The organism is Enhygromyxa salina, from assembly GCF_002994635.1.
GTDB classification, from domain to species: domain Bacteria; phylum Myxococcota_A; class Polyangia; order Nannocystales; family Nannocystaceae; genus Plesiocystis; species Plesiocystis salina_B.
Genome location: NZ_PVNL01000013.1, coordinates 57,672 through 173,014 on the forward strand (window position 1 = coordinate 57,672; position 115,343 = coordinate 173,014).

The window sequence follows — 115,343 nt, forward strand, 5'->3', positions numbered from 1 at the left end:
GCGTGGCCCTGTGCGCGGGCACCCTGCTCGATCCCGGCAACGGCATCGAGGGCTGCTGGTACACGGCCGGGGCGGTCAACATGAGCTGCACGCAGGTCTGCGCCGACCACGGTGGGTTTGACGCCGCCGCCACCCAGCACACTGGCAACGCGGCCGGGATGCTGTTTTGGCCGAACAAGGCCAACCGCGGCAACTGGGTCAACATCGAGTGTTCGTCGACGGACAACAACACGAACTGGGGCGCCGACGGACAGGCACCGGACCCGAACTGGATGCACGCGGCCTGCCACGCGAACTGTGCTTGTAACAACTGAGCGCGAGCGATCTAGTCCGGCCTGGCGGCTGGAAATTCGGCAAAGAAGCGATCGTGGGCCTCGCCGGATCCACACAAGAAGATCCCATCCCCCACCGAGAAGGTCAGCCCCGCCCCGAGCTCGGTCACGGTCTTGCTGTAGCGCTCGAGCGCGACCACGGTGCAGCCGGTCCGCTCGGGGATCCGGGCGTTGCCCAGCGTCAAGCCAACAAACGGGGTGGACGTGGCCTCGAACACGCGGATCCGGGGCTCGACGGCGATGAACTGCTCGCCGAACAGCTTGTGCCCGAGCAGCTGCGCGGTGACCTGTGAGATCGACAGCGCGAAGTCAGCCCCGGCCCGGTGCACGCGCGGGATGTTGTCGGCGCGATCGACCGCGGCGATGATCGGCAGGTCGGGCGCGAGGTCACGGATGATCGTGACCGCGAACAGCGTGGTGCTGTCGTCCGAGAACGCGAGGATCACCGCCCGCGCACGCCGCAGACCGCTGTCCTCGAGCACCTGTCGATCCAGGGCGTCGCCGCACTGATCCAGGCGCTCGTGCGGCTCGCGGGCCAGGACCATCACGCTCTCCCCCACGCTCTCGAGCATCTCGACCAGCTTCTGCCCGACCTCGGCGAACCCGATCACCAGCAGCGGACCGCTGCGATCGAGCGGCGTGGCCAGCTCGCCGAGCTTGGCCAGGGCGTCATCGGTGCCCAGCGCGACCACGATCGCGCCAGGCTCGAGCGTGGTGTGGGGGCTGGGCTGGCCGTGAAAGTCGCCGCCGTACCACTGGCCGACGATCGTCGCGCCGGTCATGCGCCGCAGGTCGATCTCGGCCAGGCTCTTGCCGGCGACCTTGGAGGTGGGCTGGATCCGAAGCTCGGCGATCTCGACGTCGTCGCCGAGCAGCTGCACGCCCGTGACCCGCGGAGCGATCCGCTCGCTCGCCTTCGCGGCCAGGCCCGCGGCCAGCGAGTGCATCGGGCTGTAGACCGCGTCGGCGCCCGACAAGATGATCGGCCGGCGATGCTTGGGCGTGTCGACCAGCGCGAAGATCTGGCCCGTGAACCCGCGCTGGCGCGCGATCGCAATGACCGCCGCGTTGTCGTGATCTTCGCCATTGGCGATGATCGCCCGGCAGCGCTCGACCCCCGCGAGATCCAGCTGCCCCTCCTCGAGGCTGGCGTAGACGACCCGGTGGCCCTTCTCCCGCAGCCACCGGGCGCGCGACTCGTTCTCCTCGAGGATCACCGCGGGGATGCTCTGACTGCCCATGTCGACCACCAACGACGAGACCGCGGGCCCCCAGCGATACACCAGCACGAAGTCGTCGAGCACGGGCAGCGCCGAGGGCAGGCGCGCCTCGAACCGGCTCTCGAACCACGGGATCAACACCAGCGGGACGATCGACAGCGTGACCATGAGCCCGAAGAACTGCACGGCGGCCACGAACACGACCATGAACGGGCTCTCCCAGTGCGAGTCATTGCCGTAGCCGGTCGTCGTCAGGGTCTCGCTGGCCCACTCGAGGCTGCTCCAAAAGTCGCGCTCTTGGCCCTCGAGGTGGCGCATGCCCAGCATGTAGCCGCTCGCCGCCAGGATCAGCGTGATGACCAAGAAGCCGAACAGCAAGAACAAGCGGTTGAAGGGACGGCGCATCCAGAGCTGACTCGCGCCAATTATCGCATGCGCGAGCCGGCTACCGAGCGGCACATTTGGCCAGTGAGGTTGCATCCCGGCAACCAGGCCGCGTTCGCAGTTGTGGGAAGGGTGACGCGTGTCTCAGGCCGTCAACGCGAGGACCCCGTCACTCGCTCGAACCTGCGCGCACGACAACTGGTCGAGCCACGGCCACCGGGATGCAGAACGTTGGTTATCACGCGCCGCGCCCAAGCTCCAGACGATTGGGCCCCGCTTCGACCACGAATCCAGCGCCGACCCAACACGCGGCGCTGAAAGTGAAGGGAAGACCACACGTTGCTCGCCCGATGTCGATGCCATCGATCGCGCTGCTGAGCTTGTCACTGCTTGCCGCACCAATTTTGGCCGCCGGGCCACCCGAGCGTGACGCCTGCGAAGGGGCCGAGCGCTGCGACAGCGAAGCAGGCGAGCCGATCGAGATCATCGTGCGAACCCAGAAGCGGCCCGACTGGTTGTTTCCGGGTCTCGACCACCCCCGCGTGCAGGCCTACTTTCGCAGCGGCAGCAGCGTGGGCGGGTCGCTGTTCGACGAGCCCGAGGCCGAGCAGCGCCGCCCGCTGGTGCGGGCAGGCACGATCTCCGTCCGCGGCGCCGACAGCCGCGCCGACCGAAAAGCCGCGCGGCGATTCGCTCGCGAGCTGGTCGCCGACGTCCGCCCCGCGCTCGAGGCTTGCTACGCCGACGTGCTCGCGCGCAGCCCGACCGACGCCGCCCGGCTGACCTTCCACGTCGAGCTATCTCGCGGTGAACGCGGGGCCGTGCAGGTCAGCGCGGGCACCCTGGGCGACGTCTACGGCAACGCCTGCGTCCACGGCGTGCTCGAGTTCGCCGACGTCGACGCCCCCAAGCTCGAAGCGGGCGTCGACATCCCGGTGTGGTTTTGGATGCAGACGATGTGAACCAACCCAGCAGACAGCTGACGGCGCTCAGGGCAGCTCGCGGCGGGGCGCGTCGAGCCGCTCGACCTTCAGCTCGATGTCCAGCTTGGTCGTGAGCTGCTGCTCGCGCCCGGCGATCGTCGCCTCGACCGTGAACGCGGTCGCGCTCTTGGTGTGGGCCGCGATCGGCATCATGTTGGCGAGCTCGTAGACGATCCGGCCCGCGCCGCGCGAGTCGAAGCTCAGCAGCGAGACCTCGGCCCCCGCCTGGCTTGCGGGCGGCGTGAACTTGTCAGTGAGCGGCCGCCGACTGACCTGGAGGTCGAGGGTGAGCAGGTCGCCCTCGCGCGCGACGAGCTCGAACTGCGAGGTCTGCTCGAGCTCGATCCCGTTGTTGGCGAGCGCGTGCGTGTCTCGCCAGATCGCCCCGGTCCCCACGCCTGGCTCGGGGAACTGGACCATGATCTGCTCGAAGGTCTGGCGCATCGCCTCGAAGGTCTGGGTCAGCTGCGGGCTCGCGTCGGCCGGGCTGGCCAGCGCCCCCTCGATCACCGCGCCGCGGTGGTCGTAGACCAGGGTCTGCTCGAACCCAGCAATCTGCTCGATCGAGGCCTGCATCATCGCGCCCATCTGGGTGTTCGCGCCTGCGTCAGCGACCAAGAAGCGCTCACACACGAGCCCGATCTCGACCCGGTCTTCGCTGACCGAGATCGTGCGCGCGCGGTTGATCTGTTGGAGTGGCGGCAAATTCTGGACGATCGGCGCCACCCCGGGGCCGGTGATCTCCATGCGCATCACCATCGTCAGCGCGAACGCCTCGATCTGTCCGGGCGTGGGGCCAAACCGCAGCACCTCGGCTGGGCCGTGACCGACAGTGAGTAGCTCATAGCCGCTGGCGGCCGCCTCGAGCGGGGCGCTCGGCAGCTGCGGCTCATACCCGTCGAGGTGGTCGGGCGGTTCGTCAGCCTGCACTTCGCGCGTTGGGGCTGGGTCGGGTGGCTCGGCGGCATCCCGCGTACAGCCAAAACCGGCCGAACCAGCACACATCGCCAGAAGCATCAGCAACCCAGATCGCGTCCGCGGCACGCTGGAGCATACATTGAATTTCATTTTCATCATTGCAGATCATGAGTTCTTGCAAGCCGAGCCGCGAGAGTGATAACGGGGGCACATGAACAGCCTTCTCAATCGCTCTGGCATCCGCACGGCGGCGCTCGGTTTTACTCTGGCACTGGGTTCGAGCGCGCTCGCTTGTGATGGCGGCGACGACATGGGCGACGCCGACACCACCGACGACACGACCGGCGACGGCGACGGCGACACCACCGGCGACGGCGACGGCGACGCCGCGCTGTCCCACGCTGCCGACATCCAGCCGATCTGGGACGCCAACTGTGCGCAGGGCTGCCACATGCCCGGTGGCGTGTACGCGGCGCTCGACCTCAGCGGCGACGCGACCGACAACCTGATCGGCGCCACCACGTCGCAAGCGGCCGGGAAGACCTTCGTCGCGGCCGGCGACTCGGCCAACAGCTACATCGTCGCGAAGCTGCGCGGGACCCAGATGGAGTTTGGTGGCATGGGCGGCTCGATGCCGGCCGGTGCCAACGCGACGCCGCTGCCCGAGGAGACCATCGCGCTGATCGAGCAGTGGATCGACGAAGGCGCGCTGCCGTAGCCCCTGGACCTCGAACGAGGGGCTTCACGCCCCTCCCCTCTCCACATGGCTGAGCTCGACAAGAAGATCACGCCGGCCGGCTACGCTGTGCTGCGGGCGGAGCTCGAGCACCTGTGGAAGGTCGAGCGCCCGCAGGTGACCCAGGAGGTCACCGCCGCGGCCGCGCAGGGTGATCGGTCCGAGAACGCCGAGTACCAGTACGGCAAGCGACGCCTGCGAGAGATCGATCGTCGGGTCCGCTGGCTCAACAAGCGGCTCGCGGCGCTCGAGATCGTTCGCGCCTCACCAACGGACGGCAAGATCTACTTCGGCGCCCACGTGACCGTCGAGGACGAGGACGGCGAGCACAACACCTGGCAGCTGGTCGGCAGCGACGAGTGGGACGTGAAGCTGGGCAAGATCAGCGTGGTGTCGCCGATCGGCCTCGCGCTGCTTGGCAAGCGCGTGGACGACGAGGTGACCGTCCGGCGGCCCAAGGGTGACCTCGAGCTGACAATCGTCGCGATCCGCTACGACGAGTATCGAGACACCGAGTGATTCGAGTATAGAAGCCCCCGATGCGGCGCTGTGAAATCTCCCTCGAGCTCGACTGCACCCCCGCCCGATTCTGGCAGCTGTACTTCGACGACGACTTCACCCGCGAGACCTTCGAGCGCGGGCTGGGCTGGGCGGCCCCCCAGATCACCGAGTTTCGCACCGACGAGCGCGAGCTGATCCGCAACCTCTCCGCCCAACCCAAGCTAGAGATCTCCGGCAAGGCCGCCAAGCTGATCGGCGAGCAGCTCGGCTACCAGGAGTGGGGCCGATTCGATCGCACCACCGAGCGCTTCGAGTTTCGCAACCGCACCAACATCTTCGGCGAGCGCATGAAGCTACGAGGCACCATGTGGGCCGAGCCGATCGGCCAAGCCCGAATGCGCTGGCGAACCGAGATGACCGTCGACTGCTCGATCTTCGGCGTCGGCGGCCTACTCGAGCGAACGGCCGAACAGAACATCGAGAAGACCTACCCAACCTGCGCCCGCCACTGGAACCGCTGGTTCGCAACAAACCCCGAGTAGCCCCCAACCCAACGCCCCGCTCCAAACGCGCTAGAGCCCCCGCCCCAACCCAACGCCCCGCTCCAAACGCATTAGAGCCCCCTTTTAGGGGGGCCACACATACCACCGCGCACAAACGGCCCAGCCCATCGAGGGAGCGCCAGCGACCGACCGGACGCGAAGCGGCCGTGCATGGCAAAGTGCCAAACTCCCCGTGGGGGTCTAAAAAAAGTGCGAAGCCGCCTGTGGGGGTCTAAAACCCCCCACCCCTAGCCCGTCGTGCCGCCGCCGCTGCCGCCGTCCATGTCGACGATGCAGTCCGAGGCGTCGTAGGTGCAGGTCACCGGGTCGCAAGCAAGGATGCCCGACGCGTAGCCGAGCAGCTCGCAGGTCTGGCCCTTGAGGTCGTCGGTGTCGCACTGCTCGCCGGGGTTGACCACGCCGTCGCCACACACCGACGCACCGCCGGTTGGGTCGGGATCACCGTCGCCGTCGCCGTCGCCCCCGGGGTCGCCGTCGCCGTCACCGTCGCCGGTGCTGGTGCTGGTCTCTTGGCCGCCGGTCTCGGGCAGGTCGGCCGGGGCTCCCGTGTCCGTTGCGGTCCCGGAGCCGTCGCCCTGCGACGAGGCGGTGTCGAACTCACCGGGGATGTCGTCGCCACAACCAACGACGAGTGCGAGCGCAGGGATTAACGTGAGGAGCAAGCGGCGGCCCATTTCCGACAAATCGCACGTTGATGGAGGGAAGGCAAATCAATTGCCCGTCCTCCCGCACTGGCCCCAGATCGGGGATTAGACTCGGTTCCGAGCGCCTCGGGGCCAGGGACCGAGCGGCGCGGAGTGGCCGCAAGCGGCTCGCCGCCGGCTATGATCGCGCTCGTGGCAGATCTCACCAGTCCAATTGGCCGCGCTGCGCGGGTGCATTGGGGGCTCGACGAGCGGTTGACCTTCCTCAACCACGGGTCGTTTGGCGCAATACCGCTCGCGCTGCTCGAGCGATCCGCGGCGCTGCGGCGGGAGATCGAGCGCAATCCGATCGAGGGTGTGTGGCGGGGCGCGATGCCGGAGATCCGTCGGATCGCGGATCACTGCGCGACCTTTGTCGGCGCGCCGCCGCAGTCGACCGGCTTTGTCACCAACGCGACGGCGGGCATCAACGCGGTGCTGGCCTCGATGCCCATGTCACCAGGCGACGAGCTGCTCCACCTCGACCACGGATACAACGCGATCTGGAAGACGCTGGAGCTGACCGCCCGGCGCCGCGGCGTCTCGGTTCGCCAGGTTGCGCTGCCGGTCCCGGTCAGCGGGCCCGAGCAGGTCGTGGAGATCACGCTGGCCGCGGTGACCCCCGCGACGAAGATCATCGTGCTCGATCAGATCACGTCGCCGTCGGCGCTGCGGCTGCCGGTCGCGGAGATCGTGCGGGCCGCGGCCGCGCGCGGCGTCGAGGTGGTGATCGATGGGGCCCACGCGCCGGGCATGCTCGAGCGCCCGGCCGCCGAGGCGCCCGAGGCCGCGGCCTGGACCGGCAACCTGCACAAGTGGACCTGCGCCCTGCGGGGCTGCGCGCTGCTGTGTGTTCGGCCGGATCTGGCCTCGCAGATCCACGCGCCGATCATCTCGCATCACCTGGATCAGGGGCTCACGCTCGAGCTCGACTGGCAAGGCACGATCGATCCGACGCCGTGGCTGCTGGCCGGCGAGGCGATCGCGTTCATGGATCGGTTTGGGGGTTGGGACGTCGTGCGACGCCACAACCATGCGCTCGCGGTCAGCATGCACGCGATGCTGTGCGAGCGCCTGGGCGTCACGCCGCTGTCGCCCCTCGATGGCTCGATGCTCGGGAGCATGGCCACGCTGCGCCTGCCCGATCCGCTGCAGCCTGAACTCGATCCCCGCCCCGCCGAGGCGCTGCAGGCCGCGCTGCTCGAGCGGTTTGCGATCGAGATCCCGGTGATGGAGCTGGCCGGGGTCCGCTACACGCGGATCAGCTGCCACATCTACAACGAGGTCGAGGACTACGAGCGGCTGGCCGCGGCGCTCGAGCAGCTCAGCCGAGCGCGAGCGTGACGACCCGGCGCTCGGCGGCCAGGGCCTCGTCCGCGCCGCCGAGCTTGGCGATCTGCCCGACCGCAGGCGAGGCGTTGACCTCGAGCACGGTGGCGTGCTCGACCGGCTGCGCGAGCGGATCCCCGCCGGGCACCAGCGGGAGGCGCAGATCCACCCCCGCGTGGCGAAGCCCCATGTGGCTGGCGATCTGGGTGGTCAGCTTCAGCCAGTGCTCGGGCAGCTCGCGGACCAGCTCGCCCACGCAGCAGCGATGCAGGTTGAAGATCGTGGTTTGAAACTCGATCCGGCGGCCGTCCTCGAGCACCGAGTCCGAGCTGAGCCCGGCGTCGCGCAGGGTCTCGATCCACGGCGCGCTGGCCCGCAGCTTGGCGGCGAAGGTGGGCTCGAGCGCGCGCGTGTCGGTGCGCTCGTGCAGCTCGATCATGTTCGAGCGCCCGTCGCCAACGAGCTCGAGCGGGCGCCGGACGTAGGCCAGCAACAGCTCACCGTCGAGCACGTCAATCCGCAGATCGAAGCCCGAGACCGGCAGCTGGACCAGCGCGATCCGATCGATCGTCCAGGCCTCGGCGACCGCCGCCGCGAGGCTGGCCTCATCGACGACGAGGCGGACGCCACGACCACGCGAGCCACGGTTGGGCTTGACGACCAACGGATAGCCCGCGCGCTCGGCCAGCGCCAGCGCCTGCGTCAGCCCGCGCTGGCCCGGGAAGGGATCGCCGCCCAGCGCGTCCAGGATCACGCCGGGCGCCAGGCAGCGCGCGCTCTCGGGCACCCGCAGGCCAAAGTGGTGCAGCACCATCGCGGTGTGGGACTTGTCGAGGGCCAGGGCCGCCGCCGCGTGATCGTTGATCCGAGTGTGGGCGCCGTGCAGCACCCGCGACTCCTCGCCGCGCTCGAGCAGCCACAGCCAGCCGGTCTCCGGGTCCAGGCAGCGCGCGCGCCAGCCCAGCTCACGAGCGATCTGTAGACGCAGCGCGATGGTCGGAGAGCCCGGATTAACTTCGGTCACGCGCCGACGGTAGATATAGACTGCCGCCCCGTGCAAGCCCGCGCTGTACTGCCGCTGTCCCAGCGTCGCCTCGACCTCGTGCTGGTCGCCTGGTTCTCGGTGTTCGCGTTCACCTCGCTGGTGATGGAGATGTACATCGTGTTCGACGTGGACCTGCGCGCCGCGACCGATCCCTTCGGCCGCGCGTGGCGGTTCTATGCCCAGTGGGATCCGCTGTTCCTGGACACCCCGCTGTGGCTGCGGATCATGTGCGGGATCGACGGGTTCGTGTTCGGGCCGTTCTATCTGGTGTTGATCTGGGCGTTCGTCCGCGGGCACGCGTGGATCCGGATCCCCGCGCTGCTCTACGTGTCGGCGATCGTCTACTCGACGCTGGTCTATTTTGGCTACGAGTTCGCGGCCGAGCGTGAGCGGGCCAACCTCGCGATGGTGGTGTTGATCAACGTGCCCTACACGATCGTGCCGCTGCTGCTTGGCTGGCGAGTCCGGGCCCGCGATCCCTTCGGCGGGCGAGCGGTGCTGGGTTAGGATGCTCCATGCTCGTCCCCGCGTGGCTGGCCCCCCTGTTGTTCGCCACGGCGCTCGAGCAGGCGCACCCGGTCCTGATCGTCCACGCCGATCCCTGCCTCGAGCTCGACGAGCAGCTGCTGGATCAGACCCTCGAGCATCAGCTCGGGGCCGGGCCCGACTACCGGGGCGACGAGGCCGCGCAGGCCGGTGACACCCAGCTGCTGCTCGACTGCAGCGCCGATGGTCGCGCCGAGATCACGGTGATCGATCCGCTCTCGCAGATCACCACCACGCGGATCGTCGACCTCCCGGAGCCCGCGCGACGGGCCGAGCGGCTGGGCTGGGCCGCGGCCGCGCTGCTGCGCTCGGCGTGGATCAACCTCGCCAGCGAGCGTGACCGCGACGGCGCCTCACGCAAGGCCGCGCGCGTGGCCCAGCGACCGCCGTCCCCCTGGCAGCTCGGCGACGGGTTCGTCATGCGCACATTCTTCGACGAGCGCAGCCCGGGGCTGATGCTCGGCGAGCAGGCCGAGGTCGTGCATCGGCCGCGGCGCCACTTCGCGTGGAAGGCCGACGGCGAGCTGTCGTACTGGCGGGTCCCCGTCGAGTCCAACGGCAGCTCGGGCCGCGTCAACACCTTCACCGTCAGCGTCGCGCCCTCGTTGCTGGCGTGGGGTGAATTTCCCGGCCGCGGCCCCCGGGGCGCGGGCACGGTGGCGATCTACGGCGGCGCCGGCCTGCGCGTGGGCGGGGTCCGCATGCGCAGCGCGACCTTCGGTGACTCCGCCGGTTTTCATGCCTTCGCGGGCCCGCTGTCCACGGCGGCGCTGAGCGTGAGCCTGGGTCAGTACGTGCGGCTGGCCGTCAACGCCGAGCTCGGCTGGATCCTCCACGGCCCCGTGCAGCCGCAGGGCGTGCCGCTGAGCTTCGTCGGCCCGTGGGCCAACGGCGTGGTGGTGATCGTGAGCTCGTTTTGATCGGCGACGACGAGCGAGCCTACCTCGGGCCCTACCAGCGGGCCGTCGACAGCCATGGTCCCGGGTTTCCGGCCTTGTTGTTTGGCTCGCGCGAGCACCAGCGGCGGCGCTTCGAGGTGCTGTGCGCGACCATGCCGCTCGCCGGCCGGCGGATCGCGGATCTCGGCTGCGGACACGGCGACCTGCTCGCGTGGCTATGTGATCACGACGTCGCGTACGCGGACTATCTGGGGATCGAGGCCATCCCGGAGTTCGTCGGGATCGCGCGTGGGCGGCTGGCCGCCCACCCCCAGGCAGCGGCCGAGTTCGTGCTCGCCGACTTCGTGGCCGAGCCCGAGCGGGTCGCCGCGCTGATCCGTGCCCGCGACATCGACATGATCGTGCTCAGCGGCTCGCTCAACACCCTCGACGAAGCCGCGGCGCTGGCCGTACTCGAGCGCGCGTGGGCGGCCCTCGACGGCCGACCCGCGGCCGCGCTGGGGTTCAACTTCTTGGCGGGCGGCGGCGACTGGGACCGGCCCGCGACCAGGCTGCCCCGCCGTGACACCGAGCGGTGGGTCTCGTGGGCGCTCGCGCGGACCAGCCGGGTGATCTTTTGCCAGCACTACCTCGGAGCCCACGACGCCACGATCGTGCTGTTCCGCCCCGACTGAGCCGCCCGGTGGTCGGTTGGGATGACTCTCGGGTACACTCGCGGCGATGCTGATCAGCTGTCCCGAGTGCGAGCGGAAGGTCTCGGATCGGGCCAAGGCGTGCCCCGACTGCGGGTTTCCGGTCGCCGAGCACGTCGCCGAGCAGGCCGAGGCGGCCGCGCGGGCCGCCCGGCTCGCGTCGCGCGAGCGCGTCGGCGAGATCGACTGTCCAACCTGCGACGCCCGCGGGTTCACCTACTTCGAGGCCGCCGACGACGAGGGTCAAACCCGGCAGATGTTCGGCTGGTGCGAGGCGTGCAAGCACAGCGGCCGCGTGCACCAGTGCAAGGATCTCGGTGGCTACTACGCGGTCAGCCACGCGGCGCTCGATCCGTTCTTGCGCGGCGAGCTCGATGCGCCGGCCGAGGGCGTGGCGTTCGTGGGTACGCAGCTGGTCGCGGAGCACCGCTATGAGCAGCCGGGCGAGACCTGGACCGAGCCCGACGGCGGCGACCCCGACGACCTTGGCTCGCGCGGGTAGGCACGCCACGCGATCACGCGTAGCGCCACGAACCTGACGTCTATCTGGGTCTATCCAGAAAATGGCTCGGTCGCGGGTACCCAGCCGCGAAGACTTGCTAAACCACAGCGTGGTCGCCCCGCGCAGGATCGTCTCGATCGCCAGCTTGGCGCTCACCCTCGGCTGCAAAGCCGTGACCACGGACGGCGCCGCGCAGGTCCCCTCGGAGTTCGCCGACGCCACGCTGAAGGTGACGATCGAGCCCGCGCCCGAGCACCTGCGTGGTCGCGTGGCGCTGCCAGCGGGCGCGCGGCTGTACGCGCGGCCGACCTACACCAGCCCGAGCTGGACCCTGCGCCTGCCCGACCCGCCGCTGAGCGGCCTGGGCTCGGCCGGACCGGCGCGGGCGCGCGCGTTTCGGGTCGTGGGCATCGTCCGAACCGGCGACGCCTCGCTCGGCGGATCACTCGAGGCGCCGGCCGAGTTCATTGCGATCACCAACGACCTCGACGGCGAGACCGATCCGCCCGCGCGCGGCTGCGGCCCTCGGTTTGGCGATCTCTCGCACCTGCGCACGCTCCTTTATGTGCCCGCGGTGCACCTCGCCGAGGTCACCACCCGCGGCCTCGAGCTCGCGCCCTTCTCCCCTGCTGGTGACGTCGAGCGGGCCCACGTCGGCGCGGGTGCCCGCGTGGGGCCGGCCTCGGCGACCCACGGCTTGCCGGCCGCGCCCCCCGAGACCCGCTGGCGGTGGATCGACGCCGACGGCATCCGCGTGCTCGCGCCGATCCCCGACGACGCGGTCGGCGTCGCGTGGGATCCCACCGACACCCCCAAGCTCGGCAGCGCTGGAGAGCCGCTGCTGCGCGACGCCGAGGGCTCGACCCTGTGGATCGACGACGACGGCGGCGCACAGCTCGAGCTCACGTTCCGCAACGACTGCGGCGAGCATCGGCGGACCGTCACCGAGCCGGCCGAGCTCGCCAACTTGCGCGCGCTCGCCCTCGATGTCTTCTACGATCAATCACCGCCGCCCGAGCCCGCGCCGATCGTCCCGCTCGACGCCGACTACTTGATCGTCGCCAACACCCCGCTGCGCTGGGCCGACGGCGAGCTCGCAGGCGAGGTGCTCGAAGACTGGGCGGTGACGGTGGGCGTGGGCCAGAGCTGGGACAACCGCCGCTGCTTTGCGCTGTTGCTCAGCAGTGAGCTGGTGCCGCTCGACGATCCCGCGCTCGCCTGCGTCAAGCCCGAGGCCCTCGAGCCGCTCGCAACCGGCGGGGGGTTTGGCGTCAGCGACGAGCTCGAGCTCGGCGGCACGGTTCAGCTCGGTCCGCCCGAGGTCCTCGCGGGCGAGTGGGAGGACCGGCTGCTGCGACCGGTGCTCAACAGCCACCACGCCAGCGTCAGCGAGTGCCTGCGACCGCTGCTGCGCCGCGCCGACGAGCTGGGCTCGGCCCGGTGGGTGCTCGCGATGAACGTCGCCGAGAGCGGGCGCGTGGATCAGGTCGACGTGACCGCGCTCGGTGAGACCGACACCGCGATCGAGGACTGCCTGCGAGTCGAGGCGTACACCTGGGCGATGCCGCAGGGCGGGGGGCAGCTGCTGCTCCCGGTCACGCTGGGCGTCTGGCGTCCGTCGGATCCAGCTGAGCCCGCTGGGCCGTCTGAGCCGTCTGAGCCATCTAGGCCAGCTGGGCCAGCTGGGCCAGCTTCAACGTCCAGGTCCAAGCCGGCCGAGCCCGATCCCAACCGCGGCAAGGTGATCATCATCCGCGACGACGATGAGCCGGACGAGTAGGTCGGCTCCAGCCCCCAACCCTCGACAAATCTCGATTCGCTCGGCACGCTGACGGCGATGGGTCCCCTCGCTCGACTCGGTCTCGGATCTATTCGTGCTCGCGGTCGGGCTGTCGCTGCTGGTGTTGACGAAGTCGAGCTCGAGCTGGCCAGCCGGTGCCCGCCTCGGTCGTGGAGGCGGACGGGCACCGAGGCCAAGGTCGGCGAGCACGCGCGCGATGTCATCGGGCTTGTTGGCGATCTTCACCAAGCGCATCGCACCGCGGCATCGCGGGCAGGTCATGACGCGAGGACCGGCTGCTCTTGCCCGAGCAGATCCGCCGCCCCGTCGTCACCGACGAACTCTCGAGCGAGCGACCGTGACGCTCGAGCACGACGCCGAGCCGCTCGTGGGTCCACCTCGCAACGTCGCTGAGCTCCTCGTGCGTGGGGGTGCGCGAGGCGTGTGAGCGCCACGGCTGCTACTTCGCGTTCGTGGGGCGCGAATATCCAAACCGGCCGAAACTCGCCGCTGCGTGCAAGGACTGGCGGCCATTTCGAACTCGGGCAAGCCGACAGACCAAGCCCGATCGCAAGCGACGACGCAAGAAGTCCAACCGTCGCAAGACGAGGGCGTGCGAGCGAGGCTACAAGCAGCTCGACCTCGTCAAGCAAGAAGTCGCCGAGACCGAGGGGTCAAACGGCACACGGCTCGTAGTCCGCCGCCAGACCCTCGACATCGAAAAAGGAAAGTTTGGCCAACGCGAGCTGTGGCACCGATATCGCTTCCGCTACGTGATCACCAACCTCCCCGCGGACTGGTCGCCCGAGGACATCATCGACGAGACCTATAAGCGCTGCGAACAGGAGAACGTCATCGCTGGACTCGGCACGGGCATCGCGGCCTGGCGCATGCCCGTGGCAGAAAAGCGCGGCAACGAAGCGTGGCTCGAGATCGCTCGGCTGGCGTGGAACCTCGGTAAGTGGGTTGCTCAGATGGCGCTCGACGAGGAAGTGCCCCGCTGGGAGTGGAAGCGCTTTCGTCGGGCCTTCGTCGATATCCCGGTCCAAGTCATCCACGCTGGTCGTCACCTTCGCATCCGAATACTCGGGACGCACCGCTTCGCGCCGCAACTGATGATCGCGCTCGGCCGGCTGCAGACCTGAGCGCCACGACAACGTGTGTCGGGACCGCCGAGTTCATGGCCTCGGGACGCATCGCTATGTGCTCGCGCCCGAATTCAGGCCCAAGTCGACATCGCGGGCGGTTCCGACTCGTCTTCGACGGGTTTTTCTGGTCTCCGGAAGGGCTCGCGGACCGCCCGCCTGCTTTAGATCGCTTGGTCTGCCTCCGATGAGGGGCAATCGCGCTTCTTTTTGGGCTAGCTTTGACCATGCAGCGCTCCTGCAGATGTTGGCGTCTCGCGAGATCGCCCACGAGCAGCTCTTGGTCACCAAGCTGCTCGGGTCCGTGTATCACACCCCGCGCCGCTATTGGTCCGAGCCGAAGCCCGCGAGGTCGAGCTCTGGGAAGGCCGACCGAAGGCCCCAGGCCATCGCCGCCCGGGCAGCGGTCCAGCGGCGGTGGGCTCGTTGTCAGACTCGCAACCGCGACGGTCCGCTGTTGCTCGGGTTCAGCCGTGATCGTCATCGATGCCCCTGCTCACGCGCGCGCGACAGGACGTCGCCACCATTGCCATCGGCCGATTACCCCCGAGCGAAGCGCCGACTGCGAGGTCGAAAGCCCAGACTATCGCGTCCGTCGTCCGTCGTCGGTCGTCGTCCCCTCTACGCCGGTCTGGTCCCGACGGTGCATCAAAGCGGTGGCCCGGCCAAGATCGGGCACATCACTAAAGAGGGCTCGAGCGAGCTGCGTGCGATCATGATCCAGGCCGCTCATATCGCCTCACGCCCGACAACGAGGAATGCCAACGAACTTCGTGCTTACCTCGAGCGGATCCGCGGCAGCCGTAGCCGCAAGAAGATCGCATTGACTGCCCTGGCGCGCCACATGCTGAGCATCGCGTTTCACATTTGGCGCGACGGAACCGAGTACGACCCCCAAACGAATGAGGTGCAACATCACCAACTGAGGTTCAATCAAGACCGCCGCCGATCAGCGAAGTCAGTTTGGGTCACGCCGTGGATGTCCTGGGCTCTCGTCTTGCGGGGGTTGGCCGACCCACTTTCTCGCATGGCACCTTGTGACCGGGCCGCGAGTCCGAGCACGTACGGAAGGATGGTGACTCCTGATGTTGCGGCACCGCGGCACCTCGAACAGAGGCGTCTGGCTTTGCCTTGGTTTGAATCCTCTCGGCTGGCGAGGTGATCGCGGACGGGTCAGGTCTTTGAGCAGTCCGCCGTCTTCTTGCGCTTCGTGCCCGGTGTAGCCGAGGTTCACGGCGCCGAGCTGCGCAAACTCGTCGGGCAAGCTCCAGTCTTCGGCGTCGCGCCGCTTGCCCCACACGTCGAAGGACATGCGCTGCTCGACCACGCCCAGCTCGTCGCTGACGGTGTCGACCCAAGGTGATCGACTCGAACACGATCAGCCCGGCTGATTTGGGGATCAACCTGACGGATCATAGGTGGGATCGAGCACATTGCCGGGTGCGCGCACCGTTCACTTGCCCAGCCTGCTCGAATATGAAGGTACGGGACCTCGGGCAGGGGGTTCGATCTCATCACGAACAAATGCTGATCGCACTTCCGTTGGTTTCGTCAGATCAGAATTGAAAACGAGAATCGAGCGACCGCGTCTCGGCCAGCCAATCCTCGCCTTCGTACTTTTGTGGTCACACACCGTTCGATGCGTGACCGGGCAAGTCACCCTAAGCTATTGATATTACTATATTGTGGCATAGCGGCGACGCGTCGATCGGTGTGTGACTATTATAAACATGAATACATCAACCTGTGGAACCCCTCACCAATCATTCGCACTTCCAAGGCGTGCTCGACAATAGCGGCCCGACCGACCTCTACAACCTGTTCGACGACCCCACCTGCGAGGTCCCGGCCCTGCGACGGATCCGGCCCGCGAATCGTCGTCGAGTGGTCCGGCGCTGGAATCATCGATTGTGGCAGAGGCGCACTCGCCGACTGCCTCGGTTCGGTCCACGCGCACCTCGAGCACGGGACGACCCACGTGGCGTTTTCGCTGGTGCGCGGAACTCCACGCGAGGGGCCGTCGTGAGCCGCCTCGATTGATCACCTTCGGGGGTGGTCATGGGCGACCATACCGAAGGTGACGTGCGCGGCGGCGGCTGGAACAACGATGCTGACAACGCGCCTCGCGGGAGTACTCCCCCGTAAAGGTTGGCCGACCCACTTTTTCGCATGGCACCTTGTGACCGGGCCGCGAGTCCGAGCACGTATGGAAGGATGGTGACTCCTGATTTTGCGGCACCGCGGCACCTCGAACAGAGGCGTCTGGCTGTGCTTTGGTTCGAGCCCTTTCCTGTCTGCAAGAGCAGCTTGGAGATCGCCTTTGACGTTCAGATCTCGTTGACAGGCACCATGGAAGGACATCCGATGAGGGGTCGCGGAATGCGTGAACCTCGCGGCACCCCGCGCTCGGCGTGCTGCTCGGCTGACGAGGTGATCGCGGACGGGTCAGGTCTCCTACCGAGCCCGTTCGGCGCGATTCGCCCCCGAAGTGGTCGACCCCGTGAGCCCGAGGTGCAGACCGGCCAACAGGCCGGCTCGGATAAAGGAACACGACGATGGCCAAGCCTGAGACCCAGACGGTACACGAGCTGCTCGGTCTGCTCGGTCTGCATGCGCTCGCCGGCCAGCTCGACGACGTACTGGCGCGGTCGCTCTGGGCGCAGGCGCGAGCGGGACCGGCTTGCACGCAGATCGCTGGCGTCCCACAGCTCGGCAGCGGGGGCGCGTCTCCGAACTCGACGTTTGGATCACTCGCGCGAGGGGGGCTTCCTCCACCGGCCGACCGTGTGCGCCAGCCGGCGCGGTCCTAAACTCCGGGCATGCGCGCCCGACTCGCCCTCCTCGCTACCTCATTGGTCTTCGTCGCCAACGCTGGCTGTGGCTACCCTGTGTTCTTCTCCCTCGACGACGAGCTCGCGGCCGACCCCGTCGTCCTCGGCCCCGACCTCCTCGCGCGCAGCTACGAGATCAGCGTGTGTGTGACCGGCGGCGAGTTCGATGACCCGAGCCTCAGCCTCACCCTCCATTTTGACCTGGACAGCAACATCGCCGGCGAGCTCGGCGTTCACGCGGGCGGGCTGACTCGCGACCTCGCCGAGTACCCCGAGCTCGACTTGGACCCCGACAACTGCGAGCCCATGGAGGTGACCTTCCTGGTCACCGATCCCGATATCGCGAGCGAGCAGGCGATCCCGTGGCGGGCCACGGCCTCGGTGTGGAGCTACGACAAGAAGTTCAAGCAAAGCGGCGAGATCGAGCTCGAGATCGTCGACCTCGACGGGTGAGCGCTTGGCTGGAAGTGCTCGATCGCGGCCGACAGACCGTCTGCACCCCCGGAAACGGCTTGCGGACCGAGCCAGCGAGCTTGTGCGTGTTCGCGCTTTGGACCAACGCTGCGAACAGATCCGCTCGCCGAGCGACCATATGTTCGAGGCCGGAGTCACCTCGACGGAGCACTTCATGCCGAGCGTCGAACAAGCACAATCTTCCACCGAACCTGCGATGGAGAAGCTGGTCAAGCTCGACGAAGGTCACGAGCTTCAGCTCCTCGCGCGGGGCGACCGTGCCCTGCTACGCGTTGTCGATCCTTCGAACAGTATCGGTCTCGAGCTCGAGATCTTGGTGACACCCACGGGGCCTACCGTGCGTCTGCGCGCCAACGCGGTCGAACTCGAGAGCGCGACTGAGCTGGCCATGCGCTGCGACAACCTCAGGATCAACGCCCGGAGCGACATCCTGCTGAGCGCTGGCGGACGCGCGAGGGTCGACGCGCACAGCGTCGATGTCCAGGCCCGAGTTGGTGCAGCACTCATCCAGGCCAACGACGATGTACAGATTCTGGGTGAACAGGTGCTCCTGAACTGTGAGCGACAGCCCACCATGCCATCGTGGGCAAGAGACCCCAACCAACCCGAGCCGGTGCCGGTCTCGGCCTGCAGCGGCGACCTTGCCCTTCTCGCGTCGCTCAATCTGCATTGCGAGAGCTTGTGAGCCGCACGGGGACCTTGGCGCTTCGCCGACCGCGAGCGCTGGCGCGTCTGGTCGCTTCGCTCCTCGGTGCTGCCTCTGCGCGGGAGCATGTGTGCCCCCTGGGACTCGGATCTCAACAAACTGCTTCTATGTCCATGGGACACACGGCGTGCGCCATTGCCTAGTCAGATCAATCCACCATGCGACGATCATGTTGTTCGAGAATCTTACCCAAGCCCCTGCATCGCTCCATGTGGCCGACTTCGGCACCGATCACCGCCACGCCGTCGTTGTCTGGAAGCGCAGCTACGACCTCCAGTCCGGGCTACGCGGGGAGTGGGCGCTGTGCGACGAGCCACTGCCGATCATCGCAGATCCCCTCCATACCCCATACGGCGTGTTTCATGGTGACGTCTTCTTGTCCAAGCTGGGTGTAGATCTGTGCGTACTTGGCCGAATCCGGCGCTCCGATCCCACGACGAGCACGATTGTGACAATCCGTTGTGGCTCATTCACGCACGCGCTCCGCGTCACCGGCGATCGACTGTGGCGGCGAGGGCTTGGGGGCCTAGTTCCTTCGGCTCCCAAGCCCTTCCTCGAGATGGAGCTCTCCTACTCCCGCGCCTACGGGGGCGTGACCCGGGCCGAAGGCATGGACGTCAGCTTCCCGGACAACCCGATCGGGCGCGGCTATTTTCTCGAGCAGGAGGCCGCGCTCGAAGGGTCCTTGCCGAACATTGAAGCGCAGAGAGCTCCACCCATCAGCGCCTGGGACGAGCGTCCGTCCCCAGCAGGGTGGGGACCCTACCCGATGTATTGGGGTCTGAGCGCTCGCGCCGGCCTGAGCATCGACCCGCAGCTCCAGGCAGTCTCTGAGATCTCTCCCTCACTGTTCAACAACGCTCACCCCGAACTCGTCATGGCTGCGATTGCTGGCGGCGAACAGCTCGAGCTAAAGGGCGTCCGCGATGACCGCATCGCCTTTGACCTACCCGTGACGCGGGGCAAGGTGCGCGTGTCGATTGGCAGCGACCGCTTCGACGTCCCCACCAGGGTAGATGGAGTCTATCTGTGGCTCGAGGAAGAGCGCCTGGTGATCACCCAGCGCGCGAATTTCAACTACACCGTACATCCCGAGCAAGTTCGAATCGCGGCCTTGCTCGAGATATGAACCAAGGAGTATCAAATGTCTGGCGCAGCGATGAAATGCCTCAATACTTCACAGCTGGTCTTCGGTGTCGACTGGCACTTGAGCTTCCCTCCGCTCAAGCCAGTACTCGCTCCCCATGCGGTAATTTGGGTCGTGGGATGGAGTCAGAAGACAAATTTTCTCTGGGCTGTCACCACGAGCAAGGCTTCATCACCGGAGAGCGGCGTCTCGACGCCGGTCGTCGTCGACGGTGGCTACGCCATCGCCATCGACCACGACGCGGGGCCACATCCGGTGCACTTATTTCCAAACCTACTATACCCGATCATCACGATCGGCTCGAGTAGCAAGGCAAAATTTGCCTCTGGGACGGTAATTACCCCTCAGGGTCCTATGGCCATCGCTGTGGCCTACTGGCTGAACTTCAACCTCAACTGTCAAGATTTCCCTCTTCCCCCACTGCCAACCGGGGTTACCGTCGCTGCATTCTGCAAGGTCCGAGCGGGATTCACGCTCGGGGATTTGTTTCGTGGGCTAGGGGCCATGGCAATCGACATGGCAATCCAGTGGCTCATTGGCGCCATCACCGCAGTGACCTTTGGCGCTGTCCGGGGCGCCAGGGGGTGGTTCATGTCGGCGATACATGGAAGTGCCAAGTGGAGTGTGTTCAAAGTGGGATTCGGTCGAAGTTTGTCGAGCTCGTTCCGACCCGGCTTCCTCGCTGGTCTCTCTCCGAGAGGGCTGAGTCGAGCCGTAGGCAACCTGTTTCAGGGGAGCGCTCGCGCGCTGAAGAGCGGAACACTCAGCGCCATCCATGGCCAGGGTTTTCGCGGTGCGTTCAAGACTGGTTGGGGTCGCGCAATGACCAACGGAGCAGCAAAAACCTCCGCGTTATCCGTCTCTTCCAGCGTCACCGTCTTTGGGAACACGGTCAAAGGAATGTTCTCTGCCACGGCAGGTCGAAATACGATTATTTCGCCCCTTGGCTTCGAGTATCTAAAGGGACTGGTCTCCACCTCGAACAACATTTGGGGCATCGGCAGCCCCATGGGGCTCTCGAGTGATACTTCCCTGTACTCCCGAGTCAACCCGACGGATTGGGTCATGAACCTCGGACGCAGCATGACCGATATACCTGGATCTGGCGCAGACTAATGACAAAACCACAGTTATCCCGAGTATTTGTCGTACTGGACATGAGCGCACGCTGGCGGATCGCGGTAGTCGCCAAGCGCAGCTACTGCGTCACCGAGTCGGGCCTAGACGACGCGGCGATGCAACAACCTCTGGTCGACGCGCCAACCTTCGCTGCGGACGGCCTGCAGCTCGAGCATGACACCGACCTACTGTGGAAGAAGCCCATGGTCGACGTTGTGGTCCTCGGTCACGTGTACCCCCACGAGAACCGGCACCGATGCACGATGAGCATTCGCGTCGGAGCACTCGCGCGCACCCTGGCGGTCTCGGGCGATCGCCGGCTCGAGCGCGATCGCCACGGCAACCCGCGCTTTTCGCCGCCCCAGCCGTTCGAACGAATCTCGCTAGGCTGGGAATCCGCGTACGGCGGATACGACGCCTCTGCGCTCGAGGCCTACGGTGACCCAAGTGAGGCGCTACGACGCGAGACCGGCGTTGATGAGCGTCCGCAGTTCGGATTCTACGCCTATCCGCGCAATCCAGTCGGACGTGGGTACCTCGTCGAGATCAGCGACGCCGCGATCGCACGCTGCCAACTGCCCAACCTCGAACAACCCGGCCACATACTGACGCCCGAGCGCCTGATCGCCGGAAATTCCCTCGCCTGGCCCGGCGGCCCACTACCCGCCTCCACCGCCTGGCTCCCCTATTCGTACTTCCCACGAATGAGCTTGCTGGGGCTCTCTCCACTACCGTTCGACGAAGACACCTTCCCGATCAGGGAACTCGCGGAGGTGAAGCTAGGGTTGCTCTCGGAGCAGGCTCTCGCTCTCGACGCCCCGGCGCATACACGTTATGACCTCCGGGCCGCCCAGAGCTCAGCGCCGGGTATGCGCGTCGAGCGAATCGAACCGGGCGATGCCGTTGAAATTCGCAACGCTCATCCGACCCAGGCCATCTGGAGATTCTCGCTCACGGTTCGACCTCCGCAGATGTGGTTCGCGCTGCACAACGAGGCACCACAACAACTCATACCGAGAATTCGGACCGTCATCATCGAACCCGACCACGAGAGCGTGCGTCTGGTCTGGGTCGGAGAATTGGCTCTCGAGCGCTCGCTCAGCACCGAGCAGCTCGATACGATTCAACACGCCGTGGCTTGGGGGTGAGTCCTCCCGTCTTGGTTCGACGCAAGTCGGACTGTTGGTTGGGTCAGGTGGGAGAGTCGAGGTTCATGCTCAGACCGGACTCGCGGGCTCGCTTGCGCCGAGCTCGGGCAGACTCGAGGTGCTGTGCTCGGAGCGCCCTGCCCCGGCTCTGCACCCTCCCGTTCACGAACTTGGGATCACAAAGCTCCGTGGCGATGCGAATCAGTTCTCGCCCTGAGCAGGCCGCGTCAGCAGTTGAGATTCACGACCGACCCCTTCACGGACACTGGTCCCGAGGACTTGATCTCGACCGTGTCTTTGCTGATGGTAATCGTGCTGTCGCCGACCGTGAGCGTGATCCCCTCAGCCTCGACCCTCACCATGTTGCAGCTCATGTCGAGCTTCCCGCTCCCCTGAGTCAGCACCACCTGTTCCATAGCCCCAGCGCTGAGCACCGCGCCGGACTCCAAGCCCAGGTTGCCGACGGCGTGAATATCGAAGGTATTGTTGGTCGTGTGCGTGACCACGCCACCTTCGATGGTCATCTGGGCGTCCTCACCCTGCAATAGTGCCACACGGTTGCAAGCCGTGAGTTCGAACTTGTCATCGACACAGATCGATCCCTGTCCAGAGCCACTCTCACCCGCGGTGACTCTCAAGCTGTTCTTCCCGACCACAGTTTGCTCGAAGCTCGCCAGTCCCGTCAGACTATAGAGGCCCTGAGAAGTCACGGTCGACTTGCCTGAGACCGTCAAGGTCTCGTCGCAAGCGACCGTGGTCGTGCGCTTGGCCAACAAGATGTTGGTCTCGTCGCCGCGCACCGTCTTGCATCGATCCGCGCCCACGCTCAGGGTCTGGGCGGCGCCAACAGTCTCGGTTTGGGCCGCTCCAATCGTCTGGGTCTGGTTGGCACCCACAGTGTTGCTTTGATTCGCCATCACGCTTGTCGAGTGGCAGTAGCCGACAACCTCATTGAGGTTTTTCTGAGCGTGAAGGTAGATCTCCTCACAGCCCGCCCCATCCTCGAAGCGAAGCTCGTTGTAGCCGCCCCCACCTGGGGAGCTGCTGGTGCGAATCGTGCTCTGGGTCTTGTTCTCCGGCACGCCCACACTGATGGCGTTGTCGCCGTTGTAGATACAGCCAACGATCAGCGGCTGATCCGGCCGCCCCTCGAGAAACTCAACGACGACCTCCATTCCGATCCGGGGGACGAAGAACGTTCCGAAGCCCGGCCCAGCCCAGTTGTGTGCGACACGGATCCACATCGAGGTGTCATCGTCGAGGTTCAATTTGCGGTCCCAATCGAAGCGAACCTTTACGCGGCCGTACTCGTCGGTGTGAATCTCCTCCCCTGGCGGGCCGGTAACGATCGCAGTCTGAGGCCCGTGAACCCGCGGCTGGGGGGTGCGTATCTGAGGCAGGACTGGCTGTTCGGGGACATAGACTAGGCATTCGAAGTGGTTTTGGTAGCGCGGGGCAATGCCCGGACTCTCCAACACGACCTCGGGACAATCTCCTGTGTGTATCGCTCGGCGAATCAACAGCTCGCCCGCGAGCTCGGCGTGCTCGATGTCGAAGACTGAGAAGCGGCGGCCGGGAATGATGCCAGTGACGTTGCTGACGCCGCCGATCATCTTGTCCAGCTGGGTCCTCCACCCGAGCTTACGCAGAGTCCGGGGTCCGGGGTCGGGTTCGACAAACCGACCGTGGTGGTATATCTCGCGGCGCCGACCGAAGTCGTCCTGGTCGGCTTTGCCATTGGCAGGGGCGGCGCTCTCGATTGGGGTCGTCGGCGTCATCCAATCGAACACGCGCTGGTAGACCGCCGTCGGTGTCAACTCGCGCAGCGACTTGATCTCTTGCACAGTCTCGACGCTAGCCAGCTCTGGGTTGTCGCTGTCGACGAACAGAACGGAGTTTTCGTCGATGGTCACCACTTCGACGACTGCGGCGTTGCTGTCCTCGAGGATCAAGACCTCGCCGCTCCCCCGCTCATGATCAAAGCGGTAGCTGATACCCTCCTCTTCGAGGAGACGGCTGACAAAGTCGAGGTCGCTCTCGTGATACTGCACGATGGTCTGGCGAGGCATGTAGGTGCGCGTCAAACCGTCGAGTTCCACCGCTCGGTCGTAGTCGACTAGAGCCGCAGCGAGAACCTCTTCGACAACCTCAGGCACGGTCGCGGCCTGCCACGAGCGGGTGTCGACGCGCTGATCGAGCAGTCGCAGAGCAGGAACAATCTCGAGCCGCAAGTGCAGACGATTGGCATCCATGCCCAAGCTCTCGACGGCACGCACGACACCGTGGATGGTCCGCGAGACGGTCTGACGGTCTATGGTGAGCTCAGAGCTGCAGCCAAGCAGAATTTCGGCGCCAGCTCCGAGGTCGTCCGTGACAATGGTCAGGTTGAGGACATATGGCTCGGATAGGGCTTCGTAAAAGTGGAGACTGCGAACTTGCCAAGTGACCATGGGGCCATCAACGATCGTGAACGTGTACTCGACGGGTGGGACGGGCATGCTCATCTAGCTCCGGGTGTGCGTCGCAAAATGGCGACCATCGTGCAGGTTGTCGTTCGCCGCTTTGCGTCGTTCGCTGTGACCGGCCAGGAATGAACAGTCCTCGAGCCGGGAGCCCACATCCCTCGCGTCCAGCCTCAGGCCACGGCCGATCGGCTTGCATGGCGGGGTTGGTGAGACCCTCGTGCTCGATCCCATGACTGACCGACAGCCCCCACGCCCGGCCGGCGCCGAGGCCGGGGTGGCCTGACTTTGGTGATGCTGGGTTTCGTGCTGATGGCGCTCCGCGTGCTCAGCAAGCTCGCACCCACCCCAGGCTGCGAGCGGGCGGACATGATCTGCCTCGACGGCGATGCGTGGGCCGAAGCACGGGACCACTTTCGTCGGTATGAAATCCCCATCTATGCGACGCCAGGGAATCACGACATAGACTTTCGTCTTCTACGATCAATCACCGCCGCCCGAGCCCGCGCCGATCGTCCCGGTCGACGTCGACTACTTGATCGTCGCCAACACCCCGCTGCGCTGGGCCGACGGCGAGCTTGCGGGCGAGGTGCTCGAAGACTGGGCGGTGACGGTGGGCGTGGGCCAGAGCTGGGACAACCGCCGCTGCTTTGCGCTGTTGCTCAGCAGTGAGCTGGTGCCGCTCGACGATCCCGCGCTCGCCTGCGTCAAGCCCGAGGCCCTCGAGCCGCTCGCAACCGGCGGGGGGTTTGGCGTCAGCGACGAGCTCGAGCTCGGCGGCACGGTCCAGCTCGGTCCGCCCGAGGTCCTCGCGGGCGAGTGGGAGGACCGGCTGCTGCGACCGGTGCTCAACAGCCACCACGCCAGCGTCAGCGAGTGCCTGCGACCGCTGCTGCGCCGCGCCGACGAGCTGGGCTCGGCCCGGTGGGTGCTCGCGATGAACGTCGCCGAGAGCGGGCGCGTGGATCAGGTCGACGTGACCGCGCTCGGTGAGACCGACACCGCGATCGAGGACTGCCTGCGAGTCGAGGCGTACACCTGGGCGATGCCGCAGGGCGGGGGGCAGCTGCTGGTCCCGGTCACGCTGGGCGTCTGGCGTCCGTCGGACTCAGCTGAGCCGGCTGAGCGAACTGAGCCGTCTGGGCCGTCTGAGCCATCTGGGCCAGCTGGGCCAGCTTCAACGTCCAGGTCCAAGCCGGCCGAGCCCGATCCCAACCGCGGCAAGGTGATCATCATCCGCGACGACGATGAGCCGGACGAGTAGGTCGGCTCCAGCCCCAACCCTCGACAAATCTCGATTCGCTCGGCACGCTGACGGCGATGGGTCCCCTCGCTCGGCTCGGTCTCGCGTCTCGACGCGGCTTCGGCCGGGTGACGCCGGATCCATTCGTGCTCGCGGTCGGGCTGTCGCTGCTGGTGTTGGTCGCGGCGATCGTCGCCGGAGACTGGCCGGGCGCCCCGGGCACCGATCGCCTCGCGCTGCGGATCTCGGCCGGGCTCGAAGCGTGGGGCGGCACCGGCCTGTGGAAGCTGCTCGGCTTCGCGATGCAGATGGTCATGATGCTGGTGCTCGGCTCGGCGCTGGCCGAGGCCCCCGTCGTGCGCCGCGGGATCGCCAAGCTGGCCCGGCTCGCGAGCAGCCCGCGCGTGCTCGTCGCGGTCACGGCGTTGGTCTCGATCGCGCTGGGCCTGCTCAGCTGGTCGCTGAGCCTGATCGGCGGGGCGATCCTCGCCCGTGAAGGCGGCCGCCAGGCCAAGCTGCGCGGCTGGCAGCTGCACTACCCGATCGTGTGCGCGGCCGCCTACTCGGGCCTCATGGTCTGGCACGGCGGACTCAGCGGGACCGCGCCGCTCAAGGCCACGACAAAAAAAGACATGGTCGAGGTGCTCGGTAAAGATCTCGCCGCCGAGGTCGGGACGATCTCCCTCGAGCACACGCTGTTCAGCCCGCTCAACCTGTTCGTGAGCGTGGGCCTGTTGGTGCTCGGCCCGCTGTTGTTCGCGGCCCTGACCCCCCGGGATGGTGAGGACCCCGCGCCCGCGCCCCAGAGTGACGAGCTCGCGGGCGCGGCCCTCGACGCCGAGCCAACGTGGGCGCCGCCCGCCGACACCCTCGAGCGGATCGAGCGATCCCCCGTGGTCGTGTGGGCCCTCGCGTTTCCGCTGCTCGCGGCCCTGGTCGCCGGGATCGCGCGCAAGGGCGTGGCCAGCATCGATCTCGACACGGTCAACCTCGCGCTGTGGGTGCTGGCGCTGCTGCTGCACGGTCGGCCGCACCTGTTCCTGGCCGCCTGCGCCAAGGGGCTGCGCTGCTGCACGGGGATCGTCCTGCAGTTCCCGCTCTACGCGGGGATCATGGCGGTCATGGCCGCCTCTGGACTGTCAGCGCAGCTCACCAAGCTGGTCAGCGCGGCCGGTCCCAGCTTGCTGGCGCCCGTGACCTTCCTGAGCGCGGGGCTGCTCAATCTGTTGGTGCCTTCAGGCGGCGGGCAGTGGGCGGTGCAAGGCCCGATCATCATGCAAGCCGCGCTCGAGACCGGGGTCGACGCGGGCCACGTGCTCATGGCCATGGCCTACGGCGATCAATGGACCAACATGTTGCAGCCGTTTTGGGCGCTGCCCCTGCTCGCGGTCACCGGCGTGCGTGCCCGCGACATCGTTGGCTACACCGCGCTGTGGATGGTCGCGGGTGGGATCTTGATGGTGTCGGGCCTGGCCCTGTTCACGGCCGTACTGTGATGAACACATCGACGCTGGCGGGACAACCCCGCCAGCGCCGATGAGCGTGGACTTCAGCGAACTACAGCGCGCGCACGCGCTCGATGTAGAACTCCCTGGCCTTGACCGTGAGCGCGCGACTGACCGCCTTCCAGTCGAGCCCGCTGGCCTCGAGGTCGCTCGAGCACTCGCGCTTCACGTCTTGCCCGACCCACTGCAAGAAGTACTTCATGTTCTTCATCTCGATCGTGTGCCCCTGCTCATTGAGCGAGTCCAGACCTTGCTCGAGGCGATTGTCGGTCACCGCGAATTCGATGAATGCCTCGATCCCGGCCAGCACCTCGGGGTCGATCTGCACAGCCGCGCCCTTGCTGCCCTTGGTGCCCTTGTGCTTCTCACCCTTGGTCTTGAAGTAGAGGTTCGTGTTGCCCCAATGTGGCCCAATTGGCGTCCACACCAGCCCCTCACCGATACCCTCGATCCCAAATCGGGCACCCCATGGGCACTTTGCTTCGACGGCCGCGGTCAATTCCTCGGCTTGACTCGCGGCCTCGGTCAGGGTCCGGCGCAGCTCGAAGTCGACGGTCAGCTCGTGAGTGGGAGCGTCGAACACCGAGTAAATCCCCACGGCCGCGTGCGCATCACCAAACGGGCCGATCGCGTCGAGGTACCCAGCGTCGTGCTCGCTCTCCTCCTTCAGGAGCCGGGCCGCGAACACCACCCACTGACGAGTGGGCAGCCCGTTGATCGCCGTGCCCTTTTGGATGCCCGGGCCCACGAATTCACCGTATAGGGTGACCGGCGTGGCCGCATCCAGACCCGCGGCCGCTCGGACCGAGGCCTCGATTGTGCGGACCGCGGTGATTCGCTCGGGATCGGCCATCCAGGCCGCGAACCCAGCGTTGTCTTGCTCGACGGTGATGACCCGCGACCGCGACTGGACGACCAGGGCGTCTGGCGAGCACACCACGCCCGCGTTGGTGCCGTGGAGCTTGACCGTGCCCCGATAGGTGACGGGCGTACGGATCTTGTGCTGCTCCGGGCACTCCCGGGTTTGGTTGGTAATCTCGATGTAGCGGGCCACCTGATGAAGCGCTTCGATGTGCGTGAATTTTTGCATGACATGGTTCCTTTCTGGGTCGTTTCATTGAGCAGAGAAAAACGAGAAGAGCGCCGCGGAAGCTGGGTTCCGGGCGCTCAGGGGGACTGGGAATCCACTTGGGACTCAGCCGCTCGAGGCTCCGGAACCGACGCTTGCCCACAACAGCGAGCGCACACATGGTGGTGCGCTCGAGCGTGTTGGGGGGAGCGAACGTCCGTACATACGAAGCCTCGACGGGCAGGTGTACTCGCGCAGTCGCCGGGTGTCAAGCCGGTGTCGTCAGGTTGATCTCCGGGTGTGTGTGCACGTGACATTATTGGCTACACCATGCGGGGTCAGCAGGCACCACACTATCCGCATAGACTGTGCTCATTTTCGATCATGCGGACCCGGAGGGTGTGGCGAATCGCCCCGCTCCCCGAGATCGCGCGAATTCATGGCCGAAACCGCTCTTGCAGACAGCACTGATGGTATCACCAGAGGCCAACGTCGGTGTGTCTAGTACCAAATAGCTGTTTCTATCAACTTAGATTATGGTATCGGTAAGCCCGACCGGGCGCACTTTGGCGAACTCTGCAATGCACATCCGAACACTCCCAGCCATGTCAACCACACTGCCTTTTTCTCGTATTCGCGCTCGTGGGGCAGGTCTGACGGCCGCGCTGGTCGTCGCAATTACAGTCGCGACACCGGTCCACGCCGGCTACGGGTTCGACACCGACGAGAGCGACTACCAAGATCTCGTGTTGGCCACCCCGATCGCGCTCGCGGGCCGCGTCATCGACACCGAGGGCATGCCGATCATGGGCGCGCAGCTGCGCCTGATCGGCTGGGGTGACAGCCTGACCAACGACGGCGAGGCTGCGATGGCGTGGCAAGCGGGTGACTTCGAGCTCACCGGGCTCGCCCGCCGCAACGTCCTGCTCGAGGTCAGCATGGACGGCTACTACACGGAGGTCTTGCCGGTCTACCTGCAGGTCGAGCTTGGCGAGGACACCGTGGATCTCGGCGACATCGAGCTCGTCGCCGAGCAGTTCGGCCGCGCGCGCCTGACCTTCGGCGGCGACGCCATGTTCGATCGGCGCATGTTCGACGACGGGGTCCTCCACCTCGACAACCTGGGTGAAGACACCCAGGCGCTGTTTCGCTACATGCAGCCCCTGTTGCAGGCCGACGACCACACCTCGATCAACCTCGAGACCCCGGTCACCGACGACTTCTCCACACCGCACCCCAACAAGTCCTACGTCTTCGCCGCGTACCCCGAGAGCGCGGCCGAGCTCCCCGGGGTCGGGATCGACTCGGTCTCGCTGGGCAACAACCATATCTACGACTACCTCGATCTCGGCGTCGCCGACACGCTGTTTCACCTCGACGCGATCGGCCTGCCCCACTTCGGGGCGGGCATGAACCCCAACGACGCCGCGGCCAGCTTCCTGCGCCCCGACATCAACGGGGTCGAGATCTCGCTACAGAGCTTCAGCAACTATATCGGGTACTCGTACGGGGAGGACTATGAGGTCGTGACCCGCGGCGCGCCGCTCAAGGCCGGCGCCCTGCCCTCGTTCTCCTCCAACCTCGACGCGTTCGTCGACGACGAGGTCGCGGCGGGCCGGTTTGCGATCCCCGTGATCCACGGCGGCAGCGAGTACGCGTGGGAGCAGACCTCGGGCAGCCACTACGACTTCGAGCGGGTCGTCGAGCACGGCGCTGGGCTGGTGATCGCGCACCACCCCCACGTCGCGCACGGGGTCTCGATTATCGACGCAGGTGACGGCCCCCGGTACGTGTTTGGCTCGCTGGGCAACTTCGTGTTCGACCAAGACGTGTACGAGACCATGCGCTCGTACCTGGCGATCGTCGACATCATCGAGGGGCCGAGCGGCCCCGAGGTCGAGCGGGTCCAGCTCGCGCCCTATCGGCTCGACGGCTACGTCCCGCGCCCGCTCGTCGGCGCTGCCCTGGCCGACATGGGTCGCCACCTCGCGCATCTCTCAACGGCCGAGGCCCCGGTCAGCGGGTTCGACCGCGCGGTGATCTTCGCCGAGGGCGGGCGCCTGGTCGTCGCCACCGACGAGAGCGAGGTCCAGACCACGGATCTCGTCGACGCCCGCGGGCTCACCGTCGCCGGCGGCTCGACCGGCCCCGTCGCGCTCGATCCCTACACCCAGACCGACGCGCTCGCGGCCCTGTCGAGCAGCGCGCCCGCCACCTGTGAGCTCGGCCGCGACCTGCTCGGGATCGGCGACTTCGAAGATCCTGACGTCGACGACGCCTACCTCGAGGGTGATCTGTGGGTCCAGTCCAGCGCCCGCTACGTGCAGGGCAGCGAGACCCGCAGCGGCGACGGTGCGGCGGTGCTGCTGCGCAAGTCCAGCTACAACGACCGCACCAGCTTGTGGATGGGTAACAGGCTCGAGGTCGCGGGCAACCGCCCCGTCACGATCACCGGCTGGCACATGGGTGAGAACGCCGGCAAGTTCGAGGTCTCGGTCCGCTGGCTCAGCTCCGCTGGCAACACCGTCTCGCAGTCCACCAAGTTCACCAACCTCGCCTCCAACTACGGCTGGTCGCAATTCACGATCGACGTGACCCCGCCCAACAACGCGGACTCGCTGATGGTCTACTTTCGCCACTATCCGCCGAACAGCGGCGGCGACGGCCAGGTGTTCCTCGACGACGTCAGCTTCATCGAGTGGGATCCCAACACCGTCGCGGTCAACGCCCAGGCCGCCAGCCTGGCGACCCCGAACGCGTGGGACTTCGTGCGCTGTAGCGCCAGCAACGGCCCGCTCAGCCTCAACCTGACCCACCGGGTCTACGAGCGCTAGCGCCCAACTGACCGCGACTGACGGCAGGTGGATTTTTTTCGCCTCGCCGTCATCGCGTGGGTCGTCGGTGGCAACGGGTCCGCATGACCCGGAACGCTCGCCTCCCACGCACCTTCAACGCCCTCATCGCGCTCGGCTCGATCATCACGCTGTTGTGCGGGCCGCTGCTGGCCTGCGCGCCCGAGGCCGAGACGATCGAGGAGAGCGCTGGTTACGAAACCGACGACGCTGACGACGACGAGCTCCGCGCGATGCAGCTGGCCGAGACGATCAGCGCGGATCCACTGTTTGCCAGCCTGCTCGACGCCACCGTGGAGATGACCGCTCAGCGGGCTGTCGCGCACACGACGTCGAGCGACGAAGATCTGCAGGCCTTCGTGGTCACGGTCGGCCACGTCAACTACTCGGAGCTCATCGAGCTCGACCCGTTTCTGGAGGCGACCGGTGTCCAGCGCCAGGTCATCGATCAACAGCTGGCGCTGACCCAGCAGTTGATCGCCAAGTACAAGCTCGGCCAGATGGAGCCTGCACAGCTCGAGAGCGTGTTCACGGCGGCGGCCTCGACCGACGCGAGCCGCTCGCACCTCGAGGGCGCGATCGAGAACGAGCTGCGAGACATCACCGAGCCGCTCGACACACAGATCGACGACTGCGAGGCCGAGTGCATCCTCATCTATGGCGTGTCCGCGGCCTCGGCCCTGACCACCTACATCGGGATCCTGGCCGCTGCCGCCGCGTCGGGCATCTTTGCCCCGGTGATCATCGCGGCGGGGACGGCTTCGTACTTCGTGTCGCTGGCGCTGGCCGAGTCCGCCAAGAATGACTGCATGGCGGTCTGCAACGGCGAGCAACCCTCGGGCGAAGAGTGTGACAAAGACACCGACTGCAACGGCAACGAATTTTGCTGGAAGGGGGTGATCGGCTTCGGTAAAAACGAGTGCCGACCCGAGAAGCCCCAAGGTGACACCTGTGCCCGCCACGGTCAGTGCACGTCGAATTGCTGCAAGCTGCACTTACCGACCAACCTGATCAGCAAGACCTGTCGCCCCGCGAACGCCTGCTAGATCGCTACGGTACGACCACGCGAAACGCCTGCCAGCCGGGGACGCCCTGACTGCGCAGGCGCAGCTGGGCGTCGCGGAGGGCGGCGGCGCCATCGAGCTGCCCGTGCGCGCCAGCGGCGTCGGCCGCTCGCTCGTAGAGGGACACGCCGATGTCTCGCGCGAGCGCGTCGTCGACCTTGCCGTCGGCGGCCAGCACCCAGCTCGCGCCCGCCAGGACAAAGGCGCGTCCAAGGTTCATGCCGCCCGTCAGGGTCTGCTCATTGACGGTCGCGGTGTCACACCCAGACAGGACCACGGCCGCGGGCACGCGTGGCAGCGCGAGGATGTCGATCACGCTGAGCCGGTCACTGTCGTGCAGGACCAGCGCGGCCTCCCAGCCGCTCGGCCCGCCGTGGGTGCCATGGCCGGCATAGTGGAGCAGCGCGACGTCGGACATCGCCTCGGCCATGGCCTGGCCCGTGGCCGCCGCGCCCTGCAGGTGCTCGACGGTCCAGCCGCCGCCGAGCAGGCGGCGCTCGACCTCGCTCGCCTCTGTCTGGGCTTGCGGCAGATCGTTGGAGGGGTTGGCCACGACGAGCGCGCGGGCGAGATCGGCCGCCCCGCGACTCGGGTCGGGCCGGGTCGGCAGATCGAGGGCGTAGACGATCGGCGCCGCGTCGAGCAGCACGCCACCGTCGAACGCGAGCGCGTGAAAGGCCACCCCCCAGCCCGCGCCGGTCGGGATCACGCGAATCTGCTCGGCCGCGTGCAGCCGCGCGGCGTTCGGATCCAGGACGTGCCGGGCCCACGCGTGATCGTGTTCGTGATCGTGTTCGTGATCGTGGTCGCGATGCCCGAGGACCGGCGGATCGACGACCGGCGTCACGCTGACCCCCTGGGCGTCCGCGACGAACACCCACGAGCCGCCGCCACCCGCAGGAAACTGCATGAGCGTGAGCTCGCCGTCGCGGATCGGCGGCAGCGCAGCACAGCTCGGTGGTTCACGAGTGTCCGAGACCATGCCCAGCGCTCGATCGAGCAGCGCCATCGCCTCCGCCATTCGATCCGCGCGGCGTCGCTCACGACGCTCGCGCTCGGGCGCCGAGAACTCCCAGTCCTGGCGGCGCTCGGCCGCGAGGGTGTCACGCGCCGTCATGAAGCCGAACAACAGGGCCTCGCGATCGGTCCGCTGCTGGGGACTGAGGCTGGCGATCCTGGCCGCGCGATCGATCGTCCGCAGCGTCCGCCCGCGCGCCAGCCGGGCCCGACAGAACGCCTCGTCGATCCGCCCGGCGCGGATCAGCAGATCGACGAGGCCCTCGGCGCTGGCCCGCCGCCCCGACAAGAACAGCTCCCGACCGGGGTCGACCCCGACGCCGCCGAGGGTGTCCTCGAGCAGCAGCTCGGCGGCCTCGAGCGCCTCGATCGCGGCGTCGTGCAGGCCGTAGGCCTCGAGCAGACGGGCGTGCCGGACGATCGCAATCCACCGCATACCAGGCTCGCCCTCGCCGAGATCCGGGCGGCGCACGAGCGCCGGGATCAGCTCTTCACGGCCGGTGGCGACGCCGATCTGCGCCTCGATCTCGGCGACCCAGGGCTGCAGGTACGCGGGCACGGTCACCGCCGCCGCGTCGCGCACCCAGTCCCACGCCTCCTCGGGCTCGTGCTCGGCGAGCGCGACCAGGGCCAGGTTCACGCGGGCGGCGTTGTAGGGATTCGGACACGCGCCGCCCTCGTCCACGGCGGCCAGCTGCGCCTCCAGGAGCGGGCGCGCTGGATCATGCGGGAGCTCGGCCTCGGCCAAGAGCAGGTTGATCCAGCCGACGTTCCCGAGCGCGCGGGCGCGATCCTGGCAGCTCACGCTCGGCGCCGCGGCGCTCGCCAGCACGTCGCGTGCGACCGCCAGCGCCTCGTCACCGCGACCGAGCTCGGCCAACAAGGTCGCCAGCTGTTCGCTCGCGACCAGCGTGATCCGAAACATGCCCAGCCGCTCGGCCCCGCGCCGGGCGTCCTCGAGCGCCCGCACCGAGCCGCTGAGATCGCCGGTTCGGGCCGCGAGCACGCCCCCGTAGTAGCGGCCCCAGACTCGGGCTTCGGGAAGGTCCGCACCGGCCGCCTCGAGTGTCTGGGTCCAGCGCTGCGCGTTGGCGAGATCCCCGGCTTGAATGCTGAGGACGGTCGCCGCGGCGGCACAGTCAGCGAGATCGCGGGTGCGGCCGATCCCGCGCGCGAGCTCGGCTGCCTCCTCCGTGCGACCCAGCGCGAGGCTGCGGTCGACCCCTCCGAGCAGGCGACGCAGCCGCTGCAGCACCGCGAGCCGCTCGGTGGGCGGCAGCGCGTCGCCAGGCTCGAGCGCCGCGCTCAGCAGCTCGATCGCTCGGGCGGGGTCCCCCTCGCGACTTAGCTGCTCGGCCTCGGTGACCACGGCCGCGACGCGCTCGCGGACCAAGCGAAGCACAAAGGGATCGGTCCACGCCGGGCTGGCGTCGATCTCCACGCGCTCGGCCTGGGGCGCCAGCTGCAGGGACAGCCGCTGTCCGCCGTCGGCCGCCACGCTGGGCGCGTCGACCGGCTCGCCATCGACCGTGACCTGGATCCCAGCCTTGGCTTGGATGTCGACCCACACGCTCAGCTCAGCCTCGCGCCCCTGGTCGAGGTGACACGCGCCCGCCTCGATGTGACGGCACCCGACGAACTCGATCGTGGGGGTCGGCACGTCGGGGATGACCGGCTGCTCGCGCGAAGCGACCGGCCCCCCGTAGCGATCAGACGAGCGCGGGCAACCGCTCGCCAGCCAGACGAGGGCCAGCAAGACGAACAGTGCGAGGCGCCTCACTCGGCGGTGATGATCACCCGAAACTCCACGCGACGCCACGCGCCCGGGCTGCCAGCCGCCGCCGCCGCTTGGCTGGTCTGCGGGAGCTGGTCGGGCTCGGCGACCAGCAGCTCGAGCGTCCACTCGCCCGGCGTGAGCGCGAGGTGGCTCGCCAGCTGACCGCGCACGCGGATCGCCCCTTGTGGAGAAGCCTCGACCGCGAGCGTTGGCGCGAACCGAAGCGCGCCGTCGGTCGAGCGACCGAGCAGCGCGGCAGCGACCGGGGTACCGACTGGCTCGCTCGGCGTGAACACCCAGTCGATCTCGTCGTCCGCCCGCAGCGTCAGCGACGGCGTGCCCGGATCGGCGGGCTGGTCTGGATCCGAACGCTGGCTGGCCGCCCCGCCCCGCAGCTGGGTGATCTCATAGTCGGGGACCCTCGCCAGCTGCTGGTCCCCCGTGGCGTCTGGACCCCCCGACACACCCAGCCAGACCAGCGCGACCGCAGCCGCGGCCGAGACCAGCACCGCCACGATCACGGCCACCGAGCGACGCCGCGGCGCCAGCTCGATGACCCTGCCCGGAGCGGGTTCCAGGTCGGGTTCCGACGCCACTTCCGGCGCCACTTCCGGCCTGGGGCCCGTGGGCGCGGATCCAGCCGGGCTCGCGTCGAGGCCCGCGAACATGTCATCCATGGCCGCCAGGATCGTCGCGCGCTCGTCGTCCGAGAGCGGCCGCGAGCGCTCGTCCTCGACGTGCTCTGGCGCCGTGGACAGATCTTCGCGCTGGTGGCGACCGAGCGCGTGCAGAAGTTCGTCAGTCATGACTCGTCAGTCCCCTTGTCACCGCCACGCCGGGCGATGACGTGGTTTTCTCGAGCGCGTAGGCGCGAGCCAGCTTGCGGGTCCGATAGCTCCAGGCGTTCACGGCTCCGCGGGTCATGCCGAGGTTCTCCGCGACCTCGGCCGGATCGCGCTCGTACACGAACAGCTGGTCGAACAGCTCGAGATCCCGCTCGTTCATGTGCCCGTAGAGGGCATCGAGCACGGCCCCGAGCTCGGCCCGCTGCTCGAGCAGCACCACCAGCTCGGCGTCGCCCTCGCTGTCCGCGTCCGCTTCGATGGTCTGGGGATCGATCGGCTCGTCCGCCCACGGGTTGCCTTTGTGCTGACCCAGGATCCGCGCGACCTTCCGCCGCGCGACCAGCCGGACGAAGCTGTCGAGGCTGCGGCCACGCTGTGGATCCCAGCGCCGAAGCTCGTGCCCATCGCGCTCGAACAGCGAGATGAGCACGTCCTGGACCAGGTCACGCACCTCCTGGCGCGGGTCGCGATGCTGGGCCGACGCGCGGCGGCGCAGCACGAAGCTGACCTCGCGCTGGATCGTGTCGAGCAGGCGCGCGGCGAGCTCACGCCGCGCAGCCGGGGCCCCAGCCAGCGCCGCCTGGACCAGGCGCTCGTCGTCCGCGGAGCTCGACACGAGCGCTTGATACCAAAACCACTTCGCGTCCGCGAGTGGACGATGCGCCATGCACCATCAGATCGGATATGCTCGGGTTCGCGGCCTCGTCCCTGCTCGCGGCGACCACATCCGCGGCTCTCTCCAGCCATTGCCGACCGGGCTGGTCGCGATGACGAGAAAACTTCGCTGGCGGTCCGCGTCATTGCCGAGGGCCTGAAAGACAAGTGATAGACATGACCGCCGACACTCGCCTGCTCCGTATTCTCGCCCCGCTGCTGACCCTGACCGCCCTCGCTTGTGACGAGGTTCAGCCCGGCCCGGTTGAAGAGATCCTGCGTGACGTGGAGTTGGTCGACGCGGCGTGTCCGACCACCCGCCAGATCGCGATCAAGCAGGCCAAGACCTGTCCGGCCGCGGCCAACTGGGTGTCGTCCAAGCTGTTTCCAGGCGCCGTGGGCGTGCTTGGAAATTACTGCGTCTACACCTGGAATGGAGCGCCCGAGCAAGAGAACGTGGCCGACCTGACCAGCATCCCCAGCCTGGTCGCGGTCGGGTCCGACTGTGAGGCCGTGTTCGAGCAGGGCGAACCCAATGACGCGCTGTGGACTGAGCTCAATCCCGACATCTTGGACCTGTTCCATGCAGCGATCGGCTGGACAAGCAGCGCGGATCTGGACCTGCCGAGTTCGGAGGCATCGCGGTGGCCGGTCGTCGTCGCGGTGCTCGACTCGGTCCCCGAGCCCGCCCCGTACAACCCGCACTCCGACCACGGCGAGATCATGGTCCGCATGGTCGAGGACATCGCGTGCCCCGACCCACTGGCCCCGTGTGCGGTCGATGTCGTGCGAGGCCTGGCGATGCCCCGCATCGCCGCCGGTCAGGTCGACCTCGTGAAGGGTGGCTTCTTCGGCTCCCAGGGCGACGTCGCCCGAAGCATCTACGCCGCGGTCGACGACTGGGACACCACCGACTGGAACGGCTTGAAACCGAAGCTGATCTTGAGCCTGAGCCTGGGGTGGGAGCCCGAGTTCGGCGAGCTCGCGACCGACTCGCCGGCCGTGGCTGCCGTCCACACCGCGCTCGAGTACGCATCTTGCCACGGCGCGATCATCATCGCGGCCGCCGGCAACCAAGGCCACCTGTGCAGCACAGGCCCGCTCCTGCCCGGGGCGTGGGAGCAGCATCCAGCTCCAGACGCGGCCCGCTGCGCGGCCCTCGGCGCGCCAATTCCGGCGGTCTCGGCCGCTTACCGGCCGCTCCTGTACTCGATCGGCGGCCTCGACCATGACCTCGCCCCCATGCCGCGCACCCGCGAGGATGGCATGCCTCGGCTCGCGTCTTCTGCCACCCACGCGGTCGGGCGCGGTGACAGCACGGCGGTGACCGGCACCTCGGCAGCCGCGGCGACGGCCGCTGGCGCCGCGGCGCTGGTCTGGTCCTACAACAAGAACATGAACGCGAGTCGGGTGATGCAGGTGCTCTATGAGTCCGGCGTCGACACGACCATGACCGCCGACTACGTAGGCCCGACCAACGAGACCGACGTCATGAAGATCGACGTGTGCGCGGCCCTCGATCACGCGTGCGACTTGCCCGGCAGCAACTGCCCGGCCCAGCCCTTCGCCAACACGCTGGCGTGTGTGAACGCCCCGCCGATCGTGAGCCTGGGTGATCTGTTCAACGACCTCGCCAGCGTGATCCCAGACTTCACGCGGGCACCCAGCTTTGGCCCGGCGACCGTGTGCCCTGCCAGCTGCGGCTACCCGTTGACCGGCTACTTCGCGACCAGCCAGGGCGCCTGCCCCACGCAGATCTTGCCCGAGCTGCCCTACACCGAGCCCCAGCCAACCGAGATCGGCTGCCCCAACTGCACGCTCGATGTCACCTCGAGCATCGTCTATGCCGCGCTCGACCCCGAGTACAACAATGCCACGCTGCGCGGCGTGGCCGTGACCGTGTTCGATGGCGCCGCGGAGTACTACTTCGACATTGGCCCGGTCCCGCTCAACTCCAACACGATCACCACGATCCAGCTCGACCCCGCGCTGATGCCCGTGACCGTCGTGTCCAGCTCGATCTCGCTGACCTTCGTCGAGTATCCACGCGACGTCAGCAATGATCTGCTGATCAACTAAACTGGCGTCTGGTCCGATGCGGCGTCGCCTTCGAGCCACGCGATCACGCTCTCGTACGTGCGCCGGTGATCGGGCCGGGCGCGCCGCGACGCTCGCCGCAAGGTCGGTACGATCTCGCGGCCCCACAGCGACAGCGCGTCGAAGGCCGCGTTGCGCAGCGTGGTGTCGCGGTGGGTGGTGTATGCGAGCACCGCCGCCGCGCCCGGCTCGTGGCGCCCGTTGGCCAGCGTCTTCATCAAGCCTGCGATGACGTCACGGCGGGTCTCGATCGCCAACACGCGCGCGGCCGCGGCCAGGCAGCGGTCGCGCGGGGCGACCCTGCGCAGACATCGAAGCGCGGCGCTGCGGACCCGGGCGCGAGGGTCCAAGCACAGGTTGTCCAGCGCGTCCACGGCTCGCTCGCCGTGGCTGGTGAGCGCATGCACGGCCCGCACGGCCACGCCAACGTCCACGTGGGGCTCGTCGATCTTGGCGACCAGCTCATCCACGTTCATGCCGCGAATTGGATCGCTGAGCTCGACCGCTTCGTCGGCATCGGGCCCGTCGCGACGCACCGGGTCGGGGAGCAAGTGCGCGACAGCTTCGGGCGCCCGCGAACCCAGCTCGCGGACCAGCGTCGCGAGGGCGAGCGAGCCGTCGCGCCGCAGCAGCTGGACCAGGCCCAGCTCCCCCTGATAGGCCCGCGCCCGCGCGAGGGGGATCAGCAGCGACTGATGCACGCTGGTGATCAACGGCCCCAGCTCGAGCTGCCCGCGGGACCACGCCTCGGCCCAGATCGGCAGCAGGCGTCGCTGCTGAACCGCGTCTAGCTGGTGCGCCAACGCCTGCGCTTGCTTGCCCCACGCGACCGGCTTGGGACGCGCGAGATCCTGCAAGCCCGGCCAGGTGTCGAGGCTGTTCGCCAGCGCCGTTCGAGCGCTCGCGCTGAGCTCGAAGCTGCCGGCCAGATACCCGTCGAGCACGGCGCTCCAGCTCGCGCGCGCCTCGGGCCACGCCAGCAGACGCTCGGCCGCGCGGGCGCGGAGCTCGAGGTGGTCGTCGGTGAGCGCGAGCGTGAGCGCGTCCAGCCGGGCGCGCGACGGCGGTGGTTCACTCGAAGCGCGACGATCTTCAGGCAGCTCGGGCGCGACCGCCAGGCCCGGCGGACGCAGCCGCAGCACGTCCGACAGCCAGATCTCGGCCTGCGCAGGCGGGGTGCTGTACCAGGTCTGGATCTCGCGCCGCAGCTGCGCGAGCGCTTCAGCTTCGTCGTCGCGCTCGCTCGGCAGCGCGAGGATCTCGGCGAGCAAGCGTGTGCTGTCGCCGACCAGGTCGGGCCCGCTCCGGCACGCTGCGAGGCACGCGTCGATGTCGGCCCGCGTGCGGATCGCCCCGAGCTGGCCCAGCAGCTGGTAGCGACGACCGCCGCGAACCTCGGCGGCAGGCGGCTGCGCGCGCACCAAGGTCAGCGCGCGCATGCGTTGGCCGGGCGTCGTCCCAGCTGATGTCACGCAGCGGGAGATGAATTCGGTGATCAGCTGCGGCCGCCGATCCAGACCCGGACCCTCGGGCAGGCTGGCCAGCGCGTCCGCGAGGTCGAGCAGCGGATCGACGTGCTCGCGCTCGCGGTTCGTGGCCGCCTCGAGCAGCACCATCGCCGCGGCCGGGGCCCGATCGTCTCGACCGATCTGCCCGGGCTCGAGCCACGCGAGCCAGTCGGCGAGGCCCGCCCGTACACACGCCAGCGCTCGCTCGAGCTCGCTGGCCGACATGTCCCCGCGCGCGTCGACCAACTCCTGGGCCGCCTCGGGCGAGAACCCCTCGAGCCGCAGCCGCTTGGTGCGATCGTGCTCGCTCGGCGCCGGGCGAAGCTTGGCCCGAACCAGCGCCTCGGCCAGGACCTGGCGTGAGCCATCGGCGAGCGCGACCGAGCCATCGAGCGCGGCCTCGACCAGCGCCGCGTGGACGGAATCCGACGACCCCGCCAGGCGGACCGCCGCGGCCACGCTGAGGGTCCCGCTGATCGCCTCACGCAGCAGTCGCTGGCGACGATCGTGCGGCCGCGGCTGACCTTCCGCGACCAGGGCGTCGAGCAAGATCGCCGGGCGAGCGGACCCCGCGACGGCCAGCAGCGCGTCGAGCAGCAGCTCCCGCAGGTGCCGGTTTCCATGGTGGGCCAGCCCGCCGACCAGCGCAGGCACACAGCGACTCGACCCCACGACCGCCAGCGCCTCGGCGGCCGCCTGGGTGATCGACATCGACCTGCCACGCAGCGCGGCGATGACCAGTGGCTCGGCCCAGCGAGCCTTGAACCGGGCGACCGCGCCGAGCGCCTGGTAGACCGGTCGCCAGTCCTTGGACTCGGCCAGGCGACACAGCGAGAGCTCGAGCCCCTCGGCCCCGGCCTGGTCCGTGTCGTCGCCGGACAAGATCGCCTCGATCGCGGCCCGCTGCACGTTGGCGTCGGCGTGACGCCACAACGGCTCGATGAAGCGCAGCCAGGGTCCGCGCGGTTGGTGACGGGCGATCGTCTCGAGCAACGCCACGCACACGGGCGGCTCGGGGCGCTCGCGCAGCCAGTCAACCGCCAGCGCCAGCACCAGGTCGCGACCCGTCTCGGGTGTTGGCTCGATCCACCGTCGCACCGCCCGACCCCCGACGATCAGCTGCCGACCGTAGCGGTAGATCTGTTGCTCGAGCTCGGGCAGCGAGCCCCGCTTGACCGAAAAGTCGCCGTTGAGCGCCAGCTGCACCGCCTGGGCGTAGACGATGCGAAACAAGCGGGTGACCTCGGCCAGATGCTGAAGCGCCCCCGACTCGCACAGCAGCGCGAGGACCTGGCCGGGCTCGAGCTCGTGCTCGGGATCCGGCGCCCACTCGGCCTGCATGTAGATCGACGCCGCGAGCTCGTCGCGAGCCGCCCGCCAGCGCGTGTTCAGCAGGCCCGACCGACGCGGACCCAGGGTCGCGCTGAGCTCGCGAAGCAGGGTTGGCCGGTCCGGGCTCAGGGCCCACACCGCCGCCAGCGCAGGCTCACGCAGCGGCTCCGGACAGCTGGGATCTTGGAGCAGCGCCTGCAAGCGCGCCGCCGCCTCGACGCTGCCTTTGACGCGCAGCACCGGGATCACGCGATCGGGCAGGCGATCCAGCCACGCCAGCAGCGGCGCTTCGGCGTCGTACTCGGGTGACGCGCCCGCGGCCTCGATCAACGCCGCCGCAACGCGCAGATCAACGACCGCGAGCTCCTGCTCGACCAGCTCGACGAGCAGCTCCGCGAGCAGATCGTGCGCGCCCGTGCCCACGCTCGCCGCCAGGATCCCGGCGCGTCGACGCCAGCGGGGATCGTGCGCCCGCAGCCGCCCGAGCTGATCGAGCAGCGCCGCCCGAGCGACGTAGGTGACGCGAACCAGCTCGGCGGCGGTCCAGCCGTGGTGGTGGTCGAACGCCTCGAGCGCGGCGGGGATCAGCTCGTCGTCGATGAACACACCGCGACGGTGGGCCGCGAGCACCAGCGTGCGGGCGCAGCCGCCAAACCGAAGTGGATCGGCCTGCGCGAGGCTCAGCGCGAGCTCGAGGTCGGCCCGAGTCGCGACGCTCGCCAGCCCGATGATCGCCTCGACCAGCGTGGCGTCGTCCCGCTCGGCCGCGCGATCGAACAGCTCGAGCAGGGCGCTGCGCAGCCCCAAGCTCGCGGCCAGCTCCACGCAGATCCGAACCACCTCGAGCTCGCCGTCGGCCAGGCCGGACCGGATCAGCTGTTCGCGGGCGGCCACGCTCGGCGGGGACAGCTGCTGCAACCACCCGGCCGACACCGACGCGTACGCGTCCCGACGCGTCGGCCTCACATTCGAGACGTCGCTGGCCAGGCTGACGACGCACGCAAACCCTTGCTCGGGCGTGATCGCCAGATCCGCGACCGCGCCAGCGAGGCGCGGGACCACGGCCGCCCGCAACCGGGCGTCCTCGGCCCTGCACATGCGCTCGAGCAGCGCCGCCGGGTCCGCCGCCGCGCTCACTGACCAGCCGTCGAGCACGTGCAGCAGCCATGTGTCGTCGAGGCTCGCCAGGGTCCGCGCCGAGACCTCAGCGTCGCGGCTCGACAGCCCGACCCGCAGCCACGCCGCTCGCACGACCGGCTCGAGCGCGTCGACGTCGTCGGGCAGCCGCGGCGCGTGACTGACCAGCAACGCCGCCAGCGACGCCAGCTCGAGCGCCAGCTCGGGCGCCAGCTCACCAACGCGCGCTGGCAGGGCGGCCGCGAGCGCGTCGAGGCGCTCGGGCACGCCGCAGCTCGGGACCGCGGCCCGCAGCGTCACGACCTGCGTGAGCGCCTCGGCCGGGTCGAGTCGCGCGAGCCGGGCCAGCGTCGCGGGGGCGGTCTCGATCACGGTCGCGCGCATCATGACAGTCATCCGCTCGGCCCGGCGGTCATCGGGCGGAGCACGACCCAACGATAGTCGCTCTCACAGCCGCCCCCACCGTCCGCGGATCGACGGCGAGGGCTGCGGTTGCGATTTGGCTCACAACCCGTCGCCGTTTCAGCGTGTCGCTGCCCGCAGACGCAAGCCGGTGGCGCGTGCTCCAACGCAGTACTATCGGCGCAATGCCTCCGCGCTCGTCGTTCGTCCTGGCCGCGCTCGTCGGCGCCAGCTTGACGCTCACGCCGTTGCCGAGCTTCGCGGGAGCTGGCCCCGGCCCGACCGAGCGACCCGCCGAGGGTCCCTCCAAACCAGCCCCCACGCCCCCGCCCAACGAGGATCTCCAGCGCGACCCGAGCGACGACCCCGGTCCGCCGCCGGGCGTCGACCTGCCGCCGCCGACCCTCGATCCGAAGCACCTGCCCGTGCCCGAGCCCGACGACGACGAGCCCGGCATCGAGTTCGCCGTGCCGCCCCCGGAGCTCGACGACGCCGAGCCGACCGACGTGGAGCCGGGCTACATCGCCGAATTTCCCGACCCGGGCAGCGCCCCCAACGACGGCAACAGCATCCTCGCGCTCAGCGGGACCACGATCGCCTTGACCGGGCTCGGTTTCAGCGCGGGGATGATCGTGGGCCTTCAGCGTGGCGTCGCGCTCGAGTGGCTGCTGCCCGCCACGATCGTGCCCACCGTCGGCCTGCTCGCGTTCTCGGGTGGCGGCCTGTACCTGGGCATCAAGCGGGCCCGCGCCTATCGCCGCTGGGAGATCGGCCACCGGGTGATCGGCACGCCCCAAGGTGGCGGCTTGAGGATCGGTGGCTCGTTTGGGGTGCTCGGCGCGCTCGGGTTCATTCCCTCGGGCGCGTTCGCGCTGCGCAACCAACAGATCGAGCTCGGCGCGACGATGCTCGCTATCGGGTGCCTCTCCGCCGTCGCAACCCCGATCATGTTCACCGTCGCCGCCAGCTACCAGCGCGACTACCAGCGGACCGGCGGCTGGCGACGCCGACCCGTCCCGCCGCTGCCGCCGGGGGCCGAGGGCGCGCGGCTGCAGCTGGTCCCCGTGGTCGCGCCGCTGCCTGGGGGCGTCAGCGTGGGGGCGGCCGGTCGGTTTTGAGGCCGCCCTGGCCCGTGCCATCATCGCGGCCATGAGCGAGGACATTGCCCAGCAGCTCCACGCTGCGATCGCCAGCAAGCTGCCCGACGCGGTCATCGAGGTCACGATCGGCTCGCCCGGACACTACGCGCTGGCCGTGACCTCGGCCGAGTTCGCGGACAAGAAGCCGGTCGCCAAGCAGCGCCTGGTGTACTCGGCGATCGCCCACCTGATGGCCGGCGACGCCGCGCCCGTCCACGCGATCGACAAGCTGATCACCCGCGAGCCCTGACGGCGCCGTGGCCTACCCCGCCAGCCCAGAGCTGCGTGCCAGCACGCTCGCGTTGCTCGGCGGAACCTGGACCAGGCTGCCCAGCGCGGTCGCGCAGGCCCGGGTCTGGGGCGCCGATTGGTGCGAGCGCTCGACCCCCTTCGTGCACACCATCGAGGGCGAGGTGGTCGCCCACGTCGGCGTGCTCGAGATCCCGGTCGTGCTCGCGGGGCGCTCGTGCACGGTCGCGGGTGTCCACGCGGTCTGCACCCACGCCGAGCTGCGCGGGCGCGGGCACATGCGAGGGTGCATGGAGGCCGCGCTCAGCTGGATCGACGCGCGCTACGACACCGCGATCTTGTGGGCCAACGATCCCGAGATCTACACGCGGTTTGGGTTCGTCAGCCAGGCGGAGTCGATCTTCGTGGGTCCCGTGCCCGGCGGCCCCGACGATGGCCTGCGGCTGCTCGCGCGCGACGACCCGCGTGACATGGACTTTCTCGCGACGCAGCTGGCCCGCCGCTGCCCCGTCTCGCGGCGCGTGGCCGGGCATGACGGCGGCTGGCTGGCGCTGATCGACCTCGCGCTGTGGAGCCCTGGACCGAGCTTGGCGTGGATCCCCGCGCTCGAGTGCGTGGTCGTGTACTCGATCCGCGAGCGGTTCTTGGATCTCTACGATGTGATCGCGCCGCAGATGCCTTCGCTCGCGCAGATCGCCGCGCACATGGGCTCGCAGGTGGACACGGCGATTGCGTACTTTTGTCCCGACGCGCTGGGTGATCATGGGTTGGTCGCCGAACCCACTGTGCTCATCGATCAGCTCATGGTCCGCGGCGAGTGGCCGAGCGACCCGCAGGCGCTCGCGTTCTCGCCCCTCGCTCGCTGCTGAGACTCGCGCTCACCAGTTGGGCAGATCTTCGATGATCGTCGCCGACGCCCGCAGCGCCAGCGCGACGATCGTCAGTGTCGGGTTGGCGGTGCCACCGGTCGGAAAGGTCCCGCTGCCGAGCATGAACAGATTGGGGTGTTGATGGGCACGCAGATCGGCGTCGACCACCGAGCTCGTTGGATCCGCGCCCATCCGGTAGGTGCCCATCGCGTGCCCGGCCCCGGCGTACGCCTCACCATGTTGGACCTCTGCCCCACCGAGCGCGCTGAAGATCTGGTCGTGGACGGCCCGCGCGTCGTCCATGCCCGAGCGAGTGTAGCTGTCGACCTGGTAGCTGATCCGCGGACGCGGGAGCCCAAACGCGTCGAGCCTGTCGAAGTCGGGGACGACACGATTGTTGGGATCAGGCAGCTGCTCGGCCATGCTCGACAGGCGCAACTCCCTCGAGCAGCGCGCGGCGAGGGCCGTGGCGAGGGCCGGACCGCGCAGACCTCGTGCGAGCAGCTCGGGCACACGCTGGGCCGGGCTGCCCACCGGCCAGGTCCAGCCGTCATTGCCAAACTCGACACGAAAGCCGGCCCGGGTGTCGCGGCTGGCCAAGGTCCGGGTCCCGTCGATCCCGGCGGTCGAGAGGGGGCCGCGGTACTGGCCGAGCGGCCGGTCGACGACGGCCCAGCTCAGCTGGATCGGGTGGTCCATGAGGTTGCGGCCGACCTGGTCGCTGTGGTTGGCGACGCCCTCGGGCAGCGCGTCGGTTCGTGACATGAGCAGGAGCTTGGGTGTCTCGATCGCGTGGGCAGCGAGCACGTAGAGCCGGCCGGTGGCGACCAATTCGGCGCCGTCGGGGCGCCGGGCGTGGATCGCCGCGACCTCGCCCTGGGTGTCGACCTCGATCCGGTAGGCGACCGCGTTCTCGATGATCTCGACGCCAGCGGCCTCGGCCTTGGCGACGTGCACCGAGGCGTCATAGCGGGCGACGATCGGACACAGCGGGATGCACGAGCTGGCGCCGCAGCAAGCTGGCCGGCCGTCGTAGTCGGTGGTGTTGCGAGCCTGGGCATTGATCGTGACCTCGTGCTCGAGGGCGCCGATCGCCGCTTTGATCTCCAGGTCCGAATAGGACAGCGGGATCGGCTTCATCGGATAGGGGGCGCCGCGCCACGACCCCAAATCGCCCTCCCCGGCAACGCCGAGCTCGCGCTCGGCCTCGATGTACCAGGGCTCGAGCTCGTCGTAGCCAATTGGCCAGTCTCTGCCCACGCCGAATTGGCTAAATAGCGTGAAGTCGCAGGGCAGCAGGCGGATCGTCATGCCCAGCCAGTGCCAGGTCGTGCCCCCGACCACGCGCAGGTAGGCGCTCTTGAACAGATCGGCCCCGTCTTGCACGTAGTAGACGTCCGCGCCGACGTCGGTGGTCGTGGGGTACGACGCGTGCTCGGCCATGGGGAACGGCGACTCGGGGATCTTGACCAGCGCGCTCCGGTAGGTCTGCAATGCCTGCGCCCGATCGACTCGTGGGCCCGCATCGAGGACGATGACGCTGACGCCGGCCTGCGCGAGTCTATGGGCGGTGGTCATACCGGCGATGCCAGCTCCGACGATGATCACGTCTGCGCTTCGTTGTTCAGCCATGGTCAGATCCCTGGGGCCAGGGCCCAATATCCGAGGGCGCCGCCGCACACGCTCGGCGGACGGGTGTAGCTCAGGGCCCGCCAGCTCAGGGCCTCGAGGTGGGTGGCGACCAGCGGCTCGCCGGAGTCCGCTGCGATGTAGACCCCCGAGTACCAGATCATGGTGATGCTATCGGCGATCGTCGCTTCGACCTCGCGCTCGAACACTCCAGCAGCCTCGAGCTGCGCGAAGCTCGAGGGGGGATCGGTGTAGAACCCGGCGGCCTCATAGAGTCGCGCGAGCGCAGCGCTGTGATCGGGGTCGGCCTCGATGCTGCTGAGGTAGAGCTCAGCGAGGGCCTCGTCGAGATCGTCAAAGCCGGTGAGCAGCACAGACAGCAGATAGAACCGCTCGGAGGCGCTGTAGCCACGATCCTCGTCCTGCTCACGGCAGGCCGAGATCGGCATCAGCGAGAGAATCGCCAAATTCGACACACCAGCGACGAAGCGTCGCCGTGCGAGCGACGATTCTGGGGCCTCGAAGTGTGGAGCGGCGGCCATACAGCTACGGTCGTGACCTGAGCATGGTCTGACTCGAGCGTCCGTCCACGCCACGACTGGAGCGATCGCTGCGGCAGTTCCTGCGCGAGAAGCCCAACAGCGCTCACCCGTCGCCCAACAGCAAGTCCGCCGCGCGGTAGCCGATCAGCATGCTCGGTCCGTTGAGCGCCGAGACCGGCACGACCGGCATGACCGAGGCATCCGCGATCCGCAGCCCCTCGACCCCACGCACCCGCAGCCGCTCATCGACGACGCCACGATCGCTGGTGCGCATCGCGGCCGTCCCCGCGAAGTGATAGGTCGTCATCGCGTTGGCGCGCACGAAGCCCTCGAGCAGCTTGGTCGAGCGCGCCCACCTGCCCGGAAACAGCTCGGTCGCGCCCCAGTCGCGCAACGCCTGGGCCCCCGTGACCCGCCGGGCCAGCTCGACACCCTTGACCAATGTCGTGAGATCCTCGGGATCACTAAAATAGGCCGGATCGATCAACGCTGGATCGCTGGCCCGCGGCCCCCCAAGCTTGACGGTGCCGCGGCTCTTGGGCTTGCCAAGGATCACGATCATGCCATACAGCTGGGCCACCACACGCTGCAGTCGCTTGCTCCGAAACGCCAGCGACACGCCATTGCGCACGCCCTGGGCCAGCGGCGGCCGCTCGCGCAGCGCGGGCGGCAACACCAGCGTCGGCAACATTCGCATCATCATCTCGCGCAGGCTCGAGCGCGCCGGGTAGAACACATAGCAAGTGTCGGGCTGGTTCGGGCGAAGGTCGCTGGCTGAGTTGGCCCGGTGAAACCCGTAGAGCTGCGGATACTTGGCGTCGACGTCACGACGGCCGCGATAGAACAGCGCGACGTTCGGGTGATCTTGAAAGTTCTCACCGAGCGCGGGCTGATGAAACCGAACGTCGATCCCGTGGCGGCGCAGCTGCGCGCCTGGGCCGATCCCCGACAGCATCAAGAGCTTGGGGGTCTCGACGGCGCCTGCACACATCACGACCTCCTTGCCAACCGCGACGCACTGGCGGCTGCCGCCAACGCTGTACTCCACCGCCGACGCACGGCCTTCGCTGTCGATCACGATCCGCTCGACCACCGCGTTCGTGTGAACCTGCAAGTTGGGCCGGTCCAGCGCTGGCTGCAAGAACGCCACATAGGAGCTGCGCCGCTGCTCGCCCCGGTAGTTCATCCACTCGTAGCCCAGCACGCCGTCGAGGTCGCCATTGTTGAGATCCGTCGCGCGCGTGAACCCGGCCTCGACCGCGGCCTCGATGCACGCCTGCGTGAACTCGGTGGGGTCGCGGCGGTGTGGATCGAGCACCCGCTCGAGCCCTTCGTAGGCCGACTCGAGCGCGGACCAGCGCCAGCTCGGCAGCTGCCAGTCGTCGAAGTCCGAGACCGAGCTGCGCAGGTAGACCATGGCGTTGATCGCCCCGCTGCCACCCAGCCCGCGGCCGCTGCCCACGAACATCGACTTGTTCATGCACTGAGGCTGCGGCGTCGTGTATTTGGGCCACATCACCCGGTCGTTGATGAACGCCTGCTTGTAGCCGTCGACGGTCAGGGTCTCGGGGTTCTGCTCGCCGCGGTCACCACACTCGAGCAGCAGCACCCGCGCGTCGCTCTCCGTGGCCAGGCGGGCCGCGACCACGCAGCCGGACGATCCACCACCCACAATGACGTAGTCGTAGCTGCGCATCCGAGCGATGGTCGTGAGCCCATCTCGCGGGGTCAAGCCACCCGACGCCGCGGTGTGCATGGCATCACGCCCTGTCGATCAGAACCGGCCCGAGATCGACAAGCCGCCGCCGCCTTTCATCGCCATCGTCCCGGGCAGCACATAGCCCGTCCGCTCCCAGGTCTTGAACTTCGAGCGCCTGAACATGCCGCCCGCGAGCAGTCCCACACCCACGAGCGAGAGGCTGCCCAGCAGCGCCGTTGGGGCCCACTGGCGGATCGCGTCGCCCGGCCGCTCGATCGCGACCTGCGCGGTGTAGACAGCGGGCGCTGCGAAGCCGACGGCAAGCACGGCGCCACCGACCATCATGCCTGTGCCCGTGTCGGGCGGGTTCAGCTGGTTGCGGCTGGCCCAGCTACGGTACTTCTTGCTCGCTCGGCTGCCGTGGACCAGCATCGCTACGCTGAACAGGCCGAGTGGGATCGCCGACGCACCGATCACCACCGCGCGCTTGCGATCGACCTCGAACCAGCCGGGGCCGGCCATCGCGGTGACGGCCATCGCAAAGCTCCCCACCATGCTCACGCTGCCGATCGCGATCATGCCCGTGCCTGCGTTGGGGCGCTTGGTGTCGACCAGGCGGGGACCGAAGTCGAGCGGCGGGTCGAGCGGCGGATCGATGGTCGGCGCGGGCGGTGTCTCGGGCTCCGCCTCGAGCTCAGTGGACTCGTCATCCGCGTCATCCGTGTGCTCGCTGTCCGCGATCTTCAGCGCATGGGGCCCCTCCACCTGTGGGTCACCCTCGGGCGGCGCCACGATGAAGTGGCCGTCGCTCGGGCTCAGCTCCGCGCTGGGGTTGGGCGACCCCGCCCAGGCGCGGCCGAGCGGTGCAGTGGCCAGCCCAAGCGCGACCGCGAGCGCCACGAGGCGCGCGCTGTAGTCATGCTTCAATCCAATCATGCCGTGGTGGTCGCCCGCGGCCGAAATCGGTTCAAACCACGACCTGGCGCCCGCGTGTGCGGGCGCAGATCCAGAGATCGTCAGCCAAATGAATATCTGGACTCGGCTTGGATCAGGCTGCGGCGACCGTGACGCGATTGCCCAGGTCCTCGCCACCGTTCGGCTCGGACCGAGGCCACCACCACGGCCGAGGCCGCCGCTCCTGGCCAGCTCGAGCTGAAGTTCGCAGCCTGAGCGCCGCGATCCCAACAGGTTGCGTTGGCTTCGCCATGTCTCGAACCGTGAGCTCGACCAGGTGAGACGCGAAGTTGCTCATGGAGGCCGACATCGAGTCCGATCCGAACGAGTCCTGGACCGCCTTTGCGTGAATGATGTAGAGGGCCAAGTGCCCTCGGCCGGTCGACGGATGGGGGGTCCGTCGGCCCGGCGATTTTTCCGTAGACGACCCTCGTATACTCGCAAGATGAGCCGAAGCAACTCGTTCATCGCCGGCCCGCTGTGTTTCGCGGCTACCCTCGTGATCACCAGCGGCTGCGTCAGCGCAAAGAAGTACGAGGCGCTCGAGGCCGACCTCGGCAAGGCCCAGGGCGAGCTGAGCGCGGCCCGTGGCGAGATCATCACGCTGCTCGGTGCCCATGGTTGCGCGCCACGGCTGCCTTTGTCGGCCTTCCTTCCGGAGTGGCCGGACCCCGCCATCCGCGACGCCTTCTACACCGCTTTCCAGCGCGCGGAGGTGGCCATCGACGCGCTGCGCCCCGGCGACCGCATCCGCCCCACGCTCGTCCGCGGGTCCGGCGTCGCGCTCTGGCACGTGAGCGGGGTCATCGAGATCCCCGTCCAGAGCGACGACATTGGGGTGGTCTATCACGAGGCGTTCCACGGGGCCTTCCACGGCAGCGCGCTGCATCGTGGCGACAATGAGCGATGGGGAGAGGGGTTGTGCGACACGTTCCGCTACTTCATGGAGGAGCGCTACCACTCCACGACGCCCTCGCCCTGGTTGGTTCAGGCACGGAAGGCTCTCGCCGAGCCGGACGTCTTGCGCAGCGACAGCGAGACCGTCATCCGTCGCTACGTGTTGCCGATGGTGCTCATCGTCAAGCACGTCGACACGGACTACGCGACCTTTGCGGCCAGCTGGCGCCGATGGCAGGACGAGCCACCCGATCTGTCCAAGCTGTTCGGCTACACGCCGCCCTGACGGTCAGATCAGTGGCAATGACTGCTGTGGCAGTGGTTCGAGCAGCAGACCAGGCCAGCGCTGCAAAACGTCCATTGTGAAGGTCACACGCGTCGCCGAGCTGCGCCGTGTTCGGGGGCGGAAAGCAGGTCAGGACCAACATGCCGTCGGCGTTGCCGATGTCACAGGTCTCCCCGGCAGCGCATGGCTCAGCGGTCCGGGGGTCACACTCGCGACCTCCGGTCCAACACGTCTCGGGGAAGCCCTAGCCTGCCCGCTGCTCTCTTGGCTGGACGTGCAGGCCGTGAGCAGTAGAGCCAAGAGACCTGCTGGACCGCTCGGCGCGAGGATGTTTTTTTGTCGGGTCACGGGGGCCATGAAGAGCTCCTGCTGTTCGCAGTGAAAGCCTCTCAGAAATGCAATTAAATTGCACGTTGAGTTGTTCGGGCTCAGCCGATCGCGGTCGGTCGACGGTTCACCGCCAACCAGGACATCCGGCAGCAACCCAAGCCGCGCGATGGCTTGGTCGAGCCAGACGCCGGGTCGGACCCGCGAGAACCCGGTCGCGAGCACCACTCGATCAGCCCGGAGGATCGGCCCCGCTTGCGGCCACCGCTCGACGCCGCCGTGTGTCGAGAACGGGCGCAGCCGAGTTGCCCAATGAGTCGACCGTCCAGCTCGCCCCAAGCGCGACCGCGAGCGCCACGAGCCGCACGCTGTAGTCATGATTCAATCCAATCATGCCGTGGTGGTCGCCCGCGGCCGAATTCGTTCAGACCACGATCAGGCGCCCGCGTGTGCGGGCGCAGATCCAGAGATCGTCAGCCAAGTGAATTTCTGGGCTCGGCTTGGACCAGGCTGCGGGCGCAGCCTGGCCCTCACGCGGCCGCCACCGTCGCTCAGGGCTCGAGCACGCGGCCGAAGAACAGCACGCTCTGGGTTGGCGCGTCGCGGATCATCAAGATGAAGGGCTTGTCCGCGCGAAACACCGCGCTCGGCTCCTCGTAGTCCCCACCGTCCTCACCGATGACGATCGCCGTCGCCGCCGCAGCTTCGGTGCCCTTCTCGTCGACCTTGATCACGGTCTTGTGGAGCACGTCCGTGATCACCCCGAGCTGCGGGACAATGTCGTCAAACGAGCTCGAATCGACGAAGGGCGCGAGCATGCCGAGGTCGTCGCGCAGCACCGCGGTCAGCGGGACGTCGCTCTCGAGCTCGAAGCGCGGCACGTAGGTGTCCACGACGGTGTACTCGAGGCTCGACAGCATGTTTGCGACTGTCGAGGGGTCCAGCGCAGCCTCGAAGCTGGTGAAGTCGTCGGGGACCACGAACACGACCTCCAGCGCCGAGCCGCGCAGCGGGGCCGCGAACGCGCTGAAGTCTTCGCCCTCGGCGTAGAGCCCGGACATCACCGGGTTGTGCATCAGGTCGACCTCGACGGTGCTGCCGTCGAGCTTTGTGAAGGGCGCCTTGCTGGTCGCACCCTCGGTAAACTGTTGGTCCCAGGGCGCCTTGAGATACAGGGCATTGACCAGCACCATGGTCGTATCTGGCGTGATGACGTCGTCGGGGATCAGCTCGGGGATCAGCTCGTTGGTCCGATGCGATACCCACAGGTTGATGCCGTCGCGCTCGCCCTCGGCGTTGCCCTGGAAGTCGGCGATGCGGATGCCCGTGCCGTAGTGGCGCGCGAGCAGATCGAGGTAGTCCGGCACGAGCCCGTCGCGCTGGGTCTTGTCCAACCACACCCCGTTGGCGGTCTTCAGGACGACCGGCTCGGCCATGAAGTCAGGGTCGGTCACGCCTTCGATGTTGCGCGCCGCGAGCTGCTTGTCGAGCCAGTTGTGCGCCACGTGTTGGCGCTCGTCGCCGAGCGAGAAATGCAGCGTCGACTCCATCTGCTCGCGGGCCTGGCCGACCGTGCCGCCGTAGAGCATGCCGAACGCGGCCGAGATGCTGTAGGACGAGACCGAGAAGCTCTTCCCGCTCAGATCCCCCTCGCGCAGGACGTGATAGAGGTCGAGCGCGAGCGCGAGCTGATCATCGGCGATCGACGCGGTCTCGTCCGCAGTGAGCTGGGGGTCGACCTCACGCTCGACCTCGGACTCCGCCATCGGCCACTGGGGCTCGGCGTCACCGTTGCTCGTGTCGTCCTCGACCTCATCGCCCGTACAGGCGGTCAGGCCGGGCGCGAGCAGAAGCAGCGACAGCACGGGGGCCGCCAACCGGAGGGGAGTGTCGAGCGTCATGCCGCAGATGTGCCACGACGCGGGCGTATCGATCACGTGAGCCCAGAGCTCGCTCGCCTCGGGCGCCGCCGCCTCGGCGAGCCGTGCGTAGCTCGACGAATCGAGGGCCGGCGAGTCGGGGCTCGAGGAGGTTCTTCGGAGCCTGGATTGCGTCGAAGGCGCCAGCTGAAATGCGCCTGCGTCGGCGGCTCGTCGAACGTGCCGCTGAATTTCGTGTCGCTGACCGAGAACCTGATGATGATCGGCATGGCGGTGCGGATGCTGGCGGCCCACCGATCTCAGGCGACGGCGCGCAGACCCGCCCGCAACGCGTCGCCGTCGCCGATTTCGGCCTCCACGCGCGCGTGCTCAGCCACCCAGATCGGTGTCGCCCGGGCCAGCACCGCCCGGCCCGCGTCAGTCAGGGCCGCGCGGCGTCCGCGGCGGTCTCGCGGGTCGATCGACACCACGACCAGGCCGGACCGCTCTAGCGGCTTGAGGTTCGCCGTCACCGTCGAGCGGTCCATGGCCAGCAGGCTGGCAACCGCGCCGATGGTCGGCGGTTCGGGGCGGTTCAGGCCGTTGATCAGCGAGAACTGGCCGCTGGTGATACCGATCGGCCGGAAGGCGTCGTCGAAGCGCCGCGCCAACGTCCGCGCCGCCCGCTGCGCGTGCAGGCAGAGACAATGGTCGCGGATGTGGATTGTGGTCGCATAGGCAGCCGGGCTTGACATGACCGAGAGTATGTTGATATCAACGTAAATATCAACCTGCGGGGCGCGAGAGCGGCCTGTCAAAACACGAAGCGACGCAGACGGATGATCAAGGTCACTGCTTTCAAATGGGTGCCACCCTTCGCGCAAGGCTCGGTCCGCGACATCCGCGTGCGCTGGGCGCTCGAGGAGGCCGGGCTCGGCTATGACGACGATCTGATCGGCTTCGAGGATCAGGCAACGCCCGCCTATCGAGCTCGTCAGCCGTTCGGGCAGGTGCCGGCGTTCAGCGACGGCAGGGTCCAGATGTTCGAGAGCGGCGCGATCGTCCTTTATATCGCCCAGAACTCGGACGCGCTGATGCCCGCTGACGAGGGCGGCCGCGCCATGGTGCTGACGTGGCTGTTCGCCGCCTCCAACACTGTGGAGCCTTTCGTCGCCCAGCTGGCGGGTATCGACCTGTTCCACGCTGAGAAGGCGTGGGCGAAGGAACGCCGCCCGGACGTCGAAGAGATGGTGCGCAAACGCCTCGGCGAACTCCAGGCCGCGCTCGGCGATCGCAACTGGTTCGCCAACGACCGCTTCAGCGCCGCCGACATCCTGATGACCCATGTGCTGAGGGATCTGCGCCACACCGACATCCTCGCCGACTTCCCTGCACTCTCGGCCTACGTCGCCCGCAACGAGGCGCGGCCGGCTTTCAAGCGGGCCCTGACCGACCAACTGGCGCCGTTCAGGGCGGCGGAGGCGGCCGACCCCGCCTTGGCCGGGGGCGTCTGAGATGGCGCGCCTCGTGTTCGGGATGAACCAGTCGCTGGACGGCTATGTCGATCACGACGCATTCGGGCCGGACGCCGTGCTGTTCCGCCACTTCATTGACCAGGTGCGCGAACAGGCTGGCAGCCTCTACGGTCGCCGCCTTTACGAGGTCATGCGCTATTGGGACGAAGACCATCCGGATTGGTCCGCGGAAAACCGCGAGTTCGCCGAGGCCTGGCGCGGTCACCATAAGTGGGTCGTCTCTCGCACGCTGAAATCAGTTGGTCCCAACGCCACCCTGATCAGCGAGAACGTCGAGGACGCGGTGCGGGGGCTCAAGGCGGAGATCGACGGAGAGATGGAGGTCGGCGGCCCGGAGCTGGCCCGCAGCCTGGGCGATTGGGGGCTGATCGACGAGTACCGCATATACCTGCATCCCGCCGTCACCGGGGGCGGCAAGCCCTATTTCGCCGGGCCCCGCCCGCCGCTGCGCCTCGTGGCCCACGAGCGGATCGGCGGAGAGGCCATCCGGCTGACCTACGTCCCGGCCTAGATTCCGAGAGCCCCGCGCGCCTGCAACACGAGCGTGAAACGTGAAAGCCCCGGGCCCACGCCGCATTGCTGAGCGTGGTCCGCTTTCCCAGGCCTGTCCTGTTCTCGCTCTTGGCCTTGTTTCTCGTATTCGGCTGCCGAACCAGCGGCGGCGAGCTGACAACGCCAGAGCCCGACATCGCAACGACAACACCGGAAGCGGCGCCCGACTTCGGACCACAGCGACGGGCGAGCGAGCCCTCCGATGGCATGTTCGCCTACACCGATCCCGGCCAGCTGCCGCGCTTGGTGGTCGCCGATCGCCGCGAACACGAGTCGACGCTGCCGCTCGAGCACACCTCGGTCAACGCCCACGTGATCGGCTTCGTCGCCCAGGTCCGGGTCCACCAGCGATTCCACAACGACCGCACGCACCCGATCGAGGTCACCTACACGTTCCCGCTGCCCGAGAACGCCGCGGTCGACGACATGCGCATGGTCATTGGTGAGCGCACGATCGAGAGCGAGGTCCAGACCCGCGAGCGCGCCCGCCAGACCTACGAGGAGGCCCGCCGCACCGGCCACACGGCGGCGCTGCTCGAGCAGGAGCGGCCCAACATCTTCACGCAGTCGGTCACCAACGTCGCGCCAGGCGAGACCATCGAGGTCGAGATCTCGTACCTGCAGACGCTCACTCAGGATGGGGGCAGCTACGAATTCGTGTTCCCGATGGTGGTCGGACCGCGATTCATCCCGCCTGGTGATGTCGTGTCCGACGCCGCCCGGATCACGCCACCGATCCTTGGCGAGGGCGACCGGACCGGCCACGACGTCTCGCTGGCGATCCGGGTCGAGACCGGGGCTCCGATCTCGAGCTTCGTCGCGCCGACCCACTCGATCGTCGCGTCCTCGACCGCCTCGGGCTTCGACGCTCGGCTCCGCGACGCGCAGACGATCCCCAACCGCGACTTCGTGCTCCGCTGGGACGCCGCCGCGCCCACCAGCACCGCGACGATGTTCATCAGCGAGCCTGACTCGCGCGGCACCGGCCACTTCGCGCTGGTGGTCCAACCGCCCGCGCTCGACCTCGATCAGGTCGTTGGTCGGCGCGAGCTCCTGTTCGTGGTCGATCGTTCGGGTTCGATGAGCGGGCTCCCGCTCGCGCTCGCCAAGCAGACCCTGCGCGAGTCTCTGAGCCGGCTGCGACCGGTCGACACCTTCGACGTGATCGGGTTCGAGAACGGGACCGAGCGGCTGTTCGGCAGCCCGCGCCCCGCCAACGAGCACAACCTCGTGCTCGCCGAGCGCTTCATCGACTCGTTGGAGGCAGGCGGTGGGACCATGATGGCCGGCGCGGTCGAGGCCGCGCTCGCGCCCAAGCTCAGCCCCGGCGTCGACCGCTACGTGATGTTCTTGACCGACGGCTTTATCGGCAACGAGCAGCAGATCTTCGCGGCCGCCGCGGAGCTGGTCGGGCGCGCCCGCAAGGCCGGCGGGCGGGCGCGGGTGTTCGGGGTTGGGATCGGCTCTTCGCCCAATCGCGAGCTGATCGCCGGATTGTCCAAAGCCGGCGATGGGGCCGCCTCATACGTGGGCAACCGCGAACATCCGGCCGCCGCGGTCGACGGCTACTTTCGCCTCGTCGATCATCCGATCCTCGACGACCTCGTCGCCGACTGGGGCGGCTTGGCCGTCGAAGCGGTGTTCCCGGCCAGGCACGTGAACCTGTTCGCGAGCCGCAGCGTGGTCATGCTCGGCCGCTACCGGGGCGAGCGACGCACGGCCACGCGGCTGACCGCGATGCGGCCCGGCGCCTCCGAGCGGATCGAGATCCCCGTCACCCTCGCCGACAGCGACCACGCCGATCGCGTGCTGGCCACGCTGTGGGCCCGGGCCAAGCTCGCAGAGCTGGACGCGGCGACGTGGGATGGCGATCTCGATCACGAGCAAGCCCGCGACGCGATCACCCGCGTCGGCCTCGACTACCGTCTGGTCACCGCCTACACGAGCTTCGTCGCCGTCGATCGCAGCCGGGTCGTCGGCGATGGCCGGCCCGAGCGGGTGATCCAGCCGGTCGAGGTCCCCGAGGACGTAAACGCGGACATGGCGGGCGCCCGGAGCCTCCCGATTGGTAGCTCGTACTCTCGAGACTTCACCACGGTCGTCGATCTGGCCCCGTCAGCGTCTCGAGACGCCGCCGGCATCTCGCTCTCGGGCACGAGCGCGGCTGTGTCGCGCTACACCGTCGACGGGGCCAACGTCAGCAATCCCGCCCACGGGACCGTCGGCGCCTCGATCGTTCAAGAGTTCGTGCAGACGTCCACGGATTCTTCCCTGCCCAACCCGATCGACGGTCGCGCCCTCTGGGACCGCGACGCGACCCTGCGCGTCAAAAAGCTGAGCGTCGGTCAGGGCGTCGACGAGCGAGCCTTCAAGCGAATCCTCGCGGCCAACGCCTTCAAGCTCGAGGCCTGCTACGAGCAGCGCGGCGGAGCGCCGGGTACGACGCGGGTGCTCGTTCGCCTCGACTTCGACGCGAGTGGCCAGCTGACGGGGTTCGTGACGCTCGACGGCACCCTGGCTGCGGATCTCCAAGCATGCATGACCGCCGTCCTGGTCGCGGCCACCTGGGACGGCCTGCCGGGGGCGGAGGTCTCCGTCACGCTCGAGCTGCGGGTCCGCATGTGAGCGGCGCGCGTCTGCCCACAAACGCTGGCGTCTGGGCATCGCCGGGAGGGGTGGACAGATCGGCAGTCGCTCATCGCCGCGAGGGTTGTGCGGCTTCGAACCCGCCGTTGAGCTCCTCGTTGACGACTTGCCGGAACCCTTCGACGGGCAGCGCTCCGGAGACGAGCCGGCCGTTGATCAGGAACCCCGGTGCCCCGCGCACGCCCAGCGCTCGACATGCATCGTAGTCGGCGACGACCTGCTTCGCGGTCTTGTCGGCGGCGAAGTCCTTCTCGAAGCGCGAAACGTCGAGACCAAGCTCGCCCGCCGCGACCGAGAACTCCGCCAGCTGACGGCGCTGATCATTGGCGAACAAGAAGTCGTGCATCTCCCAGAACTTGCCCTGGTTGCCGGCCGCGACGACGGCCCGGGCCGCCGGCTCGGCGGTTGGGTGGATCGACAGGGGATAGTTGCGAAAGTAGATCGCAACGCGATCGCCAAACTCGAGCTCGATCTGGCCCAGCGACTGGTTCCCAACCTCGCACGCGTCGCAGTCGAAGTCCGCGCACTCGAGGATGTGAACGTTGGCGGTCTTGCGGTCCCCCCGGACTGGCAGGCCTTCGAGCGCGACCTCGCGGCGGAAGTGATCAGCTGGCGGTGGACTCACGTCGGCGACGCTGTAGGGGTACGCGCTGAGCTGCTCGTAGTACGGATCTTCGGCGTTGGCGTGCTCGCTGCGGAAGCTCTGCGCCAGGGCCCGCTCTTGATCGATCGCGCTGATGAGGGCGTCGACGCTGGCGTCGATGCCCACGAAGCGTCCGTTGATGAAGTAGCCCGGCATCCGCTCGAGCGCGAGCGCGCTCGCGGCTGCGTGGTCTCGCGCGAGCTTGGCGGTGATCGGACCTTCGATCATGCGCGCGCGCAGCTCGTCCGCGTCGATGCCGATCGCCTGGGCTGCCGCGAGGGCGCTCGCCTCCGGCTCACCGGCGTCGGCCTTGGCGAGCGCCTCGAACCACGGCCAGAACTGATCAGCAGCGAGCGCGACCAGCCCCGCGCGGGCCAGCACCTGACGCTCGGCTTGCTTGGGGACGACGTGGCGAAACACGACGCGAACGTCCGGCGCACGCTCGCGCACGGCGGCGAGCGTGGCCGCGAGATCTTTGGACGTGATGCTAGATAGATCCATGAACGCGACGACGGTCACCAGCGCGTCTTCGGGTCCGCTCGCGGCCGAGTCGTCGACGAGGACCGCGTAGTACTGGCCGGCTTCCACGTTGCGGGTCTGCGGCGCTTCGTCCGGCGCAGCTGGGGGCGCGACCGTGGCAGGATCCACCCAGCTGGCCCTGGCGTAGCGCATGTAGTGATCGTAGAGGTCGGCCTGCGTGGCTCCGGCAGCGAGCACGCGATCAGCGAGGGCGAGCTCCTCGTCGACCAGCGTGGTGAATTCCTCGAGGGACAGCACCGTCGGGATTGGCCGGCCGTTGATGAACGCGTACGGCGGCGAGGTGACGCCGACCCGCCCGCCCTCGTCACGCTCGCGCTCGAGCTGGCCCAACAATTCCGGGCTGCTGCGCTGCGCACGAAATTTGGCCATGTCCGGCATGCCGACGGCCTCGGCGTGGGCGTCGAGATCCGTCTCCGACAGCAGCGAGCGATACTTGAACAGGCGCGCGCGATACGCCTCGCCCTTGCCCTGGGCCTCGGCGGCCAGCGCTGCGGCGCCTGCTGGCATCGCGCGCGAGTGACCCGGCAGCGGGAATTGCTTGAACACCACGCGAACGTCGTCGGGGTGCTGAGCGGCGATGTGATCCACCGTGTCCGAGAGCTTCTTGCAATACGCACACTCAAAATCGGCGTATTCGACAATCGTCACTTTGGCGCCCTTGGGGGCACCATGGGTGATGGCGGTATCGTCATATTCGGCTGGCAGGCGCTCACCGGTGATCACCGCGAGAGGATCGGCCGCGGTTGCAGCCTTGCCCGCGTCGACGGCTTCAGCGTCGTCTTGGCTCGGCTGGGGCGGCTCGACACAAGCGGCCAGGAGCGAGCACACGGCGAACCCGAGCACGACCTGTTTCGTGAGTACATGCAGCTTCATGATGCGATCTCAGGGGTATGAAAAAACCAGGCCGGGGACAACCCCGGCCTGTTCGCGGCGGGTCCGAAGCTGAAGGTCAGGGCGCTTCGCAGGCAGTCAGGCGCGAGTAGGTGCCCGACGTGACGTTGTTCCAGTAGGTGCAGTTGGCGTTGCCTTGGCAGCCCAGGCACGGACCCACGAAGTAGTTGGACTGGCCATTGTGGAAGTGCCACGCGTTGTCGCCGCCTTGGCAGTCCATCGCGCTCGCACAGCACTCGAGGTTCGAGTCGCCGCACATCGTGGTGTGCTGGTACAGCTCGCGGTACTTGCCGATGACGTCGGGGCAGTATCCGTCGTTGAGCCAGTTTTGGTACGTGACCTGGTTCCAGCCCATACAGCTGTCACAGACCGTCGCGCTGTTGTTGGCCTGGGCGCAGGTCAAGCGGATGCAGCGACCACCGTCGGTCAGGCAGCCCTGCTCCGAGAAGCAGTTGTTGCCGCAGGCCGCAGCGGTGCAGTCGTTCGCGCAGGCATCATCGTCGTTGTTGTTGCCGTCGTCGCACTCTTCCATCATGTCGATGTTGCCGTCACCGCAGTAGGCGGCGAGCGCCGAGCAGTCCATCTCGCAGCCGTTGTAGCTGCCATCGTTGACACCGTCGTCGCAGACTTCGTTGCCTTCCCACACGACCCCGTCGCCGCAGCTGGCCGCGCTGCAGTCGGCCAGGCAGTCGTCGGTCTCGACGTCGTTGCCGTCGTCGCACGCCTCGGTGCCCTCCCACACGTAGCTGTCGCCGCAGGACGCAGCCACGCAGCCGCTCAGGCAGTCGTCGGTCTCGACGTCGTTGCCGTCGTCACACATCTCCACGCCCTCTTGCACGACGCCGTCCCCGCAGCTGGCGGGCGCGCACGCGTTGGTGCACTCGTCGTCGTCGTTGAGGTTGCCGTCGTCGCACATCTCGACGCCCTCCCACACGATGCCGTCGCCGCAGGTGGCCGAGACGCAGGAGCTCAGGCAGTCGTCGGTGTCATCGGGGTTGCCGTCGTCGCACTCCTCGTCGCCGCCCACGACCCCGTCGCCACACACGCCAGCCGGGTCGCCGTCGCCGTCTCCGGTTGGGTCGCCGTCACCGTCGCCGGTTGGGTCCCCGTCGCCATCACCGTCACCGGTTGGGTCGCCGTCGCCGTCACCGGTTGGGTCGCCGTCGCCGTCACCAGTCGGGTCGCCGTCGCCGTCGCCGTCACCGTCACCGTCACCGGTGGTGTCCTCGAATGTGTCGTTGCCGACCGTGTCGTCGGACGAACACCCCGTCAAGACCAATGGCATCGCCAAGCTGGCGAAGAGAGCTAGAGTGCCGAATCGAGACCTGGACATCGGTCAATAGTCGCGGCTCGTGGTGTGCCGAGTCAAATGCTACCTGCTTGCGTTCAAGCCGCATCTGAGCGATGTGCGCTCAATCGAGGTGCCATGAGTTCGCGAAAGCGCGCACGAATGACTCCTGTGAGTCTGTTTCCACACAGCGCGGCCCACGAGCTTCACGAACGGCAGCGAGTGCCTGCTCGGCGGAGGCACCCAGTCGGATCAGCAAGCACGCCGCCACGGTGCCCGTGCGACAGCCTGCGGGAGTGTCTCCACGCCAGTCCACGCGAGGGCGTGCGTCGGCAACAGACTCACGAGCGTTCGCGCGCCGGCGTGATGGATCACCGCGCGATATTGCTCGAGCACGCGGCCCCGATCGTTCGCTCGACGTGGGTAGCGAACACCGTCGGTGCGACCGTCGAGTCTGTCGCCACGACCGACCGTGACCGACCGACACTCGAATCACGAAGAGACCGCCAGCACGCTCTAAAACTTTGAATTCAGCCGAAGAGAGTCTCGCCAGGTCGGTGATTCCCCAGGTGAAGCAGGCCCAGACGCAGCCGCGAGACGACGGCCCGCATCCTGCAAACCCACCTTGACGAGACTCGATCATGAAGACCTCCACTCGCTTCGCCCCCCTCGCCCAGTCCCTCTCTGCCCGCGCCCGCCGCCTGCCCTCGATCGCAGCCCACGCGGCCGCGGCCACCTTGGTCCTCGGCGCCCTGTGCCCCAACCTCGCCCACGCCGGCAACGACAGCGACGTCAGCTACGAGGACATCGAGAACGACTTCATCGACAACTTCGACGGCGGCTACACGTGGTCGACCAAGACCATCATCCGCGATGGCCAGTCCGGCACGTTTCGCATCGGCCACGACGAGCGCGGCGAGCCCAACATCTGGGACTTCAACGGCTCGTTCTTCGAGAACGCGACGAACCGCAGGCGCTACGTCCAGCGTATTCAGGAGTGGTCGACCTCGGACTACCTGGCCCAAAACCCCGAGTACGAGGACATGGTCGTGACCAACTTCATCGCCTTCAACGACGACAAGAGCGAGAACGACATCCTCACCACCTGGATCTACGTCAACGGCGTGGAGATCCGCGAGATCGCCGGCGACTACGTCAGCGAGGAGCTGCTCGAGGGCATCATCTTGTCGCCGTTCACCGACGACACCACGATCAGCTTCAAGTTCAAGTACGACCCCGCGTTCACCGGGTCGAAGACCAAGACCTGCTCGATCGACGTCCACCCCGACGACGCCGTGTTCGCGCGCAGCATCGTGGTCGAGATGGACACCGGCGACTGGTGGACCGGAGACAGCGCCAACTGTGAGATCGAGTTCAACCGCAGCTACGGCGGCGAGGTCGAGGTCCACGCCGGCTGGGACGAGGACGTGTGCCTCAACCCGCTCGGCAACATGTCCAACAGCAACGGGACCGACATCAAGACCTACCACTGCGACTACGTGACCGAGACCTGGCGCTACGGCAGGGACATGAAGATCCACGCGGCCTGGAACGACGACCTGTGCCTCAACATGTCCGGGTCCAACTTTTGGGGCGGCAACGTCAACCTCTACGACTGTGACTACGCCGAGCAGTACTACTTCGGCGACGACGACGTCCTGCACATGTTCAGCGACCCCGACTACTGCGTGAACGTGATCCAGTCGGGCGTGGCCTGGGACGAGGATCCCACCAACCAGTGGGGCGGCGCGGGCGTCAACATCTACCACTGCGACTGGGTCATCGACAGCTGGTCCATGACCGAGCTGTAGGCCCGGACGCGAGCGCCGAGGGCGGGGAACCGTTCATGGCGGTCACGCTCTAGCAGGTCCAGGAGCTCGCATCTGCGGCCCGATCAGAACAATCTGATCGATCCAGACGGCTGTCTGACTGCCACCTTCGAGCGACGCAGGTGCTGTCGCCGACGCTCAACTCGAGCAAGGACCTCACTCGAAGGAGAACGAAAATGGCATTCTGGGACGACCTCTTCTGCCGTCTGTTCGGCCCCGGCTACTGCGCCGACATGAACAACGGGTAACTCCCGAGAGCGCATCGAACGAGCATCGTTCGATGCGCTCCTTTTTCTTGCGGCTCCATGGCCACGAACATGGCGCTGTCGAAGCGGGGCGCCACGTCGCTGACGTGGCTCGACCAGCACGTCGGTGACGCTCCAGATCTCGCGCGAGAGCGCTCGCTAGCGGTTGTCGCTGCCGCGCGGAACCGAGATTGGGCCAGCCGATGACGATGCATCGGCGTGAGCTGGAGGCGGCGCTGCGCGGCGATCACCTGACCAGCTGTCGCTTCACGTGATGCATCGCGGCCGAGGATCCAGGTAGGATGCTGGCCATGTCGGAGGTCACGCCCGTCCCCAAGCCCGAGTCCAAGCCCAAGCGCGAGATGGGAGCGGTCGGCATGATCAGTATGCTGATCGGCTTCGCTATCCTGGCGGTCACCGTCCTCAGCGCGGCGAACACTGCCTTCGATCTGAACCTCGCGCTCGGCAGCCATGGGGCGACCAGCCCGCTGCCCAACAACTGGGAGGCCGTGATCGGGTTGGGGGCCGCGGGCGTGCTCTGGATCGCGCTGACCTACTTTGGCAGCACCGTCGTCGGGATGTTCAAGGACGCCAAGGGCAACACAGGCAAGCGCGTGGGTGTGATCGTGGGCGCGCTGGTCTTGCTGGTGGTCGCCGGCCGCGGTCTGCAGGTCGTTGCGCTCACGTGGAGCTACGGCAGCATGCTCGCCTACTATTGCACCGATGTCGGTACGATCGAAGACGTGCAGGACGAGCTCGAGGGCGCCACGCCGGAGGCCCTCGACGCGTGCCTGGGCCGCACCTCGCAGTGGGATCGGGCCGACCTGCTCGAGGTCGTGATCGGGGCGGGCGCGACCTTCGAGGACGCGACCACCGAGCCCGAGTTTCGCTATTGTGTGCTGAGCGGTGACGTGAGCCTCGAGTATGTGGAGAAGGCCGTCGCGCTGGGTGCCACGCCGCAAAACTGTCCGAAGTCGGAGTCGCTGATCCAGGCCAAGGTTAGCGGCACTTCAGACCAGGACGACGAGACCATGGCGAAGATCGTCGCGGCCCTGCTCGCGGCTGGTTGGTCGGCCGACGCAGTCTCGGAGTTCGATCCGGTCAAAGCCGTCGAGCACGCCAAGCAGCGAAACCAGCCCGCGACCCTGGCGGTGCTCGAGGGCGCTCAATAGCGAGTCCGCTTGGCGATGAAGCCGAGCGAGCACGGGTCCATCGAAGTCATCGCGCAAAGGGCCAAGCTCGACGAGGACGAGTTTCGGGCTGCAGCCAGCGGTGGGGTCATCAGCGAGGCCACAGCGAAGCTCGGTGATAGAGTCAAAGCGGTATCGCCCCTGAGCGAGCTGGCCTGCCCAGCTCAGGGCGACTTGCAGTCGGGCGCGACCTGCTCGGGCCGCTCTCGATCGACGCGCAAATAAGCGCGCGCGCCCAGGACCAGTGGAGATGGATGCGCCGCACTTATCTGAACGTGAGACGAAGCGCTGTAGGCGTCTCGACCGGGGAGCTCGACGCGCCAGATGATCGACAGTACTGAGTCGCCATCCGTGCGTGTCACATCGACCGATTCGATCACCCCGACGGCTGCGCTCCCGTGCGTGCAGATGCGACGAATCCGGTGAAGCTTCCGCAGTAAGAAAAAGCTCCCCGTGCCGACCAGGCCCGCGAACAATGAGAAGAAGGCGGCCGCCAGAACTTCCTGGGCCGCGAGCGCGCCGAGGGTGATCACGGTTAGAAAGAGCGTGATCAGGATGAGCACGCCGCTGAGCAGGCGGTGCTGGGACTGCACGGGGGCGAGCCCGACCACCAACGCCGCTGTGGTCGTGGCGACCAACTCATCGTGGGCGGCCCGCACGAGCGCGAGGCGAGCTTCCAACGCTTCATTGCGGATGAGCTGGGTACCGGAGAGATCACGACGTAGATCGCTGGCGTCGACAAACGCCACGAAGCCCTCGCGCCCCGCCTTCGGAAACTGGCGGCGCTCGACGATGACGCCGCTCGAGACGAACACGACCAGCGGCCGCTCGCCGTCGCGGCGCGCCGACCAGCCCGCGCAACCTCGCTCACGCAGTTCGTCATCGCGCAGGATCACCCGCACAGCCAGGTCTTCGGGGGAGAGCTCGCCGCGGACGCGCTCGCCGTCGAGGTAGACAGGCAACGACGGACAGCTGCGATGCACCAGCGTGCCAAGCGTCGTTCGTGGAACCGTGCGGAGCCGGTGGATCTCCAGCGTGAGCGAGGGTGAGCTCGCGGGCTTGGTCTCGCGCTCGGAGGTCGCCCCTGCGGGATCGAAGCGAAGCGAGCACCCGGGGGTACCCGCGAGCCGGGTGCTCAGCTCGACGCCGCCATGAGGTTGCCCGAGCACCGTCGCGAGCGCGAGCGCGAGGCTTCGGCGTCCGCGAGCACGGCCGCTCGGGTCGACACCGGGCGCCTCGTCGGTCGCAAAGAGCAACACGTCGAACACACCGCTGAGCTCGGACGGGCTCAGGCCGACGCCGACGAGCCGAACACGGGTCACCGCACGAGCGGTCTCGAAGCGGATCTCGACGCAGCCCGGGAGCAAGTGGCCAGCCTCGATCAGCGCGAGCACGAAGGCCGCGGGCTCGGCCAGTCGGTAGGCGGCGAGCTTGTCTTTGGCCTTGGCGACATCGAGGCTGAAGCGACCTTCGTCGACCAGCTCGGCCTCGGCTTCGAGCTGACCGATCAGCGCGAGCGCAGTATCAGCTGCGCGCTCGCTCGCTCGTTCCAGCTCACCAGGCTCGTCGGACATCGCTCAGCGTCGTAGCGATCGAAGGCCGATGTCAACCCCAGGAGCCGCGTTCGTGCTCACCCTCGATTGCCACGACTGCACGCTACACGATCGAATGAAGGGGAGCGGCCCCCGGCTGTGACCGCTATTTCTTATTTCTTCGGTGGCGAGGCCGTCGACCACCTCCGGCGCAGCGCAAACGAGCAGCCGGCGAGCACGCTGACTCCTGCCATGAACGCCAGCACACCGCCTTTCAGGGAGAGAAGGCCCAAGCTGGCGACGAGCGTCGTGGCGGCGGGCGGACGAGGACAGCGCAGGCCCTCCGCCAGACTCACGATCGCCAGCGCCGATCCGAGGGCGTGGGCCAGGACAAACGTACCAGTGAGGGCGCTGGGTTCACCGAGCACCTCGAACGCACCGGCGCTGCCACGTCCAGCGGCGACGTCGATCGCATGCCCAAACACGATGTTGCGCGGAGAGTTGCCGGCCGCCTTGGGGATCCTTGGCGAGGAGGTAGGCCGTGACCCCCAACGGAACGCGAGGCATGGGGCGCCCAGCGCCCAGGCGATCACACCCACCAGCAGGACGAGGCCGCCGCTCAGCCCGCCATCGCCAAGAGGCCGCGCGGGCGTGCCGCGTCGGACGTTGTTGGGAGCGGCGCTGACATCCGCACGGTGAGTATCGCACGCCCTCGATTGACGACAGGCTGCGTCCGCGACCGGGCGAGAAGGCCTGGTTGAGCTGAAAACAGTTCGCAAGGGCGGCCCGCGGGTCGCTTGACCGTGGCCGAGCTCGTGGTTGAGTTCTCGCCTGTCGCCGACGACCTGCGCGCCCGCGGGCTGAGCCCTGGCGATCGCGCGTTGCTGGTCTACCCGCCGTCACTCGAGTTCGCGCTGGCGTTTGGCGGCTGCCTGTGGGCCGGGTTGCTCCCGGTCCCGACCTACCCGCCCCAGCCTGGCTCGAGCCCTCTCCAGTCCCAGCCCCGAGCAAGTCGCCGACGTCTTGGCGGACGCGGCCTCTGCCCTGTTGCTGGTCTCGAGCGTCTAGCGTGAACAGAGCACGAGTTCGAACGACTCTGAGCGTGCTGATCCCCATCAGAGGCCAGACCATGCTCCGCACGCGCACACGCCCATCTCCCCTCATCCCCCTCGTCGTCTTGTTTGCGTGTGGTCCCGATGATGTCGCCGAAACTCGCGGGATGGTCGGAAACGAAGTCACAGGCACGAGCGAGAGCGGTACCTCTTACGGTGGCGACTCGTCGACCGGCGATGGCGACGGCGAATCTACCGTCGGCGATGGCGATGGCGACTCCGGAGATGGGGATGGGGAGCCGGGCGAGACCTCCCCACCGAGTGCAGCTGTGCTCGATCTCAACCCCGCGCAGCCCAAGTTGTTCAAGTTCTCGTGGGCCCCGGTTCTCCACGCCGACTACTACCGATTGCTCGAGAAGCTCGGCCCTGGCTCCGAGTTTGTGCAAGTGGGGGAAGACATCTACGGACTCGAACAAGACCTCATTGCCCCGCTGGTTTTTCGCAAGGAAGCGAGCTACTCGCTGCAGGCCTGCAACGCTGCGGGATGTTCGGACTGTGTCGCGGTCCACGCGAGCAGCGTCATGAATGACGCCATCGGCTACCTCAAGGCCTCGAACACCAACACCGAAGATCACTACGGACGCTCGCTGTCACTGTCTGGTGATGGGACCGTCTTGGCCGTAGGTGCCTACGGCGAAGATGGAGGCAGCATCAACGGCAATCAGGGTAGCAACACCATGGAGGACGCGGGAGCTGTGTACCTGTATGGGCAGGATACGCCTTGGGATCAACCGATCTATCTCAAAGCTTCGACCCCTTCTGCCTTGGCATATTTTGGCACCGCGGTTGCGCTGTCGGGGGATGGGACAGTGTTGGCGGTGGGAGCCCGAGGCGAAAGTAGCAACGCAACCGGACTCAACGGCGACGAAGCAGACGACTCGATGCCTGAATCGGGAGCTGTGTACATTTTTGTGAACGTCGATGATTCATGGATCCAGCAAGCATATATCAAGTCCTCGAACACCGATGCGGGGGATGGCTTTGGAAGCGCGCTTGCGCTCTCGATCGATGGCAAAGTTCTGGCCGTCGGGGCTCCGTTTGAGAACAGCGCATCGAGGATCATCAACAACGGCCGGGACGACAACAACGCCGAGAATGCTGGCGCCGTCTACATGTTTGTCCGGAGCGGCGACGATTGGTCCGAGCAAGCCTACGTCAAGGCTGAGAACGCAGACGTGGGCGACCAATTTGGGGTTCAGCTGTCGCTCTCTGATGATGGCGAACGCCTGGCAGTTGGCGCGAATCGGGAAGATGGATCCGACGCAGGGGACCCTGGCGACAACTCGACGATCGACGCAGGCGCGGCCTACTTGTTCGATCGCAACAACGGCAACGTCTGGGCACAAACCTTCTATTTGAAGGCGAGCTATCCGGACGACAATGACTGGTTTGGGTTGGGCGTCAGTCTCTCGGGCGACGGGGCCACACTCGCAGTGGGAGCTCAGCACGAGGATAGTGCGGCCAGCGGGATTGGCGTCGACCAGGGCGACAACAGCTTCAATGCAGCAGGCGCTGCGTATGTCTTCTCCGAGGCAAATGGCACCTGGCCCCAGCAAGCTTACATCAAAGCCCCTAACCCGATGCCATTGGCGCGCTTTGGTCGGGCTCTTCGTCTGTCCAGCGATGGGAACATACTCGCGGTCACGGCTCACACCGAGACGAGTTCGGGCGTGGGAATCGACGGTGCGTCGGCCGACTCGGGCTTGACAGATGCCGGCGCAGCCTACGTGTTCACGCGCGACGGACTCGAGTGGGCCCAGCACACATACATCAAGGCGAGCAATACCGACCATGGGGATCGTTACGGCTTTGGCCTGGCTTTGGCTGCCGATGGAAGCACGCTGGCGATCGGGGCGGATGCAGAAGATGGCTCGGCGGCGGGGTTGGGCGGTGACGCCTCCGACAACTCTATGCAAAACTCCGGAGCGGTGTATTTGTACTGACTTGACGATGACGGTGAGCAGGCGCGCTCAGTCCTGTTCGATCTGCAGCTCGTTCGCCGATCCAGCGGGCGACGGCGTTGAACACGGCCACGTCTCATCGAGGCTACCGATCGCGTAGTCGTGGCTGCCGTCGTCGGACATCTCGAAGTAGCGACCGGCTAGTAGCCAAGTCAGGCGCAGCTGGGTATCAAACGGCGCCAAGAGCTCGACGAACTGCGAGAAGTACTGATCGGTGTGGGTCAAGCTGGCCACGTGAGTGACCGCCGGGACGCCCAGCGCGGCCAACTGTGGCCCAAGTGGCTCGCGGTAGTCGACCACGTGGTGAGCGCCCAGGCTCTCGACCCATGCGCGGCTCTCGGCGCGACCTGCCGTGGCGATGACGGTGGCCCCGGTCAGGCGCGAGGCCAGCTGCAACAAGATCGAGCCGACACCACCGGCGGCACCGGAGACGAGCAGCACTTCACCCCTCGGCGCCTTGCCCGGCGCGATGCCGAGCCGCTCGAACAGCAGCTCCCACGCGGTGATGGCAGTCAGGGGCAGCGCGGCGGCCTCGGGCGCGGACAGGGAGGTCGGGGCCCGCGACACGATGCGCGCGTCGACGCACTGCAGCTCGGCGTTGGAGCCGGGTCGATCGAGCGCACCCGCGTACCACACTCGATCGCCGGGCTCGAAGCCCGTGACCGACTCGCCGACCGAGACCACCTCGCCGACGGCGTCCCAGCCAAGCACCCGCGGGCTCGGCGGTGGCATGTTCTGACGGACCTTGTAGTCGACCGGGTTGACGGAGATGGCCTCGACACGGACGAGCAGATCGCGCGGACCCGGTTGCGGCGCCGGGAGCTCGATCTCGTAAAGGGCTTCTGGGTGGTCGATTTGCAGTGATTCTTTGTAAACGATGGCTTTCATGACGGCTCCGATCTTCGGTTTCGTCTGTATAGGCCTGAAATCTGGTTCTGGAAGCGACTTCGGGTTGCAACTCTTTCAACAGATTTTTAATAATCGAGGCGTGAACGTGCACGAGAGGAGCTTCCATGACGCTCGCGGCCCGGCAGCTACACGTCACACCTGCGGCCGTGAGCGCCGCGGTGCAGTCTTCGAGCGCGCTGCCACGCTGTGACCGCCGCGCTCGAGATCAACCGTCGTCTCGATCAGCGTTCACTCGCAGCGCGCCGGTGAGCGAGTGCGTCCGCGATGAACAGCTCCTGGCCTGCCAGCGCCTCGCGTCTCCCGGATGTTGGCGGGGTTGCGCCGCGGGACGTGGCGGACGATAGAGGCGCCGATGACTGGCGCTCTCGTGATCGCGTTCTTGATCCTGGCTGCGGGCGTCGTGGCCGTCCCCATCGCGACACGCTTCGGGCTGGGCTCGGTGCTGGGCTACCTCCTCGCCGGCGTGGCCATCAGTCCGGTGCTGGCCGCGCTTCGCGTCGACGTCGGCGCCCTGCAGGTCTTCGCCGAGCTCGGTGTGGTGATGATGCTGTTCCTCGTCGGGCTCGAGCTCGAGCCGAAGAAGCTGTGGGAGATGCGAGGCAAGCTCCTGGGCGTGGGCGGTGTGCAGGTCCTCGCGACCACCACCGTGATCGCCGGCATCGCCCGCCTCGACGGGCGCCCGTGGCCGACCGCCGTCGCTATCGGTTTGGTGCTGACGCTCTCGTCGACGGCGATCGTCCTCCAGACGCTCACCGAGAAGGGCTTGCTGCGCAGCGAGGGTGGGGAGTCGAGCTTCTCCGTCCTGCTCTTCCAGGACGTGTCGATCATCCCGATCCTCGCCGTGCTCCCCGTGCTCGCCGCGCCCGGGCTGGTGGGCGGGGAGGGCGCGAATCACGACGGCGGCCACGGCGAGGGCCTCGACATCACCGCGTCGATGCCGGACTGGCTGGCCGCGCTCACCACCCTCGGAGCGGTCGTGGCGGTGGTGTTGCTCGGCGCGTTCCTGGTGCGCCCCCTGTTCCGCGTCATCGCCAAGGCCCGGCTCCGCGAGCTGTTCACGGCCGCCGCGCTCGCGCTCGTCATCGGCGTCGCGCTGCTCATGACCTTCGTCGGGCTCTCGCCCGCGCTCGGGACCTTCCTCGCCGGGGTGATGCTGGCCAACAGCGAGTACCGGCACGAGTTCGAGAGCGACATCGAGCCGTTCAAGGGGCTGCTGCTCGGGCTCTTCTTCATCACCGTCGGAGCGGGCATCGACTTCGAGCTCGCCCGGGACAACCTGGGCACGGTCGTCCTCTGGGCGCTCGTGACGATGGGCGTGAAGATGGGCGTGCTCTACGTGATCGGCTGGGTGTCCGGGCTCCGGAACCAGGCGCTGTGGCTGTTCGTCCTCGCGCTCCCGCAGGCCGGCGAGTTTGCGTTTGTCCTGATCGGCTACGCGGTGGGCAACGCGGTGTTCGACACGGCGCTCGCCGATCTGCTGCTGCTGATCGTGGCCCTGACCATGCTGCTCACGCCGCTCCTCTTCATCGTCTACGAGCGGGTGGTCGCTCGCCACTACTGCACCTCGGGCACGCGCGAGGCCGACTCCATCGCGGAGGAGAGCCCGATCATCATCGCCGGCCGCGGCCGGGTCGGTGGGCTCGTCGACCGCATCCTCCAGGCCGCCGGATACGCGACCACGGTGATCGACTACGACAGCTCGCACCTCGAGATCGTCCGGAAGTTCGGTTTCCGCGCCTACTTCGGGGACGCCACCCGGCCCGACCTCCTGAAGTCGGCGGGGATCGAGCAGGCCAAGCTGCTCGTGGTCGCGCTGGACGAGCGCGAGCAGATCGACAAGCTCGTCAAGTACGCGATCGCCAACTTCCCCGACCTGCACGTCACCGCGCGCGCCGTCGATCGCAACCACGTCTACGAGCTGTGGTCATACGGGTGTCGAGACGTCATCCGGGAGACCTACGACAGCTCACTGCGACTCGGCCGCTCAGCGCTCGAGGCGTTGGGGCTCGAGCGCGCCCAGGCCCAGTCGATGACCGACGCCTTCGAAAAGATGGACCGCAGCTCGATGCGCGAGGTCGCCGATCTCTACGACCTCGAGGTGCCCTACCACCAGAACGAGCCGCTGATCGCGAAGGTCAAGGAGCTGCGCGAGGAGTGGGACGTGATCTTGCGTGAGCAGATGGACGAGATCCTCCGGAAGCGCTGACGCGCTCGAGTGACGCGGCTGCTCCGTGGGACCTTGGTCCACACCCGCACCCGCTCGTAGACTCCGACGGTGCCGACGAGCGGGTGGGAGGAGCTCAGGGCGCCGCCCCACCGCTGCGCCATAGCCATAGCGCGACCAGGGTCATCGCGCCCGCCTCGACCGCGACCAGGAGCCACTGCTTGGGCACCATACCGTCGACGATCAGGCCGAATAGGCGCGCAGCCAGTGCGCCTGTCATGAAGTAGAAGATCACCAGCGGGATGCTCGTGGACCACGGGCGAAGGCTGGGGATATCCCCACCGGACTGGGCACCCGAAGCGAGGGTTCAGATGTAGCGTCCGCTCCGCGTCGTGCTTCGGACCGAGGGCGCGTCCATCTGAGCGCCCCCGCATCCGCAACGCCAAGTGGCGAGCCGAGTGCGCGGAGCAGCGCGAGAGCCTCGAGGCTGGGCGACCGACCACGCTGCCCTAGGCGCGTACTTGCTGGCGCGCATCTACGGTGTCGACAGCGGTGCTGATGCAGGACCGGTCGCGAGCTTCGGCACGCGGGTCAGTGTCAACACGGACGGCAGCGTGATCGGGTCGGGGCAGCTCAGGCGGATCTTCGCGCCGTCGATCGTGGTGAGGGCGATGTTGCGCTGGTGGGCGCAGGCGTCCTCGACCTTGGCGAAGGCCCGGTCGGCGCTTTCGAGGAGCGAGTGGCCGCCGACCTTCGTGACCTTGGGCTGCCCGGCCAGCGCGCCGCAGTGCTCGCCCGTGTCGAGCTTGATGTGGTCGCGCTCGGTCCAGTAGCCGATCGGGCCCGGTCCGCACGCGACGCGCATGAGGTGCTGGAGGACGGCGGCGCGATGGTCGTCCGCGGTCGGCGTGCTCGACAGCCCGACTCCGTACTTGGGCAGCGCCGCCTCGAGGCTCGTCCAGCGGCCGGCGGTCGTGGTCACGAATGCCTGGGCGAGGGGTCCGGCGCGATCGAGGAACGACGCGGCTGAGTAGCCGTCGCGCGCGTCGGCACCCTCGAGGACCTCGGCCCACAGGGCCAAGACCGAGCGTTCGCCGTTGGGGCGGCGAGCTTCGAGGTCGGCGAGCCACTGCACCACCACACCGCAGTCGTACACGTCGGATCCCGAGCGCACCGACGCCATCGGCTGTTCGCCCACGTGCTTGCGACAGCGACCCACGTGCCGCGACAGCCGCTGCCGCCCCTCGTCTTCGGTCAGGACACCGGCCGTCACGGCAGCGATGAGCGCGGCGTATTCGGCTCCGCCTTCGTGCAGCCACGGTGGGGCATCGTCGGCGTGGTTGCGGTTCCACAGGTGAAAGGCCTCGTGGCGGACAAACTTGGCCACTTCTTGGGCCGCCTTGGGGTCGCTCGTCTGCCAGGCGTCGCCGTGAAACCGCAGGAAGATCACCGCGTTTTCGGTCACGTCGCCGTGAAACCCCATCGGCCCTGGCGACTGGTCCGACGCGATCACCGTGGGGGGACTCGTGGCTCGTCCGAGCTCGCTGGCGTAGTAGGGCAGCGACGCATCGACGGCGTGCTCGATCTGCTGGGCGAGCCACGCGGGCAGCCCGTCGAAGCCGATCAGCCGGATGTCGCCGCGCTCGCGGATCTCGTCGCGCGGCCCGAGGTAGCTGTAGCCGTACGGGGCCTGCAGCGGGGGCCAGACGAACGTATCCGGCGCCGCCGCCAGTTCCATGTCGAGGCCCTCGACGAGCAGCGCCGGCGTGTAGATCACCGCCCCGGAACCGGCGCGCGTCACCGCGGGGTACGTGCGGTCGTACTCCTGCGGGTCGAAGCCGAGGCGCAGCTCGGCCCGTGACCACGGCTCGTCGGCGGTCAACCCCTCCTCGCGCAGCGTCACGCCGGTGGTCGACGTCGTCCAGGCGGACCTCCGCACGTTGCCTCGCTCGGCGAACGACAAGGCGTCCCGCGAAGGCGACAGCTCGAACACCGCGGTGGCGCCGTCCGGCGACGGCGACAGCACCACCCGGACGGGAACGGTTGCGGCGTTGCTCGGCGTCGGTGTCGGCGACGTCGTATTCGTGGCAGGGGACGGTGCTGTCGGTGCGCGACAGGCCACGCCGCACAATGCCAGCCCGAACGCGCGGGCGAAGGAAAGGGAGCGCATGCGGTCGCTACGATGCCATGACGCCGCGCGAGCAGCAGCAGCTACAGCACGGGGTCGCCAACCGGAGGGGAGTGTCGAGCGCCATGCCGCAGATGTGCCGCGACACGGGCGTCACGTGAGGCTCAGCGGAGGCGCAGAGTCGGGTACTTCGCGCGCAGCTCGCTCGACGCAGGCGGTGCGCAGAAGAGGGAGGCCACCGCTCCGGCGGGGCTGGCCGCGAGGACATCCAGATCGCCCTCCGACGCCCGGCACTGCCAGAGCTCGATCGCCTCGGGCGCCGCCGCCTCGGCGATCCGCGCGTAGCTCGACGAATCGAGGGCCGACGCGTCGGCGAGCCGGAGCTCGAGGAGGTTCTTCGGAGCCTGGATCGCCTCGATCGTTTGGGGACTCGTCGCGCCCGAGAGCACCAAGCGCCGTAGCCCGGAGCGACCTTGCACGAACGCCGTGACCGCCTCGGGAGAGAGCTTGGTCCGGTCGGCGATGAAGCTCCACGACTCGAGCTCGCCGAGGTCGCCGAGCGCCGCCAGGGTGGCGTCAGGCACCGCGGTCGCGCCGTACAGGCCCAGGTGGCGGAGCGCGGTGAGCTTGGCCAGGCCCTTCACCGCCTTGGCGTTGAGGGCCCGTGCGCTGCCCCCCGTGCTCCCGAGGTCGACGCCTTGCAGCGGCATGGAGGCGAGCGCCTCGAACCCCTTCGCCTTCACGCCGTCGCAGTCGCGGACGTCGACGTGTCGGAGCGCCGGCCAGCCGGCCAGCGCGGCCACGCCAGCGTCGGTGAGGGGCGGCTTGGCGTGGACGTGCTTGCGGAGGACGAGCCGCTCGATCGAGCAGCCCGCGAGCGCCTCCAGGTGCGCGTCGGTGATCCAGCCCCCGTTGTTCGTGAGGTCGAGGGTGCGGAGGCGCCCCGTGAGGGGGGCGAGCGCCGCAGGGGCCAGCTGGCCGCGCGCCTGCACCAGGCCGAGGCTGATCAGCGCGGGCGCTGCAGCCAGCGCGGGCAGCTGGTCCGCCAGCCCCGGCAGCTCGGACGCGGACAGCCAGAGCACCGCGAGCTTCGGCGACCTGGCGACAACCTCGACCGCCTCGCGCGTCAACGCGAGCCCTCCGCCCGCGCGGGCGATCGAGAGCACCTCGAGCTCCGGAATCAGCTCGAGGCCGGCGTACGAAGGCGGAGATCCGAAGTCGTGCAGGACGTGCAGCGAGCGAAGCGACGGGAGCACCGCGAGACCGCCGAGGGGCACGCTTGCGCCGCCCGCCAGGGACAGCCGCGTGATCTGAGGATACTTCGCCAGCTCCGCAACCCGGGCCTCGTCGAGGGGGTCGTGCAGCTGTACGTACGTCGACGCGGGGATCGGAGCGCCGTCGCGGATGTCGTCGGACGAGGCCAGCGAGGTGGGGAGGCCGCGCACGACGTGCTCACGAAACAGCATGTCCGGCTGGGTGATCATCGGCCCCGCTCATATCATCTGCGCGGCCCGCTGGATCAGGTAGAGCGCGAAGCGGTCGCAGCCGCGGCTCTGACCCCCGGTCAGGCGCCTGACCACAGCTCGGCGAGCGGCCCTTCGGCCACGCGGGAATCCGGATTGGCGTGGCCAAAGTCGTCGGTTGGCTGGCCGGCGCCGTGCAACATCGAGTTGAACATGTTCGAGATCTGCCGATTATTGGCGTGCCCGTGCCGGGGGTAGCTGACGCTGCGGCCGTCGGTCAGGAAGCCCATGTTGTTGCCACCGAGCATCAAGGTGGCCCACTCTTCGGCGTTGGAGTGGTGCTTTTCACCGTTATCCGGCATGTAGAGCAGCAAGGTGTTGTCGAGCATGGTCCCGCCGTCTTCGGGCTGGGCCTCGAGCGCCCGCGCGACCCGGCACATCTCGCCGATATAGCGGCTCGTGAGCTCGTGCAAGACCTCGTGGTATTCGGCCCCGCCCGCGTGGCGCAGATCGTGACCGCCGATCATCTGCCCGCCGGGGTATAGATTGATTAGATTCGGATATTGCGAGGACCAGTAGTAACCGCCGGATCCCAGCGACACGACCACGACATTGGTCAGCCCGGCGAGCAGCGCGGAGATCGTGAGATCAGTCTGGATCTTCAGTCGATCGAGCGGCGCGCTGGAGGCGTATGGATCGGGGTCGAGCTCGCCTGGCTCGGGTGGCTTGACCGCGAGCAGGGCGTCCTGCATGCCCAGGATCTGCTGGTCACGCGCGATCATGTCGAGCAGCGAGGCCTCGTAGGTCTCGAGCTTGGCCCGGCCCCGGCTCGAGCCAGTGATGCTCCCGAGCTTGGACTGGACATCGTCGAGTGAGAATTGCAGCAGCTCCCCCCGAGCCTGAAAGTCCGCGCCCGCCTGACCCGAGGCGACCGAGCCGAACAGCGTGCTGAAGACCGAGGCGGGGTCCATCAAGATCGGAGCTGGCTTGCCCTCGCCAAATGCACAGCTGGAGTAATTGAGCGGGGTGGTCGCGTCGCCGAAGCCGAGCCGCAGGGCGTCGAAGGGCGTGCCGCCGCGGACCCCGGGGATCTGCGAGAGCACGGTCTCGATCGTCGCCGCGCCAGGGCCCCCGATCGCCTTGGTCGCGCTCAGGGCCCCATGGTTGGTGGAGTGGCCGCCGCCGACGTTGGTCCCCGACAAGCCCAACACCAGCGCGGCCCGATCGACGAGCGAGATCTGGTCCTGGCCGGCCGCGAGGGCGCCGAGCGAGCGGGCGTCGCTCAGCGGCGCGCTGGGGACCAGCACGGGCTGATCGTGGCCGTAGTCGCGGTTGCTCTCGATCGGCTTGCCAGCCAGGCCCTCGAGGGTCTGCAGCGTGAGCGGGTCGTACATGCAGCCCGGCCGCGTGCCGTTGCCCTCGAGGAAGATGACGAAGCGACGGGGACAGTTCGCGGGCCCGGCCTGCGGCTGGCCCGCTCGGTTGCCCAGCGTCGCGCCAGTGAACAGCGCCGTGCCGGCGAGCAACCCGGAAGCCGTGATGAATTTTCGACGATTGATCATGACAATGTCTCCACTATTCCGGAGGTTCAGTTCGGCACGCGATATTGAAAGCTGTCGCTGTTGAACAGCGCGACCAGCAACGCGGCGAACGAGCCGCCGCTGTCGTCGTATGCATGCTCGAGCGCGACCATGGTGCAGGCGTCGGCCTGGGTCTCTTCGCGGCCGGCGAAGTAGCGGAAGCTCTGGCGGATGAAGCAGCGCTTGGCGTAGGGCGAGCTGGCCAGGCGCTCGCTGAGGTCGATCGCGCTGCCGACCGGACCCTCGAGCTCGGGCGAGGGCATGTTGGCGAGCACGCTCGAGCCGTTGGGCGCGGCGCCGTGATCCTCGATCCGGACGAAGCCCGCGTGGTTGTAGATCTCGAATGGATAGCCGAGCGGGTTCATGTACTGGTGGCAGCCCGCGCAGTAGGGGTCGGCGTCGAGCTGCTCCGAGATCCGCTGGCGGGCCGACTGATCGCGGGATTCGTCGCTGAGCGCAGCGTCGACGCTAAGCGGCAGCTCGGGCACGTCGAGGCACAGCAGCTCCTCGCGGATCCACTTGCCGCGGTGCACCAAGTTGGGGTCGTTCTCGAACGACAGCGCGTGGGCGCCGAGCCAGGCTGGGTGGGTGAGCACGCCAGCGCGCTCGAGCGCCGGCAGCTCGATCCAGCGGGCCTCGCGGGTCCGCTCGGTCACGCCTGCGACGTTGTAGACCCGGTTCATCTCCGAGGTCGACTTCCAGACCGTCGACTCGCCCTCTTGGTAGCCGGCGGTCGCGGGCGTGTAGAACATGCGCGAGGTCAGCAAGGTCGCAAACACGTCCTCGTCGGCGGCGAGGATCCGGGCGATCATGTCGTCGAGGTGCTCGACGAGGTTGTTCTCGTACCCGTTACTGCTGTTGACGAGGTTGTGGTAGCTGTTCTCGACCGCCTGGCCGGCCCAGGCCGAGGTCGCCGCGACCTCGACCTTGGGTGGTTGGGCCGCGATCTCGCCGTAGTCGAGCCACTCGCGGAAGAAGCTGCGGATCCCCATGGCCATCCAGTACTCGCCGCGGTTCTCCCAGTCACGCTCGTCGCCGCGCTCGAGGTAGAGGTCGACCCGCGCGTCGTCGAGGCCGCCGAAGTACTCGCCGACCAGCGCCGCGACGACCTCGGGATCGGTGATGCTGCCGTCGGTGGCCGCGTCCGCAAATCCGCTGAGGTAGCCGTCGACGTCGCCCTTGGACCAATAGAGGTGCTTGCGACGAACGGCGGGAGCACCCGGCGCGGTCCGGCCGAGCGCGTAGGCCATGGCCTGGGCCAGCTCCCAGTCGGTCAGGCGCACGCGGCCGTGCTCGTCGAGCGCACCTCGATTGCCATCACCGAGCTCGGTGCGGTGGAGGGCGTCCGCGGTCATCCACGCTGCAGCCGCGATCTTCTTGATCGTCGCAGGTCGGGTGTCGATCCCGAGCTCATCGCCGAGCGCCGCTTGAGCGAACTCCTCGAGCGCGTCGACCTGAGCCTCGCTGGCCGGCCGGTACATCGTGCCACGCTCGAGCAGCCGGCCGACGAAGTAGCGCACACACTCCGGCAGTGGATCCGCGTCGTCGAAGAAGCACTTGGTCTCGGGGTCGTCCGTGACCGTGAGGATCGCGTTGCTGTCGTAGGTGTGTGGCTTGGTCCAGGCGTTGCCCGCCCCCGAGACCACGTCGAGGTAGAGCGAGAGCACGCTCGGGTCGAGGGCCTCGTCGGCGAAGTAGCTCGAGTAGCGATGCTCGGGCCGGGGGTAGAGCGGGTTCTTGTCGAGGTTGGTGCCGTGCCAGCTGCCGACGTTGCGGGTCCACTCGAAGCGATCGAGCAGCCGGATGTCGGCCGGGGGCATGGCCGGCTCGCCGTTGCAGGTGAACAGCTCGTCCTGATCGAGCGCGTTGCCCGAGGGCTCGGACGGCTCGTCGCCATCACCGTCGCCGGGATCACCGTCGCCGTCGCCGTCGCCAACGGTCTCGCCGTCGGCCACGGTCTCGCTCGCCTGCTCGGCCGAGCCGCCACTGTCATCTTGCCCGCAGCCGACCGCAGCCAGGAGGACCAAGACCGACACGTTTCGCCAAATTGGGCTCCAGCGCACAGGCGCTTTTACCAGACTTTGGCGAAGCGAGGACGCTGTATGGACTCCCGCGAATTCGTGTTTTTGAAGTAATGCGGATCGACAAACCCGCGGCGACTGGCACAGCACTCCGACGCTAGATCTGAACATCGGCTGACAAGAAGCTCTTCGACTGTTCGTTGCTTCAGCTGGCTTCGTCATGGCCCGCGATCTGTAGTAATGGACGAGGTACGAGCATGCCCGCTCCTCACTGCCAACTGGCCGAAGGCGCCCAAGCCCGCGCGCGAGAGCAGCCCCACCGAGCCTACTACCTCAGCTGCGTGGGTCGCTGGCGCTGCGAGCTCGACATGCGAATCACCGATACCGAGCGCCTGCGTCACAGCGAGATGCCTCTGCTCGATCGCGTGGCCCTGCGCCTGGTCTCGGCCTGGCCAGCCTGGCTGGGCCGCCTGCGCCTCGACACCTCCGTACACTTCGAGGGCCCCGTCGTCGTCCACACCACCCGGGTGCGCTGGCTCGGGCTCCCGATGATGCTCAGCGTCGAGCGGATCGAATTCGACGACGACGGCCGCAGCTTCACCCTCGAGGGCGAGCAGCGCGTCGCCCCGCTGTGGTGGCGCGCGCGTGCGGTCGTCGGCGCGGGCGAGGTCGACGAGGACACCGAGCACGCGCGCTATCGCTTGACGTGGCTGGGCGCCCCGCTGCAGCAGTCCACCATTCGTGGTGCCGACGCCTTGGCCCTGCACCAGCTCGGGCCCGGCTTCGAGGGCACCCAGCATCTGCGTCGCCTCTCGGGGGATCTACCGTGACGGCCGCTCCCGGAACGTGCCACCTGATGATCGAACCCGAGACAGACAGTGCCGAACGCACCGTCGTGCTCGGGCTCGACGGCGGCGGTCTGCCCCCGTCAGCCGAATGAAGGTCTGGACTCAGCTCGGATCTGCCTGCGGCCGCAACCCGAGGATCGCCCGAGCCTCGCTGGGCGACGCGACCTCGCGTCCGGCCGCGCGAGCGCAGGCCGCCAGCGCCTCGATCAACGGCCCATTCCCAGTAGTCTTGTCACCATTGGGCAAATAAAAGGTGTCCTCGACACCCGTCCGCAGCTGCCCACCCAGCTCGGCGGTCCGCTGGTGCAGCGGCCACACATCCTCGCGGCCGATCGCGGTGACCTGCCAGGTGCTGGGCTCGAGCCGATACTGCACGAGCAACTCCAGCAGCCTCGGATCCGCGGGCATGCCCGAGGCCACCCCCATCACAAAGTTGTAGTCGGGATGATCGGTCAGCCCCGCCTTCACGAACAGCTCAATCGAGCGCACGATGCCGACATCGAAGCACTCGAATTCCGGCATCGCGCCGGTCTCCGCCATGACCTTCAGAAAATTCTGAACCTTGCTGACGGGGTTGTCGAACAGCATGGGTGGCCACGCCCACTGCCCATTGCTGCGCACCTTGAGGTAGTTGAGGCTGCCCGCGTTGCAGGCCGCGATCTCGGGCTTGATCCGGCGCATGCACGCCTCGGGGCCCGAGATGTCGTTGCCGACCACCCCGGTGCTCATGTTGATGATCACGCCCGGGCACGCGTCGCGGATCGCCTCGATGATCGCGCCCGCGACCTCGGGGTCCCAGGTCGGCATGTGGCCCATGCCCGGCGTCTGATCCCGAAAGTGCACGTGCATGATCGACGCGCCAGCGTTGAAGGCATCCTTGGCCGACTGCGCCATCTCCTCGATGGTGACCGGGACCGGGTGCTGCTTGGGGTTGGTGAGGACGCCAGTGATGGCGCAGGTCAGGGCGGCTTTATCGGTCATCGGTGGTGCCTTCGGAGGGTTGTTCGGGGGTGATCGTCACCAGCACTTGGGCCTTGTCGACCTGGTCGCCGACCGCCGCGCGCAGCTCGGTGACGGTGCCGGCGATCGGGCTGGTGATCGTCGACTCGATCTTCATGGCCTCGAGGGTCAGCAGCCGCGCGCCGGGCTCGACACGCTGGCCAAGCTCGGCCCACAGCGCGAGCACGCGGCCCATGGTCGGGGCCCGCACGCGGCCGTCGCTGCCGTCGCTGCTCGGATCGCTCGAGCCCTCGTGCGGGCGGTGCTCGGCGAACTCGTAGGTGTGGCTGTCGAGCTCGAGCTGCAGCCCGTGTTCGGCGGTCCACGCGTAGTGAGCCTGACGCTGGCGACCGTCGCAGACGAACCGCAGGCGGACCCCATCGTCGGCGAGCAAGGTGATCTCGACCGCGTCCGCGCCCGCCTGCTCGACCGTCCAGCGCGGTCGGTCGTGGGCGCCGGGCCCCGGGCGCAAGGTCAGCCCAGTCAGCTGGTCACCGCAGCGCAGCTCGATCGCCGAGCTGCTGTGGTGGGCGCTGTGCCACGCGACCGGCACACCGGGGCGCGGGTGGGCGTGGTCGCGCAGAGCCTCGAGCCAGATCACGGCCGCGAGCGCCACGGCCTCGGCGGGCGGGGCCGAGGGCGGGGCCACCAGCGATCGCCCCGGCTCGGACTCGACGAACGCGGTCGTGACCTCGCCAGCGACGAACGTCTCGTGGCGCAGCAGGTCGATCAAGAACCGCTTGTTGTGGGTCGGGCCAAACAACACGGTGTCGCGCAGGCCCAGCAGCAAGCGCCGCCGGGCTTGCTCGCGGGTGTCGCCGTACGCGATCACCTTGGCGACCATTGGATCGTAGTCGCTGCCGATCCGCTGACCGCGGCCGCGGCCGACGAGCAGGCCATGATCGACGCGCAGCCCCTGGTTGTCGGCCGGGCGCCAGGCCAGGATCTCACCGGTCTGCGGCACGAACCCCGCGTTGGGATCTTCGGCGTAGAGCCGCACCTCGATCGCGTGACCCCGCAGCAAGATCTGCTCTTGCACGAGCTGCAGCTCATGGCCCGCGGCGACCTCGAGCTGCCACTCCACGAGGTCGAGGCCCGTGACCAGCTCGGTGACCGGGTGCTCGACCTGAAGGCGCGTGTTCATCTCCAGGAAGTAGAACGCGCCCTCGCTGGTGAGCAGGAACTCGACCGTCCCGGCCCCGACGTAATCCACGGCCTTGGCCGCCGCGACCGCGGCCGCGCCCATCCGCGCGCGCAGGCCCTCGTCCACGACCACGCAGGGCGACTCTTCAATGATCTTCTGGTGGCGGCGCTGCGCCGAGCAGTCGCGCTCGCCGAGGTGCAGCGCGTTGCCGTGGGCGTCGGCGAACACCTGAATCTCGACATGGCGGGCGCCCTCGACCAGCTTCTCGAGCAGCAGCGTGCCGCTGCCGAACGCGTTTTGGGCCTCGCGCGAGGCGCTGGCCATCGCGGCCTCGAGCTGGTCGGGCGCGTCGACCCGTCGCATGCCCCGGCCACCGCCGCCCGCGACGGCCTTGAGCAGCACTGGATAGCCGATCGCTGCGGCCTCGGACTTGGCCTGCTCGAGGCTCAGCTCGTCGCCCTCGGGCGCCTGGTAGCCGGGCACCGTGGGCACGTCGGCGGCGATCATGCGGGCCTTGGCCAGCGCCTTGTCACCCATCGCCTCGATCGCGGCCGGCGGCGGGCCGACGAACACGATGTTGGCGTCGGCGCAGGCCTGGGCGAACGCGGCGTTCTCGGACAGAAAGCCGTAGCCGGGATGGATCGCGTCGGCCCCGGTCCGCCTGGCGGCCGCGAGGATCGCTTCGACGTTCAAGTACGACTCGGCGGCCGGCGCCGGCCCAATGTGGACAGCCTCGTCCGCAAGCGAGACCGCGAGGCCGTCGGTGTCGGGGGTGGAGTAGACCGCGACGGTCTCATAGCCGAGCGCGCGGGCGGTGCGGATCACCCGAGCGGCGATCTCACCACGGTTGGCGACGAGGAGCTTGGTGAAGGTGGGCATGGTCGGATCGGCTGAGTCAGGTGGGTGCGCGCGAGCCTTGCCTGGATCACGCGTCGTCGCGGGCCCAGCTCGGGTCGCGCTTCTCGATGAAGGCCCGGGTGCCCTCTTGGCCCTCGGGTCCGCGGATCGCCAGCGCGAACTCCCGCGCGGCCCGGTCGAGCAGGACCTCGAGGTTCTCGGACAGCGACGAGATCACGAGATCCTTGGTCACCGCCACGGCACCCGGCGCGCAGCGGCGGATCTGCGCGAGCGTCTGGGCGAGGCCGACCTCGAGCGCCTCGTCGTCGTCGTAGACCTCGTGGGCGATCCCCACACGCATGGCTTCGCGCCCGTCGAGCCGGCCACCGGTGACCGCGAACCGCCGGGCCTGGGTCAGCCCCACGCGGCGCACGATGAACGCGGCGATCTGGGCGGGCGGAATCCCCAGCGAGGTCTCGGGCAGGCGGAACTTGGCGTCGGCGTGGGCGAGGCTGACGTCGGCGACGCACGCGAGCCCGAACCCGCCGCCCATCACCGCACCCTCGAGCACGGCGATCACCGCCTGCGGGGCGGTCTCGATCACGCTGAGCATGGTCCCAAACTTGCGGTTGCCGATCACCATCGGGTCGTCGGGGCTTCCCGGGACATCGGGCGCCGCGGCCATGCGCGCCGCGGCCATGTCCCGGATATCACCGCCCGCGCAGAAGTGACCGCCCGCGCCGCGCAGCACGACCACGCGCAGTGTCTTGCTGTCGGCGATCGCGTCGAACACCGCGATGATCTCCTCGACCATCGCAAAGCTCATCGCGTTGCGCACCGCCGGCCGGTTGAAGGTGACGTGCAAGACCGAGCCCTCGTGCCGCAGCGCGAGGTTCGGAGTCTCGGGAAGCTCGAAGTCCAACATCGTCTAGTCTTTCTTGCGCTTGGGCAGCGTGCCCATCAGCTTGCAGATGATCCCGAGCATGACCTCGTCGGCGCCGCCGCCGATCGAGACCAGCCGCGCGTCACGATACCCGCGGACCACCGGGTTCTCGTTCATGTAGCCCATGCCGCCGTGGAACTGAATGCACCAGTCGCCGACCTCGCGGCACAGCCGGCCGGACTTGAGCTTGGCCATGCTGGCCAGCTTGGTCACGTCTTTGCCGCTGACGTAGAGCTCGGTCGCCCGATAGACCAGGGCCCGCAACGCCTCGACCTCGGTCGCCAATTCGGCCAGCTTGAAGTGCACGTATTGGTTGTCGAGCACCGAGCCGCCAAACACCTGACGCTGGCGGGTGTAGTCGGTGGTCATCTCGAGCATGCGCTCGAGCGCCCGAATCGAGTTGGCCGCGCCCCACAGCCGCTCCTCCTGGAACTGCATCATCTGATAGACGAAGCCGTAGCCCTCTTGCCCGATCAGGTTGCGCTGCGGCACCCGCACGTCCTCGAAGAAGATCTGCGCGGTGTCGGAGCTGCGCATGCCCAGTTTGTCGAGCTTGGTCGAGCGGTCCACACCCTTGGTGTCGAGCGGGACCACGATCAGGCTCTTGTTCTTGTGGGCCGGCGCGCCGTCGACGGTGTTGACCAGGCAGCACATCCAGTCGGCCTGGTAGCCGCTGGTGATCCACATCTTGCCGCCATTGATGATGAAGTCGTCGCCGTCCTTGCGCGCGTGGGTCTTGATGCTGGCGACGTCAGAGCCGGCCCCGACCTCGGACACGCCGATACACCCGACCATGTCCCCCGCGATCGAGGGCTCGAGGTAGGTCTTCTTGAGGTAGTCCGAGCCAAACCGCGCGAGCGCGGGCGTGCACATGTCGGTCTGCACGCCGATCGCCAGGGGCACGCCGCCGCAATTGATGTTCGACAGCTCCTCGGCCATGGCCACGGTGTAGGAGTAGTCGAGCCCCGCGCCGCCGTGCTCCTCCGGGTACTTGAGCCCGAGCAGGCCCTGATCACCGAACAGCTTGAACACCTGATGAGCCGGGAACGCCCCGGCCGCCTCCCACTCATCGACGTGGGGGTTAATGTGCTTGTCGATGATCTGGTTGACCGTCTTGCGCAGCAGCGCGTGTTCTTCTGTGAATTTCATGACGTCCCCTTCCCGGTTCGCGTGGTGCCCGGCTGCCTGGGCAAGGTGCCCATCAGCTTGCAGATGATCCCCAGCATGACCTCGTCGGCCCCGCCGCCGATCGCCACCAGCCGCGAGTCCCGGTAGGCGCGGACGATCGGGTTTTCGTTCATGTAGCCCATGCCGCCGTGAAACTGAATGCAGCAGTCGCCCAGCTCGCGGGTCAGCCGACCGCACTTGAGCTTGGCCATGCTGGCCAGCTTGGTCACGTCTTTGCCGCTGACGTAGAGCTCGGTCGCGCGGTAGACCAGGGCCTTGAACGCCTCGAGCTCGGTCGCCAATTCGGCCAGCTTGAAGTGCACATATTGGTTGTCGAGCACCGAGCCGCCAAACACCTGGCGCTCGCGGGTGTAGGCAACCGTCATGTCGAGCATGCGCTCGAGCCCGCGCACGGAGTTGGCCGCCGCCCACAGCCGCTCCTCCTGGAACTGCATCATTTGGTAGACGAAGCCGTAGCCCTCTTGCCCGATCAGGTTCCGCTGCGGCACCCGCACGTCCTCGAAGAAGATCTGCGCGGTGTCGGAGCAGCGCATGCCCAGCTTGTCGAGCTTGGTCGAGCGGTCGACCCCCTTGGCGTCGAGCGGGACCACGATCAGGCTCTTGTTGCGGTGGGCGGCCGCGCCCTCGACGGTGTTGACCAGGCAGCACATCCAGTCGGCCTGGTAGCCGTTGGTGATCCACATCTTGCCGCCATTGATGACGAAGTCGTCGCCGTCCTTGCGCGCGTGGGTCTTGATGTTGGCGACGTCGGATCCGGCCCCGACCTCGGACACGCCAATGCAGCCAACCATGTCGCCGGCGATCGACGGCTCGAGGTAGGTCTTCTTGAGGTCGTCCGAGCCAAACCGGGCGAGCGCGGGGGTGCACATGTCGGTCTGAACCCCGATCGCCATGGGCACGCCGCCGCAATTGATGTTGCCGAGTTCCTCGGCCATCGCCACCGAGTACGAGTAATCGAGGGCCGCGCCGCCGTGCGCCTCGGGGTACTTGAGCCCGAGCAGGCCCTGCTCGCCGAATCGCTTGAACACCTCGTGAGCCGGAAACGCGCCGGCCGCCTCCCACTCGTCGACGTAGGGGTTGATGTGCTTGTCGATGATCTGGTTGACCGTCTTGCGCAGCAGCGCGTGCTCTTCACCGAACAATTGCATGAGGGGCTCCTACAGACGTGCGACGCCGAAGGTGTTGGGGCTGAGGGTTCGAGCTTGGGCCTCGCGGCAGGTTGCGAGCGCCGTCGCCAGTACCCGCCGGCTGTCTCGCGGATCAATGATGCCATCGTCCCACAGCCGCGCGGTCGCGAACAGCGCCGTGGACTCGGACTCGATCCGCTTGACGAGCGTGTCTCGCATCATGCGAACATTGTCGTCGCGGATCTTGCGGGCGGCCTCGTCGAGCATGTGATCCGTGCCCGCAAACTTGGCCTTGGTGATGATCTCCATGACCATGCCGATCTGCTCGGCGCCCATGACCGCGACCTTGGCGTTGGGCCACGCAAAGATGAACCGCGGATCAAAGGCCCGCCCGCACATGCCGTAATTGCCGGCCCCGTAGCCCCCGCCCACCAGCAAGGTCAGCTGCGGAACCGTGGCGTTGGCGACCGCCTGGATCATCTTGGCGCCGTGCTTGACCGCGCCGCGCTGCTCGGCGTGCTTGCCGACCATGTAGCCCGTGGTGTTCTGCAGGTACAAGATCGGAATGTTGGCCTGACAGCACAGCTGAATGAACTGCGCGGCCTTGCACGAGCCGTCGGGCATGATCGGCCCGGCGTTGGCGACGATCCCCAGCGCGTAGCCCTCGATCGAGGCGTGGCCGCAGACCGTGTCCGAGCCCCAGCGGGCCTTGAATTCGAGGAAGTCCGAGCCGTCGACCAGGCGGGCGATCAGCTCGCGGATGTCCCAGGGGTGGCGGGGATCGGGGGGGACCAACCCACACAATTCTTCGGCGTCGTAGAGCGGTGGCTCGAACCCGAGCTGGGGTGGCGGGACATAGTTCTGATTCCAGCCCAGCTTGGCGACGATCTCACGGGCGATGCGAATGCCGTGGGCGTCGTCCTCGGCCACGTACTCGGCCAGCCCCGAGACCTCGGCGTGCATCTGGGCCCCGCCCAGCTCCTCGTCGCTGGCGTCCTCGCCGATCGCCGCCTTGACCAGCGGCGGCCCGGCCAGGAACACCTTGGCCCGGCCGCGGACCATGATCACATAATCGCTGAGCCCCGGCAGGTACGCGCCGCCGGCCGTGGACGAGCCATTGACCACCGTAATGTGGGGGATCCCGGCGGCCGACATTCGAGCGATGTTGCAGAACACTTTGCCGCCCTCGACGAACAGCTCGCTCTGATAATTGAGGTTGGCGCCGCCGCTCTCGACCAACCCAATGCAGGGCAGCTTGTTCTCCAGCGCGATCCGCTGGGCACGCAGGCTCTTTTGCAGGCCCATCGGCGCGATCGAGCCGCCCTTGATCGCGCTGTCGTTGGCCGTGACCAGACAGCGCACCCCAGCCACGAACCCGATCCCAACGATGTTGCCGCCGCCGAGGGTGTCCTTGCGGCCGTTGTCGTCGTGCATCTTGTACCCGGCGAGGGTCGAGAGCTCGAGGAACGGACTGCCGGGATCGATCAGCCGGGCGACGCGCTCGCGCGGGGTCAGCTGGCCGCGCTTGATGAACTTGGCCCGCTTGGCCTCGCCGTGGGCCCGGACCGTGGCCTCGAGCGCGCGGAAGCCCTCGACCAGCGCCAGCATCTGGGCCCGGTTGTGTTGATATGCCTCGCTGCGGGTGTCGAGCGTGGATTGCAGGGTTGGCATGTCAGTCCTCGGGCGTGGGCAGCTTGTCGAGCTTGGTCACCGCGCGCATGTCGTCCGGCAGCGTGCAGCGATGAAACCCGTCGTAGGGCAGCGAGCGATCGTGCTCGGGCATCGGCCAGTGGTGAGGCATCAGCGGGGCCGCCCCATCGACGCACAGGGTCTGCCCGGTGATGAACGCCGACGCGGGCGACAGCAAGAAGCAGATCGCAGCCGAGATCTCGGCTTCGACGCCAAACCGCTTGAGCGGCACGGCCTTGGTCATCTGCATGAACATGCTGCGCACCGCTTCTGGGTAGGTTTCCATGCCCGAGCTGGCGATCCAGCCTGGCGCGACCGAGTTGACCCGCACGCCCGCGCGCGCCCACTCGACCGCCGCGGTCTTGGTCAGATTGATCATCCCGGCCCGCGCCGCGCCCGAGTGGCCCATGCCCGGCATGCCCTTCCACATGTCGGCGACGATATTCACGATCGCGCCGCCGTGCTGCATGAAGTGCTGCGTGAACAATTCCCGGGCCATCAAGAACCCGCCGGTCAGGTTGGTGCGCACGACCGTCTCGAAGCCCTTTTGATTGATCGCCTCGAGCGGCGCCGGGTACTGGCCGCCCGCGTTGTTGACCAGCCCGTGCACGGCCCCGCGATCTTCGAGGATCGCTGCGATCGTGGCCGCGACCCCGGACTCCTCGCGGATGTCCTGGGTGTGCGCGCTGGCCTGGCCGCCGTCTTCGATGATCTCGGCCTTGACCCGCTCGACCTTGTCGAGCTTGCGGCCGAGCAGCACGACGTGGGCACCGAGCGCGGCGAGCTCGTGGGCGGTGCAGCGGCCGATGCCGCTCCCGCCCCCGGTGACGATGATGGTTTGACCGGCGAACAGGTCGGGACGAAACACGGAACGGTAGTCGCTCACGCTGGCTGCTCCTCTGGGATCGGGTCTGGGATCGGGTCTGGGAGTGTAGTTGGGGTTGGCATCGGGCACAGCGCCTCGACGCGGGTGCTGTCGCTGCCCAGGCCACGCAGCAAGAACCGCGTCGCGTGGATCAGGGTCTGCGCGGGTGGGGCTGGGCGCTGCCAGACCAACGCCTCGAACAGCAGATCATCGAGCAGCGCGAGCGCGAGGTGGGCGGCCATGCGATCGTCGTCGACGACGAAGCTGCCGTCGCTGCGGCCGGCCGCGATCAGCTGCGCGAACGGACGCGACAAGGTCTCGCGGCCCTCGAGCCAGATCTGCTCGATCTCCTCGCTGCTCGTCGCTTCACGAAACACGCGGATCAGCGGGACCTGCTCGCGCATGACCGCGTGGATGCGGATCAGCGCCGCGACCAGGCGCTCGTCGGCCGGCGCGAGCGTGTCTGCGGTGCTCTCTTCGAACGCCTGCAGGTAGTGGCCAAGCACCTCGGCGCGCAGGTAAGGCAGCACCGACTGCTTGGACTTGAAGTACAGATAGAAGGTGCCCTGCGCGACGCCGGCCTCGCGGACGATCGCCGACACGCTGGTCTGGGCGAAGCCGCGAGCGAGGAACAGGCGCTTGGCGGTCGCTACCAATTCACGCCGCCGGCCGGTGCTGGGACCGGTGCTCGCGCGGGCTGGGTCGGAGCTGGGCATGGTCGGAGGGCTCGGGTGACTGACTGTCAGTCAGCTGGCGCAAGATGACTGATCTGGGGGAGCTATGTCAAATACGCAGAACGCGCCCCGCTTGCGTGAGGCGCGATCGGCAGCTCGTCGGCGTGGCTCAATCTTCGTCGTCGGGGACGGCGACCAGCTCTCCCGGCGAGCGGAGAATGTGGCGTCGTCCCTCCTTGACGAGCGTGCCCGACACACGCACCCGCGCGGCCTTCTGGTGCAGGTCCATCGCCTGGGCGTAGGCACCGGGACTCAGGGAAATGTAGACCTTCACCGTGTGCGGACGGTCGTCCACGGTGGCGAGCAGCACGACCTCACCGGGTTGGGAGGGGTCGGTCGCCTCGCGGTCGAGCGTCCGGACGTAGCCCTCGATCTCAGTGCCGGGAGCCGGAGACGTCGCCTTCAAGACTCGCGCAGCCTCTCCCAGCGGCGCGAACAAACGATGGTCGAAACGGACTGGCGGGACCGTCGTCGCCACGGGCCTCCGCGCAGCCCAGGTGAACGCGATCTCGGTGTAGCCCTGGCCACCAGGTGGATGCAGCGCGGACAGAGCGGCCAAAAAGTTGGAGCTGAGGCCTGCTTTTGCGCCTTCGAGCAAGCGCTGGTCCTCTCCCGCCGTGAGTGCGTCCGCGGCTTGGTTGAGCGCGGTGGCCATCAGCCGAGTGACCCGGCGCGCGAAAGGATCCTCGATGGCGGGCCCACCGACGGCCGGTGAGACCGGAACCAGGATCGGCGACACATAGCTGCCTGAGCGAGTCGGCGCCTCTCGGCACGTGTCCACGAATGCCACAGCTTCGGCACGAGACAGGCGTGGATGGTGCGCGCGGGGCTCGATGATCGAGTGTGCCGCGGCCAGCAGCAGCTGCTTGCGGGCCTCACGGATACGGGCGGAGTCGCTGATCGAGATGGTGCCGGACTCGGTGTCGGCGCCTGCGAAACGAAACGCCAGCACGTCCGCCTCGGGCTGGCCGAGATCGAACACGATCGCGCGAGCTGCTCGACGCTCCACCAAGGACAGAACCTCGATGACCTCAGCCACGCGCCGACCGTAGTCCACGAAGTCCTGACGCCTCGGGATCTCGACGACGACATCTTGCTCGTGCTCGTTACGGTGGTAGCGCCAGTGCCTGTCGTTGAGCGCATCGCCCTCTTTCCACCCCGAAGCAACGAGGTAGCGGCGATAAGCCGAAGGCGGAAGCCGGCTCGCGGTCTGCAACCAATCGGGCTTCACAGCGCGTCCCCTCGGCTTATCCTGGTCATCATCGAGCGAAGGCTGTCTGGACAGAACAGGTTGGTCCTCGGAATGTGGATCGTCGTCGTCGCCGCGTCGCCAACGAGCGGGAGGCGACCGTGGAGGTGCTCCCAATAGGCGCAGCGGCGCATGATGAGCTCCTCGTTCGAGTATGAGATCCACTCATGCTCGTCCGCCGGCAGCATGAGCACAACCAGGAGTATCGGCGTGTGACAGTCGTGGCGCAGGCGATCATAGTGCGCTCGCTCGAGCGACCACGCGATATGTTGGTCGTGCACATGACGCTGGTCGCTGGAGCACTTGAGCTGGAGGTCGATCTTGGGACCCGCCAGCGTCCCGCCGCCGAGCACGCCAGCGACGCCGATCGTGACATCCAGACAGTCATCATCTTGGCTCCACGTGCCCAGTTTGTACCCGCAGCGTGCAGCGATCGCGGCGATGTACGCCTTGCTGATCTCTTCGCGCTGCTGGTTTGGTGTCATGGCGGCGCGGTTGGCTCGGGGGTTGTACCATGGGTGCCCGAGACACCGAGCGGGCTGGACTTCACGTGCTGCGGAGCGTTCTGGTCAGAGTAGTGTGCGTACTCTCCGCTAGCGCGAGGCCTGGGGGAGATGATCGACCCCGCACCACCTTCACCCGGAACAAACTCGCTGGACGTCGCGTCGGTCGCCGGATGTCAGCCGCTCGCGTGACTGCCCCGCTCGTCTCGTCGTTCGCCGTCGCCGTCATGCTCTGCGGCTGCCGCCCGATCGCCGAGCCCCCGCCGCCCGCGGATCAGCCAGCTCCGAGCGCGCCTCCCTCAGGCACGCCCGAGCCCGAGCCCGAGCCCGAACCCACGCCCGCGCTCACGATCACGATCACGATCGATCACCGCCCCGAGCTCGCCGAGCGCATCACCGCCGCTGGCTACCGCGGGGCGATCGTGATCTTGGATCCCGCGGCCGCGACCCTGATCGTCTCGGACCCGGAGCTGGCCGAGCGCCAGTTCATCCCGGCGTCGACCTTCAAGATCCCAAACTCGCTGATCGCCCTCGAGACCGGGGTCGCCGACTCACCCGACTTCACGCTGAAGTGGGACGGGGTTCAGCGCTGGGCGTCGAGCTGGAACCGCGACCATGATCTGCGCAGCGCGTTCGCGGTGTCGGCGGTCTGGTACTACCAAGAGCTCGCTCGACGGATCGGCGAGGCCCGCATGGCCGAGTGGGTGAGCGCGGCCGAGTACGGCAACGCCGACATCTCGGGGGGCGTCGATGCGTTCTGGCTCAACGGCGCCCTGCGGATCTCACCGCGCGAGCAGGTCGAGTTTCTGCAGCGTCTCCACACGGGCGCGAGCCCGTTCTCCCCGACCACCGTCGCGCGCTTCCTCGATGACGTCATGATCTACGCACCCCGGCCGGGCGAGTGGGCGGGTACACCCGAGCGCAGCGTCCGGGCCAAGACCGGCTGGGCCAAGTCAGAGCATTTCACCGACTCGGTGACGGCCGGCTTCGAGGGCAACCTCGGCTGGTTCGTCGGATCCTTCGAGCGGCCCGACGGCCCGCGGGTGTACTTTGCGACGCTGTTGCTGACCCCCGAGCCGGCCCCGGACAGCTTCGCCGACGATCGTCCCACGCTCACGGCCGCGGCCCTGCGCGAGCTCGGCTACCTCGACTGAGACGGCTCGGAGCGGTGAGCCACCGCGTGAGCGTCAATACGCTGGCTTCACCAGGGCCTGGATCCAGCCGACCTGACCCCGTCCGCACGTAGGGGGCTCGCGTCGCTGGCCTGGACAGAGGGGGTCATGCTCGGCTCAAATGCCGCCATGCATCCGCACCGGCTTGGCTCCGTCCTGACCTGCTCCCTGCTCTGCTCGCTCGCGGTGTCTTGCGTGGGCCCGATCGTCGAGGCCGACAGCGTCGGCACCGACTCCAGCGGCGATGGCGATGGTGACGGCGACCCCGGCGACGGCGACGGCGACGGCGATGGTGACGGCGACCCTGGCGATGGCGACGGTGATCCCGGCGATGGCGACGGCGATCCCAGCGGTCTGTGCGGCGACGGGGTGGTCGACCCCGGCGAGGAGTGCGACGACGGCAACATGGTCGACACCGACAGCTGCATCTCCACCTGCAAGCTGGCGGAGTGCGGTGACACGTTCGTGTTCGCAGGCACCGAGGCATGTGATGACGGCAACACCAGCGATGGCGACGGTTGCTCGAGCAGCTGCACGCTCGAGAGCTGCGGTGACAGCGTGGTCCAGCCCGGGGAGGCGTGTGACGACGGCAACATGGACAACACCGACAGCTGCACCAACTTGTGCGTCGCGGCGGCGTGCGGCGACACCTTCGTCCACGCCGGGGTCGAAGACTGCGACGACGGCAACCTGGTCGACACTGACGCGTGCACCAATGTCTGTGAAGACGCGGCGTGCGGCGACGGGATCATCTACGAGGGCATGGAGGCGTGCGACGACGGCAACATGCTCAACACCGACGCGTGCGTGGGTATGTGCGTGGTCGCAACGTGTGGCGACGGCTACGTCCAGGGCGGCGTCGAGGAGTGCGACGACGCCAACAACGTCAACGACGACGCCTGCACCAACGCCTGCGTGGCCGCCGCGTGCGGCGACGGCCTGCTCCAGCCCGGCGAAGAGTGCGACGACGAGAACACCTCGGCGAACGACGGCTGCTCACCCACCTGTCTGTGGGAAGAGCGCTACGTGTTTGCCACGAGCACCCAACACAATGGCAACCTCGGCGGCCTCGCGGGGGCCGACCTGATCTGCAATGACCTGGCCGAAGCTGCGGACCTGCCGGGCACCTATATGGCGTGGCTCTCCACCAATCAAAATACCCCGGCGGGGCGCTTCACCCAGTCGAATGTGCCGTATGTGCTGGTGACGGGGACCAAGGTCGCCGACAGCTGGCTCGATTTGATTGATAGTTCGCTCGACGCCTCGATCGCGCGGACCGAGCTGGGGACCCCCTCGATCGACACGGCCAGCATGTGTGGCGGCAGCGTTCGGATCGTCTGGACGGGGACGTCTGGCAACGGGATGAACAGCGGGAATAACTGCAACAATTTCTCCTCGAGCTCGAATGCGTCGAGCGGCACCATCGGGCGAACGACGGCGCTGAACGATGACACCTGGACCTCGTGTGGCGGAGGCGGGTGCAACCTGACCGCGGCGCTCTACTGCTTTCAGCAGTGACGTCCCGCGCGAGCTCAGGCGCTTCAGCTCAGTCCGGCCGCTCGATCCCCTTGGGGAACGAGCGCCACGGACTGTGCCCGGTCGCCGCCATCCACTCGGCGTCGAGCACATTGCCCGCGAGCACACGCCCCCAGTCGTGGTCGAAGTGCCAGTCGCTCTGGGCCAAGAACGCGTCGATCTCTCGCCGGGTCGGCCGGTGGTCGAAGCTCCGGACGACCTCGCGGTTCGAGTGCGGCGAGACGCCGACGGTCCACTCGCGGTTGTTGGCGTGCCGGCTCGCCTGCACGATCGTGAATGTTGGAGGGCCGTGGCTGGTGTTCTCGACCAGGACCAGCGCGTAGTCGTTGCGCAGCGGCCGGTCATCCTCCATCACGTACCAGGCCAGCAACAAAGACGGCGCCGAGCCGGGCGCGCACGCGTGCATGCGCGCGGCCTCGTGGAGAATGTCGAGGTCCCACGTGGGCAGGCGAGACTGCGCGACAGGCCCAAGCGTGCCGTCGCTGCCCGTGCCAGGACCGGTCAAGGGCGCGGTCGTGTCGGGGCACTGCGCGCGACCGCGGACCGGACTGGGCGCGATCGCGTGGACATCGAACAACACGGCCCCCCGGAGATCTTCGGACGCGGCCGCGCTCAGATCGATCAAGCGCGGCGCCCGAGCGCCCAGCCGCAGCGGGCCCGTGGGCGGCAGCCACAAGGTCGAGCCCACGATCTGCTGCGAGCCCAGCGAGACATCTTCGGGGATCGTGGCGAGGCCCGCCAGGCTAGCGCTGCGCGTGTCGACAACCGCGAGCGTGTGGGTCGTCGACGCCAAGTAGCCGCCGGACCAATCCATGAATGCATAGCCGATCCTGCCATCGTCGTTCCCGCCCCAGCGCTCGAGCAGCTGGCCCGCGATCGGATCGATCACCATGATCTCGCGCGCGCCATCATGGGTCATGACTGGAAACGCTGGTTTGGCGTGCATGCGAGCGGGCATGGGATCAAAGCCATTGTTGCCGACGTACGCCGCGCCCAGCTCGACGTGACCGAGCGGGGCGAAGGTCTCCAGGTCGAAGGCGACCATCGCCTTGCGGTAGCCCCTCGACGCCAGCACGACCACCGCGCCTGGGATCACCGCGCAGTCGTCGAGCATCCAGGTGCCGACGAGGTCCGCCGCTTGTAACGCTGCTGGGACCGCGTCGCGCGTCGCGACCGTCTTGGGGTCGACCAAAAGCAGGCCGTCATCGCTGCGGACGAACCACCGAGCGCCGTCGCTGCAGCTTTGAACCCGCGCCTGTAGCTCGCCGCGGACCGTACCGCTGCTGCGCTCGAACACCCACCAGGACGCGTGGTCGTCGTCTCCGCTCTCGACGCGCACCGCCAGCGAGTCGTCGACGAGGGTGGGATCTGGACCCGGCGCCGGTGAGATCGGGATCGAGGCGCGCCACAGCTGCTTCGTGCTGGAGGTCGCGACCAGCTCCGCCGTTGGCCTGACGCCCAGACTCGCGGGGTAGTGGACGCGTAGATCAAACCGACGCGCGCCGTCGTTGGCGACGCCCGATGCGAAGCCCTGGCCGTGGGCAATCTCGAACCGCCGCGCGCCGTCGGCCAGCGCGAACCCGTGCAGCTCGAGCTCGGGATCGTCACCGACAAACGTGGAGGTCATGACCGTGACCGCGTCTTGGATGATCTCGATACCGGTCACGCCCTCGTTGGCGGCGAGCTGGCCCGAGAGCGGCTGCACCCACGCGAGCGAGCCATCGCGCCGCATGAGGGCGATCCACCACTGTTTCTCGTGATCGGGGCCCGGGACCAGGAACCGGACGATCGCTCGATCTTCGTCGATCGCAACCATGTCGGAGATCCACCCTTCGGCCTTCGGCGTGCCTGGAGGAACCGCAGCGGTGGGGGCTGGCGGCTCGGGTGGGAGCTCGGGCAGCGCCGCCGGCTGAGTCAGCGCGGGCGCAGACGCGGGCGCGGTGGCTGGGCCGCTCGCCGGTTGGTTCGCAACAGGTCGGTCGGCCGGTACCGAGGGCAGCGCTCGGCATCCCAGCGCGACGAGCGGGACCACGAGCACGCCGAGGCGGCCAAGACCGAGAGCGCGAGGGCGGCTGGGCATGGCACGAGTGTCCCGGTGCTGCCGAGTAGCGTCAATGAGTGGGGTGGCGGCGACTCCTTCTGTGCACGCGGTCTTGCTCGACCCGATCGACCTCATCTCGCAGGAGTCCGCCCTGATCCCGCCAGCGAGGCTTCACATGTTGCGCGACCATGGCGTGCTCGCGGCCCGCTCCAACGCGCGGGCCGGAATCGGAGGGGACTGTCTTCAGCTCGTCGGCCCTCGAGCGCTTTGCCGACAGCGCTCGAGGGGATCACCCAGAAACCCGCTCGACATCCGCCCGAAGCTCATCAAAATATAACCTTGACATTATATAACCGATCAGCTAAGCACTGAAAATGAGCGCTGCACCCCGCCTTGACGCTGCGTTCGCGGCCCTCGCCGATCCGACTCGCCGGGCGATCCTGGTTCGTCTGGTCGAGGGCGAGGCGACCGTCGGTGAGCTGGCCGAGCCGTTCGCTATCTCGCAGCCCGCGGTCTCACGGCACCTCAAGGTGCTCGAAGGGGCGGGCCTGATCGAGCGTCGCGTCGACGGCACAAAGCGGCCGTGCCGACTCGCCCCCGCCGCACTGACCGAGCTCGACGCCTACCTCGCCATGCTCCGCAAGGCCCTCGAAACCAACTACCAACGACTCGACCAGCTGCTGGCGAGCCCCACCTTCGCGACCAAGCAGAAAGACGAAACGACATGAGCAAGATGACTCTCGAACTCGAAGGCGACACCGGTGTGGTCGTCACCCGCCACTTCGCCGCCCCACCCGAAGCGGTCTTCCGCGCGCACTTCGAGCCGGAGTTCGTCCGGCAGTGGATGCTCGGTCCCGAGGGCTGGACCATGCCAACCTGCATCAACGAGCAGCGCGTCGGCGGCAAGATCCGCTATGAGTGGGCCAATGGCGAGGGCCAAGGTTTCTACCTCACCGGCGAGATCCTCGAGCTCGATCCGCCGCGGCGCAGTGTCCATGTCGAGCGTATGCACCTGCCTGACCCCACCCCCGACAACCGCATTGAGACGACCTTCACCCCCGACGGCGACGGCACGTTGATGGTCATGCGGATGAGCCTCCCCGATGCCGCGACCCGCACGGCGATGCTCGAGACCGGCATGGAGCACGGGATGGAAGACAGCTACGTTCGTCTCGAAGGCATCTTGGCAACAGCCTGAGTTCGCAGCAGGGGGCACGAGCTCGAGGTCGCCCCTACACGAGCGGGACCACGAACACGCCGAGGCGGCCAAGACCGAGAGCCCGAGTGTCCCGGTGCTGCCGGGTAGCGGCAATGACTGGGGCAACCGCCAAGTCTCGATTTCGCGGCCCGCCGAATCGGCATAATCTGTGCCCATGCGAATCGCGATCATCGGCTCGGGCATCTCGGGCATCGCCTGGGCCTCCACGTTGCAACGGGACGGTCACGAGGTGGTGGTGTTCGAGCGCAGCGAGAAGATCGGCGGGGTCTGGGCCAACGCCTACCCCGACGTCCGTCTGCAGAACATCTCGAGTCAGTATCACCTCGCCGGGTTCCCCTGGCCGTTTCCCCCGGACGACAACCCGACCGGCAGCCAGATCCTTCGCTACCTCGCCGCCGCGGTCGAGCACATCGGCATCGACGTCCGCTGCCAGCATGAGGTCGTGTCCCTGACCGAGCTCGCCCACGGCTGGCGGGTATCCGTAAGCGGACCGGGAGGCGACGAAGCGGCCGAGTTCGACTATGTGGTCGTCGCCGTCGGGCAGTACACCCAGCCCAAGGCCAAGCTCGAGATCGCCGACCGCGAGCTGTTTCGTGGAGAGGTCGTGACCGAGCGCGAGATAGACGATCTCGACCGACTCGCCGCCAAGCGGGTCGCGGTCGTCGGCTTTGGCAAGTCCGCCGTCGACCTGGCCACGTTCGCGGCCGACCGAGGCTCGCGGGTCGAGCACGTGTTTCGAACACCCCGGTGGCTGATCCCACTGTATATCGCTGGCCTGCACTTCAGCTTCGCCCTGTTCCCGCGGTTTGGCTCGGTGATGGTCCCGAGCTGGGCCCACCCAACCGCTGGCTCGCGGTTCTTGCACGATCGGCTCGCTCCCGTGGTGCGGGGGTTCTGGGCGACGGTCTCCGCAGTCGTGGCGCTGCAGTATCGCGCCGCCGCGCTCGGTCACGGCCCGGAGGGCCGCGCCCGGATCCGTCGGCTGCTGCCGGATCACACCTTGGTCGCCGACATGCGCTCGGCCGCGGCTCTGGCTCCGCTGCGCTACCACCAGGCCGTCGCCCGCGGCGAGATCACCCCGCACCGCGGCGTCGTCACGCGCTTCGTCGAAGACGGCATCGTGCTCGCCAACGGCACCGAGCTGCCCTGCGAGCTCGTGGTCGTGTGTCTGGGCTCGGGCTCTCCGGTGTTTCCGTTCATGCCAGCGCGCTACCGCGAGCTGCTCGAGGGTGAGCCCGACGGCGTGCAGCTCTATCGTCACCTGCTGCACCCGCGGATCCCCCGGATGGCGTTCGCCGGCTACAACCATGGCTTCATGCACGTGCCCGCCGCCGAGGTCGGCGCGCTGTGGATCAGCGCGATGATCCGCGGTGAGCTGGTGCTGCCGCCGATCGAACAAATGGAGGCCGCGATCGAGCACGTGCGGGCGTGGAAGCGGGCCAATATCAACTTTGAGCCGTCACGATCGTGCGCCGTCAGCACCCGCTTTCAACAGTACATCGACATTCTGCTGCAGGAGCTCGGCGTCTCGCCCTACCGCAAGCCACACCTGCTCGCCGAGCTGTTCTCGCGCTACGAAGCGGCGGACTACGCTGGCATCATCGAGGAGTACCACGCGGCCCGATCCAGCCTCGATCAGCCGCGCCGCCCGTCCGACCTCGCAACTTGAGCGTTCAGCGGGGCTCGAAGCAAGTCCGGCCCGGCTGACACGCTTCGGGCACGCACAATTGACGATCCGGCCCGGTCACAAAGCAGGTCTTCAGGCACTGATAGCTGCTCGAGCGGCTGGTGTGAAAGGCGTCGTGGGTCTGGGCGCCATAGGCATGCAGGGCCTTGGTGCGCAGGTGCTTGCAGACCGGGCGGGAGTCGTCGACGCGGGTGAACTCGGGCATGGGGGCTCTCGTTGGGCTTGGAGGGACTCGGGATCACTCGGGAAGGGCCAGGCCAGACGCGCGGTGTAGTACCTCGCGCAGCAGACCCTTGGCCATGGGGATCTTGTAGGCGTTGCCGTCGAGCGGGGCCGCGTCGGCGAGCGCGGCGTCGGCTGCCCTGGCGAACAGATCGACGCTGGGCGCCTGGCCCTCGAGCAGCGCCGCCGCCTCGCTGGCGTTCCAGGGGATCGGCGCGACGTGGCCCAGCGCGACCCGAACGTCGCGCATGCTGCCAGCCTGGTCGAGCCGCAGGCGCGCCGCAGCTTCGACCAGCGGCCAGTCGTGAGACTGCTTCTCCCGTACCGCCTGATAGGCGCTGCGCATGTCGTCGAGCACGGGGATCCACACCTGCGTGAGCAGGTCGCCGGGGCCAAGGCTGTGCTCGCGGGTGGGGTCGGTCTCGGGGCTGACGAACAGCTCGGCGAGCGGCACCAGCTGCTGAACGGACCCCTTCGCGTCACCCACGAACACCGAGACGACGGCATCGAGGGCCAGCAGCGGGGTCGCCAGGCTCGAGGGATGCACGATGAAGCTGGGCCCGCCGCCAAGGATCGCGTGATAGCGGTTGTCACCGGTGATCGCGAGGCAGGTGTCACCGCCCTTCTTGAGGCAGACCAGGTCGCGGTGGCGGAAGTACCAGCACCGCGGCCGCTGCAGCAGGTTGCCGCCGACCGTGGCGGTGTTGCGGATCCCCGGGGTCGCGGCCTGACCGGCGGCCTGATGCAGCGCGTCGAGGCCCGGCAGCTCCGCGGCCGCGAGCTCGGCCAGGGTCGTCAGCGCCCCGACCTCCGCGTAGCGAGGCGCAGGCGGCAGCGGGTTGGTGTCGGGCGGGATCAGGGGCTGCCCGTCGGCGAGCTTGGCCCCGGCCCACAACACCTCGCGCAGCTCGACGAGCAGCTCGGGCTCATCGATGCCCTCTTTCATGCGATCGAGCAGATCGATGCCGCCCGCCCGCAGCACGCGGGTCTCGGGCTTCTCCCGCACGATCTCGCGGGCCCGCTCGATGCGCTTGGTTCGGATCAGGGCAAACGGCTGCATCACTTGGCTCCTTCTTGGCTGGCGCGGCGCTGTTGCTCGAGCGCGTCGAGGATCTTGGCGGGGGTGATCGGCAGGCTGCGGACGTGAACCCCGAGCGCGTCGCCGACGGCGTTGGCGATCGCGGCGGCCGTGGGGATCGTGGCGGGCTCACCGATCCCGTAGGCGCCCGTGCTGTTGTTGCCGCTGATCACCTCGGTCAGCACAATCGAGATGTCCGGCACGTCCTTGACCCCGCAGGCTTTGTACTGCTCGAGGTTGGCGTTGAGCATCACGCCCAGGCTGGGGTCCATGACCCGCTCCTCCATCAGCGCGTAGCCAATGCCCAAGATGATCCCGCCGTTGATCTGCGAGCGCAGCGTGAGCTCGTTCATGACCCGGCCGCAGTCGTGCACGGCCAGCAATTCGGTGCAGCGGACCTCGCCGGTCCAGGTGTCGATCTCGACCTCGGCGAACTGGACCCCGGCGATCTCGGGCGTCTCGAACCCAGGAAACGACTTGGGGTGGGCGGCCGCGTTGCGCCCGCGAAACCCGACCGCGACGATCGCCTCGCCTTCGATCCGCTTGCACAGATCCGCCCAGCTCATGGTCTGGCGGCCCACGCTCACGCCCTCGGCGGTCCAGCGCAGGTGCTTGGTCGAGGTGGCCGCGAGCGCGGTCGTGGCCAGCTCGGCCAGCTCGGCCTTGGCCAGCTCGGCCGCGTTGCGAACCGCAGGCGTGATCGAAGACGTGGTCTTGCTGCCGCCGCTGCCGACGCCGGGCCCGAGCTTGCTGTCGCCGATCTGGATCTCGATGGTCTCGACCGGCCGCCGCAGCACCTCGGCGGTGACCTGCGCCATGATCGTGCCGATCCCACCGCCGATGTCCTGGACCCCGTTCTTCACGACCACCCGACCATCGCGGCTGATCTCGATCGTGACGCGGGCCTCGGTGCCGCCGAAGTCACCCCAGATCGAGACCGCGCAGCCAACCCCCTTGCGGATCCGGGTGCTGCGGGCGCGCATGTCGGCGGCGGCCTTGCGGCGGGCGTCCCAGTTGAAGCGCTCGCGCCCGAGCTCGAGCTGCCAGCGGCGGACCGGGTGGTTGTCGTGGGCCAGGCGGAGATCGATCGGATCCATGCCCAGCTGCCGGGCCAGCTCGTCGAGCGCCGACTCCATCGCAAACGCCCCCTGCGGGTGCCCAGGGGCCCGAAACGCGACCGCCGGGCCCGCGTGGGTGAACACGTCGGCGCTCTCGACCAGCACGTCGGGCACCTTGGTGTACACGCTCGCCGCGTTGCGCCCGACCCCGGCCCCGGTCCCGACCCCGGCCGAGCCGTGCGCCTGCACGTGGATCGCCGTCAGCTTGCCCTTGTCGGTGGCGCCGAGCTTGACCAGCTGGATCGAGTCGGGCCGGTTGCCCGTGCACAGGTGCTCCTCGCCGCGCTCGAGCATCAGCTTGACCGGCTTGTCGGCGGCCCGGGCCAGATCCCCGGCGATCTTGGCGAGCGCGGTGCCCGACGCGTTGGCCCCAAACTTCGAGCCGAACCCGCCGCCCATGAAGTTGGTGATCACGTGGACCTTGCTGGGCTCGAGCCCGTAGAGCGCCGCGAACTCGTCGCGCACGCCGAAGATCGACTGGGTCGAGGCCCACACGGTGACCGTCTTCTTGCCGAACCACTGGACCACCAGCCCGTGGGTCTCGAGCGCGCTGTGGGTGTGGCACTGGGTCGTGTAGGTGGCCTCGAACCGGACCGGGGCCTTGTTGAGCGCCCGCTTGGCGTCGCCGCGCTTTTGGCTGCGGCCCGGTCGGACGTTGCCCTGCAGCTTGCCCTGCGCCTCCGCGGCCCCGGGCTCGTCGGCCCCGGTCCGGCGCTCTTCGACGGCGGCGTCATGCACCTGCGGCGAGCCGTCGCGCATCGCGTCGCGGGTCGCGACCACGAAGGGCGCGGGCTCGTACTCCACGATGATCGACGCGAGCGCGGCCCGGGCCAGCTCGGGGCGCGAGGCCGCGACCGCGGCGACGTCCTGTCCGGCGAAGATCAGCTTGTCACCGACCTCGACCAGCGCGATCGCTGCGCCCACGCCGGGTTGCTTGGTGGCCGGGGTGACGTCGATCCGCTTGACCACCGCGCACGGCCACGGCGAGCGCAGCACCGCGGCGTGCAGCAGGCCCTCGAGCGTGATGTCGTGGGTGTAGCGGGCCTCGCCGCTGGCCTTGAGCGGGCCGTCGATCCGCGGCAGCGGGGTGCCGACGACCGTCATCTCGTCGACGCTGTCCCACGGTCGCGGCTCGCTCGGCGGCAGCTCGACGCTGATCGTCTGAATGTTGGCGCCGTAGCCGACGGAGAGCTTGGTCTTGTCTGGCATCACGCACCTCCCTTCTTGGCGCGCAGCAGCTCGGAGCCACGCCGGGCCGCGCCGGGGCCGTTGGCGACAGACAGCACGGCGTCGACCACGTGCGGGTAGGTCCCGCAGCGGCACAGGTTGCCGGCGATCGCGTCTTCGACCTGGGCCCGCTCGAGCGGCTGACCCGCGCTGCGCCGCAGCAGCGCGCTCGAGCTGATCAACATCCCGGAGGTACAAAACCCGCACTGCATCGCGTCGTGCTCGACGAACGCGAGCTGCAGGGCCGAGAGCTGCGAAGACTTGCCCAGCCCCGCGACCGTGGTGATCGAGGCCCCGGCGACGTCGAGCGCGAGCAGCATGCAGCTGTTGCGCGGGACCTCGTCGACCAAGACCATGCAGGCCCCACACGCGCCGCGATCACACACGACCTTGGTGCCCGTGCGATCCAGATCCAGCCGCAGCAGGTCGAGCAAGGTGGTGCGCGCCTCGACCTCGAGCTTTTGGGGCTGGCCATCGAGCACGAACTCGAGCGGGGTGGGCGTCAGGCCGATCGCCCCGTCGACGTCGGGGGTCGGCGCCTGCTCGGGGTGGACCGATGGATCGTCCGTGGTGCAGCCCGCCACCAGCGTGGCTGCGCCGATGCTGCGAAACAACCCGCGGCGCGTGAGGCCGCGAGTCTCGTCGTGCTCGGGAGCGTCTCGCTTCGACATGCGGTCAGAGAGTACCCCGTCCCCCGCCCACGCGCGCTCGTGGACACGAGCGCCCTGACCCCCGCGGCGGCGATCTCACCAGCTGCATGGTCAGCGACGCCGATCCCCAGCGCCACGGGGTCTGGCTGGCCAAGCCCAAGTCACTCGCGCGGCCCGGGTCGCGCGCTTCATCGCGGCGCGGGGCGGGCTCACCCTCCGCAGGCGCCTGACTCACGGCCAGCGTTGGCCTGCGTGGCGACGAGACGGGCGACGAGCACGACGAGATAGATCTGCCCGATCAGCGCTTGCGTCGCGACCAGCGCCTGCGTCAGCGGGTGCGTCGGTGTGGTGTCACCGAACCCGAGAGTCGTGAGGGTCACGAAGCTGAAATAGAACGCCCGATCCAGGCGGGCGCCGTCGACAAGCTCGACGTTGAACGAGCCCGGCAGCGCGATGTCGGCGATCGCGTAGATCAGCGCCCAGGTGAAGCCCAGGAGGTAGTAACCAGACAGCGCCGCGAAGATCGTGTCGACGGTGACCCGCTGCGCCCGGATCGTCCAGCGAATGACCAATATCGCGGTCAGGCCAATGAGCGCGGCGTGAAACACCAGCCACGCGCCGCGCCAGCTCAGGCTGTCATCGCTGGCGATCAGCCCGGCGGTCGACAGCACGCTGACCAGCATGAGCGCGAGGTAGGCGACCCGCAACGGAGCGCGATCGATCGTGAGCCAGCCGGCCACGCCGACGACCGCGATGAAGCCAGCGCCCGCGATCAGGTTGAGCCACCCGACATCACGAAATATCGGCAGCGCGACGTGCAGTGCCAGCGTCAGCACGAATAGCGCGATGAAGCGACCCTCGCGGCTGCGCTCGTGTGGTGCCACCCGCGTCATCTCGTGTCCAGCATAGTCGGCGACGAATCGCGAGGCGACGATACCAAGTGTCAACTTGGAATTGCCGGATGTGTTCGCTTGTCCGATCCGCAAAACGTGCCACCCCACTCTCATGCCAACGTTGCGCCGTGGTCCGTGGGCGCCCGCGCTGCTCAGTCTTCTGTGCTCGTTGGTCTCGCCCGCCTGTGGCGAGCAAGCGCCCGAGTCAGCCGAGGCGACTCGCCCGGTCAAGACCTTCGAGGTCGGCGCGGCGGACAGCGGCTTCAACCGCGAGTGGCCCGGTCGCGTCGAGCCCACCCAAAACGCCGAGATGTCGTTCGCCGTCGCGGGCGACATCGTCGAGCTGCCGGTCGAGGAGGGCATGCCGGTCACCAAGGGCCAGCTGCTCGCAAGCCTGGACGCGCGGCACTTTCGGGCTCGCCTCGATCGCGCGCGGGCTCAGCTTCGCTACGACCAGACCGAGTACGAGCGCAGCGCGACCCTGGTCGAGCGCGGCGCCGTGGGCCGGGCCGAGCTCGATCGGCGGACCCGATCCCTGTCCGTGAGCGAGGCCGAGTTCGCCGAGGCCAAGAAGGCACTGGCAGACACCAAGCTGGTCGCGCCCTTCGCCGGGACCGTGGCCAAGAAGCTCGTCGATAATTTTCAGAGCGTCGCGGCCAAGCAGCCCGTGGTCGTCATTCAGGACGCGACGAGCCTCGAGATCGTCACCCACGTCTCGCAGCGTGACTACGCGGCGGCCGAGCCGGGCCTGACGGTCGCGCAGCGCAGCGAGCGGGCCGCCGGCCGCGTCCATGTGGTCCTGGACACGCTCCCGGATCTGCTGATCGCCGCGCGGCTCAAGGAGATCGCCACGGTCCCCGATCCGATCACGGGGACCTACGAGGTCACCTGGTCGTTCGACCCGCCGCAGGACGTGATGATCACCCCGGGCATGACCGCCAGGGTCCTCGTCGCCGGGCTCGCGCGCGAGCCGGTCGACGCCGGGGCCGTGCTCGTGCCGATCGAGGCGCTCGTCGGGTCCGACGACGGCGGCGCGCACGTGTGGGTCATCGACCGCGAGACGATGACCGTGGCCCGCGTGGCCGTCGAGACCGGGACCGCGAGCGGAGGCTCGATCGAGGTCACCTCGGGCCTCGACGGCGGCGAGCTGATCGCAACGACGGGTGTCCACGCGCTGCGCGACGGACTCGTCGTGTCGCGGTTCGAGGATCTCTACGGTCGACCATGAACGGCGCGCTCAACCTCGCGGAGCTGGCGATCCGGGCCAAGACCGTGACCCTGACGTTCGCGCTGATCTTGCTGATCGGTGGCCTGATCTCGTTCATGAGCCTGGCCCGGCTCGAGGACCCCGAGCTGACGATCAAGGACGCGCTCGTGGTCACGCCCTACCCCGGCGCGAGCGCGGCCGAGGTCGAGGCCGAGGTCAGCGATCGCGTCGAGCAGGCCGCCCAGGCCCTGGCCCAGACCAAGTACGTCCGGTCCAACTCGATGCCCGGCATGTCGATCGTCAAGGTCACGATCAAAGATCACTACGACTCGACCGCGCTGCCGCAGGTCTGGGACGAGCTGCGTCGCAAGGTCACCGACGTCCAGGGCCAGCTCCCGCCCGGCGCCGGGCCCTCGGTCGTCAACGATGACTTCGGCGACGTGTTCGGCGTGTTCGTGGCGATCACCGGGCCCGAGTATGCCCCCGCGGAGCTCGAGGCGTACGCCAAGCAGCTGCGTCGCGCGCTGTTGCTGGTGTCGGACGTCGCCAAGGTCGAGCTCGTGGCGGCGCTCCCCGAGGTCGTCTACGTCGAGATGAGCGCCGCGGCCAAGCTTCAGACCGGGCTGTCGCCGGAGCAGATCGGGCGTGTGCTCGCGGCCAAGAGCCTGGTCGCCGACGGCGGGCGTGTGGAGGTTGGTCCCGAGCTGGTCCGGATCGCGCCCAGCGGCGGGGTCCGCAAGGTCGCGGACTACGAGGCCGTGCTCATCGAGAACCCGCAGACCGGCGCGCTGGTCCGGCTCGGCGACGTCGCAACGATCCGCCGTGGCTACCGTGACCCGCCCGCGCAGCTGCTGCGCGTCGACGGCGAGCGAGCGCTCGGACTCGCGATCTCGACCGCCCCGGGCGGCAACGTCGTGACCATGGGCGAGGCCCTGAGCGCGCGGGCGGCCGAGCTGGACTACCTCCGGCCCCACGGCGTGGAGTTTCACGTCATCGCGCTTCAGTCCCAGGCCGTGACCGCGGCGATCGACGCGTTCACGATCAACCTCGCCGCCGCGGTCGGCATCGTGATCGTCGTGCTGTTGCTGTTCATGGGCCTGCGCAGCGGGCTGATCATCGGCGGCGTCCTGATCCTGACGATCAGCGGGACCTTCATCTTGATGGACATCGGCGACATCGCGCTTCAGCGGATCTCCCTCGGGGCTCTGGTCATCGCGCTTGGGATGCTCGTCGACAACGCGATCGTCGTGACCGACGGGACCCTCGCCGGGCTCGCGCAGGGACAGACGGCGCGGACGGCCGCGGTCGCGACAGTCAAGCAGACCGCGACCCCGCTGCTGATCGCAACGATCATTGCGATCTTGAGCTTCGCCGCGATCGGGACCTCCGACGACGCGACCGGCGAGTACTGCGGGTCGCTCTACCAGGTCCTGCTCTACTCGCTGTCGCTGAGCTGGGTGACGGCGATGACGGTCACGCCGGTCTTGTGCGTGATGTTTCTGCGGCCGCCGCGAGCCCAGCCGGAGGTCGTCGACGCGGCCGAGCGCCCGCGCCTGGCCCGGGCCTACGAGCGCGTGCTGACAGCCGCCATGCGCCGCCGCGGGCTCACGTTGCTGGTCGCGCTCGGTCTGTTCGCCGCGGCCGTGATCGGCTTCGGGCAGGTCAAGCAGAGCTTCTTCCCGGACTCGACCCGCCCGCAATTCATGGTCGACTACTTCGCGCCGCGCGGGACTCACATCGAGCAGACCGAGGCCCAGCTCGGCGAGATCGAGGCCTGGATCGGCGGGCTCGACGGCGTCACGCAGGTCGCCACGGTCGTCGGCCAGGGCGCGCCGCGCTTCTTGCTGACCTACGCGCCCGAGGAGCCGGACGGCGGCTACGGTCAGCTGTTCGTCGACGTCGACGACTACGCAAAGATCGCCGGGCTCCAGGCCGAGATCCAGGCCGCGCTCGAGACCCGCTTCGTCGCCGGCGAGGGCAACACCAAGCTGTTCATGCTCGGGCCCGGCGAGGGCGGCAAGATCCAGATCCGCCTCAGCGGCCCCGCTCCCGATCGCCTGCGAGCGCTCGCGGGCCAGGTCATGGACATCCTCGAGGACGCGGGCGCCCGCGGGGTCCGCAACGACTGGCGCGAGCGGGTCGAGGCCCTGCGGCCGCTGCTCGCCGAGGAGCCCGCGCGGCTCGCTGGCGTCGATCGTCGGGCCGTGGCCGAGGCGATCCACGCGACCTTCGAGGGCCAGACGATCGGGGTCTACCGCGAGGGTGACAAGCTCCTGCCGCTGATCGCCCGCGCGCCCGAGCGCGAGCGTGACGACGTCGCGAAGCTCGGCAACGCCCAGGTCTGGTCCCCGACCGCCCGGCGCTGGATCCCGATCCGGCAGGTCGTCGCTGGCGTCGACATCGTCGAGGTCGACGACCTGATCCGCCGCCGCGATCGGCTCCCGACCATGACGATCCACGCCGACCCGCCGCTCGATGGCCTCGCTGATCAGCTGCTCGCGCGCGTGGTCCCGGACATCGAGGCGATCGACTATCCCCAGGGCTACGGCTTCGAGCTCGGCGGCGAGTACGAGAAGTCGAGGGACGCGCGGACGGCGATGGCCTTCAGCGTGGTCCTGTTCGGGGTCTTGATGATCCTGATGACGATCGTGCTGTTCAACGCCGTGCGCCAGGCCCTGGTCATCTGGCTGTGCGTGCCGCTGTCGATCGTCGGCGTGACCGTGGGGTTGCTGCTCACCGACAACCCGTTCGGGTTCATGGCCACGCTCGGGCTCCTGAGCTTGGTCGGCATGATGATCAAGAACTCGATCGTGCTGATCGACGAGATTGACCTGCAGATCGACCGTGGCGTGCCCCGGTTCACCGCCGTGATCGCGGCGTCGGCCAGCCGCGTGCGTCCGGTCGGCATGGCCGCGCTGACGACCATGCTCGGGATGATCCCGCTGTTCACCGACGCCTTCTTCGTGTCGATGGCCGTCACGATCGTGTTTGGGCTCGGGTTCGCCACGATCCTGACCTTGGTCTTGGTCCCCGTGGTCTACGCGACGGTGTTTCGCGTGGCCGGGCAGGAGGTCTGAGTGCCGGTGGGACGGTGTGCGGCAAGACACCGATGAGGTCCCCGAGATGCCGATTGTGGCGTCGGCGGACCTGGAAGATCGTTGCCAACCACTACCAAGCTGTATCGGTGACCACCGCGAAGTCGCGCGATTCGGCTCGGCTCAGTAGGGATCCGCGGGTACCGTCACGCCACCGGCTCGTCGACAGGACGCGAGCACGCAATGGAGCACGCGATGAGCAACACAGGTAGGCGGCGCATTTGCTCGACGCTACCCGATACACAGCGGAGCGTCCTCTGGTACGCTGAGCCAATCGTGACCAAGCCCCACCCCGTCGACTCGCGCGTGCGCCCTGCCGCCGTACCGTCCGAGGCCTGGTGGTCGGCCAAAGACAACGAGTGGGTCCATGGCCACAGAGATCCCGACGGCGAGCTCCACGGTGAAGTCCGCTACTGGCGACCTGACGGAACCTGGTGTTGCGCCACATACCACCGCCACGGTCAGCCGCACGGCAGCTTCACCCGGTTTCACGAGACCGGCGAGATCTCGCAGACCGGGAGCTTCGAGGCTGGCCAACTTCACGGACAACACACGCTGTTTGCGGCCACCGGTTACACGACGGAGAACATGCACGCTGGCGGCATCAGCCGTGAGATCGTGCGGTCGGAGTACGACTATATCAACGGCCACTTCACGACCATCCGCTATTTCGGCGCCGACGGGACCGCGCTGCAGACCGACGGGACGCCGCTCCCGAGCCGACCGTCCGGCGTCCCCGCTCACGCAATTCGCAACAGCAAGAGCGGCACGTGGCTGGCAGGTAGGTGGGACAGCCAGGGCCGCCGCGAAGGACCGCTCGAGGTGTTTGACGCCGACGGGCGCCGCCTTGCGATCGAGACATATCGACAAAACCTCGCCCACGGACCGACGACGCTGTTCTATCCGGGCGGAACCCTGCGAGCGGTGCTCGCGTACGCCAACGGCAAGCTTCACGGAACCACCGAGAGCTTCTACCGAGACGGAACCCTGGCACGACGAGCCCAGTTCAAAGCGGGTGAGTGGGCCGGGACGCTGAGCGATTGGTCGCCAAGTGGCGAATTGATCGACGAGGTCAGCATCGTGGCCACGCCCCCGGCGAGTCCACCGCCCGCCGAGCCGTCTGAGCTCGCGCTGCGAGGCGATGTCGCGGCAGCGGCAGTCGAGGCCGTCGCCGAAGCCCCGATCTCGGCAGCCGGCATGGCGCGCCTGATCGCGATCGGATGGGGCGGCGACGAGGAGCGCGACGCCACGCTGGCCCGGGTCGCTCGGCGGGTGGTTCGTGCGCGCCAGGATCCCGCGCTCACCGAGGCCCTGCGCGAGACCGGACTGGACACGGCACCGCGGCTGCTCACGGCGACTCGACTCCGACGCGTGATCACAGCGATGCGCGCGGTCCCAGCGGTCGACCAGCACGCGCTGGTCCCCGCCTTCGCCGAGCGCGGGGGCGTTGGACGAGCCGCGGTGCTCGACCGCGACGACGCGATGGGCGTCGCCGCGCTGCGTGCCCAGGTCAACGGCGAGCGACTCAACCTGAGCAATAAGGGCCTCGAGCGGCTGCCTCGCGCGATCCGGCGGCTCGCGTCGGTGCGCGTGATCGATGCTCGCGACAATCAGATCACAGAGGTACCGCCCGAGATCGCAGGGGTGTTCTTTTTACGCGAGGCGGACCTCACCTCGAACCGCCTCGCCACGCTGCCAGACCAGCTCGCGCGCCTCGGCGACCTGCGTGAGCTACAGCTCGCCAGCAATCAATTCGCGACGCTCCCACAGGTCGTCACGAAGCTGACCGAGCTCGAGGTGCTCGGCTTGGGCGACAACGAGCTCGTGACCCTGCCAGCGGACATTGGACGACTCACCCACCTGGGCACCCTGTGGCTACACGGCAATCCGCTCGCAGGTCTGCCGGACTCGTTCGCACAGCTGAGTTCGCTGACATTCCTGCATCTGGGCGATCTGCCCTGGGCGACACCGTCCCCCGTGATCTTCGAGCTCGAGTCGCTGCGCGAGCTGTGGCTCGCCTCACCAAGCTTGACGCACCTGCCCGCAGACATCGGGCGACTGACCAAGCTCGAGCGCCTCTCGATCTGGTACTCTGGCCTGACCGAGCTTCCGGACGCGCTATTCGAGATGACCTCGCTCCGTGAGATCCGGATACGCGACAACCCATTGCCCGCTGGGGTGATCGAGCGGTTGAAGGAGGCCCACCCTGACTGCAAAATCTTCTGATGATGCCGACGAGCTGGAGTTTGCCCAGCTGGCAGTTCGAGCGGGCGAGGCCGAGCTCTCGCACGTCTTGTGCCTCGCATCTGCCGATCCGCCCTGGGCCCCCGCGGTGGTCGTCGCCGCGATCGCGGGCCTGTTCGAGTCCGAGCGCGACTTTTTCAACGGTGGCGCGGATCAGTTCGTATGGAATCATGGTCCCGGCGCGGCACGATCGATCGGTTCAGCCTGGCGCGCGGTCGGGGCCGTCGAAAATGGCGAGCTGCTCATCGAGCTCGCCAATGCGCTCGAGCGCCTCGAGGCCGCGCGCGGATGGGATGATGACAAGCCCATCCGGGCCTTCATCGAGTATCGCAGGTTGGTCGCCGGGCCGGATTTTGGTCGGCCCGAACCGGCGGAGGAGCTCGCCGAGGCCCTCGTGGAATGGGCGATCGAGCACCCTGAGGCGTTCGTCTCGCGCGACGTGAACGTGCCGACGTCCTGAGCGCCGTACGCTCACGGGCCGGAGCGTCGCCCCTCGGCCGGACCTGACGCGGCTATGCTCTGGTCGCGTCCACTCGAACTCCATATGGGCGAGTGAACCCGCAATCTCTGCGATGTCGTGGCGCGCCCGCCTAACACGGCCCTTCGCCGTTGTTGACGACCTCGACCAGGTCTCCGCCGGGGATCTGCGCGAGCACGGCCTCGATCTCAGCCGGCTGCAGCTGCGCGTTGCAGTAGATCGTGCCGCCTTCGAGCTCAGAGATGCTGGTGAGCGCGTCGAGGTTGATCAGGTTGTCGTTGAACAGAATGTCGATGGTGCGGGCCTCGGAGATGCTCAGGCCGTCGAGGGTCGCCAGCGCCGGGTTCCGCTCGAGCCAGATACCTTCGAGCACAAACTCGAGGTTGGCGAAGTCCGACAGATCCACGAGCGGGGTCTCCGTGATGTTCACGCTGCGGGCGCATGTCAGGTCCGCGTACACGCTTGGATCCTCGTCGCCGGACAAATAGATGTGAGTGAGGCTAGAGCAGTGTGTTCTCGCCCGACGAGTGTGCACGGATCCTCGCCCACGACTCGCCGTGGTCGCCCGCGCAGGTCAGTGACGGCTTCGGCAAGGGCACCAGCGCGGGCGACAAGCGAGCGAGCTCGGCCCCGAGCACGAGTGGGTCTTTGCTCGCCTCGCAACATTTCTGAGCGAGCACGCGACCTACGGGTTTGCGCTGCGCGAGCTCGAGTCGCCGATCAAGCTGCAGCGCTACGGCCCCGGCGACTACCACGGCTGGCACGTCGACCTCGCGGGGCCCGGCTGCCACGAGCGCAAGCTGGGCATCTCGGTCCAGCTCTCGGCGCCGACCGACTACGAGGGCGGGCAGCTGCGCGTGTACGATCCCCCGGCGCACGCGGCCGTCCCGTCCGAGCTCGGCTGCGCGATCGCGTTTCCAGCTTACGTGCCGCACGAGGTCGCGCCGGTCACCCGCGGTGTTCGCCACGCGCTGACGGCCTGGGCCGTGGGGCCGCCATTCACCTGAGCGAGGGGCTCAGCACTGCGCTTGGCAGTCGTTGACGGCGATCCCCACGCAGGTCTGATCCCACGCCGTGTCACAGCAATACGGATCGAGCCCGCACACGCAGTTCTCGACGAACGGTACCTGACAGCCCGAGGTCAGCTTGGACATGCAGCAGTTCCCGTCGTTGCACAGGCCAAACTCGTAGCCGCTGCAATTATTGTTGCACAGCAGCGTGCCGCCGCCGAACCCGACTGACGCGCAGCTCTCACCGTTGAGGTTGTTGCCGTCGCACTGCTCGTCGTCGTCGATCACACCATTGCCACACCCCGCGCTGGTGCAGCCGTTGGTGTCGAAGCCGTCGCAGTTGGGCAGGCACACCAGCGCGCCGCCCGTAAAGCCCTGGGTCTGGCAGGTCTGGCCGTTGAGCATGTTGCCGTCGCAGGCCTCGCCACCGTCGATCTGACCGTTGCCGCAGGTGTCGATCGTGCAACCGCTGGTGTCCAGGCTCGCGCAGCCCTGGCCGCAGACCAGGGTGCCACCGTCAAACCCCAGCGACATGCAGGTGTTGCCGTCGAGGTTGGTGCCGTCGCAGACCTCGGGGCCGTCGACGACCCCGTTGCCGCAGGTCTCGCTGAAGCAGTTGCTGGTGTCGAAGCCCGAGCAGTCGCTCGCGCAGCTGAGGATACCGCCGTCGAACGCGAGGGTCGTGCAGCTCTGGCCGGCGAGGTTGTTGTTGTCGCAGAACTCCGCGCCCTCGACGACTCCGTCGCCGCAGATCGGACCCTCGTCGGTGTCGCCGTCGCCGTCGCCGTCGCCGGTGGTCTCGTCGTTGTCGGTGTTGGTGTCCCCACCCAGCGACAGCGACGAGAAGGTGTTCGCGCCCGTGGCCGCGTCGCCGTCGCCCACCGCACAGGCGAGCGAGGGCAGGACGCAGAGCCCAAGAGCCAAGGTTGCCGCGCGAGTCCAGGCCATCGGCACAAATAGTACCGAAGTCTGACCCGCGGGTTGGGACCTAGGTGGGGATCTAGTCTTCGCGCCGACGAATCGCCGCTGCGAGCAGCAGCAACCCAAACGCGAGGCCACCGGCCGGGGCGTCTTGATCCGTGACCGAGCACGCCACGCTGCCACCGCCGCCGCCGCCGGACTTGGGCGGCCGCTCATCGCCCCCGACTTCACCACCGGGGTCCGGGACGACGTCGGCGGTGTCGGAGGCCGCCGGCTTTTTGGCGCCGCCGCTGCTCCACAGCGCGTTCGGGCAGCCAGCCGAGTCGATCCTGGCGAGGATGCCCTTGGCGATCTTCACGTCGGCGCTGTGGCGAGGATCCGTCGCGTCGACGTTGGCCGTGAAGGTGCTGAACGCCGCCTGGGCCTGCTCACACTCCTGGCCCTTCCACGCCGCGTCGCCGATCCGAAACGCCAGCGCGTGGTTGGTGGGCAGGATGTAGTAGGCCCGCTCGTACTTGCCGATCGCCGCCTTGAAGTCGAGCTCGAGGTCCAGCGCCTGCGCCTCCGCGTAGAGGTCGCGGGCGTGGGTCTCTTTCTCGCCGACGGCCCACTTCGGGCACATGCCAGCGGCCGACTCTTCCTGGTAGCGCTTGGTCTCGCGCAGCTGGGTGCGATGCAGCTTGGGATCGCCGACGGTCAGGAAGTACGCGAAGTAGGTGTCGGCGTCCGCACACTCGCGCGAATTCCAGCTCGCGACCGCGACCTGAAACGCCAGGGCGTGGTCCTCTGGGGTGAGCTGGTAGGCGAGCGCGTAGGTGGTCGCGGCCCCGCCCCAGTCTTCTTGTTTGCCGAGCTCTTCGGCCCGCTTGACCAGGGTCCCTGCGAGCGCGGCTTCGTCGGCGGGCGTGCGGGGCGGGCACTCGAAGGTCTTGAGCTCGCCGAGGGTCTTGTTAGCGAGGGCCAGCTCGGGCGCGAACAAGGTCTGGTCGCCGTACTGGACGAAGCGCTCGAGGTTGATCCGCGCGCGCTCGCAGTCCTTGGCCTTCGCGGCCGCGTCGCCGGTCTTGTAGGCCAGCACCAGGTTGTCGGGCGCGAGCACGTAGGCCTCTTCGAACGCGTCGGCGGCCGACAGCCAGTCGCCGCGATCAGCCGCCTCCTTGCCGATCTTTTGCAGCTTGGCGATGCGTGCCGTGACGGCGGCCGGAGGCAGCCCCGCGACCGTGCTCTGGTTGGCGCTGCCCGGCGGGGGCATCACGGCCACGTTGGGAACCGCCGCCGTCGTGGTCGTGGCGGCGGTCGCCCCCGCGTCGGTGGTCGTGGTGGTGGTCGCGGCCGCGTCGGTGGTCGTGGTCGCGGCCGCGTCGGTGGTCGCGGTCTCGGCCGCGTCGGTGGTCGCGACGGCGACCTCGGCTTCGGCCTCGCCCTCGACCGCCGCGTCGCCGGTCGTCTCCATCGGCTCGATCGCCTCACCGTTCATGGCGGCCATCAAGTTCTTGGTCGCCTGCGCGGCCTTGGCCGGCAGCTCGGTGAGCGAGTTCTTGGCCTCGGTCGCCGCGTTCTTGACGGTGTTGGGCAGCTCCTTGGCGGTCGCGATGTCGGCCTCGATCTGGACCCCACCATCACCGACCGCGACCGCGAGCTCACCGGACAGCTCCTTGGTGGTCTTGAGCGCCAGCTTGGGCGTGGACATGGCCAGCTTGCCGATGTTCTTGCCCGCGACCTTGATCCGCCCGGGGACGCCCTGCAGATCCACGCCGACTTGCTTGATCTTGGCGAGGGTCGCCTCGATCTTGGCGCGGGCGTCTTCGTACTCCGTGACCGCGCCGATCTCGATCGTGCCGTCCTTGAACGCGACGGTGCACATCGCCGAGAACGCGGCGGGGTCGATGTCGAGCTCGGCCCGCAGCGCCGCGATCTCGTCGGCGAGGCGGACCGCGTTGTCGATTGGCTCCGCGGCCCAGACCACCTGCGCGGTCATCTGGTTCGGGACATCCACAAACTCGTCGAACGTACGCTCGTACTCGGGCGCGGGCGGCCCTTCTGCTGGCGCAGTGCTGCCGCTGGCGCTAGCGCTGCCGCTGGCAGACAGATCG

At 68.0% G+C, this 115,343-nt stretch carries 91 protein-coding genes and 2 pseudogenes (2 of these 93 cut by a window edge); 48 read left to right on the forward strand and 45 right to left on the reverse strand.

From position 1 onward, the window contains the following. On the forward strand, positions 1 to 314 hold the final stretch of the coding sequence (locus tag ENSA7_RS02415; RefSeq protein ID WP_106087564.1) for a DUF4215 domain-containing protein. It extends 853 nt beyond the left edge of the window; only the last 314 of its 1,167 coding nucleotides appear in the window; the start codon falls outside the window, past its left edge; the stop codon is at positions 312 to 314. Positions 315 to 325: 11 nt separating this feature from the next. Here ENSA7_RS02415 and ENSA7_RS02420 read toward each other — a convergent pair whose 3' ends face one another. Beyond that, on the reverse strand, positions 326 to 1,957 hold the full coding sequence (locus ENSA7_RS02420; protein ID WP_181232987.1) for a potassium channel family protein: 1,632 nt from the start codon (positions 1,955 to 1,957) through the stop codon (positions 326 to 328). A 329-nt stretch (positions 1,958 to 2,286) separates the two neighbouring features. Here ENSA7_RS02420 and ENSA7_RS02425 point away from each other — a divergent pair, with 329 nt between their 5' ends. Continuing rightward, complete coding sequence (locus ENSA7_RS02425; RefSeq protein WP_106087566.1) at positions 2,287 to 2,898, forward strand: hypothetical protein; 612 nt, start codon at positions 2,287 to 2,289, stop codon at positions 2,896 to 2,898. A 27-nt stretch (positions 2,899 to 2,925) separates the two neighbouring features. On the opposite strand, the gene ENSA7_RS02430 is transcribed toward ENSA7_RS02425, so the two are convergent. Next, complete coding sequence (locus ENSA7_RS02430; RefSeq protein WP_106087567.1) at positions 2,926 to 3,849, reverse strand: hypothetical protein; 924 nt, start codon at positions 3,847 to 3,849, stop codon at positions 2,926 to 2,928. A gap of 199 nt (positions 3,850 to 4,048) precedes the next feature. Between ENSA7_RS02430 and ENSA7_RS02435 the strand changes: the two genes are divergently transcribed. Genes ENSA7_RS02435 through ENSA7_RS02445 form a run of 3 tightly spaced genes read left to right on the forward strand, consistent with a single transcriptional unit; the run spans position 4,049 to position 5,616 of the window. Beyond that, the gene (locus tag ENSA7_RS02435) at positions 4,049 to 4,555 is read left to right on the forward strand and encodes a hypothetical protein (protein WP_146157242.1); all 507 of its coding nucleotides are present in this window, start codon (positions 4,049 to 4,051) and stop codon (positions 4,553 to 4,555) included. A gap of 45 nt (positions 4,556 to 4,600) precedes the next feature. Next, positions 4,601 to 5,092, forward strand: coding sequence for a transcription elongation factor GreB (gene greB, locus ENSA7_RS02440; protein WP_106087569.1), 492 nt, complete (start codon positions 4,601 to 4,603; stop codon positions 5,090 to 5,092). Between the two features lie 20 nt (positions 5,093 to 5,112). Continuing rightward, the gene (locus ENSA7_RS02445) at positions 5,113 to 5,616 is read left to right on the forward strand and encodes a DUF2505 family protein (protein WP_106087570.1); all 504 of its coding nucleotides are present in this window, start codon (positions 5,113 to 5,115) and stop codon (positions 5,614 to 5,616) included. 248 nt (positions 5,617 to 5,864) lie between these two features. Here ENSA7_RS02445 and ENSA7_RS02450 read toward each other — a convergent pair whose 3' ends face one another. Continuing rightward, positions 5,865 to 6,299 carry a hypothetical protein gene (locus tag ENSA7_RS02450; protein WP_146157243.1) on the reverse strand — a complete coding sequence of 145 codons (435 nt, stop codon included), beginning with the start codon at positions 6,297 to 6,299 and terminating at the stop codon, positions 5,865 to 5,867. Positions 6,300 to 6,473: 174 nt separating this feature from the next. Between ENSA7_RS02450 and ENSA7_RS02455 the strand changes: the two genes are divergently transcribed. After that, positions 6,474 to 7,664, forward strand: coding sequence for an aminotransferase class V-fold PLP-dependent enzyme (locus ENSA7_RS02455; RefSeq protein ID WP_181232989.1), 1,191 nt, complete (start codon positions 6,474 to 6,476; stop codon positions 7,662 to 7,664). Here ENSA7_RS02455 and ENSA7_RS02460 read toward each other — a convergent pair. Continuing rightward, positions 7,645 to 8,673 carry an ATP-grasp domain-containing protein gene (locus tag ENSA7_RS02460; RefSeq protein WP_146157244.1) on the reverse strand — a complete coding sequence of 343 codons (1,029 nt, stop codon included), beginning with the start codon at positions 8,671 to 8,673 and terminating at the stop codon, positions 7,645 to 7,647. The genes ENSA7_RS02455 and ENSA7_RS02460 overlap by 20 nt on opposite strands. A gap of 30 nt (positions 8,674 to 8,703) precedes the next feature. Between ENSA7_RS02460 and ENSA7_RS02465 the strand changes: the two genes are divergently transcribed. The 12 genes and pseudogenes from ENSA7_RS02465 (at position 8,704) to ENSA7_RS02520 (ending at position 21,683) form a co-directional block, all read left to right on the forward strand. Beyond that, complete coding sequence (locus ENSA7_RS02465) at positions 8,704 to 9,201, forward strand: EXPERA domain-containing protein (RefSeq protein ID WP_181232991.1); 498 nt, start codon at positions 8,704 to 8,706, stop codon at positions 9,199 to 9,201. An 8-nt stretch (positions 9,202 to 9,209) separates the two neighbouring features. Then, positions 9,210 to 10,160 (forward strand): hypothetical protein, encoded by a 951-nt coding sequence (locus tag ENSA7_RS02470; protein WP_106087575.1) that lies wholly within the window; start codon positions 9,210 to 9,212, stop codon positions 10,158 to 10,160. Next, positions 10,121 to 10,813 carry a class I SAM-dependent methyltransferase gene (locus ENSA7_RS02475; RefSeq protein ID WP_146157245.1) on the forward strand — a complete coding sequence of 231 codons (693 nt, stop codon included), beginning with the start codon at positions 10,121 to 10,123 and terminating at the stop codon, positions 10,811 to 10,813. The genes ENSA7_RS02470 and ENSA7_RS02475 overlap by 40 nt, the downstream gene beginning before the upstream one ends. Before the next feature lie 46 nt (positions 10,814 to 10,859). Continuing rightward, the gene (locus ENSA7_RS02480) at positions 10,860 to 11,333 is read left to right on the forward strand and encodes a hypothetical protein (RefSeq protein WP_106087577.1); all 474 of its coding nucleotides are present in this window, start codon (positions 10,860 to 10,862) and stop codon (positions 11,331 to 11,333) included. Between the two features lie 109 nt (positions 11,334 to 11,442). After that, positions 11,443 to 13,113, forward strand: coding sequence for a hypothetical protein (locus tag ENSA7_RS02485; protein WP_146157246.1), 1,671 nt, complete (start codon positions 11,443 to 11,445; stop codon positions 13,111 to 13,113). Between the two features lie 431 nt (positions 13,114 to 13,544). Then, positions 13,545 to 14,258: pseudogene (locus ENSA7_RS02490) on the forward strand (transposase); the annotation flags it as partial. Positions 14,259 to 14,502: 244 nt separating this feature from the next. After that, a complete protein-coding gene (locus tag ENSA7_RS46045; RefSeq protein ID WP_372237552.1) occupies positions 14,503 to 15,420 on the forward strand; it encodes a transposase in 918 nt (305 codons plus the stop codon). A gap of 1,657 nt (positions 15,421 to 17,077) precedes the next feature. After that, entirely contained in the window at positions 17,078 to 17,542 is a 465-nt protein-coding gene (locus ENSA7_RS02505; RefSeq protein ID WP_146157247.1) for a hypothetical protein, read from the forward strand. A 97-nt stretch (positions 17,543 to 17,639) separates the two neighbouring features. Beyond that, complete coding sequence (locus ENSA7_RS02510) at positions 17,640 to 18,248, forward strand: hypothetical protein (RefSeq protein WP_106087583.1); 609 nt, start codon at positions 17,640 to 17,642, stop codon at positions 18,246 to 18,248. Between the two features lie 190 nt (positions 18,249 to 18,438). Next, positions 18,439 to 19,398, forward strand: a complete 960-nt coding sequence (locus ENSA7_RS02515; protein ID WP_106087584.1) for a DUF2169 domain-containing protein — start codon at positions 18,439 to 18,441, stop codon at positions 19,396 to 19,398. 15 nt (positions 19,399 to 19,413) lie between these two features. After that, positions 19,414 to 20,532, forward strand: a complete 1,119-nt coding sequence (locus ENSA7_RS41985) for a hypothetical protein (protein WP_146157248.1) — start codon at positions 19,414 to 19,416, stop codon at positions 20,530 to 20,532. A 41-nt stretch (positions 20,533 to 20,573) separates the two neighbouring features. Next, positions 20,574 to 21,683 carry a DUF2169 domain-containing protein gene (locus ENSA7_RS02520; protein WP_181232997.1) on the forward strand — a complete coding sequence of 370 codons (1,110 nt, stop codon included), beginning with the start codon at positions 20,574 to 20,576 and terminating at the stop codon, positions 21,681 to 21,683. Positions 21,684 to 21,910: 227 nt separating this feature from the next. On the opposite strand, the gene ENSA7_RS02525 is transcribed toward ENSA7_RS02520, so the two are convergent. Beyond that, positions 21,911 to 24,187 carry a type VI secretion system Vgr family protein gene (locus tag ENSA7_RS02525; RefSeq protein ID WP_106087586.1) on the reverse strand — a complete coding sequence of 759 codons (2,277 nt, stop codon included), beginning with the start codon at positions 24,185 to 24,187 and terminating at the stop codon, positions 21,911 to 21,913. Between the two features lie 493 nt (positions 24,188 to 24,680). On the opposite strand from ENSA7_RS02525, the gene ENSA7_RS02530 reads away from it, so the two are divergent. Both ENSA7_RS02530 and ENSA7_RS02535 read left to right on the forward strand, forming a co-directional pair. After that, positions 24,681 to 25,409 (forward strand): hypothetical protein, encoded by a 729-nt coding sequence (locus ENSA7_RS02530; RefSeq protein ID WP_106087587.1) that lies wholly within the window; start codon positions 24,681 to 24,683, stop codon positions 25,407 to 25,409. Positions 25,410 to 25,465: 56 nt separating this feature from the next. Next, positions 25,466 to 26,884: a TIGR00366 family protein gene (locus ENSA7_RS02535; RefSeq protein WP_106087588.1), complete on the forward strand. Its 1,419-nt coding sequence runs from the start codon at positions 25,466 to 25,468 to the stop codon at positions 26,882 to 26,884. Between the two features lie 61 nt (positions 26,885 to 26,945). Here the strand turns inward: ENSA7_RS02535 and ENSA7_RS02540 are convergent, their stop codons facing one another. Further along, positions 26,946 to 27,983 (reverse strand): RNA ligase family protein, encoded by a 1,038-nt coding sequence (locus ENSA7_RS02540; RefSeq protein WP_106087589.1) that lies wholly within the window; start codon positions 27,981 to 27,983, stop codon positions 26,946 to 26,948. Between the two features lie 584 nt (positions 27,984 to 28,567). Here ENSA7_RS02540 and ENSA7_RS43060 point away from each other — a divergent pair. Both ENSA7_RS43060 and ENSA7_RS02550 read left to right on the forward strand, forming a co-directional pair. After that, complete coding sequence (locus ENSA7_RS43060) at positions 28,568 to 30,796, forward strand: CapA family protein (protein WP_181232999.1); 2,229 nt, start codon at positions 28,568 to 28,570, stop codon at positions 30,794 to 30,796. Between the two features lie 83 nt (positions 30,797 to 30,879). Beyond that, the gene (locus ENSA7_RS02550) at positions 30,880 to 31,860 is read left to right on the forward strand and encodes a dickkopf-related protein (RefSeq protein ID WP_106087591.1); all 981 of its coding nucleotides are present in this window, start codon (positions 30,880 to 30,882) and stop codon (positions 31,858 to 31,860) included. Positions 31,861 to 31,864: 4 nt separating this feature from the next. Here the strand turns inward: ENSA7_RS02550 and ENSA7_RS02555 are convergent, their stop codons facing one another. The 3 genes from ENSA7_RS02555 to ENSA7_RS02565 are packed head-to-tail and all read right to left on the reverse strand — an operon-like array spanning position 31,865 to position 36,184. After that, a complete protein-coding gene (locus ENSA7_RS02555; protein WP_106087592.1) occupies positions 31,865 to 34,675 on the reverse strand; it encodes a CHAT domain-containing protein in 2,811 nt (936 codons plus the stop codon). Next, on the reverse strand, positions 34,672 to 35,478 hold the full coding sequence (locus ENSA7_RS02560; protein WP_106087593.1) for a hypothetical protein: 807 nt from the start codon (positions 35,476 to 35,478) through the stop codon (positions 34,672 to 34,674). Before ENSA7_RS02560 ends, ENSA7_RS02555 begins: the two co-directional genes overlap by 4 nt. Further along, positions 35,471 to 36,184, reverse strand: coding sequence for a sigma-70 family RNA polymerase sigma factor (locus ENSA7_RS02565; RefSeq protein ID WP_106087594.1), 714 nt, complete (start codon positions 36,182 to 36,184; stop codon positions 35,471 to 35,473). Before ENSA7_RS02565 ends, ENSA7_RS02560 begins: the two co-directional genes overlap by 8 nt. Positions 36,185 to 36,348: 164 nt before the next feature. Between ENSA7_RS02565 and ENSA7_RS02570 the strand changes: the two genes are divergently transcribed. Then, positions 36,349 to 38,250 carry a S8/S53 family peptidase gene (locus ENSA7_RS02570; RefSeq protein ID WP_106087595.1) on the forward strand — a complete coding sequence of 634 codons (1,902 nt, stop codon included), beginning with the start codon at positions 36,349 to 36,351 and terminating at the stop codon, positions 38,248 to 38,250. Here ENSA7_RS02570 and ENSA7_RS02575 read toward each other — a convergent pair. Next, entirely contained in the window at positions 38,247 to 42,632 is a 4,386-nt protein-coding gene (locus ENSA7_RS02575) for a hypothetical protein (protein ID WP_181233001.1), read from the reverse strand. The two genes, ENSA7_RS02570 and ENSA7_RS02575, sit on opposite strands and share 4 nt — an antisense overlap. A gap of 200 nt (positions 42,633 to 42,832) precedes the next feature. On the opposite strand from ENSA7_RS02575, the gene ENSA7_RS02580 reads away from it, so the two are divergent. Genes ENSA7_RS02580 through ENSA7_RS02590 form a run of 3 tightly spaced genes read left to right on the forward strand, consistent with a single transcriptional unit; the run spans position 42,833 to position 44,904 of the window. Beyond that, positions 42,833 to 43,765, forward strand: a complete 933-nt coding sequence (locus ENSA7_RS02580) for a hypothetical protein (protein WP_106087597.1) — start codon at positions 42,833 to 42,835, stop codon at positions 43,763 to 43,765. A 31-nt stretch (positions 43,766 to 43,796) separates the two neighbouring features. Further along, positions 43,797 to 44,036 carry a BolA/IbaG family iron-sulfur metabolism protein gene (locus tag ENSA7_RS02585; RefSeq protein WP_106087598.1) on the forward strand — a complete coding sequence of 80 codons (240 nt, stop codon included), beginning with the start codon at positions 43,797 to 43,799 and terminating at the stop codon, positions 44,034 to 44,036. Between the two features lie 7 nt (positions 44,037 to 44,043). Beyond that, the gene (locus ENSA7_RS02590) at positions 44,044 to 44,904 is read left to right on the forward strand and encodes a GNAT family N-acetyltransferase (protein ID WP_106087599.1); all 861 of its coding nucleotides are present in this window, start codon (positions 44,044 to 44,046) and stop codon (positions 44,902 to 44,904) included. Positions 44,905 to 44,913: 9 nt separating this feature from the next. On the opposite strand, the gene ENSA7_RS02595 is transcribed toward ENSA7_RS02590, so the two are convergent. The 4 genes from ENSA7_RS02595 to ENSA7_RS02610 all read right to left on the reverse strand — a co-directional run bounded on the left by ENSA7_RS02595 (position 44,914) and on the right by ENSA7_RS02610 (position 49,710). Then, positions 44,914 to 46,536, reverse strand: a complete 1,623-nt coding sequence (locus ENSA7_RS02595) for a GMC family oxidoreductase (RefSeq protein WP_106087600.1) — start codon at positions 46,534 to 46,536, stop codon at positions 44,914 to 44,916. A gap of 2 nt (positions 46,537 to 46,538) precedes the next feature. After that, positions 46,539 to 47,075 carry a sugar dehydrogenase complex small subunit gene (locus tag ENSA7_RS02600; protein WP_106087601.1) on the reverse strand — a complete coding sequence of 179 codons (537 nt, stop codon included), beginning with the start codon at positions 47,073 to 47,075 and terminating at the stop codon, positions 46,539 to 46,541. 103 nt (positions 47,076 to 47,178) lie between these two features. Next, positions 47,179 to 48,831 (reverse strand): GMC family oxidoreductase, encoded by a 1,653-nt coding sequence (locus tag ENSA7_RS02605; RefSeq protein WP_106087602.1) that lies wholly within the window; start codon positions 48,829 to 48,831, stop codon positions 47,179 to 47,181. Between the two features lie 18 nt (positions 48,832 to 48,849). Then, the gene (locus ENSA7_RS02610) at positions 48,850 to 49,710 is read right to left on the reverse strand and encodes a hypothetical protein (protein ID WP_146157250.1); all 861 of its coding nucleotides are present in this window, start codon (positions 49,708 to 49,710) and stop codon (positions 48,850 to 48,852) included. A gap of 517 nt (positions 49,711 to 50,227) precedes the next feature. Between ENSA7_RS02610 and ENSA7_RS02620 the strand changes: the two genes are divergently transcribed. Continuing rightward, positions 50,228 to 50,911: a hypothetical protein gene (locus tag ENSA7_RS02620; protein WP_146157251.1), complete on the forward strand. Its 684-nt coding sequence runs from the start codon at positions 50,228 to 50,230 to the stop codon at positions 50,909 to 50,911. 878 nt (positions 50,912 to 51,789) lie between these two features. On the opposite strand, the gene ENSA7_RS02625 is transcribed toward ENSA7_RS02620, so the two are convergent. Further along, the gene (locus tag ENSA7_RS02625; protein WP_106087606.1) at positions 51,790 to 53,139 is read right to left on the reverse strand and encodes a serpin family protein; all 1,350 of its coding nucleotides are present in this window, start codon (positions 53,137 to 53,139) and stop codon (positions 51,790 to 51,792) included. Positions 53,140 to 53,295: 156 nt separating this feature from the next. On the opposite strand from ENSA7_RS02625, the pseudogene ENSA7_RS46050 reads away from it, so the two are divergent. Then, positions 53,296 to 53,409: pseudogene (locus tag ENSA7_RS46050) on the forward strand (glutaredoxin); the annotation flags it as partial. 8 nt (positions 53,410 to 53,417) lie between these two features. On the opposite strand, the gene ENSA7_RS02635 reads toward ENSA7_RS46050, so the two are convergent. Next, on the reverse strand, positions 53,418 to 53,852 hold the full coding sequence (locus ENSA7_RS02635) for a MarR family winged helix-turn-helix transcriptional regulator (RefSeq protein WP_106087607.1): 435 nt from the start codon (positions 53,850 to 53,852) through the stop codon (positions 53,418 to 53,420). Between the two features lie 84 nt (positions 53,853 to 53,936). Between ENSA7_RS02635 and ENSA7_RS02640 the strand changes: the two genes are divergently transcribed. The 3 genes from ENSA7_RS02640 (at position 53,937) to ENSA7_RS02650 (ending at position 57,809) form a co-directional block, all read left to right on the forward strand. Continuing rightward, on the forward strand, positions 53,937 to 54,611 hold the full coding sequence (locus ENSA7_RS02640) for a glutathione S-transferase family protein (protein WP_106087608.1): 675 nt from the start codon (positions 53,937 to 53,939) through the stop codon (positions 54,609 to 54,611). Between the two features lies 1 nt (position 54,612). Further along, on the forward strand, positions 54,613 to 55,143 hold the full coding sequence (locus ENSA7_RS02645; protein WP_106087609.1) for a dihydrofolate reductase family protein: 531 nt from the start codon (positions 54,613 to 54,615) through the stop codon (positions 55,141 to 55,143). 248 nt (positions 55,144 to 55,391) lie between these two features. Further along, a complete protein-coding gene (locus ENSA7_RS02650) occupies positions 55,392 to 57,809 on the forward strand; it encodes a VIT and vWA domain-containing protein (RefSeq protein ID WP_146157252.1) in 2,418 nt (805 codons plus the stop codon). Between the two features lie 70 nt (positions 57,810 to 57,879). Here the strand turns inward: ENSA7_RS02650 and ENSA7_RS02655 are convergent, their stop codons facing one another. Beyond that, on the reverse strand, positions 57,880 to 59,886 hold the full coding sequence (locus tag ENSA7_RS02655; protein WP_106087611.1) for a DsbA family protein: 2,007 nt from the start codon (positions 59,884 to 59,886) through the stop codon (positions 57,880 to 57,882). Positions 59,887 to 59,962: 76 nt separating this feature from the next. Beyond that, positions 59,963 to 61,189, reverse strand: a complete 1,227-nt coding sequence (locus tag ENSA7_RS02660) for a DUF4215 domain-containing protein (protein ID WP_244923691.1) — start codon at positions 61,187 to 61,189, stop codon at positions 59,963 to 59,965. 644 nt (positions 61,190 to 61,833) lie between these two features. Here ENSA7_RS02660 and ENSA7_RS02665 point away from each other — a divergent pair. Further along, a complete protein-coding gene (locus ENSA7_RS02665) occupies positions 61,834 to 63,003 on the forward strand; it encodes a ricin-type beta-trefoil lectin domain protein (RefSeq protein WP_106087613.1) in 1,170 nt (389 codons plus the stop codon). Positions 63,004 to 63,577: 574 nt separating this feature from the next. After that, positions 63,578 to 64,438 carry a hypothetical protein gene (locus ENSA7_RS02670; protein WP_146157253.1) on the forward strand — a complete coding sequence of 287 codons (861 nt, stop codon included), beginning with the start codon at positions 63,578 to 63,580 and terminating at the stop codon, positions 64,436 to 64,438. Between the two features lie 182 nt (positions 64,439 to 64,620). Here ENSA7_RS02670 and ENSA7_RS02675 read toward each other — a convergent pair whose 3' ends face one another. Next, the gene (locus tag ENSA7_RS02675; protein ID WP_106087615.1) at positions 64,621 to 66,030 is read right to left on the reverse strand and encodes a hypothetical protein; all 1,410 of its coding nucleotides are present in this window, start codon (positions 66,028 to 66,030) and stop codon (positions 64,621 to 64,623) included. A 131-nt stretch (positions 66,031 to 66,161) separates the two neighbouring features. Next, positions 66,162 to 66,587, reverse strand: coding sequence for a hypothetical protein (locus ENSA7_RS02680; RefSeq protein ID WP_181233005.1), 426 nt, complete (start codon positions 66,585 to 66,587; stop codon positions 66,162 to 66,164). A gap of 204 nt (positions 66,588 to 66,791) precedes the next feature. Here ENSA7_RS02680 and ENSA7_RS02685 point away from each other — a divergent pair, with 204 nt between their 5' ends. Beyond that, the gene (locus ENSA7_RS02685) at positions 66,792 to 67,061 is read left to right on the forward strand and encodes a hypothetical protein (RefSeq protein ID WP_280523968.1); all 270 of its coding nucleotides are present in this window, start codon (positions 66,792 to 66,794) and stop codon (positions 67,059 to 67,061) included. Positions 67,062 to 67,090: 29 nt separating this feature from the next. Continuing rightward, positions 67,091 to 69,043, forward strand: a complete 1,953-nt coding sequence (locus tag ENSA7_RS02690) for an integrin (RefSeq protein WP_181233007.1) — start codon at positions 67,091 to 67,093, stop codon at positions 69,041 to 69,043. Positions 69,044 to 69,070: 27 nt separating this feature from the next. Here ENSA7_RS02690 and ENSA7_RS02695 read toward each other — a convergent pair whose 3' ends face one another. Next, the gene (locus ENSA7_RS02695; protein WP_106087619.1) at positions 69,071 to 69,949 is read right to left on the reverse strand and encodes a zinc-binding alcohol dehydrogenase family protein; all 879 of its coding nucleotides are present in this window, start codon (positions 69,947 to 69,949) and stop codon (positions 69,071 to 69,073) included. Positions 69,950 to 70,322: 373 nt separating this feature from the next. Here ENSA7_RS02695 and ENSA7_RS02700 point away from each other — a divergent pair, with 373 nt between their 5' ends. Then, positions 70,323 to 72,176: a cation:proton antiporter domain-containing protein gene (locus ENSA7_RS02700; protein ID WP_106087661.1), complete on the forward strand. Its 1,854-nt coding sequence runs from the start codon at positions 70,323 to 70,325 to the stop codon at positions 72,174 to 72,176. A gap of 94 nt (positions 72,177 to 72,270) precedes the next feature. Here ENSA7_RS02700 and ENSA7_RS43065 read toward each other — a convergent pair whose 3' ends face one another. From ENSA7_RS43065 to ENSA7_RS02720, 5 genes are all read right to left on the reverse strand, one after another. After that, a complete protein-coding gene (locus ENSA7_RS43065) occupies positions 72,271 to 72,429 on the reverse strand; it encodes a hypothetical protein (RefSeq protein ID WP_181233008.1) in 159 nt (52 codons plus the stop codon). 240 nt (positions 72,430 to 72,669) lie between these two features. Next, positions 72,670 to 74,304, reverse strand: coding sequence for a M61 metallopeptidase family protein (locus ENSA7_RS02705; RefSeq protein WP_146157254.1), 1,635 nt, complete (start codon positions 74,302 to 74,304; stop codon positions 72,670 to 72,672). A gap of 122 nt (positions 74,305 to 74,426) precedes the next feature. Then, the gene (locus ENSA7_RS02710) at positions 74,427 to 75,746 is read right to left on the reverse strand and encodes a hypothetical protein (protein ID WP_106087621.1); all 1,320 of its coding nucleotides are present in this window, start codon (positions 75,744 to 75,746) and stop codon (positions 74,427 to 74,429) included. Positions 75,747 to 75,826: 80 nt separating this feature from the next. Further along, complete coding sequence (locus ENSA7_RS02715) at positions 75,827 to 77,287, reverse strand: DUF1552 domain-containing protein (protein ID WP_106087622.1); 1,461 nt, start codon at positions 77,285 to 77,287, stop codon at positions 75,827 to 75,829. A 26-nt stretch (positions 77,288 to 77,313) separates the two neighbouring features. Continuing rightward, the gene (locus ENSA7_RS02720; protein WP_106087623.1) at positions 77,314 to 79,341 is read right to left on the reverse strand and encodes a DUF1588 domain-containing protein; all 2,028 of its coding nucleotides are present in this window, start codon (positions 79,339 to 79,341) and stop codon (positions 77,314 to 77,316) included. A 242-nt stretch (positions 79,342 to 79,583) separates the two neighbouring features. Between ENSA7_RS02720 and ENSA7_RS02725 the strand changes: the two genes are divergently transcribed. Beyond that, a complete protein-coding gene (locus ENSA7_RS02725) occupies positions 79,584 to 80,156 on the forward strand; it encodes a hypothetical protein (protein ID WP_106087624.1) in 573 nt (190 codons plus the stop codon). 120 nt (positions 80,157 to 80,276) lie between these two features. On the opposite strand, the gene ENSA7_RS02730 is transcribed toward ENSA7_RS02725, so the two are convergent. The 10 genes from ENSA7_RS02730 to ENSA7_RS02775 form a co-directional block, all read right to left on the reverse strand. Continuing rightward, positions 80,277 to 81,155 carry a beta-keto acid cleavage family enzyme gene (locus tag ENSA7_RS02730; RefSeq protein ID WP_106087625.1) on the reverse strand — a complete coding sequence of 293 codons (879 nt, stop codon included), beginning with the start codon at positions 81,153 to 81,155 and terminating at the stop codon, positions 80,277 to 80,279. Continuing rightward, positions 81,145 to 83,196, reverse strand: a complete 2,052-nt coding sequence (locus ENSA7_RS02735) for an acetyl/propionyl/methylcrotonyl-CoA carboxylase subunit alpha (RefSeq protein ID WP_106087626.1) — start codon at positions 83,194 to 83,196, stop codon at positions 81,145 to 81,147. Before ENSA7_RS02735 ends, ENSA7_RS02730 begins: the two co-directional genes overlap by 11 nt. A 46-nt stretch (positions 83,197 to 83,242) precedes the next feature. Then, a complete protein-coding gene (locus ENSA7_RS02740) occupies positions 83,243 to 84,079 on the reverse strand; it encodes an enoyl-CoA hydratase/isomerase family protein (protein ID WP_106087627.1) in 837 nt (278 codons plus the stop codon). Positions 84,080 to 84,082: 3 nt separating this feature from the next. Then, a complete protein-coding gene (locus tag ENSA7_RS02745) occupies positions 84,083 to 85,246 on the reverse strand; it encodes an acyl-CoA dehydrogenase family protein (protein ID WP_106087628.1) in 1,164 nt (387 codons plus the stop codon). Next, positions 85,243 to 86,433, reverse strand: coding sequence for an acyl-CoA dehydrogenase family protein (locus tag ENSA7_RS02750; RefSeq protein WP_106087629.1), 1,191 nt, complete (start codon positions 86,431 to 86,433; stop codon positions 85,243 to 85,245). Before ENSA7_RS02750 ends, ENSA7_RS02745 begins: the two co-directional genes overlap by 4 nt. A gap of 9 nt (positions 86,434 to 86,442) precedes the next feature. Next, on the reverse strand, positions 86,443 to 88,083 hold the full coding sequence (locus ENSA7_RS02755; RefSeq protein ID WP_106087630.1) for an acyl-CoA carboxylase subunit beta: 1,641 nt from the start codon (positions 88,081 to 88,083) through the stop codon (positions 86,443 to 86,445). A 1-nt stretch (position 88,084) separates the two neighbouring features. After that, positions 88,085 to 88,987 (reverse strand): SDR family oxidoreductase, encoded by a 903-nt coding sequence (locus ENSA7_RS02760; protein ID WP_106087631.1) that lies wholly within the window; start codon positions 88,985 to 88,987, stop codon positions 88,085 to 88,087. Then, the gene (locus ENSA7_RS02765) at positions 88,984 to 89,682 is read right to left on the reverse strand and encodes a TetR/AcrR family transcriptional regulator (RefSeq protein ID WP_106087632.1); all 699 of its coding nucleotides are present in this window, start codon (positions 89,680 to 89,682) and stop codon (positions 88,984 to 88,986) included. Before ENSA7_RS02765 ends, ENSA7_RS02760 begins: the two co-directional genes overlap by 4 nt. Before the next feature lie 127 nt (positions 89,683 to 89,809). Then, positions 89,810 to 90,931 (reverse strand): hypothetical protein, encoded by a 1,122-nt coding sequence (locus ENSA7_RS02770; RefSeq protein ID WP_106087633.1) that lies wholly within the window; start codon positions 90,929 to 90,931, stop codon positions 89,810 to 89,812. Then, on the reverse strand, positions 90,928 to 91,434 hold the full coding sequence (locus ENSA7_RS02775) for a DUF4365 domain-containing protein (protein WP_106087634.1): 507 nt from the start codon (positions 91,432 to 91,434) through the stop codon (positions 90,928 to 90,930). Before ENSA7_RS02775 ends, ENSA7_RS02770 begins: the two co-directional genes overlap by 4 nt. 206 nt (positions 91,435 to 91,640) lie before the next feature. Between ENSA7_RS02775 and ENSA7_RS02780 the strand changes: the two genes are divergently transcribed. Both ENSA7_RS02780 and ENSA7_RS02785 read left to right on the forward strand, forming a co-directional pair. Further along, the gene (locus tag ENSA7_RS02780; RefSeq protein ID WP_181233010.1) at positions 91,641 to 92,606 is read left to right on the forward strand and encodes a penicillin-binding transpeptidase domain-containing protein; all 966 of its coding nucleotides are present in this window, start codon (positions 91,641 to 91,643) and stop codon (positions 92,604 to 92,606) included. Between the two features lie 126 nt (positions 92,607 to 92,732). Further along, positions 92,733 to 94,142: a DUF4215 domain-containing protein gene (locus ENSA7_RS02785; RefSeq protein ID WP_106087635.1), complete on the forward strand. Its 1,410-nt coding sequence runs from the start codon at positions 92,733 to 92,735 to the stop codon at positions 94,140 to 94,142. 28 nt (positions 94,143 to 94,170) lie between these two features. Here the strand turns inward: ENSA7_RS02785 and ENSA7_RS02790 are convergent, their stop codons facing one another. Next, complete coding sequence (locus tag ENSA7_RS02790) at positions 94,171 to 96,240, reverse strand: hypothetical protein (RefSeq protein ID WP_146157256.1); 2,070 nt, start codon at positions 96,238 to 96,240, stop codon at positions 94,171 to 94,173. 335 nt (positions 96,241 to 96,575) lie between these two features. On the opposite strand from ENSA7_RS02790, the gene ENSA7_RS02795 reads away from it, so the two are divergent. From ENSA7_RS02795 to ENSA7_RS02805, 3 genes are all read left to right on the forward strand, one after another. Beyond that, the gene (locus tag ENSA7_RS02795) at positions 96,576 to 96,929 is read left to right on the forward strand and encodes an ArsR/SmtB family transcription factor (RefSeq protein ID WP_106087637.1); all 354 of its coding nucleotides are present in this window, start codon (positions 96,576 to 96,578) and stop codon (positions 96,927 to 96,929) included. Further along, positions 96,926 to 97,399, forward strand: coding sequence for an SRPBCC domain-containing protein (locus ENSA7_RS02800; protein ID WP_106087638.1), 474 nt, complete (start codon positions 96,926 to 96,928; stop codon positions 97,397 to 97,399). Before ENSA7_RS02795 ends, ENSA7_RS02800 begins: the two co-directional genes overlap by 4 nt. Before the next feature lie 175 nt (positions 97,400 to 97,574). Further along, positions 97,575 to 99,089, forward strand: coding sequence for a flavin-containing monooxygenase (locus ENSA7_RS02805; protein WP_106087639.1), 1,515 nt, complete (start codon positions 97,575 to 97,577; stop codon positions 99,087 to 99,089). 4 nt (positions 99,090 to 99,093) lie between these two features. Here ENSA7_RS02805 and ENSA7_RS02810 read toward each other — a convergent pair whose 3' ends face one another. From ENSA7_RS02810 to ENSA7_RS02830, 5 genes are all read right to left on the reverse strand, one after another. Further along, positions 99,094 to 99,312, reverse strand: coding sequence for a hypothetical protein (locus ENSA7_RS02810; protein ID WP_106087640.1), 219 nt, complete (start codon positions 99,310 to 99,312; stop codon positions 99,094 to 99,096). Positions 99,313 to 99,345: 33 nt separating this feature from the next. Further along, complete coding sequence (locus tag ENSA7_RS02815; protein WP_146157257.1) at positions 99,346 to 100,389, reverse strand: FAD binding domain-containing protein; 1,044 nt, start codon at positions 100,387 to 100,389, stop codon at positions 99,346 to 99,348. Then, positions 100,389 to 102,734 carry a xanthine dehydrogenase family protein molybdopterin-binding subunit gene (locus ENSA7_RS02820; protein WP_106087642.1) on the reverse strand — a complete coding sequence of 782 codons (2,346 nt, stop codon included), beginning with the start codon at positions 102,732 to 102,734 and terminating at the stop codon, positions 100,389 to 100,391. The genes ENSA7_RS02815 and ENSA7_RS02820 overlap by 1 nt, the downstream gene beginning before the upstream one ends. Beyond that, complete coding sequence (locus ENSA7_RS02825) at positions 102,734 to 103,423, reverse strand: (2Fe-2S)-binding protein (RefSeq protein WP_106087643.1); 690 nt, start codon at positions 103,421 to 103,423, stop codon at positions 102,734 to 102,736. The genes ENSA7_RS02820 and ENSA7_RS02825 overlap by 1 nt, the downstream gene beginning before the upstream one ends. Positions 103,424 to 103,611: 188 nt before the next feature. Then, positions 103,612 to 104,295 (reverse strand): potassium channel family protein, encoded by a 684-nt coding sequence (locus tag ENSA7_RS02830; protein WP_181233011.1) that lies wholly within the window; start codon positions 104,293 to 104,295, stop codon positions 103,612 to 103,614. A 112-nt stretch (positions 104,296 to 104,407) separates the two neighbouring features. On the opposite strand from ENSA7_RS02830, the gene ENSA7_RS02835 reads away from it, so the two are divergent. The 4 genes from ENSA7_RS02835 to ENSA7_RS02850 all read left to right on the forward strand — a co-directional run bounded on the left by ENSA7_RS02835 (position 104,408) and on the right by ENSA7_RS02850 (position 111,301). Continuing rightward, the gene (locus tag ENSA7_RS02835) at positions 104,408 to 105,523 is read left to right on the forward strand and encodes an efflux RND transporter periplasmic adaptor subunit (RefSeq protein ID WP_106087644.1); all 1,116 of its coding nucleotides are present in this window, start codon (positions 104,408 to 104,410) and stop codon (positions 105,521 to 105,523) included. Beyond that, complete coding sequence (locus tag ENSA7_RS02840; RefSeq protein WP_106087645.1) at positions 105,520 to 108,579, forward strand: efflux RND transporter permease subunit; 3,060 nt, start codon at positions 105,520 to 105,522, stop codon at positions 108,577 to 108,579. The genes ENSA7_RS02835 and ENSA7_RS02840 overlap by 4 nt, the downstream gene beginning before the upstream one ends. A 294-nt stretch (positions 108,580 to 108,873) precedes the next feature. Then, positions 108,874 to 110,823 (forward strand): leucine-rich repeat domain-containing protein, encoded by a 1,950-nt coding sequence (locus tag ENSA7_RS02845; RefSeq protein ID WP_181233013.1) that lies wholly within the window; start codon positions 108,874 to 108,876, stop codon positions 110,821 to 110,823. Positions 110,824 to 110,890: 67 nt separating this feature from the next. Continuing rightward, the gene (locus ENSA7_RS02850) at positions 110,891 to 111,301 is read left to right on the forward strand and encodes a hypothetical protein (RefSeq protein ID WP_146157258.1); all 411 of its coding nucleotides are present in this window, start codon (positions 110,891 to 110,893) and stop codon (positions 111,299 to 111,301) included. Positions 111,302 to 111,431: 130 nt separating this feature from the next. On the opposite strand, the gene ENSA7_RS02855 is transcribed toward ENSA7_RS02850, so the two are convergent. After that, positions 111,432 to 111,779 (reverse strand): hypothetical protein, encoded by a 348-nt coding sequence (locus tag ENSA7_RS02855; protein ID WP_146157259.1) that lies wholly within the window; start codon positions 111,777 to 111,779, stop codon positions 111,432 to 111,434. Positions 111,780 to 111,829: 50 nt separating this feature from the next. Here ENSA7_RS02855 and ENSA7_RS43070 point away from each other — a divergent pair, with 50 nt between their 5' ends. Beyond that, positions 111,830 to 111,991, forward strand: a complete 162-nt coding sequence (locus ENSA7_RS43070) for a hypothetical protein (RefSeq protein WP_181233015.1) — start codon at positions 111,830 to 111,832, stop codon at positions 111,989 to 111,991. A 53-nt stretch (positions 111,992 to 112,044) separates the two neighbouring features. Next, positions 112,045 to 112,326: a 2OG-Fe(II) oxygenase gene (locus ENSA7_RS02860; protein ID WP_244923693.1), complete on the forward strand. Its 282-nt coding sequence runs from the start codon at positions 112,045 to 112,047 to the stop codon at positions 112,324 to 112,326. A 9-nt stretch (positions 112,327 to 112,335) separates the two neighbouring features. On the opposite strand, the gene ENSA7_RS02865 is transcribed toward ENSA7_RS02860, so the two are convergent. Both ENSA7_RS02865 and ENSA7_RS02870 read right to left on the reverse strand, forming a co-directional pair. After that, positions 112,336 to 113,277, reverse strand: coding sequence for a hypothetical protein (locus ENSA7_RS02865; RefSeq protein WP_146157260.1), 942 nt, complete (start codon positions 113,275 to 113,277; stop codon positions 112,336 to 112,338). A 52-nt stretch (positions 113,278 to 113,329) separates the two neighbouring features. Next, positions 113,330 to 115,343, reverse strand: partial view of an MYXO-CTERM sorting domain-containing protein gene (locus ENSA7_RS02870; protein ID WP_146157261.1) — the 3' portion only. The gene runs 17 nt beyond the window's last position; 2,014 of the gene's 2,031 nt are visible here — the last part of the coding sequence; the start codon falls outside the window, past its right edge — the gene reads right to left on this strand; its stop codon occupies positions 113,330 to 113,332.

Bases quoted from the DNA above. Each gene is read 5' to 3' on its own strand.
- ENSA7_RS02420 (WP_181232987.1), bottom strand. From the start codon at position 1,957: ATGCGCCGTCCCTTCAACCGCTTGTTCTTGCTGTTCGGCTTCTTGGTC.
- ENSA7_RS02425 (WP_106087566.1), top strand. From the start codon at position 2,287: ATGTCGATGCCATCGATCGCGCTGCTGAGCTTGTCACTGCTTGCCGCA.
- ENSA7_RS02435 (WP_146157242.1), top strand. From the start codon at position 4,049: ATGAACAGCCTTCTCAATCGCTCTGGCATCCGCACGGCGGCGCTCGGT.
- greB (WP_106087569.1), top strand. From the start codon at position 4,601: ATGGCTGAGCTCGACAAGAAGATCACGCCGGCCGGCTACGCTGTGCTG.
- ENSA7_RS02445 (WP_106087570.1), top strand. From the start codon at position 5,113: ATGCGGCGCTGTGAAATCTCCCTCGAGCTCGACTGCACCCCCGCCCGA.
- ENSA7_RS02470 (WP_106087575.1), top strand. From the start codon at position 9,210: ATGCTCGTCCCCGCGTGGCTGGCCCCCCTGTTGTTCGCCACGGCGCTC.
- ENSA7_RS02480 (WP_106087577.1), top strand. From the start codon at position 10,860: ATGCTGATCAGCTGTCCCGAGTGCGAGCGGAAGGTCTCGGATCGGGCC.
- ENSA7_RS46045 (WP_372237552.1), top strand. From the start codon at position 14,503: ATGTTGGCGTCTCGCGAGATCGCCCACGAGCAGCTCTTGGTCACCAAG.
- ENSA7_RS02505 (WP_146157247.1), top strand. From the start codon at position 17,078: ATGCGCGCCCGACTCGCCCTCCTCGCTACCTCATTGGTCTTCGTCGCC.
- ENSA7_RS02515 (WP_106087584.1), top strand. From the start codon at position 18,439: ATGTTGTTCGAGAATCTTACCCAAGCCCCTGCATCGCTCCATGTGGCC.
- ENSA7_RS41985 (WP_146157248.1), top strand. From the start codon at position 19,414: ATGTCTGGCGCAGCGATGAAATGCCTCAATACTTCACAGCTGGTCTTC.
- ENSA7_RS02520 (WP_181232997.1), top strand. From the start codon at position 20,574: ATGAGCGCACGCTGGCGGATCGCGGTAGTCGCCAAGCGCAGCTACTGC.
- ENSA7_RS02525 (WP_106087586.1), bottom strand. From the start codon at position 24,187: ATGAGCATGCCCGTCCCACCCGTCGAGTACACGTTCACGATCGTTGAT.
- ENSA7_RS02535 (WP_106087588.1), top strand. From the start codon at position 25,466: ATGGGTCCCCTCGCTCGGCTCGGTCTCGCGTCTCGACGCGGCTTCGGC.
- ENSA7_RS02540 (WP_106087589.1), bottom strand. From the start codon at position 27,983: ATGCAAAAATTCACGCACATCGAAGCGCTTCATCAGGTGGCCCGCTAC.
- ENSA7_RS43060 (WP_181232999.1), top strand. From the start codon at position 28,568: ATGTCAACCACACTGCCTTTTTCTCGTATTCGCGCTCGTGGGGCAGGT.
- ENSA7_RS02550 (WP_106087591.1), top strand. From the start codon at position 30,880: ATGACCCGGAACGCTCGCCTCCCACGCACCTTCAACGCCCTCATCGCG.
- ENSA7_RS02560 (WP_106087593.1), bottom strand. From the start codon at position 35,478: ATGACTGACGAACTTCTGCACGCGCTCGGTCGCCACCAGCGCGAAGAT.
- ENSA7_RS02565 (WP_106087594.1), bottom strand. From the start codon at position 36,184: ATGGCGCATCGTCCACTCGCGGACGCGAAGTGGTTTTGGTATCAAGCG.
- ENSA7_RS02570 (WP_106087595.1), top strand. From the start codon at position 36,349: ATGACCGCCGACACTCGCCTGCTCCGTATTCTCGCCCCGCTGCTGACC.
- ENSA7_RS02575 (WP_181233001.1), bottom strand. From the start codon at position 42,632: ATGATGCGCGCGACCGTGATCGAGACCGCCCCCGCGACGCTGGCCCGG.
- ENSA7_RS02580 (WP_106087597.1), top strand. From the start codon at position 42,833: ATGCCTCCGCGCTCGTCGTTCGTCCTGGCCGCGCTCGTCGGCGCCAGC.
- ENSA7_RS02585 (WP_106087598.1), top strand. From the start codon at position 43,797: ATGAGCGAGGACATTGCCCAGCAGCTCCACGCTGCGATCGCCAGCAAG.
- ENSA7_RS02595 (WP_106087600.1), bottom strand. From the start codon at position 46,536: ATGGCTGAACAACGAAGCGCAGACGTGATCATCGTCGGAGCTGGCATC.
- ENSA7_RS02600 (WP_106087601.1), bottom strand. From the start codon at position 47,075: ATGGCCGCCGCTCCACACTTCGAGGCCCCAGAATCGTCGCTCGCACGG.
- ENSA7_RS02605 (WP_106087602.1), bottom strand. From the start codon at position 48,831: ATGCACACCGCGGCGTCGGGTGGCTTGACCCCGCGAGATGGGCTCACG.
- ENSA7_RS02610 (WP_146157250.1), bottom strand. From the start codon at position 49,710: ATGATTGGATTGAAGCATGACTACAGCGCGCGCCTCGTGGCGCTCGCG.
- ENSA7_RS02625 (WP_106087606.1), bottom strand. From the start codon at position 53,139: ATGACGCTCGACACTCCCCTCCGGTTGGCGGCCCCCGTGCTGTCGCTG.
- ENSA7_RS02635 (WP_106087607.1), bottom strand. From the start codon at position 53,852: ATGTCAAGCCCGGCTGCCTATGCGACCACAATCCACATCCGCGACCAT.
- ENSA7_RS02640 (WP_106087608.1), top strand. From the start codon at position 53,937: ATGATCAAGGTCACTGCTTTCAAATGGGTGCCACCCTTCGCGCAAGGC.
- ENSA7_RS02645 (WP_106087609.1), top strand. From the start codon at position 54,613: ATGGCGCGCCTCGTGTTCGGGATGAACCAGTCGCTGGACGGCTATGTC.
- ENSA7_RS02650 (WP_146157252.1), top strand. From the start codon at position 55,392: ATGTTCGCCTACACCGATCCCGGCCAGCTGCCGCGCTTGGTGGTCGCC.
- ENSA7_RS02655 (WP_106087611.1), bottom strand. From the start codon at position 59,886: ATGAAGCTGCATGTACTCACGAAACAGGTCGTGCTCGGGTTCGCCGTG.
- ENSA7_RS02660 (WP_244923691.1), bottom strand. From the start codon at position 61,189: ATGCCATTGGTCTTGACGGGGTGTTCGTCCGACGACACGGTCGGCAAC.
- ENSA7_RS02665 (WP_106087613.1), top strand. From the start codon at position 61,834: ATGAAGACCTCCACTCGCTTCGCCCCCCTCGCCCAGTCCCTCTCTGCC.
- ENSA7_RS02670 (WP_146157253.1), top strand. From the start codon at position 63,578: ATGTCGGAGGTCACGCCCGTCCCCAAGCCCGAGTCCAAGCCCAAGCGC.
- ENSA7_RS02675 (WP_106087615.1), bottom strand. From the start codon at position 66,030: ATGTCCGACGAGCCTGGTGAGCTGGAACGAGCGAGCGAGCGCGCAGCT.
- ENSA7_RS02695 (WP_106087619.1), bottom strand. From the start codon at position 69,949: ATGAAAGCCATCGTTTACAAAGAATCACTGCAAATCGACCACCCAGAA.
- ENSA7_RS02700 (WP_106087661.1), top strand. From the start codon at position 70,323: ATGACTGGCGCTCTCGTGATCGCGTTCTTGATCCTGGCTGCGGGCGTC.
- ENSA7_RS02705 (WP_146157254.1), bottom strand. From the start codon at position 74,304: ATGCGCTCCCTTTCCTTCGCCCGCGCGTTCGGGCTGGCATTGTGCGGC.
- ENSA7_RS02710 (WP_106087621.1), bottom strand. From the start codon at position 75,746: ATGATCACCCAGCCGGACATGCTGTTTCGTGAGCACGTCGTGCGCGGC.
- ENSA7_RS02715 (WP_106087622.1), bottom strand. From the start codon at position 77,287: ATGATCAATCGTCGAAAATTCATCACGGCTTCCGGGTTGCTCGCCGGC.
- ENSA7_RS02725 (WP_106087624.1), top strand. From the start codon at position 79,584: ATGCCCGCTCCTCACTGCCAACTGGCCGAAGGCGCCCAAGCCCGCGCG.
- ENSA7_RS02730 (WP_106087625.1), bottom strand. From the start codon at position 81,155: ATGACCGATAAAGCCGCCCTGACCTGCGCCATCACTGGCGTCCTCACC.
- ENSA7_RS02735 (WP_106087626.1), bottom strand. From the start codon at position 83,196: ATGCCCACCTTCACCAAGCTCCTCGTCGCCAACCGTGGTGAGATCGCC.
- ENSA7_RS02740 (WP_106087627.1), bottom strand. From the start codon at position 84,079: ATGTTGGACTTCGAGCTTCCCGAGACTCCGAACCTCGCGCTGCGGCAC.
- ENSA7_RS02745 (WP_106087628.1), bottom strand. From the start codon at position 85,246: ATGAAATTCACAGAAGAACACGCGCTGCTGCGCAAGACGGTCAACCAG.
- ENSA7_RS02750 (WP_106087629.1), bottom strand. From the start codon at position 86,433: ATGCAATTGTTCGGTGAAGAGCACGCGCTGCTGCGCAAGACGGTCAAC.
- ENSA7_RS02755 (WP_106087630.1), bottom strand. From the start codon at position 88,083: ATGCCAACCCTGCAATCCACGCTCGACACCCGCAGCGAGGCATATCAA.
- ENSA7_RS02765 (WP_106087632.1), bottom strand. From the start codon at position 89,682: ATGCCCAGCTCCGACCCAGCCCGCGCGAGCACCGGTCCCAGCACCGGC.
- ENSA7_RS02775 (WP_106087634.1), bottom strand. From the start codon at position 91,434: ATGACACCAAACCAGCAGCGCGAAGAGATCAGCAAGGCGTACATCGCC.
- ENSA7_RS02785 (WP_106087635.1), top strand. From the start codon at position 92,733: ATGCTCGGCTCAAATGCCGCCATGCATCCGCACCGGCTTGGCTCCGTC.
- ENSA7_RS02790 (WP_146157256.1), bottom strand. From the start codon at position 96,240: ATGCCCAGCCGCCCTCGCGCTCTCGGTCTTGGCCGCCTCGGCGTGCTC.
- ENSA7_RS02795 (WP_106087637.1), top strand. From the start codon at position 96,576: ATGAGCGCTGCACCCCGCCTTGACGCTGCGTTCGCGGCCCTCGCCGAT.
- ENSA7_RS02800 (WP_106087638.1), top strand. From the start codon at position 96,926: ATGAGCAAGATGACTCTCGAACTCGAAGGCGACACCGGTGTGGTCGTC.
- ENSA7_RS02805 (WP_106087639.1), top strand. From the start codon at position 97,575: ATGCGAATCGCGATCATCGGCTCGGGCATCTCGGGCATCGCCTGGGCC.
- ENSA7_RS02810 (WP_106087640.1), bottom strand. From the start codon at position 99,312: ATGCCCGAGTTCACCCGCGTCGACGACTCCCGCCCGGTCTGCAAGCAC.
- ENSA7_RS02815 (WP_146157257.1), bottom strand. From the start codon at position 100,389: ATGCAGCCGTTTGCCCTGATCCGAACCAAGCGCATCGAGCGGGCCCGC.
- ENSA7_RS02820 (WP_106087642.1), bottom strand. From the start codon at position 102,734: ATGCCAGACAAGACCAAGCTCTCCGTCGGCTACGGCGCCAACATTCAG.
- ENSA7_RS02825 (WP_106087643.1), bottom strand. From the start codon at position 103,423: ATGTCGAAGCGAGACGCTCCCGAGCACGACGAGACTCGCGGCCTCACG.
- ENSA7_RS02830 (WP_181233011.1), bottom strand. From the start codon at position 104,295: ATGACGCGGGTGGCACCACACGAGCGCAGCCGCGAGGGTCGCTTCATC.
- ENSA7_RS02835 (WP_106087644.1), top strand. From the start codon at position 104,408: ATGCCAACGTTGCGCCGTGGTCCGTGGGCGCCCGCGCTGCTCAGTCTT.
- ENSA7_RS02840 (WP_106087645.1), top strand. From the start codon at position 105,520: ATGAACGGCGCGCTCAACCTCGCGGAGCTGGCGATCCGGGCCAAGACC.
- ENSA7_RS02865 (WP_146157260.1), bottom strand. From the start codon at position 113,277: ATGGCCTGGACTCGCGCGGCAACCTTGGCTCTTGGGCTCTGCGTCCTG.